The following is an 81,268-nucleotide window of genomic DNA, read 5'->3' as shown; positions in this document are numbered from 1 at the left end:
GCCGACGTCCGCATCGACCGCGAGGTCAACCGCCACGCCGCCTTCGGACTCGGCATCCACCGCTGCGTCGGCTCCCACCTGGCCCGCATGGAACTGCGCACCGCCCTCGACGTCTGGCTCCAGCGCATCCCCACCTTCACCCTCGCCGACCCCGACGCCGTCACCTGGGCGACGGGCCAGGTCCGCGGCCCCCGCACCCTGCCCCTGCGCATCGGCTGACCCTCGCCCCTCCCCCTGGGCCGATCATGCCGCTTCGGCCGTCACCAGGAACAGCAGGGCCGAGGCCAGGAAGGGGCGGGAGCGCAGGTCGTCGAACCACTCCTCGGCGCCGGGTTCGAGATATCCGGCGCCGACGGCCCTGACCAGGTTGCGGCGCAGGCCGAGGACCTGGTCGGCGGTGGCCAGGTCGCGGAAGACCGGCGCGACCGTCACCACCGACCGCACCGCGAGGCCGGCCTCCTCGCACAGCCGGGCCAGGCTGCGGCCCAGCGTGCCGTGCCGGACCATCTCGGTGGAGATGAACCGGGCCAGCGTCCGGCCGACGTCCGGGCGCGGGGAGTCGACGAGCATGCCCTCCCAGTCGGGCTCGGCCATGACGATCCGCGCCCCGGGACGCGCCACCCGGCGGAACTCCGCCAGCACCCGCGCCGGGTCGTCCACGTGTTGCAGCACCCGGTCGGTACGGGCCCGGTCGATGCTCCGGTCCGCGACCGGCAGCTCGTGCACGTCCCCGGGACGCACCTCGACCTGGGGCCGTCCGGCCAGCCGGGCGCCCGCCTCGGCGACCATCGCCGGGTCGCGGTCGAGGCCGATCACCCGTCCGGTGGGGGTGACGGCGTCGGCCATGGCCGCGAGGTCGGTGCCGGGGCCGCAGCCGAGGTCGAGCACGGTGTGCCCGGGCCGCAGCGCCAGCAGGTCGAGGACCTGCCGCTTGTAGCTCCTGCCGACGTCGGTCGAGGCGACGTGGTCGAGGTAGGCGATGGGGTCGGGGCGGGAGGCGGGGTCAATGTCGATCATGAACCCAGCCAACCAGACACATGCGCAGATCCCCGGGACACCAGGTGAAGGTTCCGTGCAGCCGAGCTCGCGGCCGCGCGACGCAGCCGGGAGCTTGCGGGCGCTGACCGAGTGCCCGGCCGGGCGCGGGTGGAGGGCCCGGCCGGGCGCGGGCGGAGGGCCCGGCCGGGCGCGGGTGGAGGGCGTCACGTGCGGCGGAGGCGCCACAGGGAGGTGATCTCGGCGGTGCGGGCGGCGTGCAGGGGGTCGGTCCGGTCGGAGGCGCGCGGGTGGCGTGGCTGGGTCCGGAGCCGGCCCACGACCCGCAGGCCCGCGTTCGCGAAGGCGGACAGCAGTTCGGCCCGGGTCCGTAACCCCAGCCGTTCGGCCAGGTCCGACAGGATCAGCCAGCCCTCGCCCTCCGGTTCGAGATGCTCGCCCAGGCCGTCGAGGAAGGCGCGGAGCATGCGGCTCCCGGGGTCGTAGACCGCGTGGTCGAGGGGCGAGGCGGGCTCGGCCGGCAGCCAGGGCGGGTTGCAGACGACGAGCGGCGCGCGTCCGGGCGGGAAGAGGTCGGCCTCCAGGACGTCGACCCGGCCGGACAGCCCCAGCCGTCGCAGGTTGTCGCGGGCGCAGGCCACGGCGCGCGGGTCCCGGTCGGTGGCCACGACGCGCTCGACGCCTCTGCGGGCGAGGACCGCGGCGAGCACGCCGGTCCCGGTGCCGACGTCGAACGCCCCGGCGCGCGAGACCAGCGGGGCCGCGGCCACCAGGTCGACGTACTCGCCGCGCACCGGCGAGAAGACGCCGTAATGGGGATGGATGCGGTCGTTCAGGGAGGGCACCTCGACGCCTCGCCTGCGCCACTCGTACGCCCCGACGATGCCCAGCAGCTCCCGCAGCGAGGTCACCGAAGCCTCCGTCGCGGGCCCGTAGACCTGCGTGCACGCGCTCCGCACGTCGGGGGCGCGCCGCAGGGGGACGCTGTGGTCCGGGTCGAGCGGCACCAGCAACCGGCCCAGCGTGACGGCCCGCTGGGAGCGAGCCTGCCGGTACTGGTGAAAGGCCCGCGCGGGCGACGACGCAGGCGCGGGGGTGGGTAGGCGGTGGTCGGCGCGGCGGGTCATGGCGCGCAGCAGGCGGCGGGCGGCGTGGAAGTCGCCGCGCCACAGCAGCGCGGTGCCCTCGCAGGCCAGCCGGTACGCCGTGGCCGCGGCCAGGCGCTCGTCGGCGATCACCACGCGGGCGGGCGGCGGCGAGCCGTTCTCCGAACGCCAGCGGGCCGAGCGGGCCTCGCCGTCTTCGGTCCAGCGGATCTCGAGCACTCGGGGCTCCTCATGATCGAACCAGTGATGGCCATGAGAAGCACTTCGACGTGGAGAGGGTCAGCCTGTGGCGGCCTCCCGCGAGGAAGTGCGCGCCGGGGCGTCGCCGAGAACCATGCCGGGCGGTGGGAACGACATGATCAACCTCCTCGCGGTGCTGGGAACCCCCTCATCCTAGCTTCACGGACGGACGTCGAGCGCTGTCAGGTTCCTCCTGACCGCGTTTCAAGGACAGATCGGGTCGAGCCGGAATACGGTGGGCCGTTGACCATCGGCCCACGCCAGCAAGCCCTACGGAGTCTCTCCATGCGTACCGCAGCGGCAGTCCTCTCCTTCGTGCTCGCCCTCGCCCTTCTCCCCGCCCAGCCGGTGACGGCCACTGCGACGGCCACTGTTGCGGCCAGGGCGGCCGCCTCGCCGCTGCCGGGCGGCAAGTCCACGTTCGTCGTCTCGCAGGGCCATCTCCAGGCCGCCTCCCGGCAGAACTGGGTGCGCCTGGGCACCTACCGCTTCGCCGCGAACGGCACGGTGAGCGCCGCCCTGTACCTGTGGTGGCAGCGTTTCCCCAAGGCCAGGCAGCGCACCGGCACCGTGCCCGACCCGAGCTGCACCACCAGGGCCGGCGGCGTCTCGTCGCGGCCGCGCGGCTGCGAGGTGCTGACCGCGGGCGGGTACACGGGTGGCCCGAGCGAGACCCGTACGGGGACGTACACGCTGGCGGGCAACGTGCTCACGATCCGGTGGAAGATCGCCCAGACCTGGACCGAGCAGTGGTACGTGCGCACCTCGCCCGACGGCAGGCTGGCCCGTCTCGACCTCAAGGGCAGCAGCCTGGCCACGCACGGCTACGGCTACGGCAGCAACGCCGCGATCGGCACCCGGCGCGCGATGAGCTCGGTGCGGGCCTTCCCCGGCTCGCTCAGGCAGGACCTGACGAGCTGGGCGAGCGGCACGCTGGTCAACTCGGCGAACCAGCCGTTCGGCCACTCCTCCTTCCGCGCCTGCAAGTCGACCACCTCGTGCCTGACCTACCTGCAGCCGTCCTCGCGGGGGGCGTGCCAGAAGTCGGGCGGCTGCCCCAAGTACGGCGGCGGCACGAAGGCCAATGTCAGCTCCATCCAGTACTACCTGACGACGATCTCCAAGTCCGACCGGCGTGACACGCTGTGGCACTGGTGCACGTGCCTGGCGATGGAGCGCGGCGAGTTCTGCTACACGGGCAACTCGCACGTCAAGCCGCTGATGCAGATCATCGACGACACGGGGGCCTTCCGCGGCTGGGTCGGGGTGGAGGCGTCGTTCTCGACCGGTTCGCGGGCGACGGACATGCTGGCGGTGCTGCGCATCTCCGACTTCCGCTGACAGCAGGGGCCAGAAACCGGGGTCAGGAGCCGGAGCGCAGGTCCTCGGCGGCCTCCTGGTAGGCGCGGGCGGCCCGGTCGAAGTAGTCGTAGAGCACGTCGAGGTGCTCGGCCGGGTAGTCAGCGAGGATGTCGCCGATCTTCTGCCGGACGGGGGCCATGACCGCGTCGAGCTGGGCGGGCCTGCCGACCGGCTCGACGATCACCTTGCGGCGGTCGTCGGGGGCGGGCACGCGGCGGACGTACCCGGCCTGCTCCAGCCGGTCGATCAGCCGGGTGGTCGGGCCGGTGGTCAGGCCGGTGCGGACGCCGAGCTCGCCGGGGGTCATCGGGCCGGCCAGTTCGAGGATGTTCAGGGCGTACAGGTCGGTGGCGCCCAGGCCGCAGGCTTTGGCGCCGGCGTGGCCGTGCAGCATGACCGCGCTCAGGTAGCGGCGGTAGCGCCGGCCGGCGTCCGACGGGTCGGGGGTGTTCGGCACGCGGTCCTCACTTCCTGTCCTCCTTCTTGGGGAAGATAAATCCTCCAAGAAGTAACTTCTTCTGCGAAGTTACCACGCGGGAGACGCGCAGGCGTCCCAGCGCGAGCAGGAGGAGGGTCGTGAGCACCACCGCGGTCAGCAGGACGGCCAGGTTCAGCGGGGTGCGCAGGAAGCCCAGCGCCACGATCAGCGTGGTCGCGCCGCCGGGCGGATGGGAGCTGTCGGTGGCCAGCATGCCCAGCGTCGTGCAGGACAACGCGATCACGACGGCGAGCACCCGGCGCCCGTCGATGTGCCCCAGGTCGGGCGCGGTACGCGTCAGCCCGGTGACGGTGAGGGCCAGGTAGCCCCCGGCGGCGCTGATGGCGTGCCCGGCGACGGTACGGCGGGGAGCGGCGGCCGGCGCCCCCGGCGCGGTGAGCACCAGGTAGATCGTCGGCCCCAGGGACGGGAAGACGAACGGCTGGTGGGCCAGCCAGGCGACCAGGGCGGGCACGCTGATGCACACCGCGGCCCGCCCGGCGACCGCGCACGCCGTGGCGACCCGCGCCCTGATCACCCGCCGCTCCCGCGCCCGGCCGCCGGCCGCCCCCTCCGCGCCTTCCGTTCCTTCCGTTCCTTCCGCGGCGGCTTCGGCGCTCATCGGGGCAGCGCGCCACCGCGGGAGCGGTAGACGATGTACGGCCTGGCCAGGTAGGCGACGGGCGCGGCGAAGGCGTGGACCAGGCGGCTGAACGGCCACAGCGCGAACAGGGCCAGGCCGAGCAGCGTGTGCGCCTGGAACACGAACGGCGCCGAGGCCATGGCGTCGACGTCCGGCTCCAGTTCGAGCAGGCTGCGGAACCACACCGACACGCCGAGCCGGTAGTCGTAGTGGCCGGACGGCCCGAGCAGCGTGGCGACCAGCCCGGCGAGCAGCACGGTGGCCAGCACCGGGTACAGGACGCGGTCGGAGCGGCCGGAGGCCCGGCGCACGGCCCGTACGCGCAGCCGCCGCCACAGCAGCACGCCGAGCCCGATCACGGTGGCCAGCCCGGCCAGCCCGCCGACGACCAGCGCGTTGAGCCGGTACATGGGCTCGCTCACGTGCACCGCCTCGGTGAACCGCTCCGGGACGAGCAGGCCGACGAGGTGACCGGCGATCACGAACAGCAGCCCGAAGTGGAACAGCGGCCCGCCCACCCGCAGCAGGCGGCTCTCGTGGAGCTGGCTGGAGCGGGTGGTCAGCCCGAACCGGTCGTAGCGGTGACGCCAGACGGCCCCGGCGACGAACAACACCAGGACGACGTACGGCAGAACGCCCCACAGGGCGATGTCGAGATGCCTCATCGGCGGACTCCTCCGGGAACCTCGGGCAGGACGGTGAGGCCGACGCGTTCGGCGGGCGGGCCGAGCGCCGTCCGCTCGTCCACGACCCGGCGGTCGGCGGACGTGGCGCGCGGCAGCGTCAGCCGCACGGCCTCCACGACGGCGGCGTAGCGGCTGCGGCGGGCGGTCAGGCCGGCGTGCAGCAGGTCGAGGCCGGGCCGGTGGTCGCGCAACAGCCGGATGCCGGGCCCCGGCACGCGGGCGGCGAACTCCAGCATCACCGGCAGGAAGTCGGGCAGCTCGCCGGCGCCGGGCCGCCAGCCGTGCGCGCGGTAGAGCGTCTTGAGCTCCAGCAGGGACTCGCCGCGCCGGCGGGTGTCGCCGTCGCCGTAGTAGGTCATGTGGAGCGTGCGCCGGCCGCTGCGGTCGAACGTGGACACGTACGCGGCGCCGGCGTCGAGCGCGGGCAGGGCCGCCGCCTCGGCGCAGAAGCCGCGCAGGCGCTCGGCGGCGGCGCCGCCCGTCGCGCCGAGGGCGTCGCGGACCAGGCCGAGGCGGGCGGTCCAGTCGTCGCCCGGGTAGCTCAGGAGCAGGGAGGCGGCCTGGTGGATCAGGCGGGCGTCGTAGCGGTTCACTCGGCCGCCTCGTCCCTGGGCGGGAACAGGCCGTCAGGGGCGCCCTTGCCGTCCCAGTCGAGCAGGTTGACCCGGCCGCGCAGCCGGTCGTCCCTGGTGACGGGGGCGCTGTGGAAGCTCTCGGCGAGCATGCCGGGGCCGCCGGGGGCGTCCAGGCTGCAGCCGGCGTGCCCGGCGGGATCGGCGGGGTCGGCGGGGTCGGTGTGATCGGAGGTGACGTAGGCGGTGGGGATGACGTACCGCTCGTCGTACTTGGCGAGGGCGAGCAGGCGGTACATGCTCTCCAGGTCGGCGGCCCGCAGGCCGGTCCCGGCGGCGATGCCCGGGTCCGGCTCGTCGCCGAGGTTGCGGGCCCGCATGTGGGCGCGCATGGCGGCCAGGCGGTGCAGCGCGGCCTCCACCGGCGCCGGGTCGCCCGCGGTGAACAGCTCGGCGAGGTAGCCGACCGGGATGCGCAGCGAGTCGATGGCGCCGAACAGGTTGCCCGCGTCCTCGCCGTCGTGCCCGGTCTCGGCCAGCGCGTCGACGATGGGCGACAGCGGCGGGACGTACCAGACCATGGGCATGGTGCGGTACTCCGGATGCAGCGGCAGCGCGATGCGGAACTCGGTGATGAGCCGGTGGACGGGCGAGCGGCGGGCCGCCTCCAGCCAGTCGTGCGGGATGCCCGCCGCCTCGGCGGCGGCGACCACCTCGGGGTCGGCGGGGTCGAGGAAGCAGTCGAGCTGCGCCGGGTACAGGTCGCGCTCGTCCGGGACGGCGGCCGCCGCGCCGATGCGGTCGGCGTCGTAGAGCATGACCCCGAGGTAGCGCAGGCGGCCGACGCACGTCTCGGAGCAGACCGTCGGCTCCCCCGCCTCGATGCGCGGGTAGCAGAACGTGCACTTCTCGGCCTTGCCGGTCTGGTGGTTGAAGTACACCTTCTTGTACGGGCAGCCGGACACGCACATGCGCCACCCCCGGCACCGGTCCTGGTCGACCAGGACGATGCCGTCCTCCATGCGCTTGTACATCGCCCCCGACGGGCAGGCGGCCACGCACGACGGGTTGAGGCAGTGCTCGCAGATGCGCGGCAGGTGGAACATGAACGCCCGCTCGTAGTCCAGGCGCACGGTGTCGCTCACCTTGCGCAGGACGACGTCGGCCGACAGCTGCTCCGGGCCGCCGCCCAGGTCGTCGTCCCAGTTCGGGCCCCAGGTGACGGCGGTCGGCCGCCCGTCGATGAGCGAGCGGGGCGGCGCGGTCGGCACGTCGTCGCCGAGCGGCGCGCTGGTGAGGTTGTCGTAGTCGTAGGTCCACGGCTCGTAGTAGTCGTCCAGGCCGGGGAACTCGGGGTTGGCGAAGAGCGTGGCCAGGCGGCGCAGCCGGCCGCCGGCGCGGGGGACCAGACGGCCGTGGCGCAGCCGCCAGCCGCCCCGCCAGCGCTCCTGGTCCTGCCAGCCCCGCGGGTAGCCCTGGCCGGGGCGGGTCTCGACGTTGTTGAACCAGGCGTACTCGGTGCCCGGCCGGTTGGTCCACGTCTGCTTGCAGGTCACCGAGCAGGTGTGACAGCCGATGCACTTGTCCAGGTTCATCACCATGGCGATCTGGGCCATCGGTCGCATCAGTAACGCACCTCCTGATCCCGGCGGCGGACGACGGTCACCGCGTCGCGCTGGTTGCCGGTGGGGCCGTAGTAGTTGGGGGCGAAGGAGAGCTGGCCGTACCCGCCGATCAGGTGGGTCGGCTTGACCAGGAGCTTGGTGAGCGCGTTGTGCACGCCGCCGCGCCGGCCGGTCGTCTGCGACTTGGGCACGTTCACCAGCCGCTCCTGGACGTGGTACATGAACACGGTGCCGGGCGGCATGCGGTGGGAGACGACGGCGCGGGCCACCACGACGCCGTTGACGTTGACGGCCTCGATCCAGTCGTTGTCGGCCACGCCGATCGCGGCGGCGTCCTCGACGCTGATCCAGATGACCGGGCCGCCCCTGGCCAGCGTCTGCATGAGCAGGTTCTCCTGGTACTCGGAGTGGATCGACCACTTGGAGTGCGGGGTGAGGTAGCGCACGTTCACCGCCTTGCCGCCGTCGGGCGCGGCGGGCAGGCACTCCCCCAGCGCGTCGAGGTCGAGCGGCGGCCGGTAGACGGGCAGCTGCTCGCCCAGCTCGGCCATCCAGTCGTGGTCGAGGTAGAAGTGCTGGCGGCCGGTGAGCGTGTGCCAGGGCTTGCGGTGCTCGGTGTTGATGGTGAACGGCGCGTAGCGGCGGTCGTGCCCCTCCGCGCCCGACCACTCGAAGCTGGCCCCGGCGGCCACCGGCCGGTCCTGGGTGTCGGAGAACACCGTGCGGCGCCCGGCGACCGACGCGCCCAGCTCCGACAGCCCCGAGCCGGGCCCGCAGCGCTCGGCGAGCCGGTCGAAGCCCTCGGCGGCGATCCTGCCGTTGGTGGTGCCCGACAGCGCCAGGATCGCCTCGCACAGCTTGACGTCGCTGTCCAGCAGCGGACGGCCCTCGGCCGGGCCGCCGGCGGCCGTGCCGCAGCGCGCGGCCAGCCAGGCCGACTCGGGGCCGGGCCGCACGGTGACGCCCTTGACGGTCATGCCCTGCCGCTCGGCCAGCGGGCCGAAGGCGGCCAGCTTGTCGGCGATCGCGGTGTAGTCCCGCTCGACCAGCGTCACCGCGGGCATGGTGCGGCCGGGCTCGGGCGTCTCGCCGCTCTCGCGCCAGTCGGGGACGCCGCCGCCGGGCTGGGCGATCTCGCCGGGCGTGTCGTGCTGGAGCGCGGTGGCCACCAGGTCGTGGGCGACGTCGAGGCGGCCGGCGGCCAGCTCGCTCAGCTTGCGGGCCAGGGAATGGAAGATGTCGAAGTCGGTGCGGGCCCGCCAGGGCGGGTTGATCGCCGGGGTGAAGGCGTGCACGAACGGGTGCAGGTCGGTGCTGGACAGGTCGTGCTTCTCGTACCAGGTGGCGGCGGGCAGCACCAGGTCGGCGAAGAGCGTCGTGGACGTCATCCGGAAGTCGAGGGCGAGCAGCAGGTCGAGCTTGCCGCGCGGCGCGTCCCGCCAGGTGACCTCCCGCGGGCGGCCGGACGGCGGCGCCTCCTCGGCGGTGGCGTTGTCGGGCGCGCCCAGCAGGTGGCGCAGGAAGTACTCGTTGCCCTTGGCCGAGGAGCCGATCAGGTTGGCCCGCCAGACGGTGAGCACCCGCGGCCAGTTCTCCGGCGCGTCGGGGTCCTCGCAGGCGAACGCCAGCCGCCCGGACTCCACCTCGCCGGCGATCCAGCGGGCCGGGTCGGCGCCGCTGTCGTGGATGCGGCGGCCCAGGTCCAGCGGGTTGGCGGCGAAGGTGGGGTAGCTCGGCATCCAGCCCAGCCGGGCCGACTGCGCCACCAGGTCGAGGGTGTGCCGCCCGGCGAACCGGCGGGGCCCGGCGGGGCTGGACAACGTCCCGGCGGAGAACCGTTCGTAGCGCCACTGGCCGGTGTGCAGGTACCAGTACGGCGTCCCGGCCATCTGGCGGGACGGGCGCACCCAGTCGGCCGCGGTGGACAGCTGCTGCCAGCCGGCCAGCGGCCGGACCTTCTCCTGGCCCACGTAATGGGCCCAGCCGCCGCCGTTGACGCCCTGGCAGCCGGTGAGCAGCAGCAACGTCAGGAAGGAGCGGTAGATGGTGTCGGAGTGGAACCAGTGGTTGGTGCCCGCGCCCATCATGATCATGGCCCGGCCGCCGGTGCGCTCGGCGGTGGCGGCGAACTCCCGGGCGATCCTGATCGCCTGCGCGGCCGGGGTGGAGGTGATGCGTTCCTGCCAGGCGGGCGTGCCCGGGGCGGCGGGGTCGTCGTAGCCGGTGGGCCACCGGCCGGGCAGGCCGGGGCGGGCGACGCCGTACTGGGCCATGAGCAGGTCGAAGACGGTGGTGACGAGCCGGTCGCCGACTCGCCGGACCGGCACGCCCCGGCGGACGACGCCCGGCTCGTCGAAGCGCGGCAGGACCACCTCGGCGCCGTCGCAGCCGGGCGCGTGCAGGGTGAGCAGCGGGTCGAGGTCGCCGAGGTCGAGGTTCCAGCGTCCCTGCTCGGCGCTCCAGCGGTCGCCCAGCGTGCCGTTGGGCGCGACCGGGCGGCCGGTCGCGGCGTCGAGGATCATCGGCCGCCAGCGGGCCGCCTCCTCCTGGCCGCCCAGGTCCGCCGAGGTCAGGAACTTGCCGGGACGCAGCCCGCCGTCGTCGTGCTCCTCCAATCGCACCAGGAAGGGCAGGTCGGTGAAGCGCTTGACGTAGCCGGTGAAGTGCGGGACCTGCCGTTCGGCGAAGAACTCGCGCAGGATGACGTGCCCCATGGCCACGGCCAGCGCGCCGTCGGTGCCGGGATGGGGGTGCAGCCACTCGTCGGCGAACTTGGTGGCGTCGGAGTAGTCGGGCGAGACCACGATGACCTTCTGGCCCCGGTAGCGGGCCTCGGTGACCCAGTGGGCGTCGGGGGTGCGGGTGACCGGGACGTTGGAGCCCCACAGCATGAGGTAGGCCGCGTCCCACCAGTCGCCCGACTCCGGCACGTCGGTCTGGTCGCCGAAGACCTGCGGCGAGGCCACGGGCAGGTCGGCGTACCAGTCGTAGAAGGACAACATCGGCGCGCCGATCAGCGACATGAACCGGGCCCCCACCGCGTGCGAGGCCATCGACATGGCCGGGATCGGCGAGAACCCGGCGACCCGGTCGGGCCCGTACGTCATGAGCGTGTGCACGTGGGCCGCCGCGGCGATCTCCAGCGCCTCGTCCCACTCGATGCGGACCAGGCCGCCCTGGCCGCGCGCCGACTGGTAGCGGTGGCGTTTGCGGGGATCGGTGGTGATCTCGGCCCAGGCCGCGACCGGGTCGCCCAGGCGCGCCCTGGCCTCCCGGTACAGCTCCACCAGGACGCCGCGGGCGTGCGGGTAGCGCACCCGGGTGGGCGAGTAGGTGTACCAGGAGAAGGCGGCGCCGCGGGGGCAGCCGCGCGGCTCGTACTCGGGGCGGTCGGGGCCGACGCTGGGGTAGTCGGTCTGCTGGGTCTCCCAGGTGATCAGGCCGTCCTTGACGTAGACCTTCCAGGAGCACGAGCCGGTGCAGTTGACCCCGTGGGTGGACCGCACCACCTTGTCGTGCGCCCACCGGCGCCGGTACGGGGAGTCGTTGACCTTGTCCTCGCCGCGGTACACCGCCCGCCGGTCGGGCGTGGTGTCGGCGCGCAGCAGGTGGGTGCCCGCCGCCAGCAACCGGGCGGCCGCCGTGTCGGCGGCGCGTTCGGCTCGTGTCAGATGCATGCGTATTCCGCCAGGCACGACACATGACCTCCTCGCATGGAGATGATGCATTCGGGTATGCGCGCCGGCCCGGCCGGGACGCGGCCCTCTCCCTGCGCCCGGAAACCGGCGAATCGACTGAAAGTAAAGGCGTGCAGTCAGACGACTGTTTCTAGCATGCGACAGTGTCCATATGGAATCTGTTAGTTCCGCGAGAAGGTTTCGCCGCCTCCGAAAACACAATTAAGTCTTTTGACCGAAATTTCGCGAAATAAGGGGAAATAGCGGCTGATATTGGCGGATCAGGCGGTCAGGAGTCGGCCGCCTCGGTCAGCCGCCGCAACACGCGGACGAGCGTCGTGCGGTCGTCCGGGGCCAGTTTCTCCAGCGCCTGGCCGATGCGCTGCCGCCGCGCGGCGCGCAGCCGCTCCAGCACCTCCCGGCCGGCCGGGGTCGTGGTGATGCGGATCTCCCGGCGGCTGTGGGCGGCCGGAGCCCTGCTCAGCAGGCCGGCGGTGTCCAGGCGGTCGACCACCCGGCCGGCCGCCGACAGCGACATGTCCAGGCGACCGGCCAGGGAGCGGAGGTTCATCGGGCCGTGCCGGTCGACCGCCAGCAGCACCCGCAGCCGGGGCACGGACAGGTCGCCCAGCGCGGCCATGGCGTCGAGCGTCGCCTCCACCAGCACCAGGGACGCGTCCTCGATGTGCCATGCCGAGTCGTCCATGACCGCACCTTCGAGCGGTGTCGTGGAGCGGCCGGGGAATACCGAAGCCGCTGGTCCGACATTTTCCCACATAACGGGCCATCCATTCATCACTCCGCCGACGGCCGAAAGGAAAGTCCTAGCAGGCGGCCCGCCCTTGACGCACCCCGGCGGGCACGGGCCCGGACGATGCCGCCGTCCGGCGGAGCGACGTTGTTCACCCCCCATGACAGTGCTTTTCCCGTGAGGTTTTCACATGGTGATGAATTGCGGGCCCTCAGGGACGCCGTCCGGGTTCGTCGACCAGGCCGGTGCCGAGCTGGGCCGTCCAGGTGACCGGGGTGCCGGCGGGCACGTCGGCGCTGCCTCCCGTCCACGTGAAGGCGCGGTCGGTCACGCTGACGCCGTAGGTGCCCAGGAAGCGGTAGTCGGCGGGGCTGAGGATGAGGTCGTAGCGGGCCCAGTCGCCGGTGTAGCTGAAGGCGACGCCGCGCCGGCCGGCGGCGTCGACCGCGTCGGGGGTGACCTGCACGCCCTCGATGCCCGACAGGGCGCGGAACAGCGCGGCCCGCACCCGCGGCGGGAGCGCCTGCTCGTCCATCAACTGGTAGATCGCCTGGAAGAGCCGCTCGTTCATGGGAGTCGGCGGGTCGCCGGCCGACGACTCGAGCGGGCGCAGCGCGGCCCTGAGCCGGTCGGTCACGGTCTGTGCGGTGACGGGCTCCACGGCCAGGTCGGCGGCGCCGACGCCGGGGTGGGTGTACTGGACGAGGAGCTCGCCCTTGTCGTCGTACCAGGCGATCTTCTTGCCGTCGACGCTCGTCCACACCTCGGAGGTGATCCGCCTGCCCGTGTCGACCCCGTACCCGCTGTAGGCGCCGGGTGCGGCGCTCAGTCCCTTGACGTAGAGCCACTGGTCGCCGCGGGCGCCCGGGTCGGGGGCGCCCTCCGCCGCGCCGGCGGCCCATTCGCTCAGCTCCCGCACGCTCGCCACCGGTGCGGCGCCGGGCGCACGGGTGGCGGCCCAGCCGAGGCCCGCCAGGACGGCCAGGACGAGCGCCGTCGCGAGCCGCCACACCGGACGCGCCGGGCGCCGCCGGGGCGGCGCGGGCGTCCGTAGCGCGGTCAGCAGCCTGGCCCGGGCCGCGCCCTCCGCCTGCGGCGTCATCTCCGGGACGGAGCGGCGCAGTCGCCGCACCGCGTTCAGGTCGTCCATCAGTTCTCCTCCTCCGCGGGAAGCACGGCCTTGATCTTCTTGCGCGCGCGGTGCATGCGGGAGCGCGCGGTTCCCGCCGGGATGCCCAGGGCCTGCGCGGCCTCCTCCAGGCTCATGTCCTCCCACGCGACGAGCAGCAGGACGTCGCGGTCGCCGGGCGACAGCGCCGCCAGCGCCGCCAGCAGCCGGCGCTCCTCGCCCTGGGCCGCGACGCGCCGGGTGACGACGTCCCCGAGCGGCTCGGGCAGCGGCTCCGCCCCGGTACGGCTCAGCGCCCGCAGGAGCCGTTCCTCGTCGCGCCGGTGCCGGGCGATCAGCTTGGTGGCGATGCCGTACAGCCAGGGCCTGGCCAGGCGGACGGCGGGATCGTAGGACGCGCGGCGGCGGAAGGCGGCCAGGAACGTCTCCGCCACGATGTCGTCGGCGGCCTGCGTGCCGAGCCGGCGCGCGACGTAGAGGTGGATCTGCCGGGCGTGGCGGTCGAACAGCGTGGCGAACTGTTCGGGGTCGTCCCGGGAGCGGAGGATCACCTCCGCGTCGTCCTGCTCCGAGAGGTTCTGCAGGGTCACATCATTCCTTCCACGGGGACGGCGGTCATCTCGCTGTCTCCCGCAGGCCGCATCATCGTTCACGGCGGGGGCGGGCAGGCCGCGAGGGCCGTCCGGTGGAAGGTCAGGGGATGCGGGCCACGGCTCCGTAGTTGCCGGACGAGGCGGGGGCGTCCGCGCAGGCCGGGTCGTCGTCGGCGGCGGGACGCCACTCGGGCACCCACACCAGGCCCGGCTCCAGCAGGTCGAGACCGTCCAGCAGGTCCGCGACCTCGGCGCGGGTGCGCACGTTCAGGCCGGGCAACGTCATGGCCAGCATGCCCCGCACGGCCGGGGCCAGCTCCCCCGGCACGCCGTCGAACGTGATGTGCAGCAGCCCGAGGAAGCTGCCCTCGGGCACGGCGTGCCGCAGCCGCTTGACGACGGTGCGGGCGCATTCGTCGTCAAGGCTGTGGGCCGACAGCAGCAGCACGGCGATCGGCCGATCCCAGTCGAGGAACGTCTGCACCACCGGGTCGCCGAGCATCTCGTCCATCTCCCGCACGTCGCCGTCGACCACGCGCACCAGGTCGCAGAACGGCTCGATGGTGGCCTGGGCCAGCGTCAGGGCCATCGGGTCGCTCTCGACGTACACGACGCGGACGTCCGGGCCGGGCGAGGTCAGGCGGGCCACCTCGTGCAGGCGGCTGCCGCCCGAAGGGCCGTTCGGCACGCCGCTCCCCACGATCATGAATTGGTCCACGCCCTCGACGGCGGCCAAATGACCGATCACTCGCGTCAGGTATTCAAGAACGGCACGGGCCGCGGTGGTGGCGACGGGAGTTACTTGATCGAAATGGCGAACCAGGTCCCGGTCGGCGAGGAAGTTGTTCTTCCCGCCCGCGGCGGCGTCAAGTATCCGCGTGATCCTGGCGTGCGCCGTGCCAAGCCTGGCCAAGTTGCGGACAGCACGCTGGCGCATGAGCGTTGCCCCTTTCCCCTCGCCGCCACCTTCTTGCGGTAGGCGATCTTTGGACTTCACTCGTGACTCAGACCATATGTTCCAACAATTCCAGTTAATGACAATGGGGCAGACCGGTTATTTCGGGAAATGTTTGTTACCAGAACTTCCGGGCTAGATCATCGGGCCGCCGTCCGCGCGTAGGATCGGCGGATCGACAGGGAGGTGGCCGTGGCGGAGGAGCATGCCGCACCGCTGGCCGGGATGCGGGTCGTGGAGCTGTCCAGCTTCGTCGCCGCGCCGCTCGGCGGGATGACGCTGGCCCAGCTCGGGGCGGAGGTCGTCCGGGTCGATCCGGTCGGCGGCGGGCCCGACGCGCGGCGCTGGCCGCTCGCGCCCTCCGGCCGCAGCCTCTACTGGGCGGGGCTGAACAAGGGCAAGCGCTCGGTCACCGTGGACCTGCGTTCGGCCCGGGGGCGTGCGCTGGTCGCCGAGCTGGCCGTCGCGGCGGGCACGGTGCTCACCAACGCGCCGCCCCGGGCCGGGCTGTCGTACGAGGAGCTGGCCGGGCGTCGTCCCGATCTGGTGTACGCGCGGCTGCTCGGCCACCGCGACGGCCGTCCCGCCGTGGACTACACGGTCAACGCCGGGCTCGGCCTGCCGTACGCGACCGGCCCCGCCGGCCACGACGGCCCGGTCAACCACGTGCTGCCGGCCTGGGACGTCGCCTGCGGCCTGTACCTGGCCGTGGGCCTGCTCGCGGCCGACCGCCACCGGGCCGCGACCGGCCGGGGACGCCGCCTCGACGTGGCCCTGCACGACGTCGCCCTGGCGACCATGGGCAACCTGGGCCTCCTGGCCGAGGCCCAGCTCGGCGGCGCCGGCCGGCCGCGCATCGGCAACGACCTCTACGGCGACTTCGGCCGCGACTTCGCCACCGCCGACGGGCGGCGGCTCATGGTCCTGGTGCTCACCGAACGCCACTGGCGCGACCTGGTCGCCGTCACCGGGCTGTCGCGCGTGGTGTCGGCGCTGGAGGAGGCGCTGCCCGCCGACTTCCGCTCCGAGTCCGACCGCTACGTCCACCGGGAGGCGCTGGGCGGGCTGCTCGCGCCGTGGTTCGCCGCGCGCACGGCGGCCGAGGCCGAGGAGGGGCTGAAGGGCACGTCGGTGCTCTGGTCGCGGTACCGGACGCTGGCGGAGCTGGCCGCCGGCGGGGCGGCGGCGCTGCGCGCGGAGCCGCTGATGGCCCCGCTCGACCAGCCGGGCGTCGGCCCCCACCTGGCCCCGGGCGGCCCCCTGCTCCTGGACGGCCGCCAGACCCCGCCGTCGCCCGCGCCCGAGCTGGGCGAGCACACCGACGCGGTGCTGGGCGAGCTCCTGTCCCTGTCCCCGGCACAGGTGGCCGCCCTGCGCGCGGAGGGCGTGGTCGGCTGACCGCGATTTGGTCATGACCGAAACCGTGGTTACGGGCCCGAAAGATGAGAAGTCGCGGGAGCGCTCCCAACACGCCGAAACACCCGCCGAGCTGGTCTTACCTGAAGACGATCCAAGTTTCACCTAGAAAGCGCCGGACAGAACACTGCCCGCCCGGACTTCCCGCCCGGACTTGACATCGCAGGCAGGCCCTTTGCGGTCCCCCTTGTCCTGCATCGTTCCACCGACTGCGCCATAACCCCTGACCTGGGCTTTCAGGCCGACACTACTGTTAGTCAGCAGGCCCGCAAGTTCCGGTGGGTCCGTTATCCGATATTGCGGTGGCCGCCGCCGGGACAGGTGACATACTGCGTTGGGAGCGCTCCCGTGACCCTTCGATGACGCCCACGAGGACCGGTAGTGAACCATCCCGACCCCCTGCTCGACGCCCCGCGCCCCTGGGCCGCCCACATCTGGTGGATCGCCCTGGCCGTCGGCGCGGCCGGCTTCGCCTTCGTCTGGCTGGCCACCCCGCACGCCCGCGAGATCGACGCCGCCTGGCAGCTCGCCGCCAAGCTGCTCGCCTTCGCCTGCCTGTGCTGCGCGATCGCGTTCTTCCCCTGGGTGTCGCCGCGCCTGCACTGGTTGCTGTACGCGCCGTTCGTGTTCCTGACCGGCTACCTCATCCCGAGGATCAGCTGGTTCTACTACGGCGACGGCGCGCGGGCACACGGCGACGACTTCTACACGCACCTTTACCTGCTGCTCTACCCGGGGATCGTGCTGACGGCCGCCGCCGCGTACCGGATCGGGGGCGGCTCGCCGGGCCGCTGCCTGAAGATCATGGCGAGCGGGGTGCTGATCGTGTTCTCCGGCTTCCTGGACGTGATGTGGCAGGTGGTCAACCCGGTCGAGATCCCCGACCGGATCGACGCCCCGCACATCAACCTGTTCACCGGCGGGCCGATCCCGTTCTGGGGGGCGGTCGTGTTCACGCTGGCGCACGTCCCGGTCGTCGCCGGGGTCAACCTGCTGCCCCTGGACCGCTGGATCGGGCGCCTGACCGGGGTCGGCGCCGACACGGACGCCACCCGGAGGAGGTGACCCCTTGCCGAACAGGCCGGCCGTCGACGTCTCCGTGGCGGCACCCGCGTACAACGAGGCGGACAACATCGCGGCGGCGGTGACGGAATGGCGGGAGTACCTGGAGCGCCACCCGGGGGTGGCCACGTGGGAGATCGTCGTGTGCGACGACGGCAGCTCCGACGCCACCGGGCCGATCCTGCGCGAACTCCAGGAGGACTGCCCGCAGCTCGTCGTCGTCACCTTCGCGCGCAACCGGGGCGCGGGGGCCGCCATCGCCGCGGCCGTCGCGCGCACCCGGCTGGACTGGGTGGTGCTGCTCGACTCCGACGGCCAGTTCCCGATCGCCAACCTCGACGCGTTCCTGGAGCGCATCCGGGCCGGCGGCGGGCCGGCCTTCTCGGGGGCGCGGGTCAGGAAGGCCGACAGCCTGCCGTACCGGTGGGGGTCGGCGGCCAGCGGCGCGGTCAGCAACCTGCTGCACCGCACCCGCTACCGCGACTTCAACTCGATCTTCAAGGTGGTGCGCGGCCCGCTGTTCAGGGCGCTGCCGCTGGAGTCGGCGGGGATGAACTGCTCCACCGAGATCACCGCCCGCGTGGCCGAGCTGGGGCACGTGTGGGAGGAGCTGCCGATCGAGCACCGCGAGCGCGGCGGCGGCAGCCGGGGCTGGCGGTTCTGGCGCGGGGCGCGCGACCGGGCGCTGTTCGTCGGCTACCTCGGGCTGCGCCGCTGGTTGCTGCGCCGGGGCGTGCTGCGGGCGCCGCTCGCGCCGTTCCCGCTGGGCCGCTCCCCGCTGGAGGAGGTGCGGTGAGCACGGTGACGCGCAGGGTGTCGGTGGCCCTGTTCGGCGGCGGGCGCGGCGGCGCCGGCATCGCCCGCGCGCTGTTGCGCACCCCGGGGACGAGCCTGTCGCTGCTGGTCAACGGGTACGACAACGGGCTGTCCACGGGCGCGCTGCGCCGCTGGCTGCCGGGCATGCTGGGCCCGTCCGACTTCCGCAAGAACCTGCTGCTGCACCTCGACCCCGGCGACCCGCGCCACACGCTGCTGGAACGCCGGCTCCCGCCCGGCGCCACCCCGGCCGACCTGGACGCGCTGATCGGCGACGTCGCCGCGGCGGGCCCGGCGGAGGCGGCGCGGGAGCTGCGGGTCGTCGCCGGCCGCCTGGCCGCCCGGCCGGGCGGGCTCGACCTGGCCGACTGCGCGCTGGGCAACCTGGTGTTCGCCGGGGCGTACCTGCGGCTGGGCGAGGACTTCAACGCGACCGTCCGGGCGTGCGCCCGCACGTTCGGCTCGCCGGTGCGGCTGCTGAACGTGACCGGCGGCGAGAACGCGTTCCTCGTCGCGCTCAAGCAGGACGGCCGGGTGCTGGCCGACGAGGCCGACATCGTCGCGCCGCAGGACGGCGTGCCCATCACCGGCCTGTTCCTGCTGCGCGAGCCGCTGTCGGCGGCCGACCGCGCCGCGCTGGCGGGACGCCCGGCCGAACGGGTGCGCGAGCTGCTGGCCCGCCGGTCCGCCGTGGTGACGCCGAACCCCGAGGCGCTGCGGGCCCTGGCCGGGGCCGACCTGATCGTGTACGGCCCCGGCACCCCCCACTCCTCGCTGCTGCCCAGCTACCTGACCCCGGGCCTGGCCGAGGCCCTGTCCGGAAGCGGGGCCGCGGCCAGGGTGTTCGTCGTGAACGTCGGCGGCGACCACGACGTCCAGGGGCTGACGGCCACCGACCTGGTGGACCGCACGCTGGCCTACCTGGGCGACCCGGGCAACGAGCGGGCCACGATCACGCACGTGCTCAGCGGCCGGGGCGCGGGCGCTCCCGCCGTGCCGGCCCGCGTGCTGGAGCGGGGCTCGTGGGCGGGGGCGCGCTGGATCAGCGCCGACCTGGAGGACCCGGCCCGGCCCGGCGCCCACTGCGGCCCGCGTACGGCCGAGGCGCTGCTCGCGGTGCTCGGCGAGGCGTCGCTGGCGCGGGCCGGGTGAGCCGGATGCTGCCCTGGACGGTCTGGCTGTGCGACCTCGACGGCACGCTGGTGGACTCGGCCCCCGCGCACGAGGCCGCCTTCCGCCACGCCCTGGCCGAGCACGCGCCCGGCGCGCTGGAGACCTTCCGCTACGCCGACCACGCGGGCGCGAGCACCGCCGCGGTGGCCGCCCGGCTGACCGGCGACCCGGCGGCGGCCGGCCGGCTGGCGCGGCACAAGCAGCGGCTCTACCGCGGCTACGTCGAGGCGGGCCTGGTGCGGCCGTTCCCCGGCGCGCGCCGCCTGCTGGCCGCGCTGGGCGCGGCGGGCCGGGCCGCGTACCTGGTCACGGGCGGCAGCCGGGCCTCGGTGGAGCGGGTGCTGGCCGCGTGCCCGCTGCCGGTGCGCGGCGTGCTGACCGCCGACGACGTGCCGGTGAGCAAGCCCGACCCGGGGTTCTACGCCGCGGCCTGCCGCCGCTGGGGCGTGCGCCCGGCCGCGGCCGTGGCGCTGGAGGACTGCGCGCACGGCGTGGCGTCGGCCGTCGGCGCCGGGCTGGCGACGCTGCACGTGCACACCGCCGAGCCCGCGCCCGGCGCGGTCGCGGCCCCTGACCTGGACCACATCGTGTCCCTGCTGGAGAGGTGATCGGCGACGTGAGTGAACGGCGGGTGTGCGCGGTGATCCCGGCCGCCGGACGCGGGACGCGGCTCGGCCACGACCTCCCGAAGATCATGATCAGCCTGGCCGACGGCGTCACCGTGTGGGACGTCCTGCACCGGCGGCTGCGCCCGGCGGCCGGGCACGTGCACGTGGTGGTGTCCCCGGCGGGCGCGGGGCCGTTCGGCGAGCTGGTGGCGGGGACGCCCGGGGTGTCGGTGAGCGTTCAGGAGCGGCCGACCGGGATGGGCGCGGCGATCTTCGGCGCGGCCGGGCACTGGGCCGGGTACGAGACGATCCTGGTGGTCTGGGGCGACCAGGCGAACCTGTCGGCGCGGACCGTGCGCCGGGTCGTCGCCGCCCATCCGGGCGAGGGGCTGACCCTGCCGCTGGTGCCGATGGACGACCCGTACGTGGAGTACGAGCTGGCCGGGGGCGAGCTCGTCCGGGTGCGGCAGTCGCGCGAGGGCGAGGCGTGCCGGCCGGGCGGGCTCAGCGACATCGGGGTGTTCTGCCTGGCCACCGCGGGCCTGCGGGAGGCGTGGGAGCGGTACGCGGCGGGCGCGGCGCGCGGCGCGGCCACCGGCGAGGTGAACTTCCTGCCGTTCCTGGCGCATCTGTCGCGGGCCGAGGGATGGCCGGTGACGGTCGTGCCGGTGACCGACCCGGCCGAGGCGCGCGGCGTCAACACGGCCGACGACCTGGAGTTCGCCCGGCGGGCGTACGCGCGGTGCACGGGCTGAGTGGCCGCGCGGCGGACCTCGTCCGTGGGCACCGGTGGGCGGCGGGGCCGACGCTGGTGAGCACGGCGGCCAGCGGCCTGGCGGCGGCCACCACGCTGGTCGTCGCGCGGGGCGCGGGGGCGAGCGCGTTCGGCCGGTTCACGGTGGTGTTGTCGATCGCGTTGATCGTCACCGTGGTGATGTTGACGAGCCTGCACTACGTCGTGCTCCAGGAGCTGCCGCGGGCCGCGCCGGGCGAGCGTCCTGCGCTGGTCACGACGGCGCTGGCGGCGACGCTGGCGATGAGCGCCGGGCTGGCCGCGCTGGGCCTGCTGGCCGCCCCGCTGCTCACGCCCGCGCTGAACGTGGACGTCCCCACATTGGCCTACGGGCTGGCGCTGGCGGCGTCGATGACGGTCAACCAGCTCGCGGACGGGTTCCTGCGGGGGCTCGGCCGGTTCGCGCTGGTGGCCCGGCTCAAGCTGGCGGTCGCGGTCGCCTACCTGGGCGCCGCCTGCTTCTGCCTGCTGGTGCTGGGCATCAGGGACGCCGGGCCGTACCTGGTCGCGCTGATCGCGACGAACGCGGCGTTCGCGGTGGTGGCGACGGCGGCGGCCGGGGTGCGGCCGCGGGCGTTCTCGGCGCGGCTGGCCGGCTCGCTCTACCGGCACGGCGCGTACGTGACGGCCGTCGCCGCGCTGACCGGCCTGCTGTTCGGCGTGGACGTGCTCTACCTGAACCACTGGGCGGCCCCGGCCGACGTCGGCGTGTACGCGGTCTACAACGGCTTCCCCAAGCGGCTGCTCGGCGTGGTGTTCACCGACGGCGTGCTGCTGGTGCTGCTGCCCAGGATGGCGACCGCCGACAAACCGCTGCTGATGCGGCGGATCGCCCGGCTGGTCCCGGCCGTGGCGGGGGCGACGGCGGTCTTCTCCTTCGCCGCGAGCACGGTGTTCTTCCTGCTGATGGGCGGCGAGTACCCGTACTCGACCGGGCTGATGACGCTGTCGGCGCTGGGCATCGGGGCGCACACGGCGTTCAACCTGTACTCGGTGGCGCTGTCCATGGACGGGGTGCGCGGCGCCCGCGTGCTGATCGGCTGCCTGCTCGTGAGCGCGCCGGTCGCGCTCGCCGTGCCGGCCTGGTGCGTCCGGTGGCACGGGGTGGCCGGCGGCCTGGCCGGGTTCGCGCTGGTCAACCTCCTCCTGCTGGCCGTCGTGGCCGTGACGGCCGCGCGCGTCTACCTCAAGGACCTGTCATGAGAATCGCCTGCGTGGTCAACCAGTTCCCGCCCAACGTCACGGCGGGGCTCGGCCGCTACGTCGAGCTGATCACCCCGTGGCTCGCCCGCGAGCACGAGCTCACCGTCCACACGCTCAACGTCGGCGACCTGCCGGTGGACGAGCGCGTGGACGGCGTCACCGTGCACCGGCCGCGCGTCCGGCTGCCCGGCGCGCGCGGGCGGCGGCTCAACCGCACCCGTCGCGCCGAGTTCCTGCTGCTGGCCGCGCAGGTCGTGGTCAGCGACTGGCGGTACGTGCGGCGGCTGCGCCGCGGCGCGCGGCCGGACCTGGTCGCCGTGCACGACTCGACGAACTTCCTGGCCGCCCTGCTCTGCCACCACCTGCTGCGGCTGCCGGTGGTCCTGCACGTGCACACCACCGAGTACGGCGTGGCCGCGCAGCGCAGCATCCGCGACCCGCTGAACCTGTTCGCGGCGCTGGAACGCCACCTGGCCCGGATCTCGCGGCGGGTGGTGGTGGCCACGCCCGAGGTGCGCGAGCAGCTTCTCGCCGCGGGGTGGCGGCGTACGCCCGTCGACGTGGTGCCGCTCGGCGGCACGTACGAGCGGGTCGTCGCCGATCCGGCCTTCGACCGGGACGCGCTGCGGCGGGGCGCGGCGGCGCTGCGGCGGCGGCTGGGGTTGTCCGAGCGGGACAAGGTGCTGCTGTTCATCGGCAGGATCGAACGCCAGAAGGGCGTCTACCAGTTGCTGGAGGCGATGCGGACGGCGTCGGCCGCCGTGCCGGGGCTGCGGCTGCTGATCGTCGGCGAGGGGGACGAGGTGGGCGTCCGGCGCATCGTGGCCGCGACCGGGCTGCGCGGGCGGGTGCTCACCTCGGGCCGCTTCGTCACCGGCCGCGAGCTGCTGGAGTACTACGAGCTGGCCGACGCGTGCGTGTTCCCCTCGCTGTTCGAGCCGTTCGGGCTGGTCGCGACCGAGGCGATGGCCCTGGGACGGGCGACGCTCCTGGGCGACGGCTTCTCCCGGATCTTCCTCGGGGACGACCCGGCGCGGCCCGCGGCGCGGTTCGTCCGGGCCGCCGAGCCGGCCGACATCGCGCGCGGGATCGTCGACGTCATGTCGGACGAGGCGCTGCGGCGGTCGCTGGGCGAGCGCGGCGAGCGGTTCGTCCGCGAGAGCCTGAGCTGGGAGCGCGCGGCGGCGGCCACGACCGCGGTCTACCGGGCGGCGCTCAAGCCGCCCGCCTCCTAGAGGGTCAGGCCGGGCCGCCCCGCAGCACGCGCAGGGAGCCGACGGCCAGGCCGGTGACCAGCACCACGTGCACGGCCAGGTGCACGGCCATGAAGTAGGCGGTGAAGGCCGGGCCGCGCTCCCGGTGGACGAACCGCAGCAGCTCCGGATCGGCCACCACGAACCACCCGACCAGCACGACGGGCACCGCGAACAGCGCCGGCGCGAACAGGCCGAGCGGCAGGCAGGCCAGCGCCAGCGCGCAGGCGAGGATGCCGGCCCGGCTGTTGGCGTTCTCCGGCTTGGCCGCGCCCCGCCTGGCCGTGGCCAGCGCGAGCGGGATCAGCGGCAGCGCCCGCCGCCACTGCTCCGACAACACGGGCAGGAAGCGGTGGCCCTCGTCGTGTCGGCCGGCCACGGCGTCGGTCAGCACGATCCGGGTGTGGACGGCCAGGCGGCTGCTGTACTCGACGTCCTCGCAGTCGCGCAGGCTCTCGTCGAGCCGGCCGGCCCGGGTCAGCACGTCACGGCGGATGGCGGCCAGGGCGAACACGACACTGTTGACCTCGCCCAGGTGCCGGCGGCGCCAGTGGACCTGGTGCAGCAGCCGGTACCACTCGACCGGGCCGTCGTCGATCAGCGGCTCGGTGTCGTAGACGCCGTGCACGCAGCCGACGCCCGGATCGGCCTCCAGGATCGCGACGGCCTGCGCGACCGCGTCGGGCCGCAGCGCCACGTCGCTGTCCAGGAAGAAGATCACCTCGCCGGTCGTGTGCTCGACGCCGGCGTTCCTGGCCGCCGACACGCCGCGGTTCTCGGGCAGGCGCACGACCCGGCAGCCCAGCTCCTCGGCGAGGGCCGCCGAGCCGTCGGAGCCGGCGTCGTCGACGACCACGATCTCGTCGGGCAGGCGGGTCTGGGCCAGCACCGACTCCAGGCACAGGCGCAGGGTCCTGGCCGCGTTGTAGCACGGCACGATCAGCGAGACCGTCGTCACGAGCGTTGCCCTCCGGCGAGTTCCCCGGTCGCGGTCACCACGGCCCGCGGCCCTGCTCCATGATCTCGCACGGACCCCCGTCTCAGCCAGTCATGATCCCGCCGAGCACGTCGTCCAGGGTGACGACGCCGAGCACCCGTCCGGACTCGTCGGCGACCGCGGCGAGCTGGGCGCGGCGGGCGCGCATGACGGCCAGCACCTGGGCCAGGGTGGCGGTGGCGGGCACCTGCGGCAGGGCGCGCACGGGCAGCGGCTCGGCGGCGCCGTGGCCGTTCAGCGCGTCCAGGACGTGCAGGTAGCCGCGCAGCTCGGCGGGGTCGGCGCCGTGCACGGGGAAGCGGGAGTGGCCGTGGCGGCCGGCGTACCGTTGCAGGCCGGCGCTGTCGATGGTCTCGGGCACGCTGACGACCTCGCTCATCGGCACCATTACCGAGCCGACCGGGCGGGCGTGCAGGGCGAGGGTGGCGATCAGGCGGTCGCGCTCGTCCTGGCGGAGCAGGCGGTGGCGGCGCGACTCCTCGATGAGCACGGGCAGCTCGCCGGAGGTGTAGACGGTACGGACCTCCTCGGCGGAGGGGACGCGCAGCAGCCGCAGCACCACCCCCGCCATGGCCTTGACCAGCGTCAGCACCGGCCGGGTCGCCCTGGCCAGCACGAACAGCGGCGGCACCAGCCACAGCGCGGCCACGTCGGGCGCCGACAGCGCCAGGTTCTTCGGCACCATCTCACCGATGATCACGTGCGCCGCGACCACCAGCAGCAGGGCCACCGCGAAGGCGATCGGATGGACCAGCCGCTCGGGCAGCCCTGCGGCGGCCAGCAGCGGCCCGACCGCGCCGGCCACCACCGGCTCCCCGGCCGCGCCGAGCACCAGCGAGGCCAGCGTCACGCCGAGCTGCGCCGCCGCCAGCATGGTGGGGACGGCGTTCATGGCGGCGAGCACGGCCTGCGCCCGCCGCGACCCCTCGCGCGCCCGCGGCTCGATCAGGGTGCGGCGGGCGGAGATGAGCGCGAACTCCGCGCCCACGAAGAAGCCGTTGACGGCCAGCAGCAGCACGATGACCAGCCCTTGGACGAGGCTCACCGGCGCTCCCCCGCCGGGCCCGGCGCGGTCAGCGTGACCTGCTCGACCCGGCGTCCCCGCATGGTCTCCACGCGCAGGACCCACTCGCGGACCACCACCTCGTCGCCGGGGTCCGGGATGCGGCCGAGCGCGGCCAGCACCAGCCCGGCGAGCGTCTCGTAGGGGCCCTGCGGCATGCGGAAGCCGGTGCGCTCCTCGACCTCGTCGGCGCGCAGCAGGGCCGGCAGGTGCACGGAGGCGCCCGGCGCGAGCAGCACGGGCGAGGGCTCGTCGGACTGCTCCTCGGGCAGGTCGTACTCGTCGGCGATGTCGCCGATCAGCTCCTCCGCCAGGTCCTCGACGGTGACGACGCCGGCCAGGCCGCCGTACTCGTCGATCACGACGGCCATCTCGGCGCGGGCGGCGGCCAGGCGCTCCTGCACGACCTCCAGCCGCAGCGTCTCGGGCACCTGGAGGGCGGGCCGGGCGATCGCGGCCACCGGGGTCGTGTCGCGTTCGGACGGCGGCACCGCGCAGGCGCCGGGGACGCTGGCGATGCCGAGGATGTCGTCGCGTTCCGCGCCGCAGACCGGGATGCGCAGGTGGCGGCGGCTCCTGGCCAGCTTGAGGAAGTCGGCGACGCTGGTGGCGCCGGGGACGGTCACGCAGTCCGTACGCGGGGTCATGGCCTCGGCCGCGGTCTTGCCGCCGAAGCGCAGGGCCCGCTGGAGCATGGCGGCGGTGCCGGGCTGGAGCACGCCGGCCTCGGCCGACAGGCGTACCAGGAGGCCCAGCTCCTCGGGCGAGCGGGCGGAGGCCAGCTCCTCCTGCGGCTCGGCGCCGAGCCGTCGGACGATCGCGTCGGCCACCGCGTTGCACAGCCGGATCAGCGGCCCGCACGCCGCCGAGAACGCCCGCTGCGGCGGCGTCGCCAGCCGGGCCACCGCGAGCGGCCTGGACAGGGCGGCGTTCTTGGGCACCAGCTCGCCCAGCACCATCTGCGCCACCGTGGACAGCGCGATCGCCAGCACGACCGGCGCCGCCGGGACGCCGCCGAGCAGCGGGTCGAGCAGGTCGGCGATGGCGGGCTCGGCCACGACGCCGAGCAGCAGCGAGGTGACGGTGATGCCGAGCTGGGCGCCCGACAGGTGGAACGACAGCCGTTGCACCGCGGCCTCGACGCCCTGGGCGCCCCGGTCGCCGTCCTCGGCGAGCTGGCGGACCTGGCCGCGTTCGACGGTGACGAGGGAGAACTCGGCCGCGACGAAGATGCCGTTGGCCAGGATCAGGGCCAGGGCCGCGAGCAGCTGGACGGCGTCGAGGAGCACGTCAGCCCGGGCCCTCGGGTAACGCCGCGGGCGGCCGGTCGTACTCAGACTCCACGGGCGAAAGCTAGCATCCGGGTCGGGCGTGCGGAAGTCATGACGAACCGCCAGTGATCAGACGTTGCCCATCACGCGCGTCACCTGGATCTCCAGCACCACCCTGGACGGGTTGGGCCGGGGCGGCTTGTAGCGGGCGGTGTACCGGCGTTCGGCGTCGGCGACCTGTTCGGGCTCGGTGCGCACCACGGCCCGGCCCTCCAGGGTGGACCAGCGGCGGCCGTCGACCTGGCACAGCGACACCGCGGCGCCGTCCGCGCCGATCAGCCTGGCCTTGCGCGAGGAGCCGGAGGTGATCACGCGGGCGGTCGCGGTGTCCAGGTCGAGGGTCGCGCCGACGGGCACGACGTGCGGCGGGCCGCCGTCGCGGGCGGTGGCGAGCGTGCACAGGTGCCGCTCCTGCCAGAACGCGGCGAACGCCTCGCCCAGCTCGGCCAGGTCCACGATCCTCCTCAGGGTTTCCGGACGCCTCCTCAGGGTTTCCGGACGCCTGCTCGGGGCGCCGGACGCCCGCTCAGGGCCTCCGGGCGAGCGACATCGTATCCGCCCGGCGAAGGGGCGGCTCAGGAGGCCGGGCCCTGGCGGGCGTGGGAGGTGTAGATCCCGACCTCGTCGGGGCGGATCAGGCCGTCCTGGATGGCGCAGATGAGCAGTTTCTCCTTGGTCGGCGCGGGCCGGCCGGCCGCCGCGTACTTGACCCTGGCGCGGTCGATGTACTGGCGCACGGTGCGTTCCTTGATGCCCATGCGGGCCGCGACCGACGCCTTCGACATCGACTGGAACCAGAACAGCAGCGCCGCCCGCTCCTTGTCCGACAGCTGGGGGCGATGGGGGCCCTCGTCCGTGGCGATGGCCTGGGCCATGGGCAGCGTCACGGACGGCCGGTCGGCGGCCACCTCCATGATCGTCTCCAGGCAGGACTCCCGGGTGGCGCGTCCCTTGCCGATGAACGCCGACGCGCCCGCGTCCAGCACCGCCCGGACGATCTCGGGCTCCTCGTGCTCGGAGAAGACGATCACCCGCTGGCCGCCCGCGCACAGGCCGCCCACCCGGTCGGCGACCATCGTGCCGTTGAGGTTGAGGTCGAGCAGCAGCACGTCGGCGGCCACGCCGCGGACCGACTCGATCGTGGGCCCCTGGGCGACCAGCTCGACGCCGCTGCCCGGCCCGAACCAGGAGCGCACGCCGTCCACCACCACCTGGTGGTCCTCGACCAGGGCGACCGTCACGGGCGCTGCCAGATGCTGTTGACCCATACCTCCCCTCCCTGGCGCTGGTAGGTGACCACGACCCCGCTGGGCTCGCGCACCGGGGTGGGGCTGACCGGCAGGTCGTCGTTGTCGGCGACGACGGCCACGCTCACCATGGCCGACATCGCCGACACGGTGACCCTGGCCCGCGAGCGGGCGCCGTCCAGCGCCAGGACCGGCGCCCTGAGCAGATCCTCCCGCACGCCCTCGGGCAGCGCGGGCAGGTTCTCGCCGAACGGCGGCGCGGTCACCAGCACCTGACGCCGCTCGGCCGCGTCGATGCGCTCGCGCAGCGCGGCCACCAGCGCGTCCGGGACGTCCTCGCGCTCGGTGATCAGGCGGCGCAGCCGCATGGCGCCGGCCGTGCAGTCCTCACGGACGCGCGGGTCGCCGGGGTCGGCCCCGTCGGCGAGCTGCTGGAGCAGCGACTCGGCCACGTCCCTGATGGCGGCGTACCTGCGGATGCGGTCGGCGTGGATGCTCCTGGCCGACTCCCGCCAGGCGTCGTCGGCGGCGAGCCGGCGGGCCAGCAGCACGGCGTCCTCGGCGCGGGCGCGCAGCAGCGCGCAGCCGGCCGTGTAGCCGAGCTGCATGGTGACGCCGCCGACGATGACCACCAGGTACTTGGCGAGCGAGACCCGGTCGAGCGCCCCGGCGACGGCCATCGCGGCCAGCATGACGGCGGCGTTGACGGCCAGGAACGCCCCCAGCTCCGTCCGCCAGCGCGGCCGGTTCCAGGCCAGCATGACGCCCAGCCAGCCGACCGACCCCCATCCCCAGTCGCTGATGCCGAGCAGGTCCTGCGGGCGGCAGGCCACGATCACCGCGACGTCGGCGGCCAGCGCCGCGACCGCCAGGCCGAGGACGCGGTCGGGGCCGCGCGAGGTGCGCGCGAGCGACAGGCCCGCGATCACGCCGACCGCCGTGTAGACGACCCAGGCGGCCGCCGCGAGCACCGGCCACCGGAAGGAGCTCCAGCCGGTGACGGTGACGGTGAGGTCGTAGCCGGTGTGCCAGAAGCCGGCGATGACGGCCGCGCCGAGCGCGGTGTAGCGGGCGTAGCGCTGGGCGACCTGCTCGATGTCGTCGGTCACGGCCGCCACCACATGCTCACCCGCGTGCCGGTGCGGCCGGAGGAGATCCGGGCGCCGCCGCCGCGCAGCTCGTTCATCGTGTCGAGGATCGAGCCGCGCACGCCGAACCGGTCGGGCGGCAGGCGGTCCTGGTCGAAGCCGTGGCCCGCGTCGGCGACCTCCACCCGGATCTCGCCGTCGTGCCCGCTGGAGACCAGGACGGCCTCGGCCACGCCGGCGTGCAGCGCGACGTTGGCCAGGGCCTCGGTGACGGCGCGGGCGAAGTGCTCGGCGACGTCGCCGGGGACGGTCTGCGGGATCAGCCGGCGGCGCACGTCCAGGCCGGGCACGCGGCCGGCCACCTCGTCGAGCAGGGCGTCGAGGGCGATGAGGGCGGTCTCGGGGCGCGGCCGGTCGCGCAGCTTCTCCAGCGCGGCCAGGTCGGCGCCCACCTGGGAGCGCAGGGTGGGCGACGGCTCGTCGTAGGTGCCGAGGCCGACCATGGTCAGGGTGTGCAGGGCGGTCTCGTGGATGCTGGCGGCCTGGCGCAGCTCGTCCTCGCGGCGCAGGCGTTCGACCATGAGGGCGATCTCGGCCCGCGCGCTCTCGCGCAGGAACGCGTCGGCGGAGGCGGCCGAGCGGCGCAGCAGCGTCATCAGCATCACGATCGCCAGGAGCTGGACGAGGTGGATGCCCAGCGTGCCGGCCACGTCCTGGGACGGCGCGGCGAGCCGCACCCCCGCCAGGTACGCCCCCGCCACGGCCAGCCCGGCCGGCACGGCGATCCGGGGCCGCCAGGTCACCCCGATGACGACGATCGTCATGGTGACCAGCCCCGCGATCCAGCTCGACCCGGCGTCGAACGCCCGGACGGGCACCAGGTGGCGCTGGGCCAGGCAGGCCGCCACGGTGGTCGCCGCGTCACCGGCCACGAGCCAGTGCGGCAGCGGCTCCTCGCCGCGCAGCCGGCGCAGGTACAGCCCGGTCCACACCAGGCCCGCCGCCAGCGCGGGCGCCAGCCACGCGGCCGAGACCGGCGGGACCGCGCCGAGGCCGGCCGCGACCACCGACACCAGGCCGACGGCCCCGCGCGCGCCCGCGGCGGTACGCGCGACGGCCTTGTCGAGCTGCCGGGTCGCGGAGTCGTACCTCGTGTCGTGCCGCGTGTCGTGTCTCGGGTCGAGCCTGTCGCCGAGACGCGTGGAGCCGGGGTGAGCCATGTGCGATCCGCCCGCGAAGAGAGCACAGGACGGGTCTCACAATATCGACTTCGGACAGGCTTGTTCCCGTCATGACGGTCGGCTGGTTCCATGGCTCTTCCTCGGGGGGCCGGCGGCTCTCCGGCGCGCGTGCGCCGCCCTGCCCCACTGTGGGTCGCGCGGGCCCGCGGCGGCATGACGGCCGATCGGCCGTCGTGCCGCCACGACGGCTGATCGGCCGTCAGTCGCATCCCACGTAAGAGGGGTGTACTGGGCAGGTGTCGTCGCGCGCGACGGGAGGGACGATCATGACTGTTTTCTCGATCTCGATTCTGCTCGGCTGCCTCTCGGTGATGGCGGTCCGGGGCCGCCGGGGGGACTGGCCGCCCGGCATGCCGGCGGCGCGGCCCAGGCTGGTGACCGCGGGCGGCACCTACGACGGCTCGCACGGCCACCCCTCCGACGCCTACGTCGTCCAGGAGCGGCTGATCGCGCTTGCCGACGGGCAGGGCGGCACGGAGGTCGCGCACACGGCGGCCGCGCTGGCCCTGGGCGCCGTGGTCGCCGCCCGCCCGCAGCACTCCGCCCGGCGGGAGGAGGACATGGACGAGTGCGCCCAGGCCGCCCACCGGGCCGTCCGGCGGGCCGCGTTGCGCACGCCGTCCAAGCCGGGGCTGGTCACGACGATGGACCTGCTGGTGCTCGTCCCCGGGGAGACGCCGTGCCTGCGTTTCGCCCATGTGGGCAACGGCGCGATCTGGCACTGCGCCAAGGGCGGCAGGCCGCGCCGGCTCACCACGTCGCACTCCTTCGACGACGGGCCGCTGCTGCGCGGGATCGGGCTGGCCTCCACGCTGAACCCCGAGGTCGGCACCGTGCCGCTGCGGCCGGGTGACCGCGTGGCGGTCGTCACCGACGGCGTGCTGAAGGCGCTGGGCGAGCACCGGCTGGCCGAGCTGCTGGCCGTCGGCCCGTCCCCGGCCGCCTGCCTGGACCGGCTGTACGACGAGGTGGCCGCCGCGGCGCCCAAGGACGACGCGACGATGGTCGTCGCCGACTTCGTCACCGCCTGACCGCCCGGCCGCCCGTGGAACGTGCCACCCGACACGAAGGCGGGGGCCGGGTGGCACGTCCGGCACGCGGGCGCGCCGGCGTTTCAGGCCAGGCGCTGGAGGAGGCCGTACACGAACAGGGCGCGGCGGGGCGTGCCCGCGCAGGCGAAGTCGACCGCCCAGTGGTGCGGGGCCGCCCCCTCGCCCTGGAAGCTCACCGGGAAGCTCGCGGCGACGTCGGCCACGACGCATTCCCACGGGGTCAGGCCGGCGGCCGACAGCCGCCGGTCGCCGCCGGGCCGCACGAACCACAGGTTCCACACCTCGCCGCCGGGGCCGGTCAGCGCCTCGAACTCCAGCTCCGGCCAGGACGGCAGCCGCCAGCGGGCCACCTCGCAGGTCAGGCTGCCGAACGGGGCCGCGCCGGCGTACGCGGGCGGGCCGAGCGCCATCCGCAGCGCGGCCCGTCCCTTGGGCGCCGCCGGGGAGTGGGCCAGCCGGGTCCAGTGGGTGTGGGCGGCGCGCAGCTCGGCGCGGGAGGCGTCCAGGTCGGCCAGCGCCTGCTCCACGCGCCGCGGGTTGAGGTCGCGCATGCGGTGCATCAGGGCCAGCTCGAACTGGCGTACGCCGAATCGCATGGCCCCCAGCCTGCCAGGCGTCGTGACCTGCGTATGCTCCCCGTCATGAACAAACGGGGGCAGATCACTCTCCGCGAGCTGCTCGCCTTCGACGAGGGCGGCGTCCTGCGGCTGCTGCTCGCGCCGTCGGGCCAGGACGTGCACGTGTCCGGCATGATCATCGGCGACGAGGGGCCCGCCCGCTCGTACGCGGGCCGGATCGTGCTCGCGGCCGGGCTGTTCCACTCCACCGGCGCGGCCACCGCCTCCATCCGCGAGGCGGCGCGGCGCGGCGCCGCGGCGGTGGTCGTGCGGGCCGGCGAGGACCTGGCCGACGACGCGCTCGACGCGGCCGAGCAGGTCGGCATCGCCCTGCTGGCCCGCGCCGACTGGGCCGACTGGGACGACGTGGCGACCCTGCTGCGCTCGGCCGCCGCCTACGGCGAGGCGGGACGCGGCGACCGGATGGCCGAGGCCACGGCGGGCGGCGGGCTGGCCGCGCTGGCCTCGGTGGTCGCCGAGTTCACCGGCGGCTCGATCACCATCGAGGACACCCAGTTCCGCGTGCTGGCGCACTCGGCCACCGGGCCGGAGGCCGACGAGCTGCGCCGCTCCACCATCCTGGGCGGCCGGGTGCCCGACTGGCGGGTGGACGAGCTGCGCCGCAGCGGCCTGCTGCGCACCCTGTGGTCCTCCGGCGAGGTGATCCACCGGCCCGCCGACGGCGACACCCCCGAACGGCTGATCATCGCCATCCGCAGCGGGCGGGAGATGCTGGGCTCGATCTGGGCCGCCGCCGACGGCCGCAGCCTGTCGCCCAACGCGGCCAGCGCGCTGAGCCGGGCCGCGGAGGTGGCGGTGCCGTACCTGGTGCAGCACCGGCTGCGGGAGAGCGGCGCGCGGCTGCGCGAGGAGCACGCGCTGCGCGGGCTGCTGGGCGGCGAGGGCGACATGAGCACCCACGCCTGGACGCTGGGCCTGCCGCCCGACCTGCGCTGCGCCGTCGTGATCGCCGAGACCGGACCCGACGCGGCGGGCGAGGGCGCGGCGGCCCGGGGCCCGGCCGGGGAGCGGGTGCTGGAGGTGCTCGCGCTGCACGCCGCCTCCTACCGGCCCGGGGTGCGGGTGCTGCGGGAGACGGGCCGGGTGCTGGCCCTGGTGCCGGTGCGCGGCGGCGACGAGCGGGACGTGCTCGGGCTGGCCCGCGAGCTGGACGGGCTGGCCGCCTCGACGCCGGGCGCCGCCGCGGTGCTGGTGGGAGCGGGGTCGGTGGCCGCCTCGCCGCTGGTCGCGGCGGGCTCGCGGGAGGAGGCCGACCTGGTCGTCCGGGTCCTGCGCGGCCGCGGCTCCGGCCCCCGCCACGCCCTGGCGGCCGACCTCGGCCCCGCCCTGGACGTGCTGCGCGTCCTGGACGCCGTCCGCCCGGTGTGGGAACGCGGCAGCGGCCCGGTGTACGACCTCGTCCACGCCGACCTGGCGGCGGGCGGCGAGCTGGTCCGCTCGATCGCCGCCTACCTCGACGCCGCGGGGGACGTCGGCCGCGCCGCCCGCCGGCTGGTCCTGCATCCGAACACCCTGCGCTACCGGCTGCGCCGCGTGCGCGAGCGGTTCGGCGTCGACCTCGACGACCCCGACACCCGGCTGCTGCTCACCCTCGCCGTCCGCCTGGCCGCCTGACCTGGGGCTCCGGATTTTCCTTGGCCGGTCGGACAAAGCCGCAGGTGGGCTTTGTCCGACCGGCTGAAGACGTGGCCTGCGGTCATGGCCGAATCTCGTCTGGCCCCCTCCGAAACTCCCTCTTTCCCGATGCATCCAGGAGCCTTGGACGTGATCCAGAGCAGTGCCACGCTCGCGCCCGCCCCGGCCCGCGGCACCACCGCCGAACGCGCCGCCCACGTGTTGCGCCATGCCGTACGCGCCGGTGCGCTCGGACCGGGCGAACCGGTCGCCGGTTTCGTCGACACCGCCGGCGTGCGGGACTCGGTCAGGGCGTTGCACGAGGCGTTCGGCGAGGTCCCGGACGTGCTGCACACCTTCGCCGCCAAGGCCGCGTCCCTGATCCCCGTCCTGCGGCTGCTGGCCGCCTCGGGCATGGGGTGCGAGGTGGCCAGCCCCGGCGAGCTGCGCATCGCGCTGGACGCCGGGTTCGCGCCGGGCACGATCGTCTTCGACTCCCCCGCCAAGACCCGCGAGGAGCTGCGCCAGGCGCTCTCGCTGGGCGTCGCGGTCAACGCCGACAGCCTGGCCGAGCTGCGCCGCATCGACGAGCTGCGCACGCCGGACTCCTCCTCGGTGCTGGGGCTGCGGGTGAACCCGCAGGTCGGCACCGGCACGATCGGCGCGATGAGCACCGCGACCGCCACCTCCAAGTTCGGCGTCGCGCTGCGCGACCCGGGGGCCCGCGAGGCGGTCGTCCGCGCGTTCGCCGAACGGCCCTGGCTGACCCGCCTGCACGCGCACGTGGGCTCCCAGGGCTGCCCGCTGGAGCTGATCGCGGCGGGCATCGCCGAAACGTACCGGCTGGCCGAGGAGATCAACGCGACGCTCGGCGTCCGGCAGATCACCAGCATCGACATCGGCGGCGGCCTGCCGGTGAACTTCGACGGCGACGAGGTGGCCCCCACCTACGCCGACTACGTCGCCACGCTGCGCGCGGCCGTCCCCGGGCTGTTCGACGGCAGGTACGCGCTGGTCACCGAGTTCGGCCGGTCGCTGCTGGCCAAGAACGGCTTCGTCGCGGCGCTGGTGGAGTACACCAAGGACGCCGGCGGGCGGCGGGTGGCGATCACCCACGCGGGCGCGCAGGTCGCCACCCGCACGGTGCTCATGCCGGACGCCTGGCCGCTGCGGGTCGGCGCGTACGGCCCGGCGGGCGACCCCAAGGACGGCCCCCTGCTCGCCCAGGACGTCGCGGGCCCGTGCTGCTTCGCCGGTGACGTGGTCGCGCACGCCAGGGAGCTGCCGGAGCTGGCCGAGGGCGACATCGTCGTGCTGCACGACACCGGCGCCTACTACTTCTCCACCCCGTGGGCCTACAACAGCCTGCCCTATCCGGCGGTGCACGGCTTCACCGTCACGGCGGACGGCGACGTCCGGCTGAGCGAGGTGCGCCCGGCGCAGACCCTGGACGAGATCGCCGCGGCCAGCGGGCTGGCGCAGGCCGACGCGCTGACCGGCCTCCTGGCGGCCACCGCCTGAACGCCCGCCGTCCCAACCGTGGCGGTATGTCCTGGTTTGCGGGGATTGTTTTCGCGGGTGGGGGTATGTCTACCAGCGAGTATGGAGTTCTCGCTCCATTTCGGGGGAACCTTCCGGGCCGTCGCCCGGAAGGCGCGACAGGCGGCTCTCCGCCTTGAGGGCCGCCGGATCCGGGGGAACCCACATGCGCAAGACGCTCACCGGCCTGGGGATGGCATTCTGCTTGGCGCTGGCCCCGGCCGCCACCGCTGTGGCGGACACGCCCGTCGTCCAGAGCCAGGCGACGCCGAGCCCGCAACCGACCGAGAACAGATACGACGAGGGCGGCGGCAACGGCGGTCTGTGGGGCCTGCTGGGGCTGCTCGGACTGCTGGGGCTGGCGGGCCTGCGCAAGGGCCGCAACCCGGTGGGGACGGCTGAGCACATGACCACCCGTCCCACAGGAACCACCGGTACCACGGGTACCACCGGGACCACGACGGGGACCACCGCCAACCCCACCCGCCCGCAGCGCCCGTAAGGAGGACGCGGGCGGTGCCCGGCACGCTCCGGCGCGCCGGGCACCGCGCTGCCCGCCCCGGGAGCCGCCGCCCCCGCAGCACCGCCCCCCATGGCCCGGGCCCGCAGACCGGTGCGCGCAGACCGGTGCGCGCAGACCGGCCCGCGCAGTCCGGTTGGCGTGGGTACGGGCCTCAGGCGGGGCGGGTGGCGATGACGGCGGCGGCGTCCAGTTCGTCCGAGACCGCGGCCCGCGCCTGGAGCCCCGCGGCCACGGCGGCCCGGACGGTGGCCGCGGCCTGCCGTTCGCTGGTCTCCACCAGCAGGTGCCCGCCCGGCGCGAGCCAGCCGGAGGCCCCCGCGATCACCCGGCGCACCACGTCGAGCCCGTCGCCGCCGCCGTCGAGCGCCATCAGCGGCTCGTGCAGGCGCGCCTCGGGCGGCAGCAGGCCGACCGACGCGGTGGGCACGTAGGGCGGGCTGGCGATCAGGATGCCGACGCGGCCGCGGAGCGAGCCGGGCAGGGCGTCGTACAGGTCGCCCTGGTGGACGTGGCCGCCGGGCAGGTTGAGCCGGGCGCAGCGCACGGCGGCGGGGTCGAGGTCGGCCGCGTGCACCTCGGTCTCCTCCCCCAGCGCCGCCACGACCGCGGCCCCCATCGCGCCCGTGCCGCAGCACAGGTCGAGCACGACGGGCGGGCGGCCGGCCCCGCGGGCCAGCGCGACGGCCTGGCGGATGAGGAACTCGGTGCGCGGACGCGGCACGAACACGCCGGGCTCGACGGCGATGCGCAGGCCGCAGAACCGCGCCCAGCCCAGGACGTGCTCAAGGGGCAGCCCGCCGGCCCGGCGCTCGACCATCCCGGCCAGCTCGGCAGGGGTACGGGCGGTGGAGACCAGCAGCTCGGCCTCGTCCTCGGCGAAGACGCAGCCGGCGGCGCGCAGCCGGGAGACGACGGCGGACAGGGGGATCGTGGAGGGGGACATGGGGAGCCTTCCGGGATGCCGATGGGCGCTCCCCGCGGTCACCCGGCCCAGGCGGGCCGGACGGGTGCCGAAAGGGAGCCCCAGCCTGACGAAGCGGTGATGGGTCTCACCTCCTACGGACGGTCTCGGCCAGAGACCGTCACAGTACCAGAGCCGTTCCGGCCCGACGCGGGCGGCCGCCGGGGATCTCTCCCGGTCACGCGCACGCCGTCACGCGGCTGATCACGTAGTAAGATGTCCGGGAGCTCGGCCGCGGAGATCGTCCCGGCGAGCGGGAGGCGGCCGCGGGAGCCGCGCGAGAAGTCCCGCCGATCACCTGACACGAACGAAGCGCACACCACTACGGTGTGCGCTTTTTGTCGTGCCCGAAAGCCGGACCACAGTGAGAGGAACCAGGCACGCATGCCGCACCACGACGACGACACCAGGATCAGCCTGCCCCGGCAGTTCGCCCGCACCCGGCGGTTCACCCTGGGCGCCCCCTCGGCCTTCACCGTCTCGGCGGACGGCTCCGTCGTGCTGTTCCTGCGCAGCCGCGCCGGCGACGACCCGGTCACCTGCCTCTGGGCCCTGGACGCCGGCTCCGGCGAGGAGCGGCTGCTCGCCGACCCCGCCGCGCTGACCGGCGGCGGCGCCCAGGGGATCGGCTCCTACGCCACGGACGACGCGGCCGGCCTGGCGGTGTTCACCCTGGCGGGCGCGCTGTGGGCGGTGGACGTCCCGACCGGCGCGGCCCGCCTGCTGCCGGTGCCCGGCACGGCCCGCGACCCGCGGCCCGACCCGGCCGGGCGGCTGGTCGCCTACCTCTCCGGCGGCGCGCTGCGGGTGATCGGCGCGGACGGCGCCGGCGACCGCGCCGTGGCCGAGCCCGACGGGCCGGACGTGCGGTTCGGCGTCGCCGAGTACGCCGCGTCCGCCTCGATGGGCCGCTCCCGCGGCTACTGGTGGTCCCCCGACGGCGCCCGCCTGCTGACGGCCCGGGTGGACGAGGCCCGCGTCGCGCTCTGGCACGTCGGCGACCCCGCCGAGCCCGCGCGCCCGCCGCGGGCCGTGCGGTACCCGGCGGCCGGCACCGCCAACGCCGACGTCACCCTCTGGATCGCCAGGCTGGACGGCACGGCGGACGGCACGGCCGACGGCGGACGCGTCGAGGTCGTCTGGGACCGGGCCGCCTTCGAGTACCTGACGGCCGCCGGCTGGGACGCCCACGGCCCGTACCTGTCGGTCCAGAGCAGGGACCAGCGGACGGTCCGGGTGCTGGCCGCCGACCCGGACTCCGGCCGGACGCGGCTGCTGGCCGAGCAGCACGATCCCCACTGGGTGCAGCTCGTCCCGGGCACGCCCGCCCGCACCGGCTCGGGCCGGCTGGTCGCCCACGCCGACCTGGACGGCACCCGGCGGCTCACCGTCGGCGGCCTCCCGGTCACGCCGCCCGGTCTGCAACTGGAGGCGGTTCTCGGCGTGGACGGCGAGGACGTGCTCTTCACCGCCTCCGACGACCCCGCGCAGACCCACCTGTGGCTGCACACCCCGGCGGCGGACGCCTGCCGGCTCAGCGTCGCGCCGGGGGTGCACGGCGGGACGCGGCGCGCGGGCACCCTCGTCCACGTCATCCGCACCGCCGAGCACCCGGGCGAGCGGGTGCGCGTGGAACGCTCTTCGGCCGGGACGTCGTCCCCGGCGCGCAGCGGGGTCGAGGTGGCGTCGGCGGCGCAGCGGCCGGTGCTGGCGCTGCGCCGGCTGTCGCTCGTCACCACCGGGCGCGACCTGCGCAGCCACCTGCACCTGCCCTCCTGGCACCGCCCCCGCGACCCGGCGCTGCCGGTCCTGCTGGACCCGTACGCGGGGCCGGCCGGACGCCGGGTCACCGACGAGCAGGCGCCGATGATGTTCGTCTCGCAGTGGTTCGCCGAGCAGGGGTTCGCCGTCCTGGTCACCGACGGGGCCGGCACGCCGGGCCGCGGCCCCGGCTGGGAGCGCGAGGTGCACGGCGACATGTTCGGCCCCGTGCTGGCGGACCAGGTGGCCGCCCTGCACGCGGTCGCCGCCCGCCATCCGGAGCTGGACCTGCGCCGGGTCGCGATGCGCGGCTGGTCGTTCGCGGGCACGCTGGCCGTCATGGCGGTGCTGCGGCGTCCCGACGTCTTCCACGCCGCCGTCGCCGGCGCCGGCGCCAGCGAGCAGCGCCTGTACGACACCCACTGGCGGGAACGTTTCCTCGGCCACCCGGACCGCCACCCCGACCGCTACGAAGCCTGCTCCACCCTGGCCGGGGCGCACACCCTGACCCGGCCCCTGCAGCTCGTCCACGGCCTGTCCGACGACAACGTGTTCCCGGCGGGCACGCTGCGCCTGTCGTCCGCGCTGCTGGCCGCGGGACGCCCGCACGAGGTGCTGCCGCTGTCCGGCGCCTCCCACGCCCCCACCTCGGACGAGGACGTCTTCGAGGGCCTGCTCCTCCTCCAGCTCGACTTCCTCCGCCGCCACCTGAACGGGTAGCCGCCGGGGGGCAAGACGGTTCTCAGGTCCCGAGCAGGCGGCCGCCGAGACGGGTCGCCTGGCGGATGACCAGACGGCCGTAGGGCAGGTCGCCGGTCACCTGGACGTGCGGGTGGCCGGGGCGGGGCCGGCCGGGGGCCTTGCAGGTCACGCGCCCCCATGCGGACCGCACCCCGTCGGCGTTCGCGGTGGCGCCCGCGGGCAGGACGATCGTGGCGCTGCCGTACGCCAGCAGCAGCTCGATGTCGATGCGCCCGTGGGGCACGCGGGCCCGCGACAGGTCGAGCCGCACCCGGCCGTACCTGGAGTCGACGCACAGGCGGCGCGGGACCTCCCAGTCGCCGGTCCGGGTGACGGCGCCGCCGGCGGAGGCCAGCCGGACCACCTCGTCCGGCAGGTCGGCGACGATCGGCTCCAGCTCGCGGGCGGAGGTGGCGGTGAGCGCCAGTTCGAGCCGCCGTTCCAGCTCGGCGGGGTCGAGCCGGCCGTCCGCGTACGCCTGCTGGACCAGCTCGACCGCACGCTCGCGGTCCGCGCCCGAGACGGTGTTCATCGGCTGACGGCCCTGCTGTAGAGCCGCGTGGCCAGCGGCACGAACACGGCCAGGAGCAGCACGGACCACAGCAGCGACACCGGCACGGCGTGCCGCAGCGGCCAGGCGGCGGGCTGGGGCAGGGCGGCGCTGGTGTTCCCGAACAGCTCCCGCGCGGCCTGGACGAGCGTCGAGACCGGGTTCCACTCGGCGATCGGCCGCAGCGGGCCGGGCAGGCGCGTGCTGTCGGCGAACGCGTTGGACAGGAACACCAGCGGCAACGAGGTGAGGGTGGCGAGGTTGTTGAACACCTCGGGCGTGCGCAGGGCCAGCGCGACCGTGGCCGTCACCCAGGAGAAGGCATAGGCGAACAGCAGCAGCATCGCGAACCCGAGCACCGCCTCCGGCGGCGAGCTGTGCACGCGCCAGCCGACCAGCAGGCCGACGAGCGCCATGGTGGCGATGCTGGTGACGTTCATGATGACGTCGCTGACGGTCTGGCCGGTGAGCACCGCCGTGGGCGACATCGGCAGGGTGCGGAACCGGTCGAAGATGCCCTTCTGCAGGTCCTGGGTGAGCGTGTAGCCGGTGATCTGCGCGCTGGTGACGATCGTCATGACGAAGATCCCGGGCAGCAGGTACTCGCCGTAGGACATGCCGGGCAGCTCGATCATGCTGCCGAAGACGTAGGTGAACAGCACCACGAACACGATGGGCAGCATGATCACGCCGCCCAGCAGGTCGGGGGCTCGGCGGATCTTGAGCGCGTTGCGCCTGGCGATGGTCAGGCCGTCGGCGGCGGCCAGCCGGAGGGCGTTCATCGGACGGTCTCCTCGGTCTTGTCGTCGGCGGTCCGCTCGTCGGCCTGGCGTCCGGTGAGGGTGAGGAACACGTCGTCGAGGGTGGGGCGGCGCAGCCCGGCGTCGCGTACGGCGATCCGCTCGGCGGCCAGGTGGCCGAGCGCCTGGGTCAGCGCGGCCGCGCCGCCGGTCACCGGGATCGTCATGCGCAGGGCGGCGGCGTCGACCTGCATCTCCCCCAGGGCCAGCGGCGCCAGGGCGCGGGCGGCGTGCTCCAGGCTCGCCGCGCTGGTCACCGAGAGCTCGATGCGGTCGCCGCCGACCTGGTCCTTCAGCTCCTCGGCCGTGCCGCGGGCGATCACCCGCCCGTGGTCGACCACCGCGATGCGGTCGGCGAGCCGGTCGGCCTCCTCCAGGTACTGGGTGGTGAGCAGGACGGTGGTGCCCTCCCGGACGAGCTCGGCGATGACGTCCCACAGGGCGATCCTGGCGCGGGGGTCGAGGCCGGTGGTGGGCTCGTCCAGGAACAGCACGGGCGGGTCGGCGACCAGCGCGCCGGCCAGGTCGAGGCGGCGGCGCATGCCGCCGGACCAGCCGCGCACCGGGCGGTCGGCGGCGTCGGCGAGGTCGAAGCGGTCCAGCAGCTCGCGGGCGCGCTCGCGGCTGCGCCGGGCGCCCAGGTGGTAGAGGCGGCCGACCATCTCCAGGTTCTCGGCGCCGGTGAGGTGGTCGTCCACGGCGGCGTACTGGCCGGACGCGCCGATGCGGGCGCGCAGCCGGTGGGCGTCGCGGACGACGTCGAGCCCGGCCACCGTGGCGTGGCCGGCGTCGGGTCGCAGGAGCGTGGTGAGGATTCGCACCGTGGTGGTCTTGCCGGCGCCGTTGGGGCCCAGCAGTCCTAACACCGTCCCCTCCGGGACGGTCAGGTCGACGCCGTCGAGGGCGGTCACGTCGCCGTACCTCTTGGTCAGCCCCTCGACCATGATCGCGTCTGGCATGTCGGTCTCCTCGGTCGTCAGGAACGGTGGATGTCGATGTCGCCGTGCGTGGTGTGGGCGTGGATCTCGACGGTCCGCGCCGGGTCGCCGGGGTCGTCGCCGGGGTCGAGGGCGACGTTCACGGTGCCGTACCGGGAGCTGACGTCGAGCCAGGCGGAGGCGCCCTCGCGCAGGCCGACGTCCAGGCCGCCGCCGGTGGTCTCCATGACGACCGTGCCGGACGCCACCTCGTGGATCTCCACGCCGGCGTAGGAGGTCTTGGCGACGACGCCGGCCAGCGGGCGTTCCACGGTGATGTCGCCGTGGGCGCTGTTGAGCCGCAGCTCGCCGGTGACCTCGCCGAGGCGCACGTCGCCGTGGGCGGTCTTGACGGCGGCGGTGCCGTCGATCTCGCCGACGCGGATGTCGCCGTGGTTCGTGGTGATCTCGGCGTGCCCGCGGGCGCGGGTGACGGAGACGCTGCCGTGGGTGCTCTTCAGGCGCAGCCGGCCGGCCTGCTCGACGCGGATGTCGCCGTACGTGGTGGTCGCCGTGACGTCGCCGAGCGGCCCGCGGCACGACAGGCCGCCGGACGTCCTGACGTCGAGGCGGGACCCGGCCGGCAGCTCGATCGTCACCTCCACCGAGCCCGTGCCGAGCAGCAGCGAACGCGCCCAGTCGGCGGGCGACTCGACGAGCTTGCCGAGCGAGAGCCCCCAGCCGAGCGCCGGCGCGCCCTGTTCCTTGCCGGCGGCCACCGTGAGCCTGCCGTCGGCGTGATGCACCTGGACGTGCTGGGCGGCCTGCACGTCGGCGTCGTTGTGCTCGTCGCTCGGGCGCACGTCGACCACGGTCTCGGCGCGGTCGCCCGCGACGACGCGGACGGCGGCGGTCGCCAGGTCGAGGACGGCGACGATGGGGCGTGGCGTGTCGAAGGCCGGCATTCCGATCTCCCTGTCATCGGTCGGCATGGTCATCAGCGCGGTCATCGGCGCGGGCATCGGCGCGGTCATCAGCGCACCCAGCCGCTGTAGCGGTTGCCGGTCTGGGGGGCCGGGCGCCGGGTGGCGCGGCGGGTGGCGTCACGGGTGGCGTCACCGGGGTCGAGCGCCGCGGAGACGGCGCGGACCAGCCAGGCGTTGACGGACAGCCCGTCGCGCGCGGCCGCCTCCTCGATGCGCGGCTTGAGCGCCTCGGGCACCCGGAGGGAGATCCGGGACGTGCCGCCCTCGTCGGTCTCGGGGGGCGGCGGCATGGGCGGCCGCTCGCCGGGGCCGGCGCTGACGGGCGGTTCGTCCTGGTCCGGGAACGGGTGGGCGGCGGGCGGCGGCGTCACGACGAAGGCGGGGTCGCGCCCGCGCAGGCGCACCTCGACGGAGCCGGGCGCGAGGTCCTGGGTGATCTCGTCCGCGGCGGCCGACAGGGCCTCCAGCAGGGCGAGCCGGGCGGCCGACTCGAGAGTGGCGGCGAAGCGCTCGGCCAGCGCACGGGCCTGCTCGCCGCCCGTCCCGGCGGCGAGCATGAGCTCGCGCCGAAGTTGATCGACATACGGGGCAAGGTCCATGACGCCATCATGACATGCGTTGTGACGCCATCACAAGGCGGAATGACGTCACTATGGCGTCAGATGGCGTCTCACGCGGGCGGCGGCCCGGACAGCGCGGTGACGACGCGGTGACGCAGCAGCTCGTACTGCTCCCGGCACCGGCGCGGCGCGTCCGGGGGACGGTGCCGGAGCTGGGGATTCACGACGACCTCGCCCGGGTGGAACTGGTCGGCGGTGAAGTCGATCTCGGTGCCGCCGGGCAGCACGTTCCAGTAGTGGTGGCCGACCTTGACGCCGCCGGCGTGCACCTCGGCCAGGATCAGGTCTCCGCCCAGCAGGTCCTGGACCACCAGCGCGGTGATCCCGCACTGCCCCCTGGCCGGGTTGTCGGGCCGCCATTCCTCCCGCGCGGCGGTGTCGCAGGTGTCGGGCCCCCAGGCGGCGCGCAACGTCGGCCGCAACAGTTCCAGTATCAGCATCCGGGGAGTGTCGCAGGCAGGCCCGACAGTTCACCGGCCGTCCGGGTCACGCCAGGGCGCCGTCGAGGATCTTGTCGAGGAAGGCGTCCAGGTTGACCGCCGTCCTGGCGACGCGCTCGGCCACGCTCAGCGACTCGAACCGGACGCCCAGCTCGGTCTCCTTGCGCCCCCGGACGTACAGGGAGCAGGCCAGGTCGGCGCACATGTAGGCGCCCACCGTGTTGCCCTGCCGCCCCGCCGCGCCCACCCGGGCCGCGGTGAACAGCGCGACGCCGGTCCCGGCGTGCGGGGTCACGCAGACCGAGCAGAGCGTGCTCTTGGTGAAGCTCCTGCGCACCTCCTGGCCGAGCCGCAGCGCGACGCCGAGCGGCGCGCCGCCGCGTTCGGCCACCAGGTACGCCCGCTCCGGCGCCCCCGGATCGCGCCAGCCCAGGAAGTCGAGGTCGGGCCAGGGCAGCTCGGGCAGCCCGCGCGGGACGGCGAGCCGGCGGGCCTCGCCCTTGGAGCAGTTGACGAAGGACGAGCGGATCTCGTTCTCGGTGACGGGGTTCATGACGTGCCTGCTTTCGAGGACGGGAGGAACAGGGCGGGCAGGAGGCAGAGCGCGACGGCGGCCAGCGTGACCCAGAAGGCGGGCCGGTAGCCGCCGTGCTGGAGCAGCACGGCCACGCAGGCGGTGCCGGCCGCCGCGCCGACCTGCTGGCCGATGGCGTTGGCGGTGGTCGCGGCGGGCACCTTGGCCGGCGGCAGCGAGTGGTAGAGGGTGATCATGGTGGGTGAGACCGCGAGCGCGGCCCCCACCCCGCGGACGAACAGCGCCACCGGCAGCAGCGCCGTGCTCGCGCCGGGATCGGCCAGCGCGAACGGCAGCGTGCCGGCCGCCAGCAGGACCAGGCCCGTGACGACGATCCGGCGCGGGTTGCCGTTCAGGTCGATCAGCCGGCCGGCGGCCAGCACCGCGGCGAGCATGCCGAGCCCTTGCGGCGCGAGCACCAGCCCGGCGCCGAGCGCTCCGGACCCCTCGGCCGTCTGGAGGAACAGCGGCACTAGGAACACCGCGGCGAACAGGGAGAAGTTGGCCAGGAAGGCCAGCGCGGCGGAGGCGGCGAAGGCCCGGTCGCGGAACAGGCCGGGCTCGACGATCCGCGGCCCGGAGGTGCGGGCGGCCCGCCACAGGCAGGCGGCCAGCAGCAGCGCCCCGGCGGCCGCGGTCAGCGCGGCCACGGGCTCACCGGCCCCGCTCAGCCCGTGCAGCAGCAGGGTCAGGCCGCCGCTCACGCCGAGCAGGCCGGCCACGTCGAGGCGTTCGGCCGGGCCCTCCGGCCGGGCGGTGCGCACGTACAGAGCCGACAGGACGACGCCGGCCGCCACGAACGGCACGTTGATCAGGAACACCCACCGCCACGACAGCGTCTCCAGCAGCACGCCGCCGACGACCGGCCCGAGGACGGGCGCGAGCACGGCGGGCACGGCCATCAGCGCCATCATCCGGCCGAGCCGCTCGCGCCCGGCCACCTCGACGACGATGATCCGGCTGAGCGGGAAGAGCATGCCCGCCCCGGCCCCCTGCACGACGCGGAAGGCGACGAGGCTGCCGAGCGACCAGGCCGACCCGCACAGGATCGAGCCGGCCAGGAACACGGCGAGCGAGGCGGTCCAGGCCGTCCCGGCGCCGAACCGCTGGGCCGCCCACCCGGTCGCGGGGATGACCGCGGCCAGGGCGAGCAGGTAGGCGGTCGTCACCCATTGGGTGGCCGCCAGGTCGGCGGAGAACGCGCGGGCCAGGGTGTGCGTGGCGACGCCGACCACCGTGCCGTCGAGCAGGGCGGTGAAGGCGCCGAGGGTGAGCACCCCGGCGACCGTCAGCAGCCGCCGGTCGAGGCCGGGCCGGGTGTCGGTCGTTCCGGTCATGGGGAAACCTGCCAATGTCTCAGTGCGCTGTCGAGCGCGTCGATGATCGCGTCCCACGAGCTGCGGACGTCGCGGGACGCCTGGAAGCCGCCGCGGGCCTCCAGGTTCGTGAAGCCGTGGAAGGTGCTGCGCAGCAGCCGGATGGCGTCGGTGTGGGCCGGCTCGGGCAGCCCGTACGCGGCCACGACCGCGTTGGTGGTGGTGAAGATGCGCTGGACGTCGGCGCACCCGGCGACGATCTCGGGGTCGAGCCGGAGCTGGGTGGCCTCGTACAGGCCCGGGTGGGCGAGCGCGAAGTCGCGGTAGGCGGCGGCGAAGGCGGCCAGCGCGTCCTTGCCCGCCTTGCCGGCCACCGCCGCGGTCAGGGCGTCGGCCTGGATGCGGGCGGCCCGCAGAGCGACCCGGACGCGCAGGTCCTGGAGGTTCCTGACGTGGGAGTAGAGGCTGGCGTCCGCGACGCCGAAGCGGCGCGCGAGGGCCGAGACCGTCAGGTTGTCGAACCCGGCCTCGTCGGCCAGCTCTCCGGCCGCCTCCGTCACGCGGTCCGCCGTCAGACCGGCCCGAGCCATCATGATCCACCTCCGCAGCAGGAAACCTAAGCTTCCTAGGTTTTATCCTAGGAAGCTTAGGTTTCGCAAATCAGGAAAACTTGGGATCAGGTTGGAACGTGGCTGGAGCAGCCGTTCGTAACGTGGCGGACATGAGAGTGCTCGTCGATCTGAACCGCTGCCTGAGCTACGGCCAGTGCGTGTTCGCGGCGCCGGCGGTCTTCCGGTTCCACGGCGCCGAGTCCCTCGAGTACGACTACGCCCCGGCCGACGCGCTGCGCGAGCAGGTGCGCGAGGCCGCCGCGGCCTGCCCGGTGCAGGCGATCACCTGCTCGCCGGACGACCATGCGTAGCGCGGTGATCGTGGGCGCCTCCTTGGCCGGCCTGCGGGCCGCCGAGACGCTGCGCGCCGAGGGCTTCACCGGGGAGCTGACCCTGATCGGCGACGAGCCGTACGAGCCCTACGACCGGCCGCCGCTGTCCAAGCAGGTGCTGGCCGGGCGTGCCTCGCCCGCGCACACCGCGCTCGTCACGGCGCGGGACCTGCGGGCGCGCTGGCTGCTCGGCGAGCCCGCCACCGGCCTGGACCTGCGCACCCGGCAGGTACGCCTGGCCGGCGGGCGCGAGATCGGCTTCGACCGGGTGCTGATCGCCACGGGCACCCGGGCGCGCCCCTGGCCCGAGCCCGCCGAGGCGGCCCTGACCGGCGTGTTCACCCTGCGCGGGCGCGACGACGCGGAGAGCCTGCGGGCCGCGCTCGCCGCCGGGCCGAGCCGGGTGCTGGTCATCGGCGGCGGGTTCACCGGCTCGGAGATCGCCTCGGTCTGCCGCGAGCTGGGCCTGGCCGTGACGGTCGCCGAACGCGGCCCGGCCCCGCTGGCCGGCGCCCTGGGCGCGGCGGCCGGCAGCGTGGCCGCCCGGCTGCACCGCGAGCACGGCGTGGACCTGCGGGTGAACACCACGGTGATGGCGCTGGAGGGCGACGCGGAGGGCCGGCTGCGCGCGGCGCACCTGTCCGACGGCGACGTCCTGCCGGTCGAGGTCGCGGTGGTGGCGCTGGGGGCCGTCCGCAACACCGAGTGGCTGGACGGGGCGGGCCTGGCGGCCGACGCGCGCGGGGTGGTGTGCGACGCCGCCTGCCGGGCCTTCGACGCCGACGCGATCGTCACCTCCGACGTGTTCGTGGCCGGCGACGTGGCGCGCTGGCCGCACCCGCACTACGACGGCCTGCTGCTGGCCGTGGAGCACTGGGACAACGCGGTGCGCCAGGCGGCCACCGCCGCGCACAACATGGTCGCCGACCGGCCGCGCCCGCACCGGGGGCTGCCGGCGTTCTGGTCCTACCAGTTCGGCGTCAGCATCAAGTCCGTCGGGCTGCCGACGATCGCCGACGAGGTGGTGGTCACGCAGGGCTCGGTGGCCGAGCGCCGCTTCGTGGCCTGCTTCGGCCGCCAGGGCCGGTGCGTGGCGGCGGTCGCGGTGGACGCCCCGCGCTCGCTGCCCGCCTACGCCGGCCTGATCGAGGCGGCCGCGCCCTTCCCGCCCGACCTGCGGGCCGCCGACGGGCCGCGCACGCTGCTCCCGGTGCCCGCCGGCCTGGCCGTGGACGGCCAGTCCACGCACAGCCCGACGGCCGCCGTGACCGGGCAGGGCCCGACCGCGCGCGAGGCGCCGCGCGAGCGCGACCCCCGCTCGCCGCTGACCGCGCCGCCGCTGGAATGAGAGCCGGAGGACGACCATGGCCCACCAGGTGACGCAGTACCTGTTCGCGCAGGTCCTGGACGAGGCGAGCCGCCCCGACCCGTACCCGCTGTACGCCCGGCTGCGCGAGACGCCCGTCTCCCGCCAGGGGGACGACCTGTACGCGGTGAGCACGTACGCCGAGATCGTCTCGCTGCTGCACGACCCGCGGATCAGCTCCGACGAGCGCAAGAGCAGGAGCGGCTCCGGCTCGTTCGGCGCCTCCGGCCGGCTGATGGCCGGACAGGACGGCCAGGAGTCCAGGAAACCGGCGTTCATCTTCCTCGACCCGCCCGACCACGACCGGCTGCGGCGGATCGTCATGCGGCACTTCACCCCGGAGCGCGTCAACCGGCTCGGGCAGCACGTGGTGTCGCTGGTGGCCGAACTCCTCGACCGGCGCGCCGGCCACGACTCCATGGACGTGGTGGACGACCTGGCCTACCCGCTGCCGGTCACGGTGATCTGCGACCTGCTCGGCGTGCCCAAGGAGGACGAGCCGCGCTTCCACGGCTGGGCCTCGGCCCTGGCCCGCACGCTGGACCCGCCCGAGGGGCTGTCGGCGCAGGAGGTCCGGCAGGCCGAGGCCGCCGCGCCAGAGCTGCGCGCGTACCTGGTGGAGCTGGCCGGCGAGCGGCACGCCCGCCCGTCGGACGACCTGCTGTCGGCGCTGCTCACCGACGACGAGGCCGAGCGCATGGACGCCCCGGAGATCATCGCGACGATGGCCCTGCTGCTCATCGCCGGCCACGAGACCACCGTCAACCTGATCGCCAACGGCATGCTGACGTTCCTGCGCAACCCGGAGGCGCTGGCGCGGCTGCGCGCCGACCCCGGGCTGATCGTGCCAGCCGTCGAGGAGGTGCTGCGCTACGACCCGCCGGTGCAGTTCCGCACCCGTACGACGCTGGCCGACATCGAGATCGCCGGGGTCACCGTCCCCCAGGGCGCGGACGTGGCGCTGCTGCTGGCCTCGGGCAGCCGGGACCCGGCCCGCTTCCCCGGCGCCGACCGCTTCGACCCGGCGCGGCGGGACAACCAGCATCTGGGGTTCGGCGGGGGCGTGCACTACTGCGTGGGGGCGCCGCTGGCCCGGATCGAGGCGCGGGTCGCGCTGGGCGCGCTGGTGAGCAGGCTGGTCGGGCCGGAGCTGGCCGCCGGGCCGCCGCCGTACCGGCACAGCGCGTCGCTGCGCGGGCCCGCGCACCTGGTGGTCGGCTTCGACCGCCTGCTCTGACCCCCTGCGCCCTGACACCCGCCTGCCCTGACACCCGCCTGCTCTGACGCCCGCCGCTCTGACGCCCGCCGGCTCTAACGGCCGTCGAGGACGCTGGCCAGGGCGTCCAGGGTCTCCTGCCGGGTTCCCGGGGGCGGTGAGACGCGCAGCACCGGTTCCCGCAGGTCGAGCGGGGCGCGGGCGACCGGCGCGACGCCCACCAGCAGTCCCGCCGCGGCCGCCGCCGTGGCCGTCCTGGTGGCATCCGCGCCGCCGGGCGGGCGCAGGGTGACGATGGCCGTCGGCTCGTCGTACGGCTCCACCACCCGCCAGCCGCCCCTGCCGTCGAGCGTGCGCCGGGCCGCCGCGCCCAGCTCGGCGAGGTGCGCGCGGACCGCGTCCGGCCCCAGCGCGTGGTGCTCCAGGACGGCGACGCCGAGGCCGATCCGCGCCGCGACCGCCGACTCGGCGCTCTCGTAGCGCGCGGCGCCGGGCAGCGGCCCGGTGCGCGCCGGGTCCTCCAGCCAGACGTGGCCGCCGAGCGAGGGGGCCGCCGCGTCCATGTCCTCGGTGAGGCCGGGCACGATCAGGAAGCCGACGCCGCGCGGCCCGGCCAGCCACTTGCGGGAGGTGCCGACGTAGGCGGCGGCCCGCGCGCCGGTGACGTCCAGGTGGCCGAGGGACTGGCACACGTCCAGGACCAGGGGCACGCCGGCCTCCCGGCACAGGCGGCCGATCTCGCCGGCCGGCTGCGCGGTGCCCCGGTGGGAGGGCAGGTGCGGCAGGGTGACCAGGTCCAGGCCGCGGCGCAGGGCGGCGGACAGGGCGTCGAGGTCCAGGCGGGCGTCGTCGTCGGCGGGCAGCTCGGCGAGGGTCCAGCCGCGTTCGGCGGCCAGGCGGCGCAGCAGCATGAGCGTGCTGCCGTACTCCGCGCGGGTGAAGCCGACCCGGGCGCCCGGCGGCAGGCGCCAGCCGCCGAGCAGCGCCGCCATCGCGGCCGTGCCGCTCTCCAGGAAGGCGACGTCGGCCGCGTCCGCGCCGGTCAGGGCGGCCAGCGCGGCCCTGGGCGTGCTGAGGCCGGGCACGGCGGCGTACCCGCCGAGCTCGCGTTCGCGCCGCAGGTGCTCGACCGTCGCGGCCAGCGTCCGGTCGCTGGGCACGTTGCAGCCGGCCGCGTCCAGGTGGCCGGGCGGCGCGGCCGAGCGGGCGGCCCGCCAGCGTTCGGCGATCACGCCCCGGCCAGCAGCAGCCCGAAGTCGCCGTCGGGGTCGGTCCACGACCGCAGGACGGTGAACCCGGCCGCGGCCAGCTCCTCACCCAGCGGCTCCAGCCGGAACTTGGCGCTGATCTCCGTCCGCATCTCCTCGCCCGCGGCGAAGTCCACGGTCAGGCCGAGCGCGCCGACCCGCACCCGCATGTCCCGGGTGGCCCGCAGCCGCATCTCGATCCACTCGTTGCGCTGGTCGTACAGGGCGACGTGCTCGAACGCCGCCGGCTCGAACCCGGCCGCCAGCTCCCGGTTGACCACGTGCAGGACGTTCCGATTGAACGCGGCCGTCACCCCGGCGGCGTCGTCGTAGGCCGCGACCAGCCGCCCGGTGTCCTTCACCAGGTCGGCGCCGAGCAGGAACGTGTCGCCGGGCCGCAGGGTGGCGCGCACCTCCTTCAGGAACACCTTGCGGGCGGCCGGTTCGAGGTTGCCGATCGTGCCGCCGAGGAAGGCCACCATGCGCCTGCCCGAGCGCGGCAGCAGCCGCAGGTGCCGCTCGAAGTCGGCGCACACCGGCCGCACCTCCAGCCCGGGGTAGCGGCCGCCCAGCCGGCGCGCCGCCGCCTCCAGGGTGACGGCGTCCACGTCCACCGGCGTGTACGCGCGCAGCGTGCCCGCCGCGGTGAGCGCGTCCAGCAGGATCACGGTCTTCTCGCTCGTGCCCGAGCCCAGCTCGACCAGCGTGTCCGCGCCGCTCGCGGCGGCGATCCCGGCTGCCCGCGCGCGCAGGATCGTCAGCTCGCGGCGGGTCGGGTAGTACTCGGGCAACCGGGTGATGCGCGAGAACAGGTCGCTGCCCGCCTCGTCGTAGAACCACTTGGGCGGCAGCCACTTGGGCGTGGCCGTCAGCCCGGTCCTGACGTCGTGTTCGAGCGCCTGGCGCAGGTAGCCGGGGTCAAGATGGTTGATCACATGGACGGTCGGCTGGGTGACGGGCACGAGATCCTCCTTGGGAAGGTCACAACGGCTGGACGCGTACGTCGTCCGGCGTGGCGGTGAGCAGGCTGCGGTCGGGCGCCTCCTGCCAGCCCGGCCGGTCGTCCAGGGGCTCGCTGGCCACGTACACGCCGTCCTGGTCGGCGCGGAAGAAGAGGGTGTCGCCCCAGACGGTCGCGGCGAGCGCCGTGCCGTCGCAGGCGAGCAGGTTCAGCCGGGCGGCGGCGTCCTTCTCCCCGGCGCGCACGACGACGTCGGCCAGCGCCGCGGCCAGGCCGATCCCGGCGCTGCCGCGGGCGAACACGGCGGCGGCCAGCCAGGCCGAGTCGCAGGGGCTCTCGGGCAGGTCGTCGGCCAGGTCCATGACCGCGTCGCGCTCGACCCGGCCGTTGTGGCTGAGCAGCCAGCCGCCCCCGGCGAACGGCGCGGTGGCGCTCTCCTCCACCGGCATGCCGGTCGTGGCGCACCGCACGGCCGCGATCAGGCAGCCGGAGCGGGCGATCTCGGCGAGCGCGGGCAGGTTGGCGTCGGCCCAGATGGGGATGGCACGGCGGTAGCGCACCGGCTCCGGCCGGGCCGGGTCGTACCAGGCCATGCCGTAGCCGTCGGCGTTGACCGTGCCGTGGCGCTGCCGCCGGGGCGCGTACGACTGGGCGAGCAGGCCGTTCGCCGGCTCGTGGATCAGCGAGGTCAGCGGGCGCGGGGCGCCCAGCCAGGCGGCGTGCCGGCACATCTAGGCCCGCTCGGCGTCGCGGGCGCAGCGGAAGCCGGTGAAGATCTGCCGCCGGACCGGGTAGTCCCAGTTACGGAACGTCGTCCGCACCGCCGCCGGGTCGGCCGCCCACGAGCCGCCGCGCAGCACCCGGTACTCCTGCCCGAAGAAGACCTCGCTGTACTCCTTGTACGGGAAGCTGCGGAACCCGGGATAGGGCTGGAACCACGACCCGGTCCACTCCCACACGTCGCCGACCATCTGCTCGGCCCCGTACGCGCTCGCCCCGGCGGGGTAGGCGCCCAGCGGGGCCGGCCGGGCCGCCCGGTGACCGAGGTTGGCCAGGTCGGGGCGGGGGTCCTCGTCGCCCCACGGGTACTTGCGGGCCCGCCCGGCGTCCGGGTCCCAGCCGCACGCCTTCTCCCACTCGGCCTCGGTGGGCAGCCGCCGGCCCGCCCAGCGGGCGTAGGCGTCGGCCTCGTACCAGCTCACGTGCTGCACCGGCTCGTCCATCGGGACGGGCTCGGCGCGGCCGAAGCGGGTGCGCCACCAGGCGCCGCCCTCGCGGGTCCAGAACAGCGGCGCGGTGGCGCCGCTCTCCTGCCGCCAGCGCCAGCCGTCCGGGTGCCACCAGCGCGGGTCGTCGTAGCCGCCCGACTCGACGAACGCGGCGTAGGCGGCGTTGCCGACGGGCAGCCGGTCGATCCAGTAGGCGGGCAGGTCGACCCGGTGGGCGGGGCGCTCGTTGTCGTAGGCCCAGGGCAGGGTGGCGGTGCCCATCTGGAAGGGCCCGGCGGGCACGTACACCTCGGCGGGGCCGGTGTCGCGGCCCGGCGGCAGGTCGCCGTCGCGGACCAGGCCGGGCTGCCGGGACAGCTGCCAGGTGGCCAGCATCGTCTCGTCGTGCTGGTGCTCGTGCTGGATGACCAGGCCGAACACGAACCCGTCGCGGTGCAGCGGCGCGGCGGCCTCCAGGTCGATCGCGTCCAGCACGTCGAGCACCCGGCCGCGCACGCCGCCGATGTACTTCCTGGCCTCGGCCGGGCCGAGGATCGGCAGGGTGGGACGGTCCTTGCGGGGGTGCTTGAAGGCGTCGTAGATGTCGTCGATCTCGGGGCGCAGCGGCGTGATGCCGGCGGCCTCGCGCAGCACCCACAGCTCCTCGTAGTTGCCGACGTGCGCGAGGTCCCACACCAGCGGCGACATCAGCGGGGAGTGCTGGCGCAGCAGGAGGTCGTCCTCGGCCTCGGTGTAGGTCAGCGAACGGTCGCGCACCGCGGTCAGCTCGGCGGCGATGCGTTCCTTGATGTCGTTCATGCCCGTCCTTCTCCGCTCAGCCAGGCCGGCAGGCGCCGTACCGGGTCCGTCATCAGGTCCATCAGGTCGGCCGCCGGGGAGCGGCCCGCGCTCACGTACCGGGCGGCGAAGCCGGACACGCCGTCGACCAGATCGGCGGGCGCGCCGAGCCGGGGCAGCGCCTCGACGGCGGCGCGGAAGGCCGCCTCGGCGGCGCGGGCGAGCCGCGGGTCGGTCAGGCCGCACCTGGCGGCCACCTCCGTCAGGCCGGCTACGGGCTCGGCGGCCGACAGCGCGGCGTCGGCGGCGCGGTCGTCGGTGATCAGCGCGTGGGTGACGGCGACGCACACCGGCCAGTCGTCCGGGTGCTGGGCGTCGAGGTAGCGGATCTCCAGCCAGCCGCGCGGCCGGACCGGCGGGAACAGCGTGGTGGCGTGGTAGGCCAGGTCCTCGGGGGTGGGCGGGCGCTCGCCCGCGCCGTCGAGCCAGTCGCGGAAGGTCGAGCCGTCGCCGACCGCGCGGTAGCGGCGCTCGTCCTCGCGGACGAGCATGAGCCGGGCGTCCAGCAGGTACGCCGCCCAGGCCGCCGCCGGGTCGCCGGAGCCGCCGACGGGGGCGGTGCGGGTGGGGTCCAGGTTCTCCCAGACGGCCTGGCGGCCCGACATCCAGCCGCAGGGGCGTCCACGACTCAGCGGCGAGTTGGCGAAGGCCGCGATCAGGACGGGCGCGAGCAGCCTGGCGCGCTCCCACCGGACCGCCGGCCGCTCCCCCAGGTCCACGTTGACCTGGACGGACGCGGTCGAGCACATCATCAGCGGCCCGTACGGGCGGCCCAGGAACTCGGCCATGGCGTCGTAGCGCGGCTGGCGGAGCTGCCGCCGGGCCGGGCGCAGCGGGTCGAGCCCCACGCCGCCCAGCACCAGCCCGTCCCACCCGAGCGCCGCGCGTACGGCGGCCACGTCGGCGGCCAGCCGTCCGATGGCCTCGGCGGGCGGCCCGGCCGGGCCCGACAGCTCGATCTGGCCGCCCGGCTCGTACGTCACCCGGCTCCCGCCGGCCAGCGCCGGGACGACCCGCTCCACCCGGTCCATCGGCACCTGCCGCGCCGGGTCCGCCCGGTCGAAGACCAGGAACTCCAGCTCGGCCCCCACCCGGTCACCCGGGGCGGGGGCGAAGCACCGGCGTGCGAACTCCTCCACCTCCGGCACGCCCCGGAGCGGCTCGCCGGCCGCTCCCGGGGCGCCGGACCCGCCGGCCGCCGGGCCGGTCATCGCGTGGCGCATGTGCTTACAGACCCGCGAGACCCGCCAGCGTTACACGGAAATCTGATGATCTGCCGAGATTTGCACTTTTTGCGGCTCTTGGGCCGTCAGCCCTGGTGGCGGCGGGCTCTGAACGCGGACATCAGCCGGTCGCGCGTGCCGTCGGACAACTTGCGCTCCGGCGGCAGCTCGCGCAGGGCCCGGACGGTCTCGCGGAACTGGTCGAGCTGCCGCGCGCAGTCGGCGCAGGCCGCCGCGTGCGCCTCGAACCCCTCGCGTTCGGGCCGGTCAAGAGCGCCGTCAAGGTAGGCGGTGATGAGTTCTACCAGCTCGTCGCACGTGAACCGCTTCACGACGTTGACCGCCTCACCTCTGAACGTTGAACCGTTTAACCTATTCTGACCGCTTCACGGACTGGTAGTAGCCTTCGAGCCGGTCGCGGACCGTGGCTCTTGCCCGGTGCAGGAGCACCCGTTGGTTGGCGGCCGAGATCTCCAGGATCTCGCAAACCTCCTCGGACGTGCATCCCTCCAGGTCACGCAGGGTGATGACGATCCGCTGCCGGGGCGGCAGCCCGGCCAGCGCCTCGCCGATGAGACCGCGCGCCTCCGAGGCGAGCACCGCGCCCTCCGGCGTCGGGCCGTCCTCCTTCTGGGCCGGCTCGGCGGGCGGCTCGAACGCGCTCCACGGCAGCGTCCGGCTCTCCCGCAGGCCGCGTTTCTTGGCGGTGTTGACCAGGATGCGGTAGACCCACGTCTTGACCGAGGAGCGCCCCTCGAAGGCGTCGATGGCGCCGATGACCGCCAGCCACGTGTCCTGCACGACCTCCTCGGCCGAGTCGTCGGTGGACACGTAGGACCTGGCCGCCCGCAACATCCCCCGCGACCAGGTGTCGAGGAGCGCGGCGAACATCGACTCGTCCCCGGCCCGCAGCGCCGCCACGACGACGTCGTCCGGGGGCAGCCCACCGCCCGCGAAAGGCCCCACGATCGTTTCCTCCCGGTCGAGCGTCGGGGACATCATGACATCGGGCCGCGCGTCGTCCACGCCCGGCCGGCCGCCGGGCCCGTGCGGGACGTCATGCTCCAGGCTAGCCCTCGCCCCCTCGCACCTGAAGATCGCACACCGGTCCGCGCCCGCACGTCGTACGGCGGCACCGACAGGGAACCTTCCCCGGCGGCGGCCGTCCAGCCGCGCGGGACCCGGATCGCCGCAGGTCAGTCGCGGTCGTAGTGGCAGACGGCCTCCAGCATGACGCCGTGCGGGTCGAGCCAGAACGCGGCGTGGTACGGCGGCGGGTACTCGGGGAACTCCCTGGGCTCGTGCAGCACCTGCGAGCCGAGCTCCACCGCCCGCGCGTGCGCCTCGGCGACCGCCGACCGGCTGCGCAGCGAGAACGCCAGATGTTGCAGCCCGGTGCGGTGCCGCGAGTAGTCCCCGTCTTCCTGCGAGGGGTAGAGGAACAGGTACGTGCCCGGCTTGTCGTCGGCCGGCATGTAGCCGATCTCCTCCTCGCTGCTGAAGAACTCCTTGAAACCGAGGTACGGCAGGAGGGCGTCGTAGTACTGCTTGGCCGCCCGCATGTCGGGGACGTTGATGCCGATATGACCGATCATGCAGGGAGTATCGCGGCCCCCGGCGGGCGACGGCAACGTGTCGGTGCCGCCTGTTACGGTCGCGGGCATGGGAACGGAAGTGCCGCCGTCCGGTGGCGAGAAGGAGAGCCTGCACGCCAGCCTCGACCGCCATCGCGACGTCGTCGTGTGGAAGCTCCAGGGGCTGGGCGAGGAGCAGGTCAGGCGGCCGATGACACCGTCCGGCACGTCGCTGCTCGGCATCGTCAAACACCTGGCCGCCGTCGAGTACGGCTGGTTCTGCGCCACCTTCGGCCGCGAGGCCGAGCCGCTGTGGTTCGCCCCCGAGGACGACTTCGCGATCGGCGAGCGGGAGACCACCGAGCAGATCGTCGCCTTCTACGGCCGGGCCCGCGCCGCCGCCGACAAGGCGATCACCGACCTCCCCCTCGACGAGATCGGCACCTCGTGGTCGGGCCGCCGGGTGACCCTGCGCTGGGTGCTCATCCACATGATCGAGGACACCGTGCGCCACGCGGGCCACATGGACATCCTGCGCGAGCTGATCGACGGCGCCACCGGCGACCATCCCCGCTGATCGTCCTTCGCTCCCGTCACAGGGTGGTGGGCAGCACCGGGCGGCCGCGCACGCCGGGGTCGGCCGCGAACAGGGCGCCCGCCTCCGGCTGCTCCCGGGCGTCCACCCCGAGCCTCGACGTGGTGACGAACAGCCGGTCGAGGCCGGGGCCGCCGAACGTGACCGCGGTGACCTTGCCGACCGGCAGCTCCACCACGGCGTCGAGCCGCCCGCCGGGGGTGTACCGGTGCACGGCGAACCCCTGCCAGAGCGCCACCCACACCCCGCCCTCCGCGTCGACCGTCAGCCCGTCGGGCGCGCCCTGGGCGGGGTCGATCGTCACGAACGGCCTGCGCCCGGTGAGCCCGCCCGCCGGGTCGTGGTCGAGCACGTCCACCCGGCCGGTGGCGGTGTCGGCGTAGTAGGCCAGGCCGCCGTCGGGGCTGAAGTCGAGGCCGTTGGAGACGGTGACGCCGGTGATCACCGGGCTGAGCGCGCCGTCCGGTCCGGCCACGTAGAGCGAGCCGGCTCCGGGGGTCTCGTCGTAGGGCATGCTGCCGATGTAGAAGCGGCCCTCGGGGTCGCAGCCGCCGTCGTTCATGCGCACGCCGGGGTCGCTCCACGCCTGGCCGAGCGGGCGCAGCGGCGCGTCGAGGTCGTCGGAGCCGGCCAGCAGCAGCTCGCGTTCGCCGGCGACCACGTAACCGCCGGACACGCGCGGGCGCAGCGCCGCGGCGACCGGGCCGACGTGCCGCCGCCGCACGCCGCCGGAGTCGTCGAGGGCGAGCACGTCGCCGGCCAGCATGTCCACCCACCGCAGCCCGCCCCAGCGGGCGCACCACACGGGCCCCTCGCCGTGCTCGGCCACCGGCCCGGTCACGGGGTACGCCTGCACGCTCATCCCGGCCTCCTCGGCCCGATCCTAGCGGCGGACGCGATCATCGTTTCCCGCCCGCGGGCACGGGGGCCTCCAGCGGCTCCGGCGCGACGCGGTGCCGTACGGGCTGGAGCTGCGCCACGAGCAGGGCGGCGAGCACGATCACGGCGCCGGCCACCTGCGCGAGCGTGAGCCGCTGGCCGAGCACCAGCCAGCCGAGCGCGGTGGCGACGACGGGGCTGAGCAGCCCGAGGAAGGTGACCTTGGTGGCCGACAGCTCCCGGATGCCCCGGAACCACAGGGTGTAGGCCAGGGCCGAGCCGATGATCGCGAGGTAGGCGTACCCGGCGAGGTTCTCGCCGGTCAGGTGCGCCGGCGGCGGCCCCTCGACCAGGAACGTCACCGGGGCGAGCAGCAGGCCGCCGGCCGTGAGCTGCCATCCGGTGGTGGCCAGCAGCGGCGCGGGCGACTTCCAGCGCTTGCTGAGCACGACGCCGACCGCCATCACCACCGCGCCGCCCAGCGCGGCGGCCACGCCCAGCAGATCGAGCCGGGCGTCGGCGCGCAGCACCAGCAGGCTCACCCCGGCCACGCCCGCCGCCGCGGCGAGCGCGACGCGCCAGGTCAGCCGCTCCCCCAGCAATCCCGCCGACAACAACGCGACCAGCAGCGGCTGGATGGCCCCGACGGTGGCGGCCACCCCTCCGGGCAGCCGGTAGGCGCCCACGAACAACAACGCGAAGAACAACCCGATGTTGAGCGCGCCGAGCACCAGGGCACGCCACCACCAGTTCCCCCGGGGCAGCCGGCGGGTGATCGCGATCAGGATCAGCCCCGCCGGCAGGGCGCGGATCAACGCGGCGAGCAAGGGGCGGCCGGGCGGCAGCAGTTCGGTCGTGATCAAATAGGTGGTCCCCCAGATGGCGGGGGTGAGGGCGGTCAGCAGAACGGTTCCCGTTCGATTACTTAGCACTAAGACAAATTAACCGAACGCCGACGTTCCGGCCAGGTGATTTTCCTCACCGCTAAGACACTTGTAGGCTGCCAGGGTGGCTGACCAGGTCGACTACATCCTCAGGCAGTGGCACGAGCAGCGCCCTGACCTGGACGTCTCCCCCATGGCGGTGATCGGACGGCTGTCGCGGCTGTCCCGGCTCATCGAGGCCGAGCTGGGCCGTACGTTCGCCGGGCACGGGCTCGACCGGGCCTCGTTCGACGTGCTGGCCACGCTGCGGCGCAGCGAGCCGCCCCACCGCCTGACCCCCGCCGCCCTGATGCGCGCCTCCATGGTCACCTCCGGGGCCGTCACCCAGCGGCTCGACCGGCTGGAGTCGCGCGGGCTGGTGCGGCGCACGCCCAGCGACTCCGACGGGCGCGGCGTGCACGTGACGCTCACCGCCGAGGGGCTCGCGCTGATCGACCGCGCGCTGCCCGACCATCTGGCGACCGAGCAGCGGATGCTGGCGGCGCTCACCGGGCAGCGGCGCGAGGAGCTCGCCGCCACCCTGCGCGACCTGCTCGAATCCCTCGGCGACAACACCGCCTGACCCGACCCGCGCCGCCGGGCGACGCGGCCCGCGCCGGTCAGTGCGGGGTGGCGCCCGCCGATCTGGTGGCCAGGGCGAACAGCAGGGCGGCGGCCGCCAGCGCCGCGCCGGTCGCGTACGTGAGGGCCGCGCCCGACGGCAGCGTGAGCCCGCCGAGCAGCGTGCCCGCGCCGATCCCCGCGTAGATCGCCGAGGAGTTGAGCGAGACCACCAGCGGCGCCTCCCCGGGCGCGGCGGCGATGAGCCGGTGCTGCTGCGGCGGCGTCTGGCACCAGCTGCTCGCTCCCCACGCCAGGACCAGCACGCCGACCAGCGCCACAGTGCCGACCGCAGTGCCCACCGCGGTGCCGGGCGCGGTGGCCGCCCCAGGGCCGACCGGAGTGCCGTCCGCCGCGCCGGCCGCCGCCATCCAGGCGAGCAGCCCCAGGCTGACGGCCATGACCAGGTACGCGACCGGCAGCACCCGGTGCGCGCCCCACCGGTCGGTGGTGTACCCGGCGGCCAGGTTGCCGAGGACGGCGCCGAGCCCGTACAGGAACAGCATGCCCGCCGTCCCCTCCACGCCCACGGCGCGCAGGGCGGGCACGCTGTAGGCGTACACCGTGTAGCTGGCCGCCATGCCGAGCACGGTGAGCGGCAGGATGGCCGTCACCGCCGGCCGCCTCAGCACGTCCAGCCTGGCGCGCAGCGGCACCCGAGGCGCGCCCGGCAGCACCGGCATGATCGCGTACACCCCGGCGGCGACCGCCAGGCAGGCCACGGCCACCGCACCCAGCGCGTACCGCCAGCCGAGCCGTTCGCCGGCCAGATCGCCGAGCGGCACGCCGAGCGCCGTCGCGACCGTCAGCCCGCCCACCACCACGGCCAGCGCCCGCGCCCGCAGCTCTGGCCGCACCAGGACGGCCGCCACCGCGCCCGCGCCCGGCGTGTACGCCGCCGCCGCGGCCGCCGCCAGCACCCGGCTGACCACCAGCACGGGGAACGACGGCGCCAGCGCCGACCCCAGGTTGGCCAGCCCGAGCACGACCAGCGCCGTCACCAGCAGGGCCCGCCGCGGCACCCGCGCGGCGACGGTGGCCAGCACGGGCGACGACAGCGCGTACGCGACGGCGAACACCGTCACCGACTGCCCGGCCGCCCCCTCGGTGACCTCCAGCGACGCGGCCAGGTCCGGCAGGAACCCGGCCACCACGAACGCGTCCGTGCCCACGGCGAACGTCCCGAGCGCCAGTACCAGCGTCGGGGCGAGGCCACGGGACTCCGTCTTATTCGGGACATTCAACATCCCGATTCTCCTTCCAGGTGTGCGCCCGGCGGGCGGGGTCGAGTTCAGCCGCGAAGGCGTTCGTAGTGGCGGCGCGCGCGGTCGGGGGCGTTGGCCGGAGCCGCGTCCATGAGGTCGGCGACCGTCTGGGCGGCCAGCTCGCGCCGCCAGGCGAGCTCGGCCCGGCGCATGGCCGCCGCGACGCCGCACGGGTGCGCGAACTCGCGGGCGGGCGCCTCGGCCCCCGCGCCGCGCTGCCGGATCTCGGTGCACCTGAACGCCTCGTCGGGGCCCTCGACCGCGGCGACGACGTCCATGAGCGTGATCCGGGCGGGCGGCCTGGCCAGCCTGAAACCGCCCTGCGCGCCCGGCACCGAGGCCAGGATGCCGGCGCGGACCAGCGCCTGGAGCCGTTTCTTGAGGTAGACCGGCGGCAGCTCGAACAGCGCCGCCAGCCGCCCGGTGGGCAGCGGGGCCTCGTCCTCCAGCCACGCCAGCACCAGGCAGCAGTGGAGCCCCCACTCGACGCCTTCACCCATGCGCATGAAAGGGGATACTACATGTCCCTTTAGGGGCGGCCGCGCCGGCCCCGTCCGCCGCGGGATCCGGCCCTGCCGCGCCGGGCGCGCGGCTCCGGCTCCGCGGCGGCGGACGTCCAGTGGGCGGGGCGGGTCAGGGCGGCGGGCAGCCGCGTGGCGGGGTTGCCCTTGGCGGCGTTGACCTGGGCCTGGGTGAGGAAGACGCAGCCGGTGAGGTCGGCTCCGGACAGGTCGGCGCCCCGCAGGTCGGCGCCGATCAGGTCGGCCAGGCGCAGGTCGGCCCCGCGCAGGTTCGCGCCGATGAGGTAGGCGCCGCGCAGGTTGGCCGCGCGCAGGTCGGCGCCCTTGAGGTTGGCGCCGATCAGGTCGGCGCCGCGGTGCTCCCTGCCCCGCCGACCGGCCCTGACCAGCTCGCTCGTACGCAGCAGCAGCGTGTTGACCTCGCCCCGGTGGGCGGCCACGTCGAGCCGCTCCAGGACGCCGGGGCTCTCCCGGGTCAGGCGCTCGGTCTCCTCGTACGCCGCCCGCAACTCGGGGACGATCTCCGCGGCGGCGTCGAGGGTCAGCGCCTCGGCGAGGTACCACAGCAGCTCGTGGAGCTGCCGCATGACCGGGAACACGGCGAACATCTGCCCGGACGTCTCGGGCGCGGCGCGCCAGTCGCGGCCCTCGAAGGTGACCTGGGAGACCTTCTGCCCGGCGCCGAAGCAGTCGAAGACGGTGCAGCCGGGGAAGCCACGCTCCCGGAGCTGGGCGTGGATGCCGCAGCGGAAGTCGTCGCGCAGGTTGACGCAGGGGCGGCCGGCGTCCTTGGCGACGGCGAAGTCGGCGGAGGCGGCGAACGGCAGGGCCACGCAGCACAGGCCGAAACAGCTCTCGCAGTCGGCCAGCAGGCCGAGCTCGCGCGGGGTCCTCTCGGGCAACGCTCTCCTTGTCTCGACGGGGTCTGCCCAGGGTACCGGCGGGGTCAGGGGCGCACGTACGGCGTGGTCGTGGTGAGCGGGACGAACCCGAGCCCGAGCAGGATCGGCCGGCTCTGCTCGGAGGCGTCGACCTGGAGGTAGTCGTAGCCGCGCTCGGCGGCCCGCCGGGCCCGCCAGGCGACCAGCGCCCGGTAGAGCCCGCGTCCCCGCCAGCCCGGCACGGTGCCGCCGCCCCACAACCCGGCGAAGCTCGCGCCAGGGGACAGGTCGAGCCGGGCCGCGCTGACCGCCCGCCCGCCCGCCACCGCGAGGACGGGGACGACGGTGTCGTCGGACAGGCGGCCCAGCAGGTGGTCGCGCAGCCGGCTGCCGTCGGCGCCGAAGGCCAGCTCGTGCACCTCGACCAGCGCCTGCACGCCCGCCGCGTCGGTGACCGGCGCCAGGCGCACGCCGTCGGGCGGCGCCCCCTCGGTGTCGAGGTCGGCGACCCGGGCGACCATTACGGTCTCGGCCGGTTCGGCGGCGAACCCGGCGGCCAGGAGCCGGTCGGCCAGGTCGGCGGGCCGGTCGTGGGCGTACAGCTTCCACTCGAAGCCCAGGCCGAGGTCGCCGAAATAACGCACCTGGCGGGCGACGGCCGCGTCGGCGCTCCCTTCGTCGAGGCCGGACCACAGGACGCCGTTCCACGCGTGCGGCGGGCCGACCTGGCGGACGACGTCGGCGTCCCGCTCGACCCTGGCGTCGGGCCCGTCGGGGCGCGCCTCCCGCCGCATCTGCCGGTCGAACAGCGCCAGCACCTCATCGTGATCCATCCGGCCGACCCTACCGCCGGACCGGGTCACTCGGCGGCCGGCCAGTCGTCGCCCCAGTCGACGTCGCGGGCCAGCCGGTACAGCTCGCCCTGCCGCTTGGAGACGACCACGTCGCGCACGCCCTCCTCGGCGGTGCACAGGCGCAGCGACACCAGGCCCTTGCGCTTCTGCGGGTGGCGCAGGACGCGTGCCGCCGCCCGCGGCCACTCCCCCCGCACGGCGGCCACGTAGGAGAACTTCTCGTCCTCGAAGCCGAGCGTGCCGGACTTGACACGGCGGTGCAGGGTGGTGCGCGGCAGGCGGACGGAGAAGTGGCACCAGTCGCGGCCCGGCCGGATCGGGCAGGGGCCGTCGTGCGGGCAGGGGGCGACGACGGTCAGGCCGCACCCGGTCAGCGTCTCCCGGGCGGTGACGATGTTGGCGTAGCCGGCGGGGGTGCCGGGCTCGATCACGATCACCATCGTCGCGTCCGCGGCCAGCCAGCGCACGACGCCGGCGTGCCGCTGCGCGGGCAGCTCGTTCAGGGCGTACGACATGGTGACCAGGTCGGCGGCGGGCCGGTCGAGCCCCGGGTCGATCGAGGCACGGCGCCAGGTGACGTCGCGCACGGGCGCGGTCCTGGCCAGCCGCCGGCCGAGCTCGATGATCTGCGGGTCGTGCTCGACGACGGTGACCCGCTCCAGCGAGGGCCAGACCGGCGCGGCCGCCCAGACCGCCGCGCCGGTGCCGCCGCCCACGTCGAGCTGCGTCCGCGGCGCGAAGCCCGGGGTCATCGCGGCGGCCATGCGCATGGCGGTGCCCGCGGCGGCGTACGTGGCGGGCATGCGGTAGGCGGCGTAGGCCGCGATGTCGGCCGGGGTGCGCAGGTGCGGCGCGGCGGCGGACGGGCCGGTGCGGTAGCGCTCGGTGAGCTGTTCCGTCGCGCGGGACAGGTCGTGCGGCGCGAAGCGGGCCAGGGCCGAGTCCAGGGCGGTCCTGAGCTCGTCGGGAAGCATGGTCATCGTGTGGTCCTGGCGGTCGGGTCGGGGTCGGGGACGGGGCGGGCGACCGCTGCCAGGGGAGGAATGACGCCTCTGACCTGTCCGGCGATGTCGCGACGCAGCGTACCAACCGGGCGGCGCGCGGCGGCCGCTCAGGGCCCGGAGCGCCCTGGTTTCCGTAGGGCGGCCCGCGGCGGCGGCGCAGCTCAGCCGGGGACCGGGGGCCGGAACAGGCGCCAGAACGACTGGGCGGCGGCGGCGTCGCGGCGGCCGCCGCACACCCAGTGCGTGATCACGCCGATGAGCGCCCCGGCCAGGAAGGCGGCGTGCACGTCGGCGGGCACGTCCTCGAACCCCGCCGGGCGGCTGCCGGTGGCGAAGCGGCCGGTCAGCTCCTCGGTGAGCCGCTCGCGCATCCGGGCGGCGAAGCGGGCGCTGCCCTGGCCGCCCAGCATGCGCTCGTACAGGGTGGCGTTGGCGGCCACGTGGTCGAACAGCTCCGCCAGCGGGGCCGGCGGCCGGTCGCGGGGGGCGTCGAGCGGGCACAGGGCCGCCGCCCGCGCCACGGCGGTGACGGCGTCCTCCATGGCGTCGGTGACCAGCGCGTCGACGTCCGGATAGTGCAGGTAGATCGTGGCGCGGTTGACCTCGGCGTGCTGCGCCAGCGCCGACATGGTGATGCTGCCCAGCTCCTGCCGGGCGGCCAGGTCCAGCACGGCGGCCTTGAGGCGGGCGCGGGTGCGCCGCGCGCGCGGATCGTCCGGGTTCACGCCGCCACTATACGACACATGTTGACTAATCGACAGTTGTCGCATAGATTGCCCGTCATGCGAATCGAAGTCTGGGCGGACATGGTCTGCGGATGGGCCCACATCGGGAAGCGGCGGCTGGAGAAGGCCCTCGCCTCCTGGGAGGGCGAGCCGGTCGAGGTGGTCTGGCGGCCGTTCCAGATCGATCCGTCGGCGCCGGCGAAGGCCGAGCCGCTGGCCGAGGTGCTGAGCGACCCCATGGTCGAGGAGGCGCTGCAGGTGTGCTCGCCCGGCCTGTCCCCGGCCGACAACCGGCTGCGGGTGGCCGGCGTCGCCGCCGACGAAGGGCTCGGGCAGCAGTGGGGCGCGGCCTGGCGGCCCAACACGCTGGAGGCGCACCGGCTGATCGCCGTGGCGTACGAGACGGGCGGCGCGGCGCTGCAGTCGGCCGTGGTCGGGCGGGTCCTGTCGGCCCACTTCGTCGAGACCCTCGACATCGGCGACCCGGCCGTGTTGTCGGCGATCGCCGCCGAGACCGGCCTCCCGTGGGACGGCCGGGGCGCCGGCCTGGTGCGCGAGCTGCTGCTCACGGGCAAGGCCAAGGGCGTGGGCACGTCGCCGACCATCGTGGCGGGCCGCCGCGCCCTGGCCGGGGCCCAGCCGCCGGACGTGATCAGGGACTTCCTGGCCGACGCCGCCGGCCACCCGGTCCGGCGGCTGCCCGCCGAGGTGGAGCGCCTGCGCCACGCCGAGTCGCTGCTCGACCAGCGCGACCCGCTCGGCGCGCTCACGCTGCTGCGGCCGCTGCTCGACGAGCACGGCACGGACCGCGGGGTGCGGCTGCTGGCGGCCCGCGCGTACTTCGCCTCGGCCCAGCTCGGCCGGGCGCGTACGGCGCTGGAGAGCCTGGTCGCCGAGGCGCCCGACGACTCCTACGCCCGCCACCTGCTCGGCCGCACCCTGCACCGCCAGGGCCACCCGGAGCAGGCCGCCCCGCACCTGACCCTGGCCGCCGTCATGACCCCCGACTACGCCTGACGCCGAGCCCCTGGTGACCTGCTCCCGCACCCCCGCGGGAGGAGGTCGCGAAGGTCTTCCCCCGCCTCTGACGCTCCCCCGATCAGCGGCCGGGCTCCAGGCGGCCCCAGGTGCGGCCGGTGCGGGCGGTGTCCTCGGCCAGGATCTCCCCGATGGCCGCGGCCAGCAGGTCGCGGTGGCCCGCGGGCAGGCCGGCGGACAGCGTCTCCAGGCGGGCCGCCACCCCGTCGTGGGCGCGCACCGCGATCTCCGCGCCCGCCGGGGTCAGCTCGATCAGGCAGGCTCGGCGGTCACGCGCGTCGCGCACCCGGGCCACCAGCCCGCGTTTCTCGGCGCGGTCGACGAGCCCGGTCAGGCTCGACTTCTCCAGGTGCAGCGCCCGGGTCAGACCGGTCATCCCGATGGGCCCGCCGACCAGCAGGCACAGGAGCTGGGCCTGCTGCGGGGTCAGGTCGTGCTCCCTGCTGACCTCGCCGTAGACCTGCTCGACCAGGTGCGCCAGGCGGACGAGCGCCTCGGTGAGGCTCAGAGCCGGGGCTTCGGTGGCGACCATGCGACCAGTGTAATTGACAGTAGTTGGCGGCACGAACTAAATTTACTTCGCGACACCAACAGTTCGTACAACCAACCAATGGGTGAGCCCCTCATGCCCGACTACGGTCACGACCTGCAGTTCAGCGCCAACCTCGTCCCGGCCGCCGGGCAGGCGGACGAGGTCGTGGCCCTCGCCCAGCTCGCCGAGCGCGCCGGGCTGGACCTGGTGACCTTCCAGGACCATCCCTACCAGCCCGCCCTCCTCGACACCTGGACGCTGCTCAGCTTCGTCGCCGCGCGCACCGAGCGCATCCGGCTGGCCGGCAACGTGCACCCGCTGCCGCTGCGCCCGCCGGCCGTGCTCGCCCAGGCGGCGGCCAGCCTCGACCTGCTCAGCCACGGCCGGTTCGAGCTGGCGCTCGGCGCGGGCGGCTACTGGGACGCCATCGAGGCCATGGGCGGCCCCCGGCACACCCCGTCCGAGGCCGTGGCCGCGCTGGAGGAGGGCATCGGGATCATCCGCGCGATCTGGGACACCGGCACGCGCGGCGGCGTCCACCACCGCGGCGAGCACTACCGGGTGGACGGGCTCAAGCGCGGCCCGCGACCGGCCCACGACATCGGGATCTGGCTCGGCGCCTACAAGCCGCGCATGCTCCGGCTCACCGGGCGGCTGGCCGACGGCTGGCTGCCCTCGCTCCCCCGCTTCCAGGACGTCTCCGCCCTGGGCGCGGGCAACGCCGTCATCGACGAGGCCGCGCTGGAGGCCGGGCGGTCGCCGTCCGACGTGCGGCGGCTGCTCAACCTGGGCGGCCCGCTGCCCGCCGCGCAGCTCGCCGAACTCGCGCTCGTCCACGGGGTGAGCGTCTTCATCCTCATGTCCGGCGATCCGCGCGAGATCGAGCGCTTCGCCGCCGAGACCGCCCCGGCCGTACGGGAGCTGGTCGCCGCCGGACGCGGGCACTCCCCGGAACCGGACCACCGCACCGCGACCCGCACCGCGCCCCGCACCGCGACCCACGCTGCGGTCCAGGTCTGGGACGAGGCCACCAGGCCCACCGCGCCCGACCCCGACCCCGGCCGCCGGTACACCCCGGCCGAGCAGGCCGCCGGGCAGCACCTCGTGGACGTGCACGACCACCTGCGCGCCGAGCTGGCCCAGCTGCGCGACCTCGTCGAGCAGGTGGCGGCGGGCACGATCGACGCGGGCGCGGCCCGTTCGCAGATCGCGACCATGACGATGCGGCAGAACAACTGGACGCTGGGGGCGTACTGCGAGTCGTACTGCCGGCTCGTCACCATGCACCACACCGGCGAGGACAGCATGGTCTTCCCGAAGCTGCGCCGCGCCGAGCCGGGGCTCGCGCCCGTCCTGGACCGGCTGCAGGAGGAGCACGAGGCGATCCACAAGATCATCGAACGGGTGGACCGCACGCTGGTCGCCTTCGTCGGCGAGCCCGGCGGCCTGGGCGACCTGCGCGCCGCCGTCGACCTGCTCAGCGACGCGCTGCTGTCCCACCTGTCGTACGAGGAGCGGGAGCTGGTGCCGCCGCTGTCGAGGCACGGCTTCTAGCGACGGCCGCTCCGGAGGCCCGGCTCCCGGCGACAGGATCGCCGTGGACCGGATCCTCGTGGACCGGGCCGCCGGGGGCCGGGAAGGCGTGCCGGCGGGCGGCGGCCACGACCGCGAGGGCGGCGAGCGCCACCGGGAGGGCGGTGCACGGCAGCGCGCCCGCCCCCGCGCCCTCCAGCACGATCCCCCCGGCCAGCGACCCGGCCGCGATGCCCGCGTTGTAGACGGTGGTCTGCATCGACGTGGCCACGTCGGCGTGCTCCGGCCCCGAGGCGACGACCAGCGCGGTCTGCAGCAGCGTCGGCGCTCCCCCGAACGCCGCGCCCCACAACGCCACCGCGCCCAGCAGCACCCCGGCGGACCCGGCGTACAGACCGAGGGCCGTCATGGACGCGGCCACCGCGGCCAGCACCGCGAGCAGGGTCGCCCGCGGGCGCCTGTCGATCACCGCGCCGACCACCCAGATGCCCGCCACCGTGGCCACGCCGAACACCAGCAGCACGGTCCCCGGCCGGCCGAACCCGGCCTGCTCGGCGAACAGCGCCAGGTACGTGTACATCGCCTGGTGCCCGAGCAGCACCAGCGCCGTCACCGACAACACGGTCCTGACGCCGGGCACGACCGCGACCCGCCGCAACGGCACCCGCCGCGCGGCCGGCTCGCCGGGGAAGGGCGGCACCTTCCACAGGACCCAGCCCACCAGCACCACCGCCACCGCCGACAGCGACCCGAACGCCGCCCGCCATCCGACGGCCGCCGCGAGCTGCGTGCCCGCCGGGATGCCCGCGCACAGCGCCACCGTGATCCCGGCCGAGACGATCGCGATGGCCCTTCCGCGGCGCTCCGGGGGGACCATGCGGGCGGCGTACCCGACGAGCATGGCCCACAGGATGCCGCCCATCGCCCCCGCGCCCACCCGCGCCGCGAACGTCACCGCGTACGACGACGACACCGCCGTGACCGCGTTGAGCAGCGCGAAGCCGAGCAGCGCGGCCACCAGCACCTGCCGCCTGGGCAGCCCGCGCAGCAACGCGGTCAGCGGGATCGCGGCCAGGAAGGAGGCGACCGCGTAGGCGGTCACGAGGAACCCGGCTGTCCCCTCCGCCACGCCGAGGGCGACGGCGAGCTGCGGCAGCAGGCCCGCCGGGAGGAGTTCGGTCATGACGGCCGTGAACGCCGCCGTGAACAGCGCGAGCAGCCCCGCCCACGGGAGTTTCGCAGGAGACATGCCGCCTATGCTGAAACCTTCACATCAGTGTGAAGGCAAATCCTCGGGGGAAGCATGAAGATCGGACAGTTGTCCCAGCGTACGGGCGTGCCGACGCGCATGCTCCGCTACTACGAGGAGCAGGACCTGCTGCACCCCGACCGCGCCGTCAACGGCTACCGCGACTATCCCGAGTCGGCGGTCTACCGGGTCCAGCAGATCCGCGGCCTGCTCGACTCCGGGCTCACGACGGAGATCATCCGCCGCATCCTGCCGTTCCTGAACAAGCCGGACGAGATCCACCTGCATCCGGAGTGCCTGACGCCCGAGCTGGCCGAGCTGCTGCGGGCGGAGGCGGGCCGCATCCAGCAGCGCATCGACTGCCTGTCCCGCAACCGGGACGCCATCCACGCCTACCTGGCCGCCGTACGCTCCGCGGCGGACGGGGGCGCGCCCTCGGAGTGACCGTTCCGCCGGGACGGCAGCCCGGCTGCGCCGCCGCCCGAAGGCCAGCAGGCCGCGCTGCTGGGCGCCCGAGCACGGCCCCCGGCCTGATCGTTCCGCCGGGAATTCGGTCTGCTGGAATGTGGGCATGGAGACCTTGGCCGACCTTCTCTCGGACGCGGCGGCGGGCCGCCCGCCCGCCCCCGACGGCAGCGTGACCGTCCTGCCCCAGCCGTCGGAGCGCGACGCGGGGATCATCGCCTTCACCGCCCACACGGTGGTCTTCGCCGACGTCGACCCGGCCCGGGTGCACGCCCTGCTGCCCGCCGGCGACCTGTCGGCGCCGCTCATGCCGGCCTTCCTGACGGCGATGGAGGCCGCGACCGGCCGGCGGACCGGCAACCTCGACCTGCTTGCGCTGGCCGCCCCCGCCCCCGGGCCGCCCCCGCTCCCGCTGGAGGAGCTCACCGCCGGCGACCATCCGCGCGTCGTCCGGGCCCGCCTCTATCGGGACGCCGTGCGCGTGTGGGTCACCGGCGACGGGGCCGGCCTGGTCACGCTGGGCCGCGGCGTGGCGGGCCGCTGGGAGGCGGCCATCGAGGTGGAGCCCGAGCACCGCGGGCGCGGGCTCGGCAGGTCGCTGGCCGCGGCGGCCAGGCACCTGACGCCCGGCCCGCTGTGGGCGCAGATCGCGCCGGGCAACGCCGCGAGCGTACGGGCCTTCCTGGCCGCGGGTTACCTGCCGATGGGGGCCGAGGTGCTGCTCGTTCCGGACAACGGCTGACCCATCAGCGTCCCGGACCCGGCGGCGTCCTGGCCCCGGCGGCGTCCTGTGCCCGGCGTGCGCCCGTGCCGGAACGCCGTGCGGAAGGCCCGCGCTCCCTTGCCAGGCCGGGGTTGCCGGTGTCCGGGAGTTTGCTGGTAGGGGGCCCGCTGTTGGGGGAAACCGGGTGTGGCGCTGCGGAGGGCGTCCAAGATCGCTACGTATAGTGATGGCCGATGTCACTTCGTGATTACAGGGGGAGCTCATGAGAGGTAACCTCATCGCCGCCGGCGGTGCACTGCTCGTCGCGGCCGCGGTGTTCAGCATGGCCGGCGTGGCCGCCGCGGACGCCTGGTCCGACGAGAGGCACTGGCACCCGGACAACTGCAGCCTCGGAACGAACGACGACTCCACGTACCACCACGTCACGAAGTACGGCAGGTTCGCCGGCACCCGTGACGCCGACGCCTGCAAGGGCGACGAGCACGGGCACGACTCCGACGACGACGGCTGGGGCTGGAAGCACGACCACGGCCGTCACAACTGGCCGGGCAGCGGCAACGGCAACTGGATCGGCCACGGCTACGGCCCCGGCGCGGGGGTCGGCGTCGGGGGCTGACGCCCTCACCCGCCTCGATCCCGGCGCCCTCGCGGGGCGCCGGGATCGACGCACGCCCGGCTCTCGCCGCCCCCGCGGACGCCGCGGCGGGCGCTGATATCTTCTGCCGTAAAGAGATCCGGGGCAGAGGAGAGTCGTACTGTGGTCGTCTTCGCCGGGCAGGGGGACGCGCGCCGTTCGATGGCGTTGTTGTGGCGGACCGAGGAGCCGGGCGAGTCGCGTCCCGGCCCCAAGCCGGGCCTGAGCGTGGACCTGATCGTCGACGCCGCCATCGCCGTCGCCGACGCCGAGGGCATGGCCGCGCTGTCCATGCGCAAGGTCGGCGAACGGCTCGGCCGCACCGGCATGGCCCTCTACACCTACGTCCCCAGCAAGGGCGAACTGGTGGACCTCATGTACGACAAGGCCCTGGGCGAGCTGCCCACCGCCCACGACCTGACCGGCGGCTGGCGGCCGGCGGTCACCGCGTGGGCCGGGCACCTGTGGCACTTCTACCAGCGTCACCCCTGGGTGTTGCAGGTGTCGCAGGCCCGGCCGGTGCTGGGCCCCAACGAGTTCGCGCTGCTGGAGAGCCTGGTCACGATCCTGCGCGAGACCGGCCTGCGCCCGCCCGCGCTGCGCGGCGTGGTGTCGCTGCTGTTCGACTTCGTCCGCGGCGCGGCCCGTACGGTCGCCGAGTCCCGGCAGGCCCCGTCGGCCACCGGCGTGTCGGACGAGGAGTGGTGGCACACCCGTTCCCAGCTGCTGGAGGAGGTCGCGCCGGGTTTCGCGGCCCGCTTCCCCATGGTGGCCTGGATCGAGAGCGAGGCGAGCGTCCCCGGCGAGGGCGAGCCGTACCTGGAGCATCAGGTGAACGAGGCGTTCACGGTCGGGCTCACCGTGCTGCTCGACGGCGTGCAGGCCGCCGTCGGGCGGACCGGTCCGCCCGACGGGCCGGTCAGCGCCCCTTGAGGAAGGACGCCCAGGCCTCCAGGCCCGGCTCGGGGTCGGCGCGGCCCACGCCGAGCCGGAACCGGTCGTCCGGCGTGGGCGTGAGCTCCGAGCGGTAGACGCCCGCGGGCAGCAGCAGCACGCCGGCCCGTTCGACCAGCTCGGCGCAGAACGCCTCGACGCCGTCCGGCCCCAGGTAGCGGGGGAACGTGACGCAGCCGCCGTCCGGCGCCCGGTACTCGAACAGGTCGCCGAACTCGCCGAAGAACGCCTCGAAGCGCGGCAGGTTGGCGGCGATGATCCCGCGGTTGCGCTCCAGGATGCGGTCCCGTGCCTTGATCGCGATGCGGGCGAGGATCTCGCTGGGCGCGGAGTTGCAGATGGTCGTGTAGTGCTTGGCGCGTTCGAGGCGGGCGCGCAGCTCGCGGTCGCGGCAGGCGATCCAGCCGATGCGCAGGCCGGGCATGCCGAGGGACTTGGAGGTGACGTTCAGCGAGAGCGCCGCCGTCGACAGGTCGGCGGCCTGCGGCAGCGTACGGGCGGGATCGAGCTCCAGGCCGCGGTAGACCTCGTCGCTGAACAGGTGGATGCCGCGCTCCTCGCACAGCGCCGCCAGCCGGGCGAGGTCGGCCGCGTCGATGACCTTGCCCGTCGGGTTGTTGGGGAAGTTGACCGACACCACGCGGGTGTTGGGCCGGATCGCGGCCGCCACGGCGTCGAGGTCGAGCGCCCAGTCGCGGGCCGGGTCGAGCGCGACGCCGGTGACCTCGCACAACGCCATCGGCACCGTCTCGGCGGACTGGTAGCAGGGCGTGACCACCACGGCGTGGTCGCCGGGGCCGAGCAGCACCTGCATGGTCAGGTACAGGGCTTCCTGGGCGCCCGCGAAGACGAGCACGTCGTCCGCGCCGACGCGCTCGTAGGTGTCCGCGACGGCCTGGCGCAGCCCCGGGTCGCCGAAGGTCTCGGTGTAGCCGAGGGACAGCGTCTCCCAGGCGTGCCTGTCGTCGTCGCCGGCCAGGGCGAGCAGCTCGGCCATGGTCATGGTCTGCGCGTCGGAGGCGGCCAGGTGGTGGCGGGCGGTGAACTCCCAGCGGGAGAAGTAGACCTCCAGCCGGAAGTCGGGAAGCGGGGTCACGGTCGGCTCCTCCTGAGCTCGGCGAGCAGGGTGTAGAGGGTGGAGCGGGACGTCCGCAACGCCCCCGCGACGACGGACGGCGCCCGCCGGACGGTGAACACCCCGGCCTGGTCCAGCTCGGCCAGCACGGCGAGGCGGTCCTCGCGGGTCAGCCGCTCCACCGGCCGGCCGTGCGCGCGGACGTAGGCGCCGACGATCTGCTGCACGCGCTCGGTCCAGTCCTGCTCGAACAGCACCTCCGGACGGGGCGCCGACGGCGCGGCGAACGCGGCCAGCAGCGCCGCGGCCTGCTCCAGCGGGGTGCGGTCGAGGTTCACGCAGAGCACGGCGGACGGCTCGCCGCCGGGGTCGCGCAGCACGGCGCTCACCGACGACAGCCGCCGCCCGTCGGCCAGCAGCTTCTCGTACGGGCCATAGACGCCGCCGGGCGAGGGGTCGAGCCGGTCGAGCTCGCCGAGCAGCGACGGAGCGCCGGGGCCGCGCCCGGACATCGGGTTCCACACGCCCAGGACCTGGTCGCCGCGGACGTCGTGCAGGACCACCTCGGCGTACGGGGCCAGCAGCGCGGCCACCGCCTCGCACACCGGCGACCACAGCCGCACGCGTTCATCCGTCTTCGTCACGCCCGGATGCTATGTCCAGTTCGGACGCTTTGTCCAACCCGGCCCGGCGTGCGTCCCCCGGGCTCAGGCGTGCGCGCCCACGGTGACCGGGCCGAGAGTCAGGCGCGGCCTGCCCTCCAGGATCTCCCCCACCCGTTCCACCTGCTCGTCGAGCTCGCCGCGCTGGGCGGCGGTCAGGCCGGCCAGCAGTTCCACCGTGACGTCGATCCGGCTGCCGGAGCGCCGCTGGTGCCAGACCCCGCGCACCTCGCCGTCCACGAGCAGCACGGGGAAGTTGCCCGCCTGGCCGCCGGACAACGCCCGCTGCCAGGCCGGGCCCGGGTAGAGCAGCTCGCGGGGGCGGCCCGCGACCAGGTAGGCGTCAAAGTACGGCAGCAGGCGCACGCCGCGCGGCGGCCCGTCCGGCACCGCCGTGTCCCCCGCCGGCACCCGGGCCGGACGCCCCTCGAACGACACCTCCTCGGTCTCCACCGACGCGAACGCCTCCGCCGCCCACCGCACCGGCGCCCCGATCCACTGGGCGAACTGCGCCGGGGTGGCCGGCCCGTACGCGGCCAGGTAGGCCGTGACCAGGCCGGCCCGCCCGTCCGGCGGCACGGGCGCGGCCGGCGCGGCGCGGTAGGTGACCTTGCGCCCCCTGACCGGCCCGAACACGAACGCCCCGCGGTGCGCCGCGGTGGCCATCGCCTGCCGCCAGCGCGGCCACATGCCCTGGAACGCGGGCATGACCAGGTCGCCCGCCCACGGCCCGGTGGCCGCGACGACCGCCTCGCTCAGCTCGTCGATCGTCAGGTCGGCCCCGCCCAGCGCGTCGCGGACGGCCTGGACGACCTGGTCGGTCTGCTCCGCCGTCAGCCGCACGCCCTCGGCCCCGCCGGGCCCCGCGGGCAGCGACGACAGGGCGCCCAGCCACATGGGCAGGTCGTCCGCCGGCAGCAGGTGCACGGTTCCGCGCGGCCCGTGCGTCTTGACCAGGGTTCCCTCCTCCCACAACGCCTCGCGGACGTGGGCGCGGGTGACACCGTCGAGCCGCAGGCCGATCGAGAGCTCGGCCGCCGACATGACCTGGGCGTGCGCCCCGCACATGGCGGCCACGACGGCGGCCTGGCCCTTGTCGGCGGCTGGGGCGGCCAGCCGCGCCCGCTCCAGACGCCGTGCGCTGACCTGCGGCCACGACAGTTCGATCACGAATTCCTCCTCGGTGCGTTCCCTTCACCGTAGAAGGACAGGCGGAAAGGTTCGTTCCGCTACATCGGGCGTCACCCCTGCGGGCGGGGGCCGGTCAGCTGAGTCCGCCGGCCTTGCCGAGCAGGTAGCGCTGCTCGACCTGGTTCGCGGTCAGGCCGGCGGCCTGACGGTAGAGCGCGGCGGCCCGCGCGGTGTCGCCGGTCATCTGCAGCAGGTGGGCGCGGACCGCGTGCTCCCGTTGCCTGGTGAGCGGGTGCCGGTCCAGGTGGTGGCGGCGGTTGAGGTCGTCCAGGAGCGCCAGGCCGCGGGCCGGTCCGTAGGCGTGGGCCACCGCCACCACCCGGCTGAGCTGGACCGGCGCGGTGGGGGTGAGCCGTTCGAGCCACACGTACAGCATGGCGATCTGGGCCCAGTCGGTCCGGTCGGGGGCGGCGGCCGCGGAGTGCACCGCGGCGATCGCGGCCTGGAGCTGGTAGGGGCCCGTCCGGCCGCGGTTCCAGACGCCGTCGATGAGAGCGGTGCCCTCGTCGATCAGGTCGCGGTCCCACCGGGCGCGGTCCTGCTCGTCCAGGGGGACCAGGTCGCCGCCGTCCGTACGGGCTGCGCGCCTGGACTCGGTGAGCAGCATCAGCGCCAGCAGGCCGGTCACCTCGGCGTCGTCGGCGAGCGTGGCGTGCAGCATGCGGGTCAGCCGGATGGCCTCGCGGGTCAGGTCGACGCGGGCGAGCCGGTCGCCGGCGGTGGCGGTGTAGCCCTCGTTGAAGATCAGGTACAGCACCCGCATCACGGCGGTCATGCGGCTGTCGCGGTCGGCGTCGGTGGGCGGCGTGAAGCGGGCTCCGGCGCAGGCCAGCCGTTGTTTGGCGCGGCTGATCCGGGCGCCCATGGTGGGCTCGGTCGTGCCGTGGGCGTGCGCGATCTCGGCGGTGGTCAGGCCGCCGACCGCGCGCAGCGTGAGCGCCACCTGAGAGGTGGGGTCGAGCGCGGGATGGCAGCACAGCAGCAGCAGGGTCAGGCTGTCGTCGCTCCCGGCGGCGGGGTGTGCCTGTCGCCCGGGTTCCTGCATGGCAAGGTCGGCCGCCCCGGCCCGCAGCTCGCGGCGGTGGCGGGCCTGGTCGGAGCGGAGCAGGTCCACCATGCGCCGGTATCCGACGCGGATCAGCCAGCTGCGCGGGTTCTCCGGGACGCCCTCGACCGGCCAGGTACGCCCGGCGGTCAGCAGCGCCTCCTGCACCGCGTCCTCGGCGATGTCGAACCGGCCGAAGCGGCGGACCAGCGCGCCGAGCACCTGCGGCGCCTCGGTGCGCAGCAGGTGCTCCAGCTCGCGGTTCACGTCCCGAAGTCCGCACCCATGATCGGGCGGATCTCGATCGGTTCGCCGAGCGCCTCGACGATGCGGGCGGCGATCTCGACGGCCCGCTCCCTGCCGGTCACGTCGATCACGGCGAAGCTGGCCAGGACCTCCTTGAGCTCGGCGAAGGGACCGTCGGTGGCCACCACCTCGTCACCGTCGCGGTGGACGGTGGTGCTGACCGCCGGGTGCCCCAGGCCCTCGCTGCTGACGAACTCGCCGGAGGCGATCAGCTCCTGCTCCAGCTTCTGGTAGGTCGCGAAGGCGGCCAGCGCCTCCTCGGAGGGGACGTCGGCGGTGGCGGCGTCCCACGCGGCGGCCGGGGTGTAGCCGAGCAGCAGGTATTTCATGGTGAGTCCCTTGATCGTGGCAGCCGATTGTACGTTCGCCTCAGGCGGCGCGCCGCAGCGACACCGCGAGGACGGTCGTCCAGGTGAAGGCCACCAGGCCGTTCACGGCGATCTGGACGCTCATGCGGTCGGGCGACATCGGCACGAGGAGCACCACCGCGGCGATGGCACTCAGCACGGCGCCCAGCACGGCGGGCGGCGCCGACCGGCGGCGAGCGCACCGGACGCTCATCACCACGGCCGCGACGGCCAGCGCGGTGAAGGCCACGGCGGCGGCGGCCGAGTGCGCGATGCCGTGCCAGGACATCTGCGTGACCGGCCCTTCAGGCGTCCCCGCCGGGAAGCCCTTCTCGGGGTCCATGGTGAAGACCCCGGCCGCCACCAGCCCCGCGCCGAAGACACCCACCAGAATCGGCAGCGCCCGCCGCCCGATCCCGTCGGTGAGCGTGCGCCTGACGCCGACGGCCAGCGCCAGCGCGCCCGCCCCCGCGAGGACGAAGGTGAGGATCTGGATCCACCCCAGGTCGCCGGTGGACAGCTGGCTGATGGGGTGGCGGGTGATGTCGAAGCCCGCACGGGTGAGCATCTGCGTGGTGGCCGAGGCGAAGAAGATCGGCCCGGCCAGCGCCCCGGCCAGCAGCAGTCGTCCGGACGTCCGGGCGCTCCTGCGGGCAGGAGCGCCGGTGGCGGTGGTGGCGGTCATGCACGTCCTCCTTTGTCGGTGGGTTTCCCGCTCGCTACCTCGGACCCGGATCGCCTTTCTTGACGCCGGTCGAGTGTGATTCACGTCACAGCGATCTCGTGTCAAAGCCCGGCAGGTGCCTCCGAGGTACCGGTGAGACAACCCACAGAGGAGGGCAACATGATCGAGACCCAGCAGCCCAGCCCCGAGCTGAAGGCCCTGGACCGGCTGGTCGGCACCTGGAAGGTCACCGGCGGCGCCGAGGGGACCGTGCGCTACGAGTGGCTGCCCGGACGGTTCTTCCTCGTCCAGCACGTCGAGCTCACCCAGTTCGGCGAGCCGGTCACCGGCATCGAGGTCATCGGCAACCTGCGCCCGTTCGGCGAGCCGACCGGGGCGGACGTCGTGTCCCGCTACTACGACTCGGCGGGCAACACCTTCGACTACGTCTACGAGCTGGACGGCGACCGGCTGACCATCTGGGCCGGAGCCAAGGGCGGCCCGGCCTACTACGCGGGCACCTTCGACGCCGACGGCACCACGCTCACCGGCGAGTGGGTCTACCCCGGCGGCGGCGGGTACGCCTCCACCTCGACGCGCATCTGACGCCCGCCGGGAGAACCCGCCGCGTCTGACGCGGCGGGGGAACCCGCGGGGGCGAGCTGCTGTGGCGCTGGAATTCCGGCATGCTTCCCGTCGGCGGGAACCGGTCGGCCGCGAGCGGGCAAGTGGGGGTGTCCCATCCGTGAGCCGAGAGGCCAGAGCATGTCAGACACGAGCCCCGCCGATTCCGCCGTACTCGCGCGGTCCCGGCAGGAGCCCGAGGTGTTCGCGGAGATCTTCCGCAGGCACGCGCCTGAGATCAAGAGATTCGTCGTCCGCCGCCTCGGGCCCGACGTCGCCGAGGACGTGGTGGCGGAGACGTTTCTCGCCGCCTTCCGCCAGCGTGGCCGCTACGACCTGGCCAGGCACAACGCCCTGCCCTGGTTGTACGGCATCGCGACCAACCTCGTCGGTCGCCACAAGCGCACCGAGGCCAGGCAGCTGAACCTGCTGGCCCGCACCGGGGTGGACCCGGTCACCGAACCCTTCACCTCGCGCAGCGACGAGCGGCTGAGCGCGCAGGCCGTGAAGCAGGGCCTGGCCGCCGCGCTCGCCGCGCTGCCCGCCGGGCACCGCGACGTGCTGCTCCTGGTGACCTGGGGCGGCCTCAGCTACCCCGAAGCCGCCGAGGCGCTCGGCATCCGCGTCGGAACGGTCCGCTCCCGCGTCAACCGGGCCCGCGCGAAGATCCGGGCGGAACTGGGCGGGACCGACCCCACAGCACTCGCCGTCGAGGAGGTTCACCATGGATGAGCTGGCCCAGCTCAACAGTTTCCGCTCCGAGGTCCCCGCGCAGCAGGACCTGCGCGCCGAGGCGGAGCGCCTGATGGCCGGCATGTCGGCCCGGCCCCGCGCCGGCCTTCGCCGCCTGGCGCTGCGCGCCGCCGTGGCAGGGGGGCTGGCGGCCGCGGTGGGGGCGGCGGTGTTCGCCGTCCAGAGCCCGCCCGCCCCGGCGCCGGCGCCGCCGCGGATCCGCACGGTCGCGGCCGTGGCGGTGTTGTCGCGGGCGGCCGAGCAGGCCGGCAGCCGTCCGGAGCTGCATCCCAGGCCAGGCCAGTTCCTCGTCTTCGAGTCGCGGAGCATGGACACCTCCGAAGGGGACGGGGGCATCTGGCTGTCGCGCTCCAAGCGCACGATCTGGCTGCCGGTTGAGGGCAGCGCGGTCAAGGGCGTCCTGCAGGAGGAGATCCTGGCGCCGCTGCCGTATCCGGGCCACCCGCTCCCACCGGCCGCGCGAGCGGAGCAGGCGCTGGTGGGCAGGCCCGGCCGTCCGTTTCGGGCGGCCGACTTCGATGACCGCGCCGAGTTCCTGCGCAACGACTACGCCTACGTCAGCAAGCTGCCGACCGACACCGAGGGCATGCGCAGGCACCTCTACACGCGCCTGCCCGACGACGGGCTGCAGGACTACCAGGCGTGGAACCGGGTGGGCGGGCTGCTCGACGAGGCCTACCTGCCCGCCGCGCAGCGGGCCGCGCTCTTCCGCGCGGCGGCCACGATCCCCGGGGTGGTGACGGTGAAGGAGGCGCGGGACGCCGCGGGGCGCACGGGCATCGCCGCGGCGATGGTCTCGCCCAACGGGGTCAGGGAGGAGTACATCTTCGACCGGAAGACCTACGACTACCTCGGCCGCCGGGGGGTGGTGGTAGACGCGAAGCTGGCCGACGCACCGGTGGGGAGCGTGGTGTCGTCGAGCGCGCAGCTGAAGGTCGGCGTCGCCGACCGCCCGCCGACGGTGGAGTAGCCCGGCGGAAGCTCTCGGCCGGAGGAACCGGCGGCCTCCGCACCTCGGACGCCGCCGGCAGGAAGTTCTCCAGGAAGAAACCCGGTTCGAGGATCGTCCAGCGGGAGACGCCGGCCGCACGAACCCGGTCCTGGATCGTGCTCTCGGCTCCCAGGCTGGCGTCCAAGGAGCCCCAGCGGCCTGCGATCCAGCCGGGAGTCTCGGTGTGCTGACCGGCGCCACTGGTGGAGGCGTGTACGAACTGCGGCACTCCCGCGGCGGCCCGCACCACCGAATCGCGATCGTGGAGATCACCGGTGACCAGCTCGGCGCCCAGCGCCTCAGGGCCATAAGCGGTGGGGGCCGCCGTTTTCTGTGCGATGAATATGGCGGGCCCCGCCATTCGGCAACCCTCGAGACGACGCCCATGCCCGACCGCCGGCGCGCAGACGCCCGGCGCACGCTATCAGCGCGAATCCCAAACGATCACCGGGCTCCGGGTGACGCGCCGGATCCGAACCCCAGATGACCACCGGATTCCGGCGTTAGCGGAGTTCTCCCAGGCCAGTGAACCCCTGCCGTTGAGGTCTTCTGGACGTCGTCAACGCCGCGTTCCGTTCGATCGCCCAGCGTCACGAACGTCTACCTCCTTGAAGATCACGGGGTTTCATACGGCTGCCCCACCCCGCGCATCCGCTGGGTGGGGCACGCCTGGGGTCAGGCGGCGAGGCCGAGGGCTCGGGCCACGGCCGAGGTGGCCGAACTGGTTGCCGTGGCGGTGTAGCCGCCGCGCAGGGAGGCGTCCGGGTCTTTCAGGCCGTTGCCGCTCAGCGTGATCACGACCCGCTGGCCCGGCGCGAGGTTGCCCCGGGCGTGCTGGTCGAGGAGGCCGGCGATCCCGGCGGCCGAGGCGGGCTCGGCGAAGACGCCGTCGCGCCGCGCGACCAGCTCGTACGCCTCGAAGATCTGCGCGTCGGTCACCGCGGCGATCAGCCCGCCGGACCGGTCGCGGGCGTCGAGCGCGCCGTCCCAGGTGGCCGGGCTGCCGATGCGGATCGCGCTCGCCGCGGTCTCGGGATCGGCGACCGGCGTGCCGTGGACGAGCGGCGCGGCCCCCGCCGCCTGGAAGCCCCACATGCGCGGCGACCGGCCAGACAGCCCCTCCTGCTCGTAGGCCCGGTAGCCGCCCCAGGTGGCGGTGATGTTGCCGCCGTTGCCGACCGGCAGGCAGTGGATGTCGGGCGCGTCGCCGAGCGCGTCCACGATCTCGTAGGCGACCGTGCGCTGCCCCGCGAGCCGCAGCTCGTTGCCGACCGAGTTGACCAGCGCGATCGGGTGGTGGGCGGCGAGCTCGCGGGCGACGCGCAGGCAGTTGTCGAACGTGCCGTCGATCTCGACGATCCGCGCGCCGTAACGGACCGCCTGTCCGAGCTTGGCGAGCGCGACCCGCCCCTTCGGCACGAGCACGGCGGCCGTCAGCCCGGCGCGCGCGGCGTAGGCGGCGGCCGAGGCGCTGGTGTTGCCGGTGGAGGCGCACACGGCCAGCTCGGCCCCGGCCTCGGCGGCCCTGCTGATCGCCACGGTCATCCCGCGGTCCTTGAAAGACCCCGTGGGGTTGGCGCCCTCGACCTTCAGCCAGACCTCGCAGCCGGTCACCGCGGACAGGTGCGCCGAGCGCAGCAGCGGGGTGTTGCCCTCGTTGAGCGAGACGGCGGGCGTGTCGGGGGTGACCGGGAGCCAGCGCCGGTAGTCGCTGTCGATCAGTCCGTTCCAGGTACTCATACCGGCGACCGTAACATTCGTTTCATGCGCCGTGCCACGTGTAACATTTGTCAGCATGGATGAGGATCCCGTGACGACCCGGCTCAACGCGGTCTACCCCGAGCTGCCACCGGGCGAGCGGGCCGTCGTGCGGGTGCTGCTCGACGACCACCCCTTCGCCGCGCTCGGCTCGCTGCGCGCGCTCGCCGAGCGGGCCGGGGTCAGCCCGCCGACCGCCTCCCGGCTGTTCGACCGGCTCGGGTACGCGGGATTCGCCGGGTTCCAGGCGGCCGTGCGCGACGGCGTCCGCGACCGGTCGCGCCTACGTGAGTTCGTCGCCCGTCCGCCCGGCACCCAGCGGGCCGCCGAAGACCTGCGTGCCGGGCTCGACAGCACCCTCGCCGCCGTCACCGAGCCCCTGCTCGACGCCGTCGGCGACCTGCTGGCCGGAGCCGCGTCGGTCTGGGCGCTCGGCGGGCCGCTCAGCGAGCTGGCCGCCGAATACCTGATCAGGCAGCTCGCCGGCCTGCGTCCGGGGGCGCATCGGGTGCCCGACTCGGCGTCCGCGCGTGCCCGTACGCTGCTCGACCTCGGCGGTTCTGCGGCCGTGGTCGCGTACGACTTCCGGCGCTACTCCCCCGCGACGGCCCGCTTCACCGAGGCCGCGTGCGCCCGCGGGGCGCGGCTGGCGCTGATCACCGACGCCGGGGAGTCGCCGCTCGCGGCGCGGGCGGAGGTGCTGATCAGGCTGCCGCGCGAGGC

General features: G+C 74.8%; 85 protein-coding genes. 30 read left to right on the top strand and 55 right to left on the bottom strand.

Annotated elements, in window-relative coordinates:
• On the top strand, positions 1-219 hold a 219-nt coding region (locus AB0J71_RS39895; RefSeq protein WP_364419278.1), incomplete at its 5' end, for a cytochrome P450.
• Between the two features lie 24 nt (positions 220-243).
• On the opposite strand, the gene AB0J71_RS39890 is transcribed toward AB0J71_RS39895, so the two are convergent.
• Both AB0J71_RS39890 and AB0J71_RS39885 read right to left on the bottom strand, forming a co-directional pair.
• Entirely contained in the window at positions 244-1,017 is a 774-nt protein-coding gene (locus AB0J71_RS39890) for a methyltransferase domain-containing protein (RefSeq protein ID WP_364419276.1), read from the bottom strand.
• A 185-nt stretch (positions 1,018-1,202) separates the two neighbouring features.
• Positions 1,203-2,321 (bottom strand): class I SAM-dependent methyltransferase, encoded by a 1,119-nt coding sequence (locus tag AB0J71_RS39885; RefSeq protein ID WP_364419273.1) that lies wholly within the window; start codon positions 2,319-2,321, stop codon positions 1,203-1,205.
• Positions 2,322-2,627: 306 nt separating this feature from the next.
• Here AB0J71_RS39885 and AB0J71_RS39880 point away from each other — a divergent pair, with 306 nt between their 5' ends.
• Positions 2,628-3,683, top strand: coding sequence for a hypothetical protein (locus AB0J71_RS39880; RefSeq protein ID WP_352326905.1), 1,056 nt, complete (start codon positions 2,628-2,630; stop codon positions 3,681-3,683).
• A 22-nt stretch (positions 3,684-3,705) separates the two neighbouring features.
• Here AB0J71_RS39880 and AB0J71_RS39875 read toward each other — a convergent pair whose 3' ends face one another.
• The 10 genes from AB0J71_RS39875 to AB0J71_RS39830 all read right to left on the bottom strand — a co-directional run bounded on the left by AB0J71_RS39875 (position 3,706) and on the right by AB0J71_RS39830 (position 14,795).
• Complete coding sequence (locus tag AB0J71_RS39875; RefSeq protein ID WP_352326904.1) at positions 3,706-4,161, bottom strand: MarR family transcriptional regulator; 456 nt, start codon at positions 4,159-4,161, stop codon at positions 3,706-3,708.
• 7 nt (positions 4,162-4,168) lie between these two features.
• On the bottom strand, positions 4,169-4,804 hold the full coding sequence (locus AB0J71_RS39870) for an HPP family protein (protein WP_364419271.1): 636 nt from the start codon (positions 4,802-4,804) through the stop codon (positions 4,169-4,171).
• Positions 4,801-5,490, bottom strand: a complete 690-nt coding sequence (gene narI / locus AB0J71_RS39865) for a respiratory nitrate reductase subunit gamma (protein WP_352326902.1) — start codon at positions 5,488-5,490, stop codon at positions 4,801-4,803. The genes AB0J71_RS39870 and narI overlap by 4 nt, the downstream gene beginning before the upstream one ends.
• Positions 5,487-6,104 carry a nitrate reductase molybdenum cofactor assembly chaperone gene (gene narJ, locus AB0J71_RS39860; protein WP_364419269.1) on the bottom strand — a complete coding sequence of 206 codons (618 nt, stop codon included), beginning with the start codon at positions 6,102-6,104 and terminating at the stop codon, positions 5,487-5,489. The genes narI and narJ overlap by 4 nt, the downstream gene beginning before the upstream one ends.
• Entirely contained in the window at positions 6,101-7,708 is a 1,608-nt protein-coding gene (narH, locus tag AB0J71_RS39855) for a nitrate reductase subunit beta (protein WP_364419267.1), read from the bottom strand. Before narH ends, narJ begins: the two co-directional genes overlap by 4 nt.
• Positions 7,708-11,385 carry a nitrate reductase subunit alpha gene (locus AB0J71_RS39850; protein WP_352326899.1) on the bottom strand — a complete coding sequence of 1,226 codons (3,678 nt, stop codon included), beginning with the start codon at positions 11,383-11,385 and terminating at the stop codon, positions 7,708-7,710. Before AB0J71_RS39850 ends, narH begins: the two co-directional genes overlap by 1 nt.
• A 289-nt stretch (positions 11,386-11,674) precedes the next feature.
• On the bottom strand, positions 11,675-12,091 hold the full coding sequence (locus AB0J71_RS39845; protein ID WP_364419265.1) for a MarR family transcriptional regulator: 417 nt from the start codon (positions 12,089-12,091) through the stop codon (positions 11,675-11,677).
• A gap of 256 nt (positions 12,092-12,347) precedes the next feature.
• The gene (locus AB0J71_RS39840) at positions 12,348-13,286 is read right to left on the bottom strand and encodes a CU044_5270 family protein (protein ID WP_364419263.1); all 939 of its coding nucleotides are present in this window, start codon (positions 13,284-13,286) and stop codon (positions 12,348-12,350) included.
• Positions 13,286-13,855, bottom strand: coding sequence for an RNA polymerase sigma factor (locus AB0J71_RS39835; RefSeq protein WP_352326896.1), 570 nt, complete (start codon positions 13,853-13,855; stop codon positions 13,286-13,288). Before AB0J71_RS39835 ends, AB0J71_RS39840 begins: the two co-directional genes overlap by 1 nt.
• Before the next feature lie 103 nt (positions 13,856-13,958).
• Entirely contained in the window at positions 13,959-14,795 is an 837-nt protein-coding gene (locus AB0J71_RS39830) for an SAM-dependent methyltransferase (protein ID WP_352326895.1), read from the bottom strand.
• Positions 14,796-15,005: 210 nt separating this feature from the next.
• Here AB0J71_RS39830 and AB0J71_RS39825 point away from each other — a divergent pair, with 210 nt between their 5' ends.
• The 8 genes from AB0J71_RS39825 (at position 15,006) to AB0J71_RS39790 (ending at position 23,119) form a co-directional block, all read left to right on the top strand.
• On the top strand, positions 15,006-16,211 hold the full coding sequence (locus tag AB0J71_RS39825) for a CoA transferase (protein ID WP_364392156.1): 1,206 nt from the start codon (positions 15,006-15,008) through the stop codon (positions 16,209-16,211).
• Positions 16,212-16,610: 399 nt separating this feature from the next.
• Positions 16,611-17,294, top strand: coding sequence for a hypothetical protein (locus AB0J71_RS39820; protein WP_364419261.1), 684 nt, complete (start codon positions 16,611-16,613; stop codon positions 17,292-17,294).
• Positions 17,295-17,298: 4 nt separating this feature from the next.
• Positions 17,299-18,087: a glycosyltransferase family 2 protein gene (locus AB0J71_RS39815; RefSeq protein ID WP_364419259.1), complete on the top strand. Its 789-nt coding sequence runs from the start codon at positions 17,299-17,301 to the stop codon at positions 18,085-18,087.
• Positions 18,084-19,259 (top strand): 2-phospho-L-lactate transferase CofD family protein, encoded by a 1,176-nt coding sequence (locus AB0J71_RS39810; protein WP_364419257.1) that lies wholly within the window; start codon positions 18,084-18,086, stop codon positions 19,257-19,259. Before AB0J71_RS39815 ends, AB0J71_RS39810 begins: the two co-directional genes overlap by 4 nt.
• A gap of 5 nt (positions 19,260-19,264) precedes the next feature.
• Positions 19,265-19,888, top strand: coding sequence for an HAD family phosphatase (locus tag AB0J71_RS39805; protein WP_352326584.1), 624 nt, complete (start codon positions 19,265-19,267; stop codon positions 19,886-19,888).
• Between the two features lie 8 nt (positions 19,889-19,896).
• On the top strand, positions 19,897-20,643 hold the full coding sequence (locus tag AB0J71_RS39800; protein ID WP_352326583.1) for an NTP transferase domain-containing protein: 747 nt from the start codon (positions 19,897-19,899) through the stop codon (positions 20,641-20,643).
• Positions 20,631-21,884: a hypothetical protein gene (locus AB0J71_RS39795; RefSeq protein ID WP_364419255.1), complete on the top strand. Its 1,254-nt coding sequence runs from the start codon at positions 20,631-20,633 to the stop codon at positions 21,882-21,884. The genes AB0J71_RS39800 and AB0J71_RS39795 overlap by 13 nt, the downstream gene beginning before the upstream one ends.
• Entirely contained in the window at positions 21,881-23,119 is a 1,239-nt protein-coding gene (locus AB0J71_RS39790; protein ID WP_364419253.1) for a glycosyltransferase family 4 protein, read from the top strand. Before AB0J71_RS39795 ends, AB0J71_RS39790 begins: the two co-directional genes overlap by 4 nt.
• Before the next feature lie 4 nt (positions 23,120-23,123).
• Here the strand turns inward: AB0J71_RS39790 and AB0J71_RS39785 are convergent, their stop codons facing one another.
• The 7 genes from AB0J71_RS39785 to AB0J71_RS39755 all read right to left on the bottom strand — a co-directional run bounded on the left by AB0J71_RS39785 (position 23,124) and on the right by AB0J71_RS39755 (position 30,083).
• Complete coding sequence (locus AB0J71_RS39785; protein ID WP_352326578.1) at positions 23,124-24,095, bottom strand: glycosyltransferase family 2 protein; 972 nt, start codon at positions 24,093-24,095, stop codon at positions 23,124-23,126.
• An 82-nt stretch (positions 24,096-24,177) separates the two neighbouring features.
• Positions 24,178-25,179, bottom strand: a complete 1,002-nt coding sequence (locus tag AB0J71_RS39780) for a hemolysin family protein (RefSeq protein ID WP_364419251.1) — start codon at positions 25,177-25,179, stop codon at positions 24,178-24,180.
• Positions 25,176-26,486, bottom strand: a complete 1,311-nt coding sequence (locus tag AB0J71_RS39775) for a hemolysin family protein (protein WP_352326575.1) — start codon at positions 26,484-26,486, stop codon at positions 25,176-25,178. The genes AB0J71_RS39780 and AB0J71_RS39775 overlap by 4 nt, the downstream gene beginning before the upstream one ends.
• Before the next feature lie 111 nt (positions 26,487-26,597).
• Positions 26,598-26,984 (bottom strand): pyridoxamine 5'-phosphate oxidase family protein, encoded by a 387-nt coding sequence (locus tag AB0J71_RS39770; RefSeq protein WP_352326573.1) that lies wholly within the window; start codon positions 26,982-26,984, stop codon positions 26,598-26,600.
• 119 nt (positions 26,985-27,103) lie between these two features.
• On the bottom strand, positions 27,104-27,796 hold the full coding sequence (locus AB0J71_RS39765) for a sigma factor-like helix-turn-helix DNA-binding protein (RefSeq protein ID WP_352326571.1): 693 nt from the start codon (positions 27,794-27,796) through the stop codon (positions 27,104-27,106).
• Positions 27,766-28,884 carry a hypothetical protein gene (locus AB0J71_RS39760; RefSeq protein ID WP_364419249.1) on the bottom strand — a complete coding sequence of 373 codons (1,119 nt, stop codon included), beginning with the start codon at positions 28,882-28,884 and terminating at the stop codon, positions 27,766-27,768. The genes AB0J71_RS39765 and AB0J71_RS39760 overlap by 31 nt, the downstream gene beginning before the upstream one ends.
• Positions 28,881-30,083 (bottom strand): hypothetical protein, encoded by a 1,203-nt coding sequence (locus tag AB0J71_RS39755; RefSeq protein ID WP_352326568.1) that lies wholly within the window; start codon positions 30,081-30,083, stop codon positions 28,881-28,883. Before AB0J71_RS39755 ends, AB0J71_RS39760 begins: the two co-directional genes overlap by 4 nt.
• A 287-nt stretch (positions 30,084-30,370) precedes the next feature.
• Here AB0J71_RS39755 and AB0J71_RS39750 point away from each other — a divergent pair, with 287 nt between their 5' ends.
• Entirely contained in the window at positions 30,371-31,135 is a 765-nt protein-coding gene (locus AB0J71_RS39750) for a SpoIIE family protein phosphatase (protein WP_352331291.1), read from the top strand.
• A gap of 83 nt (positions 31,136-31,218) precedes the next feature.
• On the opposite strand, the gene AB0J71_RS39745 is transcribed toward AB0J71_RS39750, so the two are convergent.
• Positions 31,219-31,752 (bottom strand): hypothetical protein, encoded by a 534-nt coding sequence (locus AB0J71_RS39745; RefSeq protein WP_352331293.1) that lies wholly within the window; start codon positions 31,750-31,752, stop codon positions 31,219-31,221.
• Between the two features lie 45 nt (positions 31,753-31,797).
• Here AB0J71_RS39745 and AB0J71_RS39740 point away from each other — a divergent pair, with 45 nt between their 5' ends.
• The 3 genes from AB0J71_RS39740 (at position 31,798) to AB0J71_RS39730 (ending at position 35,449) form a co-directional block, all read left to right on the top strand.
• Positions 31,798-33,408 carry a helix-turn-helix domain-containing protein gene (locus AB0J71_RS39740; protein WP_364419247.1) on the top strand — a complete coding sequence of 537 codons (1,611 nt, stop codon included), beginning with the start codon at positions 31,798-31,800 and terminating at the stop codon, positions 33,406-33,408.
• Positions 33,409-33,558: 150 nt separating this feature from the next.
• On the top strand, positions 33,559-34,929 hold the full coding sequence (locus AB0J71_RS39735) for a diaminopimelate decarboxylase (RefSeq protein WP_364419245.1): 1,371 nt from the start codon (positions 33,559-33,561) through the stop codon (positions 34,927-34,929).
• A 184-nt stretch (positions 34,930-35,113) separates the two neighbouring features.
• Complete coding sequence (locus AB0J71_RS39730) at positions 35,114-35,449, top strand: WGxxGxxG family protein (protein WP_364392173.1); 336 nt, start codon at positions 35,114-35,116, stop codon at positions 35,447-35,449.
• Positions 35,450-35,621: 172 nt separating this feature from the next.
• Here AB0J71_RS39730 and AB0J71_RS39725 read toward each other — a convergent pair whose 3' ends face one another.
• A complete protein-coding gene (locus AB0J71_RS39725) occupies positions 35,622-36,413 on the bottom strand; it encodes a putative protein N(5)-glutamine methyltransferase (protein ID WP_352327674.1) in 792 nt (263 codons plus the stop codon).
• Between the two features lie 402 nt (positions 36,414-36,815).
• Here AB0J71_RS39725 and AB0J71_RS39720 point away from each other — a divergent pair, with 402 nt between their 5' ends.
• Positions 36,816-38,912: a prolyl oligopeptidase family serine peptidase gene (locus AB0J71_RS39720; protein ID WP_364419243.1), complete on the top strand. Its 2,097-nt coding sequence runs from the start codon at positions 36,816-36,818 to the stop codon at positions 38,910-38,912.
• Positions 38,913-38,934: 22 nt separating this feature from the next.
• On the opposite strand, the gene AB0J71_RS39715 is transcribed toward AB0J71_RS39720, so the two are convergent.
• The 9 genes from AB0J71_RS39715 to AB0J71_RS39675 form a co-directional block, all read right to left on the bottom strand.
• Positions 38,935-39,465 (bottom strand): DUF1707 domain-containing protein, encoded by a 531-nt coding sequence (locus AB0J71_RS39715; RefSeq protein WP_352327676.1) that lies wholly within the window; start codon positions 39,463-39,465, stop codon positions 38,935-38,937.
• Positions 39,462-40,265, bottom strand: a complete 804-nt coding sequence (locus tag AB0J71_RS39710) for an ABC transporter permease (RefSeq protein ID WP_352327677.1) — start codon at positions 40,263-40,265, stop codon at positions 39,462-39,464. Before AB0J71_RS39710 ends, AB0J71_RS39715 begins: the two co-directional genes overlap by 4 nt.
• The gene (locus AB0J71_RS39705; RefSeq protein WP_352327678.1) at positions 40,262-41,242 is read right to left on the bottom strand and encodes an ATP-binding cassette domain-containing protein; all 981 of its coding nucleotides are present in this window, start codon (positions 41,240-41,242) and stop codon (positions 40,262-40,264) included. Before AB0J71_RS39705 ends, AB0J71_RS39710 begins: the two co-directional genes overlap by 4 nt.
• Positions 41,243-41,259: 17 nt before the next feature.
• Positions 41,260-42,234, bottom strand: coding sequence for a DUF4097 family beta strand repeat-containing protein (locus AB0J71_RS39700; protein WP_364419241.1), 975 nt, complete (start codon positions 42,232-42,234; stop codon positions 41,260-41,262).
• The gene (locus tag AB0J71_RS39695; RefSeq protein ID WP_364419239.1) at positions 42,234-42,785 is read right to left on the bottom strand and encodes a toxin-antitoxin system HicB family antitoxin; all 552 of its coding nucleotides are present in this window, start codon (positions 42,783-42,785) and stop codon (positions 42,234-42,236) included. Before AB0J71_RS39695 ends, AB0J71_RS39700 begins: the two co-directional genes overlap by 1 nt.
• 71 nt (positions 42,786-42,856) lie before the next feature.
• Positions 42,857-43,246 carry a hypothetical protein gene (locus AB0J71_RS39690; protein ID WP_364419237.1) on the bottom strand — a complete coding sequence of 130 codons (390 nt, stop codon included), beginning with the start codon at positions 43,244-43,246 and terminating at the stop codon, positions 42,857-42,859.
• A gap of 46 nt (positions 43,247-43,292) precedes the next feature.
• Positions 43,293-43,799, bottom strand: coding sequence for an FBP domain-containing protein (locus tag AB0J71_RS39685; RefSeq protein ID WP_364419235.1), 507 nt, complete (start codon positions 43,797-43,799; stop codon positions 43,293-43,295).
• A complete protein-coding gene (locus AB0J71_RS39680; protein ID WP_364419233.1) occupies positions 43,796-45,157 on the bottom strand; it encodes a DHA2 family efflux MFS transporter permease subunit in 1,362 nt (453 codons plus the stop codon). The genes AB0J71_RS39685 and AB0J71_RS39680 overlap by 4 nt, the downstream gene beginning before the upstream one ends.
• A complete protein-coding gene (locus AB0J71_RS39675) occupies positions 45,154-45,726 on the bottom strand; it encodes a TetR/AcrR family transcriptional regulator (RefSeq protein WP_352327684.1) in 573 nt (190 codons plus the stop codon). The genes AB0J71_RS39680 and AB0J71_RS39675 overlap by 4 nt, the downstream gene beginning before the upstream one ends.
• A gap of 131 nt (positions 45,727-45,857) precedes the next feature.
• Here AB0J71_RS39675 and AB0J71_RS39670 point away from each other — a divergent pair, with 131 nt between their 5' ends.
• The 3 genes from AB0J71_RS39670 to AB0J71_RS39660 are packed head-to-tail and all read left to right on the top strand — an operon-like array spanning position 45,858 to position 48,682.
• Entirely contained in the window at positions 45,858-46,058 is a 201-nt protein-coding gene (locus tag AB0J71_RS39670; protein ID WP_352355003.1) for a ferredoxin, read from the top strand.
• Positions 46,051-47,427, top strand: a complete 1,377-nt coding sequence (locus AB0J71_RS39665) for an FAD-dependent oxidoreductase (protein WP_364419231.1) — start codon at positions 46,051-46,053, stop codon at positions 47,425-47,427. Before AB0J71_RS39670 ends, AB0J71_RS39665 begins: the two co-directional genes overlap by 8 nt.
• Positions 47,428-47,443: 16 nt before the next feature.
• Positions 47,444-48,682, top strand: a complete 1,239-nt coding sequence (locus tag AB0J71_RS39660) for a cytochrome P450 (RefSeq protein ID WP_352327000.1) — start codon at positions 47,444-47,446, stop codon at positions 48,680-48,682.
• 74 nt (positions 48,683-48,756) lie between these two features.
• Here AB0J71_RS39660 and egtE read toward each other — a convergent pair whose 3' ends face one another.
• The 8 genes from egtE to AB0J71_RS39620 all read right to left on the bottom strand — a co-directional run bounded on the left by egtE (position 48,757) and on the right by AB0J71_RS39620 (position 55,753).
• Positions 48,757-49,893 (bottom strand): ergothioneine biosynthesis PLP-dependent enzyme EgtE, encoded by a 1,137-nt coding sequence (egtE, locus tag AB0J71_RS39655; RefSeq protein WP_364419229.1) that lies wholly within the window; start codon positions 49,891-49,893, stop codon positions 48,757-48,759.
• Complete coding sequence (gene egtD / locus AB0J71_RS39650) at positions 49,890-50,870, bottom strand: L-histidine N(alpha)-methyltransferase (RefSeq protein ID WP_364419227.1); 981 nt, start codon at positions 50,868-50,870, stop codon at positions 49,890-49,892. The genes egtE and egtD overlap by 4 nt, the downstream gene beginning before the upstream one ends.
• A 19-nt stretch (positions 50,871-50,889) precedes the next feature.
• A complete protein-coding gene (gene egtC, locus AB0J71_RS39645) occupies positions 50,890-51,600 on the bottom strand; it encodes an ergothioneine biosynthesis protein EgtC (RefSeq protein WP_364419225.1) in 711 nt (236 codons plus the stop codon).
• Positions 51,601-52,896 (bottom strand): ergothioneine biosynthesis protein EgtB, encoded by a 1,296-nt coding sequence (gene egtB, locus AB0J71_RS39640; protein ID WP_352327004.1) that lies wholly within the window; start codon positions 52,894-52,896, stop codon positions 51,601-51,603.
• Positions 52,893-54,158 carry an ergothioneine biosynthesis glutamate--cysteine ligase EgtA gene (gene egtA, locus AB0J71_RS39635; protein ID WP_364419223.1) on the bottom strand — a complete coding sequence of 422 codons (1,266 nt, stop codon included), beginning with the start codon at positions 54,156-54,158 and terminating at the stop codon, positions 52,893-52,895. The genes egtB and egtA overlap by 4 nt, the downstream gene beginning before the upstream one ends.
• Before the next feature lie 86 nt (positions 54,159-54,244).
• The gene (locus AB0J71_RS39630; protein WP_364419221.1) at positions 54,245-54,490 is read right to left on the bottom strand and encodes a zf-HC2 domain-containing protein; all 246 of its coding nucleotides are present in this window, start codon (positions 54,488-54,490) and stop codon (positions 54,245-54,247) included.
• 40 nt (positions 54,491-54,530) lie between these two features.
• Entirely contained in the window at positions 54,531-55,124 is a 594-nt protein-coding gene (locus AB0J71_RS39625; RefSeq protein WP_352327007.1) for a sigma-70 family RNA polymerase sigma factor, read from the bottom strand.
• A gap of 230 nt (positions 55,125-55,354) precedes the next feature.
• Positions 55,355-55,753: a VOC family protein gene (locus AB0J71_RS39620; protein WP_352327008.1), complete on the bottom strand. Its 399-nt coding sequence runs from the start codon at positions 55,751-55,753 to the stop codon at positions 55,355-55,357.
• Positions 55,754-55,820: 67 nt separating this feature from the next.
• On the opposite strand from AB0J71_RS39620, the gene AB0J71_RS39615 reads away from it, so the two are divergent.
• Positions 55,821-56,309: a DinB family protein gene (locus tag AB0J71_RS39615; RefSeq protein ID WP_352327009.1), complete on the top strand. Its 489-nt coding sequence runs from the start codon at positions 55,821-55,823 to the stop codon at positions 56,307-56,309.
• Positions 56,310-56,325: 16 nt separating this feature from the next.
• On the opposite strand, the gene AB0J71_RS39610 is transcribed toward AB0J71_RS39615, so the two are convergent.
• Both AB0J71_RS39610 and AB0J71_RS39605 read right to left on the bottom strand, forming a co-directional pair.
• A complete protein-coding gene (locus AB0J71_RS39610; RefSeq protein ID WP_352327010.1) occupies positions 56,326-57,189 on the bottom strand; it encodes an SMP-30/gluconolactonase/LRE family protein in 864 nt (287 codons plus the stop codon).
• A 37-nt stretch (positions 57,190-57,226) separates the two neighbouring features.
• Positions 57,227-58,138 (bottom strand): EamA family transporter, encoded by a 912-nt coding sequence (locus AB0J71_RS39605; RefSeq protein WP_352327011.1) that lies wholly within the window; start codon positions 58,136-58,138, stop codon positions 57,227-57,229.
• 76 nt (positions 58,139-58,214) lie between these two features.
• On the opposite strand from AB0J71_RS39605, the gene AB0J71_RS39600 reads away from it, so the two are divergent.
• Entirely contained in the window at positions 58,215-58,712 is a 498-nt protein-coding gene (locus tag AB0J71_RS39600) for a MarR family transcriptional regulator (RefSeq protein WP_352327012.1), read from the top strand.
• Between the two features lie 37 nt (positions 58,713-58,749).
• On the opposite strand, the gene AB0J71_RS39595 is transcribed toward AB0J71_RS39600, so the two are convergent.
• The 6 genes from AB0J71_RS39595 to AB0J71_RS39570 form a co-directional block, all read right to left on the bottom strand.
• Complete coding sequence (locus AB0J71_RS39595) at positions 58,750-59,997, bottom strand: MFS transporter (protein ID WP_364419219.1); 1,248 nt, start codon at positions 59,995-59,997, stop codon at positions 58,750-58,752.
• Between the two features lie 44 nt (positions 59,998-60,041).
• The gene (locus AB0J71_RS39590) at positions 60,042-60,521 is read right to left on the bottom strand and encodes an Rrf2 family transcriptional regulator (RefSeq protein WP_358001181.1); all 480 of its coding nucleotides are present in this window, start codon (positions 60,519-60,521) and stop codon (positions 60,042-60,044) included.
• A gap of 23 nt (positions 60,522-60,544) precedes the next feature.
• Positions 60,545-61,438 carry a pentapeptide repeat-containing protein gene (locus AB0J71_RS39585; RefSeq protein WP_364392200.1) on the bottom strand — a complete coding sequence of 298 codons (894 nt, stop codon included), beginning with the start codon at positions 61,436-61,438 and terminating at the stop codon, positions 60,545-60,547.
• 44 nt (positions 61,439-61,482) lie between these two features.
• Positions 61,483-62,250, bottom strand: a complete 768-nt coding sequence (locus AB0J71_RS39580) for a GNAT family N-acetyltransferase (RefSeq protein ID WP_364419217.1) — start codon at positions 62,248-62,250, stop codon at positions 61,483-61,485.
• 26 nt (positions 62,251-62,276) lie between these two features.
• Positions 62,277-63,251 (bottom strand): small ribosomal subunit Rsm22 family protein, encoded by a 975-nt coding sequence (locus AB0J71_RS39575; RefSeq protein ID WP_364419215.1) that lies wholly within the window; start codon positions 63,249-63,251, stop codon positions 62,277-62,279.
• A 185-nt stretch (positions 63,252-63,436) separates the two neighbouring features.
• Positions 63,437-64,000 carry a TetR/AcrR family transcriptional regulator gene (locus tag AB0J71_RS39570; RefSeq protein WP_352328110.1) on the bottom strand — a complete coding sequence of 188 codons (564 nt, stop codon included), beginning with the start codon at positions 63,998-64,000 and terminating at the stop codon, positions 63,437-63,439.
• Between the two features lie 57 nt (positions 64,001-64,057).
• Here AB0J71_RS39570 and AB0J71_RS39565 point away from each other — a divergent pair, with 57 nt between their 5' ends.
• On the top strand, positions 64,058-65,017 hold the full coding sequence (locus tag AB0J71_RS39565) for a DsbA family protein (RefSeq protein WP_364419212.1): 960 nt from the start codon (positions 64,058-64,060) through the stop codon (positions 65,015-65,017).
• Positions 65,018-65,099: 82 nt separating this feature from the next.
• Here AB0J71_RS39565 and AB0J71_RS39560 read toward each other — a convergent pair whose 3' ends face one another.
• Entirely contained in the window at positions 65,100-65,570 is a 471-nt protein-coding gene (locus tag AB0J71_RS39560; RefSeq protein WP_352328112.1) for a MarR family transcriptional regulator, read from the bottom strand.
• A 78-nt stretch (positions 65,571-65,648) separates the two neighbouring features.
• Here AB0J71_RS39560 and AB0J71_RS39555 point away from each other — a divergent pair, with 78 nt between their 5' ends.
• Complete coding sequence (locus AB0J71_RS39555) at positions 65,649-67,124, top strand: LLM class flavin-dependent oxidoreductase (protein ID WP_364419210.1); 1,476 nt, start codon at positions 65,649-65,651, stop codon at positions 67,122-67,124.
• On the opposite strand, the gene AB0J71_RS39550 is transcribed toward AB0J71_RS39555, so the two are convergent.
• Positions 67,048-68,352: an MFS transporter gene (locus tag AB0J71_RS39550; RefSeq protein WP_364419208.1), complete on the bottom strand. Its 1,305-nt coding sequence runs from the start codon at positions 68,350-68,352 to the stop codon at positions 67,048-67,050. The two genes, AB0J71_RS39555 and AB0J71_RS39550, sit on opposite strands and share 77 nt — an antisense overlap.
• Before the next feature lie 54 nt (positions 68,353-68,406).
• Here AB0J71_RS39550 and AB0J71_RS39545 point away from each other — a divergent pair, with 54 nt between their 5' ends.
• The 4 genes from AB0J71_RS39545 (at position 68,407) to AB0J71_RS39530 (ending at position 71,108) form a co-directional block, all read left to right on the top strand.
• Complete coding sequence (locus tag AB0J71_RS39545) at positions 68,407-68,796, top strand: MerR family transcriptional regulator (RefSeq protein ID WP_352328115.1); 390 nt, start codon at positions 68,407-68,409, stop codon at positions 68,794-68,796.
• 127 nt (positions 68,797-68,923) lie between these two features.
• Positions 68,924-69,559, top strand: coding sequence for a GNAT family N-acetyltransferase (locus tag AB0J71_RS39540; RefSeq protein ID WP_352328116.1), 636 nt, complete (start codon positions 68,924-68,926; stop codon positions 69,557-69,559).
• Between the two features lie 244 nt (positions 69,560-69,803).
• Positions 69,804-70,157, top strand: coding sequence for a hypothetical protein (locus tag AB0J71_RS39535; protein WP_352328117.1), 354 nt, complete (start codon positions 69,804-69,806; stop codon positions 70,155-70,157).
• Between the two features lie 141 nt (positions 70,158-70,298).
• Positions 70,299-71,108 carry a TetR/AcrR family transcriptional regulator C-terminal domain-containing protein gene (locus AB0J71_RS39530; RefSeq protein ID WP_364392209.1) on the top strand — a complete coding sequence of 270 codons (810 nt, stop codon included), beginning with the start codon at positions 70,299-70,301 and terminating at the stop codon, positions 71,106-71,108.
• On the opposite strand, the gene AB0J71_RS39525 is transcribed toward AB0J71_RS39530, so the two are convergent.
• The 6 genes from AB0J71_RS39525 to AB0J71_RS39500 form a co-directional block, all read right to left on the bottom strand.
• Complete coding sequence (locus AB0J71_RS39525; protein ID WP_364419206.1) at positions 71,095-72,225, bottom strand: pyridoxal phosphate-dependent aminotransferase; 1,131 nt, start codon at positions 72,223-72,225, stop codon at positions 71,095-71,097. The genes AB0J71_RS39530 and AB0J71_RS39525 overlap by 14 nt on opposite strands.
• Positions 72,222-72,848, bottom strand: a complete 627-nt coding sequence (locus AB0J71_RS39520) for a PAS domain-containing protein (RefSeq protein ID WP_364419203.1) — start codon at positions 72,846-72,848, stop codon at positions 72,222-72,224. The genes AB0J71_RS39525 and AB0J71_RS39520 overlap by 4 nt, the downstream gene beginning before the upstream one ends.
• Positions 72,849-72,911: 63 nt before the next feature.
• Positions 72,912-74,036, bottom strand: a complete 1,125-nt coding sequence (locus tag AB0J71_RS39515; RefSeq protein ID WP_352324528.1) for a winged helix DNA-binding domain-containing protein — start codon at positions 74,034-74,036, stop codon at positions 72,912-72,914.
• A gap of 94 nt (positions 74,037-74,130) precedes the next feature.
• Positions 74,131-75,369, bottom strand: coding sequence for a DUF6596 domain-containing protein (locus AB0J71_RS39510; RefSeq protein ID WP_364419201.1), 1,239 nt, complete (start codon positions 75,367-75,369; stop codon positions 74,131-74,133).
• A complete protein-coding gene (locus tag AB0J71_RS39505; protein ID WP_352324530.1) occupies positions 75,366-75,737 on the bottom strand; it encodes a YciI family protein in 372 nt (123 codons plus the stop codon). Before AB0J71_RS39505 ends, AB0J71_RS39510 begins: the two co-directional genes overlap by 4 nt.
• A 40-nt stretch (positions 75,738-75,777) precedes the next feature.
• Positions 75,778-76,440 (bottom strand): DUF998 domain-containing protein, encoded by a 663-nt coding sequence (locus AB0J71_RS39500; RefSeq protein WP_364419199.1) that lies wholly within the window; start codon positions 76,438-76,440, stop codon positions 75,778-75,780.
• 159 nt (positions 76,441-76,599) lie between these two features.
• Here AB0J71_RS39500 and AB0J71_RS39495 point away from each other — a divergent pair, with 159 nt between their 5' ends.
• From AB0J71_RS39495 to AB0J71_RS39485, 3 genes are all read left to right on the top strand, one after another.
• Positions 76,600-77,025 (top strand): hypothetical protein, encoded by a 426-nt coding sequence (locus AB0J71_RS39495; protein WP_352324532.1) that lies wholly within the window; start codon positions 76,600-76,602, stop codon positions 77,023-77,025.
• A gap of 159 nt (positions 77,026-77,184) precedes the next feature.
• On the top strand, positions 77,185-77,775 hold the full coding sequence (locus AB0J71_RS39490) for an RNA polymerase sigma factor (protein WP_352324533.1): 591 nt from the start codon (positions 77,185-77,187) through the stop codon (positions 77,773-77,775).
• Positions 77,768-78,766, top strand: coding sequence for a CU044_5270 family protein (locus AB0J71_RS39485; protein WP_364419197.1), 999 nt, complete (start codon positions 77,768-77,770; stop codon positions 78,764-78,766). Before AB0J71_RS39490 ends, AB0J71_RS39485 begins: the two co-directional genes overlap by 8 nt.
• Before the next feature lie 696 nt (positions 78,767-79,462).
• On the opposite strand, the gene thrC is transcribed toward AB0J71_RS39485, so the two are convergent.
• Positions 79,463-80,527, bottom strand: coding sequence for a threonine synthase (gene thrC, locus AB0J71_RS39480; RefSeq protein ID WP_352324535.1), 1,065 nt, complete (start codon positions 80,525-80,527; stop codon positions 79,463-79,465).
• Between the two features lie 55 nt (positions 80,528-80,582).
• Between thrC and AB0J71_RS39475 the strand changes: the two genes are divergently transcribed.
• Positions 80,583-81,268: MurR/RpiR family transcriptional regulator (locus tag AB0J71_RS39475; RefSeq protein WP_364419195.1), on the top strand; the 686-nt coding region annotated here is incomplete at its 3' end.

This window comes from Nonomuraea sp. NPDC049637, assembly GCF_040675235.1.
Lineage (GTDB): Bacteria > Actinomycetota > Actinomycetes > Streptosporangiales > Streptosporangiaceae > Nonomuraea.
The sequence above is the reverse complement of the archived record's forward strand: the minus strand, read 5'-3'. Positions and strand labels throughout refer to the sequence as shown.

Bases quoted from the DNA above. Each gene is read 5' to 3' on its own strand.
- AB0J71_RS39590 (WP_358001181.1), bottom strand. From the start codon at position 60,521: ATGCGCATGGGTGAAGGCGTCGAGTGGGGGCTCCACTGCTGCCTGGTG.
- AB0J71_RS39665 (WP_364419231.1), top strand. From the start codon at position 46,051: ATGCGTAGCGCGGTGATCGTGGGCGCCTCCTTGGCCGGCCTGCGGGCC.
- AB0J71_RS39550 (WP_364419208.1), bottom strand. From the start codon at position 68,352: ATGTCTCCTGCGAAACTCCCGTGGGCGGGGCTGCTCGCGCTGTTCACG.
- AB0J71_RS39560 (WP_352328112.1), bottom strand. From the start codon at position 65,570: ATGGTCGCCACCGAAGCCCCGGCTCTGAGCCTCACCGAGGCGCTCGTC.
- AB0J71_RS39850 (WP_352326899.1), bottom strand. From the start codon at position 11,385: ATGCATCTGACACGAGCCGAACGCGCCGCCGACACGGCGGCCGCCCGG.
- AB0J71_RS39710 (WP_352327677.1), bottom strand. From the start codon at position 40,265: ATGAACGCCCTCCGGCTGGCCGCCGCCGACGGCCTGACCATCGCCAGG.
- AB0J71_RS39575 (WP_364419215.1), bottom strand. From the start codon at position 63,251: ATGACCATGCTTCCCGACGAGCTCAGGACCGCCCTGGACTCGGCCCTG.
- AB0J71_RS39845 (WP_364419265.1), bottom strand. From the start codon at position 12,091: ATGGACGACTCGGCATGGCACATCGAGGACGCGTCCCTGGTGCTGGTG.
- AB0J71_RS39610 (WP_352327010.1), bottom strand. From the start codon at position 57,189: ATGAGCGTGCAGGCGTACCCCGTGACCGGGCCGGTGGCCGAGCACGGC.
- AB0J71_RS39500 (WP_364419199.1), bottom strand. From the start codon at position 76,440: ATGACCGCCACCACCGCCACCGGCGCTCCTGCCCGCAGGAGCGCCCGG.
- AB0J71_RS39745 (WP_352331293.1), bottom strand. From the start codon at position 31,752: ATGCGATTCGGCGTACGCCAGTTCGAGCTGGCCCTGATGCACCGCATG.
- AB0J71_RS39765 (WP_352326571.1), bottom strand. From the start codon at position 27,796: ATGGGTCAACAGCATCTGGCAGCGCCCGTGACGGTCGCCCTGGTCGAG.
- AB0J71_RS39565 (WP_364419212.1), top strand. From the start codon at position 64,058: ATGCGAATCGAAGTCTGGGCGGACATGGTCTGCGGATGGGCCCACATC.
- AB0J71_RS39620 (WP_352327008.1), bottom strand. From the start codon at position 55,753: ATGATCGGTCATATCGGCATCAACGTCCCCGACATGCGGGCGGCCAAG.
- AB0J71_RS39505 (WP_352324530.1), bottom strand. From the start codon at position 75,737: ATGAAATACCTGCTGCTCGGCTACACCCCGGCCGCCGCGTGGGACGCC.
- AB0J71_RS39805 (WP_352326584.1), top strand. From the start codon at position 19,265: ATGCTGCCCTGGACGGTCTGGCTGTGCGACCTCGACGGCACGCTGGTG.
- AB0J71_RS39680 (WP_364419233.1), bottom strand. From the start codon at position 45,157: ATGACCGGAACGACCGACACCCGGCCCGGCCTCGACCGGCGGCTGCTG.
- AB0J71_RS39750 (WP_352331291.1), top strand. From the start codon at position 30,371: ATGACTGTTTTCTCGATCTCGATTCTGCTCGGCTGCCTCTCGGTGATG.
- AB0J71_RS39730 (WP_364392173.1), top strand. From the start codon at position 35,114: ATGCGCAAGACGCTCACCGGCCTGGGGATGGCATTCTGCTTGGCGCTG.
- AB0J71_RS39880 (WP_352326905.1), top strand. From the start codon at position 2,628: ATGCGTACCGCAGCGGCAGTCCTCTCCTTCGTGCTCGCCCTCGCCCTT.
- AB0J71_RS39840 (WP_364419263.1), bottom strand. From the start codon at position 13,286: ATGGACGACCTGAACGCGGTGCGGCGACTGCGCCGCTCCGTCCCGGAG.
- AB0J71_RS39725 (WP_352327674.1), bottom strand. From the start codon at position 36,413: ATGTCCCCCTCCACGATCCCCCTGTCCGCCGTCGTCTCCCGGCTGCGC.
- AB0J71_RS39700 (WP_364419241.1), bottom strand. From the start codon at position 42,234: ATGACCGCGCCGATGCCCGCGCCGATGACCGCGCTGATGACCATGCCG.
- AB0J71_RS39555 (WP_364419210.1), top strand. From the start codon at position 65,649: ATGGGTGAGCCCCTCATGCCCGACTACGGTCACGACCTGCAGTTCAGC.
- egtA (WP_364419223.1), bottom strand. From the start codon at position 54,158: ATGCGCCACGCGATGACCGGCCCGGCGGCCGGCGGGTCCGGCGCCCCG.
- thrC (WP_352324535.1), bottom strand. From the start codon at position 80,527: ATGAGTACCTGGAACGGACTGATCGACAGCGACTACCGGCGCTGGCTC.
- AB0J71_RS39540 (WP_352328116.1), top strand. From the start codon at position 68,924: ATGGAGACCTTGGCCGACCTTCTCTCGGACGCGGCGGCGGGCCGCCCG.
- AB0J71_RS39740 (WP_364419247.1), top strand. From the start codon at position 31,798: ATGAACAAACGGGGGCAGATCACTCTCCGCGAGCTGCTCGCCTTCGAC.
- AB0J71_RS39580 (WP_364419217.1), bottom strand. From the start codon at position 62,250: ATGGATCACGATGAGGTGCTGGCGCTGTTCGACCGGCAGATGCGGCGG.
- AB0J71_RS39830 (WP_352326895.1), bottom strand. From the start codon at position 14,795: ATGCGCCAGCGTGCTGTCCGCAACTTGGCCAGGCTTGGCACGGCGCAC.
- narH (WP_364419267.1), bottom strand. From the start codon at position 7,708: ATGCGACCGATGGCCCAGATCGCCATGGTGATGAACCTGGACAAGTGC.
- AB0J71_RS39615 (WP_352327009.1), top strand. From the start codon at position 55,821: ATGGGAACGGAAGTGCCGCCGTCCGGTGGCGAGAAGGAGAGCCTGCAC.
- AB0J71_RS39695 (WP_364419239.1), bottom strand. From the start codon at position 42,785: ATGGACCTTGCCCCGTATGTCGATCAACTTCGGCGCGAGCTCATGCTC.
- AB0J71_RS39720 (WP_364419243.1), top strand. From the start codon at position 36,816: ATGCCGCACCACGACGACGACACCAGGATCAGCCTGCCCCGGCAGTTC.
- AB0J71_RS39490 (WP_352324533.1), top strand. From the start codon at position 77,185: ATGTCAGACACGAGCCCCGCCGATTCCGCCGTACTCGCGCGGTCCCGG.
- egtB (WP_352327004.1), bottom strand. From the start codon at position 52,896: ATGAACGACATCAAGGAACGCATCGCCGCCGAGCTGACCGCGGTGCGC.
- AB0J71_RS39755 (WP_352326568.1), bottom strand. From the start codon at position 30,083: ATGGCTCACCCCGGCTCCACGCGTCTCGGCGACAGGCTCGACCCGAGA.
- AB0J71_RS39675 (WP_352327684.1), bottom strand. From the start codon at position 45,726: ATGGCTCGGGCCGGTCTGACGGCGGACCGCGTGACGGAGGCGGCCGGA.
- AB0J71_RS39890 (WP_364419276.1), bottom strand. From the start codon at position 1,017: ATGATCGACATTGACCCCGCCTCCCGCCCCGACCCCATCGCCTACCTC.
- AB0J71_RS39715 (WP_352327676.1), bottom strand. From the start codon at position 39,465: ATGAACACCGTCTCGGGCGCGGACCGCGAGCGTGCGGTCGAGCTGGTC.
- AB0J71_RS39485 (WP_364419197.1), top strand. From the start codon at position 77,768: ATGGATGAGCTGGCCCAGCTCAACAGTTTCCGCTCCGAGGTCCCCGCG.
- AB0J71_RS39790 (WP_364419253.1), top strand. From the start codon at position 21,881: ATGAGAATCGCCTGCGTGGTCAACCAGTTCCCGCCCAACGTCACGGCG.
- AB0J71_RS39660 (WP_352327000.1), top strand. From the start codon at position 47,444: ATGGCCCACCAGGTGACGCAGTACCTGTTCGCGCAGGTCCTGGACGAG.
- egtC (WP_364419225.1), bottom strand. From the start codon at position 51,600: ATGTGCCGGCACGCCGCCTGGCTGGGCGCCCCGCGCCCGCTGACCTCG.
- AB0J71_RS39670 (WP_352355003.1), top strand. From the start codon at position 45,858: ATGAGAGTGCTCGTCGATCTGAACCGCTGCCTGAGCTACGGCCAGTGC.
- AB0J71_RS39705 (WP_352327678.1), bottom strand. From the start codon at position 41,242: ATGCCAGACGCGATCATGGTCGAGGGGCTGACCAAGAGGTACGGCGAC.
- AB0J71_RS39595 (WP_364419219.1), bottom strand. From the start codon at position 59,997: ATGTTGAATGTCCCGAATAAGACGGAGTCCCGTGGCCTCGCCCCGACG.
- AB0J71_RS39870 (WP_364419271.1), bottom strand. From the start codon at position 4,804: ATGAGCGCCGAAGCCGCCGCGGAAGGAACGGAAGGAACGGAAGGCGCG.
- AB0J71_RS39535 (WP_352328117.1), top strand. From the start codon at position 69,804: ATGAGAGGTAACCTCATCGCCGCCGGCGGTGCACTGCTCGTCGCGGCC.
- AB0J71_RS39495 (WP_352324532.1), top strand. From the start codon at position 76,600: ATGATCGAGACCCAGCAGCCCAGCCCCGAGCTGAAGGCCCTGGACCGG.
- narI (WP_352326902.1), bottom strand. From the start codon at position 5,490: ATGAGGCATCTCGACATCGCCCTGTGGGGCGTTCTGCCGTACGTCGTC.
- AB0J71_RS39690 (WP_364419237.1), bottom strand. From the start codon at position 43,246: ATGCTGATACTGGAACTGTTGCGGCCGACGTTGCGCGCCGCCTGGGGG.
- AB0J71_RS39545 (WP_352328115.1), top strand. From the start codon at position 68,407: ATGAAGATCGGACAGTTGTCCCAGCGTACGGGCGTGCCGACGCGCATG.
- AB0J71_RS39685 (WP_364419235.1), bottom strand. From the start codon at position 43,799: ATGAACCCCGTCACCGAGAACGAGATCCGCTCGTCCTTCGTCAACTGC.